The following is a 115,343-nucleotide window of genomic DNA, read 5'->3' as shown; positions in this document are numbered from 1 at the left end:
GATAGGATAACTGATTCAATGCAAAATGCTATTGATGAGACAAAAAGAAGAAGAGCTATACAGAATTTATATAATGAAGAACACAACATAACTCCTAAGACTATACAAAAAAGTGTAAGAGATAGTATAGAAGCAACTAAGGTTGCAGAGGAAGAAGTTGTCTATGGAATAACTGATACAGATGATAAAGAAGAGATAAAAGATAATATAGAAAAATTAAAATCAGAGATGATGGAAGCTGCTCAAAACTTACAATTTGAGAGAGCGGCAGAATTAAGAGATAAGGTAAAACAGTTGGAAGAAAAATTGGAAAAATAGAAAGGTAAAAACAAGGTTATGGAAGATAAAATTATAATAAGAGGAGCAAAAGAGCATAATTTAAAAAATGTAGATTTAGAGTTACCAAGAGATAAGTTTATAGTTTTTACAGGATTGTCTGGTTCTGGAAAGTCATCTTTGGCATTTGATACGATATATGCAGAAGGCCAAAGAAGATATGTAGAGAGTTTGTCTGCTTATGCTAGACAGTTTTTAGGGCAAATGGAAAAGCCAAATGTAGAATATATTGAAGGTCTATCACCAGCTATTTCAATAGATCAGAAGACTACTTCAAAGAATCCACGCTCTACAGTTGGAACAGTAACAGAAATATATGACTATTTGAGATTGTTATTTGCAAGAGTAGGCGATGTATATTGTCCTACATGTGGTGAAAAAATAAGTCAAATGACTATTCAAGAAATAGTTGATAAAATGCTAGATTTTCCAGATAGAACTAAGTTGCAAATACTTTCGCCAATTGTTAGAGGTCAAAAAGGTACACATAAAAAGGTCTTAGATAATATTAAAAAAGAAGGATTTGTAAGAGTTAGAGTTGATGGAGAAAACTATGAAGTAAGTGATGATATTGTTTTAACTAAAAACCAAAAACACAGTATAGAAGTAGTAGTGGATAGAATAGTAGTCAAAGATGGAATAGAATCTAGACTTGCAGATTCAATTGAAACTGCGGTTAAACTATCAGATGGTCTTGTAATAGCTCAAATAATAGATGGAGAAGAGATTCTTTTCTCAACTAAATTTGCATGTCCAGAACATGGAATTGGGATAGAAGAATTATCTCCAAGAATGTTTTCATTTAATGCTCCTTTTGGAGCTTGTGATGTTTGTAATGGTCTTGGAGAAAGTAAAGAAGTTGACCCAGAACTAGTTGTACCAAATAAAGATTTATCAATAAAACAAGGTGCAGTGGCTGCTTGGGGTTCAACAGGTGTCAACGACGATACTTATTATAGCAAAATGATAAAAAGTTTAGCGGAGCATTTTAAGGTATCTTTGACAACTCCATTTAAAGATTTACCAGAAGATTTTGTTCAAGAGTTACTTTATGGTAAGGATAATATAATGGTAGAGTTTGTTTATGAATCAAAATTTGGAGGAACTAGAAATTATAAATCATATTTTGAAGGAGTAGTAGTAAACTTAGAGAGAAGATACAAAGAAACTAACTCAGAGTATATGAGAGACAAAATTGAAGAATATATGGCAGAAAGACCTTGTCCAAAATGTAAGGGATTGAGACTTAAAAAAGAGGTTTTATCTGTTTTAGTTGATGGAAAAAATATAATGGAAGTAACAAACTTATCTGTTAACGAATTGATAGATTTTATGGAAAATGTAACTCTTACAGAAAAGCAAAGATTTATAGCTCATGAGATTATAAAAGAGATAAAGGGAAGAGCTAAGTTTTTAAGAGATGTTGGTCTTGATTATTTGAATTTATCAAGAAAAGCTGGAACACTTTCAGGAGGAGAAGCGCAACGTATAAGATTAGCAACTCAAATCGGTTCAGCATTAGTTGGAGTGTTATATGTGCTTGATGAGCCAAGTATAGGTCTTCATCAAAGAGATAATGACAGACTTATAGGAACTCTTAGACATCTAACAGATTTAGGAAATACTTTAATTGTCGTAGAACATGATGAAGATACAATGAGAGAAGCTGATTATGTTATAGACATTGGACCTGGTGCAGGTATACATGGTGGTGAGATAGTTGCACAAGGAACTTTAGATGAAATAATAGAAAATGAAAACTCAATAACAGGTCAGTACTTAAGTGGAAAAAAACAAATATTAGTTCCTGAGACTACTAGAGAAGGAAATGGAAGTTTTATAGAAGTAATCAAAGCATCAGAAAATAACCTAAAAAATATTGATGTAAAATTGCCATTAGGTAAGTTTACATGTATAACAGGTGTTTCAGGTTCTGGGAAAAGTACACTAATAAATGACATACTTTATAAAGGTGTTGCAAGTAAAGTGAATAGACTAAAACAAAGAGCTGGTAAGCACAAAGAAATAAAAGGAATTGAAAATATAGATAAGGTTATAAATATTGACCAAAGTCCAATTGGAAGAACACCTCGTTCAAATCCAGCTACTTATACAGGGGTATTTGATTTTATAAGGGATATTTTTGCTGCTACTAATGAAGCTAAAGCAAGAGGATATAAAAAGGGAAGATTTAGTTTTAATGTAAAAGGTGGTAGATGTGAAGCTTGTAAAGGTGATGGAATAATAAAAATAGAGATGCACTTTCTACCAGATGTATATGTTCCTTGTGAGGTTTGTAAGGGTGAAAGATACAATAGGGAAACATTACAAGTAAAATACAAAGATAAAACTATATCTGATATACTAGATATGAATGTAGAAGAAGCTGTTGAGTTTTTTGAAAATATACCAAACATAAAAAGAAAGCTGGATACATTGATGGATGTAGGTCTTTCATACATTAAATTAGGACAGCCTTCAACTCAATTGTCTGGAGGAGAAGCACAACGTATAAAATTAGCATCAGAACTTAGTAAAAGACCAACAGGAAAGACTTTATATATATTAGATGAACCTACTACAGGACTTCATATGGCAGATGTAGATAAGTTAATTCACGTATTACAAAGATTAGCAGATACAGGAAATACAATTATAGTTATAGAACATAATCTAGATGTTATAAAGACTTGTGATTATGTAATAGACCTAGGCCCAGAGGGTGGAGATAAAGGTGGAACTATAGTTGCAACTGGAACACCAGAAGAAGTATCTAAAGTTGAAGGGTCTTATACAGGTCAATTCTTAAGTAAATATTTCTCTTAGGTTATATAAACTGTGTAAAATTTTAACTGTAAATATATAAAAATAAGTTGAAAATATTAGAAGTAAATAAATTAAAAATAAATTGTAGATAATTACCAAACATAAAGTCCATATTGTTCTTCGTATTTGAGATTGCTTTTAAATCAATTATAGAAGATGATATGGACTTTAACTTGTGTACAATGCTGGAAATTGAATAACTTTTTAATTTTCACATTTTAGGGTATAATTTTAATATAAAACTTAATGTTTTGGAGGGCGATATGTTTGATATACAAGACCACTTAAAAAAATTACCTTCTGAGCCTGGTGTATATTTAATGAAGGATAAATACGACCATATAATATATGTGGGAAAAGCCATATCTCTAAAAAATAGAGTAAGGCAGTATTTTCAATCTTCAAAAAACCATACATCTAAAGTAAAATCTATGGTTAAGAATATATATAAATTTGAATACATTATAACAGATTCAGAGTTGGAAGCATTAATACTTGAATGTAATTTAATAAAAAGATATAGACCAAAGTATAATGTGTTACTTAGAGATGATAAAACTTACCCATATATTAAGGTGACTACAAATGAAGATTATCCAAGGATTTTAAAGGTTAGAAGGGTTCTTAAAGATAAAGCAAAGTATTTTGGACCATATACTAATATAACTGCGGTAAATGATACTTTAGACCTTATAAACAGTACCTATCCAATAAGAAGTTGTAAAATTGACATAGAAAAAGCGATAAAAAATAAAACAAGACCTTGTTTAAACTTACACATAAATAAGTGCTTAGGACCTTGTACAGGAAATGTATCCAAAGAAGAATATGGAAAGATGATAGAAGAAATTATAATGTGTCTATCGGGGAAAGAAGAAAAGTTGATGGAGCTCTTAAAAGAAAAGATGAATGAGAGTTCTATGAATTTTAGATTTGAAGAAGCAGCTATATATAGAGATAAAATAAAGAGTCTTGAAGAAATGATACAAAAACAAAAAATAGATGCTACTGTAACCGATTTAAATCAGGATGTAGTTGCGATGGCAAGAGCTCATAATGAAGCCTGTGTACAAGTATTTTTTATTAGAAATGGTAAGATTGTTGGGAGAGAACACTTTATACTAGAAGGGATAATGGATAGCCCAAGAGCTTCTATATTGAGTTCATTTGTAAAACAATTTTACAATGAGCAAGAATATATACCTAAAGAACTAATTATAGAAGATGAGATAGAAGACAGTTGTATATTAGAAGAATGGCTATCGTCTAAAAAAGGGCAAAAAGTAACAATAAGAGTACCACAAAAAGGAGAGAAAAAAAGCCTAGTTGAAATGGTGAGAAAAAATGCAGTAGAGTACCTTGAAAAATTTTCTGATATGAACAAAAGGAAATATGAAAAAAGTATTGGAGCATTAGAAGAATTAAAACGATTGTTAAACTTAGAAAAATTGCCAATAAGAATAGAGTCTTTTGATATATCAAATATACAAGGAGTAGATTCAATTGGCTCTATGGTAGTCTATACAAATGCTAAAAAAGATAAAAAAGAGTATAGAAGATATAAAATAAAAACAGTCATTGGACCTAATGATTATGATTCCATGGCTGAAATTGTAGATAGAAGATTGAAACATGGAAATTTACCTGACCTTATATTGTTGGATGGAGGAAAGGGACAGGTTAGCGCTGTAAAAAAAGTATTAGAACTTAATGATGTAGACATACCACTTTGGGGAATGTACAAAGACGATAAGCATAGGACTAAAGGGTTAATATGTAAAGAAAAAGAAATCGAGTTGGATAAGACAACTAGTTTATATAGATTTATTGCTAGTATACAAGAAGAAGTTCATAATTATGCAATAACATATCATAGAAGTCTAAGAAATAAAGCTTTGACAAAATCTATCTTAGATGATATACAAGGGATAGGTGAAAAAAGAAAAAAAGCACTGATGAGTCATTTTAAAGATGTAGAAGCCATAAAAGAAGCTACTTTTGAAGAACTTTTAGAAGTAGAAGGAATGAATAAAAGCATTGCAGAGAATGTTTATAATTTTTTTAGGAAGGAAGAAAATTGATGGAAACTAGCAATAAAGTATCAATAAGAGAAATAATAAAAGATTTAAAACTTAAAGTAGTATACATGCCTGATGATGTAGATTATTATGTATACTCTCAAGATATAAATAGACCAGGTTTACAATTTGCAGGATATTTTGATTACTTTGCATATGAGAGAATACAAATAGTTGGAAAAACAGAATATAATTTCTTTGGATTGATGGATAATGAAATTCGAGAAGAGGTACTAAATAGATTTTTCTCATATGAAATACCAGCTTTAATAATTTCTAGAGATTTAGAAATAAAACCAGATGTGATTGAAAAGGCTAAAAAGTATAAGAGAATACTTTTAAGTACAAACAGAAACACAACTAGACTTATAAATAGATTATCAAACTATTTAGATAATAAGTTAGCACCACATACAACGATTCATGGAGTTTTAGTTGATATTTATGGTATAGGTGTTTTGATAAAGGGTGAGAGTAGTATAGGAAAGTCAGAAACAGCATTAGAACTAATTCAGAGAGGTAATAGATTAGTTGCAGATGATGCTGTAGAAATAAGAAAATTAGATGAAAGTATGTTGATGGGTCAGTCTCCTGAATTAATAAGACATTTCCTAGAGATAAGAGGAATAGGTATAATAGACGTCAGAAGTCTATATGGTGTAGGAGCTATCAAAAATTCTAAAATGATAGATTTAGTAGTACATTTAGAAGCTTGGGATGAAAATAAGTATTATGATAGGCTTGGATTAGATAAAGAATATGAAGAAATACTTGGTGTTAATGTAGAGAAGTTAGTTGTTCCTGTAAAGCCTGGAAGAAATACTGCTATGATACTAGAAGTAGCAGCAATGAATTTTAGACAAAGAGGAATGGGGTATGATGCAGCTCAAGAATTTACTAAGAAACTATCAAAACTTATTGATACTAAGTAATAGAGAGTGCATATAAAATAAAATTGTATAGAATAGTTATAAAATATATATTATATAATTGGAGTTTAAATTAGCTTTTAAGGTTATTAGTTTAAATTTAATACTATATTTAAATTTATTATATGATAAGGAAGTTGGAGTCTTTATGGGAATGAACTATTTTAGTAAGCTTTTAGAAAGTACTACTGAAAAAGAACTGCTCTTAAATAAAAAATCAAATAATATAAGTACAGCTAGATTAATATCTTTTTTAATATTGATAGCGGGATTTGCTATTGGATTTTACAATAAAAATATAGTAGGTATTTTTGTTGGAATTGTAGCATTGATTCTATTTATTTCACTTTTAGTTATTCATAATAAAATAAAAGAGGAAGAATCGTATTTTAAGAGTAAGTGTGAAGTGCTGGATAAGTATGTTAAGAGATTTGGTGATGAGTGGAAAGAATTCAAAATAGATGGAAAAGAATATATACAAGAAGAAAATTCACAAGCAAAAGATTTAGACTTATTTGGAAGAGCATCACTATATCAGTATATTTGTATAGCTAATACATCCTATGGAAAGAAGTCTTTAGCTAAGTCCTTATGGAATGAAAATCCAAACGATAATATAATCCTAGAAAGACAAACAGCAGTAAAAGAGCTATTATCAAAACAGGATTTTTCTATCCATATTCAGACCTTGAGTAATATAATTGGTAAGGAACAAAAAACCAACTCTGATGGAAGTATAGAGTCATTTATAGAGTATGGAGAAGATAAAAAAGTATATATACCTAAGTGGATGCATGTTTTTACTTGGGGTTTGCCTACTGCAACAATACTATCTTTTATATTTTTTATATTAGGGTTTTTGCCTGTGCTACCTGTTTTTTTACTTTTTGTACTTCAGCTAGGATTTGGTGGGTTTGGGAATACAAAGCTTATGCAGACTTTATCCCCATTATTCTCATTTAGTAGAAGTATACAAGTATATGAAAAGATGTTTGAAGTTTTAGAGAAAGAGACATTTGAAAGCCCATATTTAAAAGAATTACAAGCAAAACTTTCTAAAGGTAATGGTGTTTCAAAAGGTATTAAACAGCTGAACTCAATAGGTAATGCAGTAAACTTAAGATATAATCAAATAGTTTATATACTTGCTTGTGGTGTTCTTATGTGGAATTATCACTGTGCAGAATCTCTAGAAAGATGGAAAAGTGTATATGGAAATCAAATTAGAGGATGGCTTGAATCTATTGGAGAGTTTGAAGCTTTGATAAGTTTAACTATTATTGGTCAAGTAAAAGAAAATACATGTTTTCCAATAATAAAAAGCGAAAGTATTCCAAAGTTAGAAGTTGAAGAAGTATACCATCCATTAATAGCAGAGAAAAGTGTTGTAGCAAATTCAATAAAATTAAATTCTCAAACCTGTATCATTACAGGTTCAAATATGTCAGGGAAGACGACATTTTTAAGAAGTATTGGTGTAAATTTAGTATTGGCGTATGCAGGTGCTCCAGTATGTGCTAAAAATTTTGATGCCACATGTATGTATATATTTACATCTATGAGAATACAAGATGATGTAAGCCAAGGTATATCAACTTTTTATGCTGAAATTCTCAGAATAAAATCAATGATTCAATATAGTATAAAAGAATTACCGATGTTAGTTTTAGTTGATGAGATTTTTAAAGGAACTAACTCTGCTGATAGAATTATTGGAGCAAGTGAGGCAGTAAAGAAACTATCAAAGCCATGGATTATAAGTATGGTTACAACACATGATTTTGAGTTATGTGACCTTTCAAGTGGTGGAGATGTAGAGATTGTAAACTACCATTTTTCAGAGTACTATGTTGATGATAAAATCTATTTTGACTATGCCATAAAAGATGGAAGATGTAAGACTACAAATGCAAAACAGCTTATGAAAATGGCAGGGATACTTTAAGAAAGATAAGCGTAGAAATGTAGCTTATTATGATTAAAATAGAAAGGATTGTATAAAGTACTTAAAAGCACTTTATACAATCCTTTTATTTGAGAATATTTTAGTTTTCAATTTGTTAAAATTTATTTAGCTTCTTCACAAGCACATTCTTTTGGACATTCTTCATAAATACAACTCTTATCAAAGTAATGAGTATGAAGGTATTTATGAGCTACATCGCTATTTGGATCTCCAAAGAAGTCTTTATAAATAGCTTGTAAGTCAGGATTTTCATGAGACTTACGAATAGCCTTATTTCTATCTATCTCATACAATGCATTAGCACGTCTATCAATTATATCAGTATTACCATGATGGTAAGGTTGACCAGCTCCTCCAACACATCCACCAGGGCATGCCATAACTTCTATGATATGGTATTTACATTCTCCACTTCTAACTTTATCCATCATTTTTCTAGCATTTTTAAGTGTATTTACAATACATACATTGACTGTAGTTCCATCAACATCTATACTTGCTTCTCTGATTCCCTTAAGCCCTCTAACATTAGTAAAGTTTACATTATCTAAAGTTTTGTTAGTTATCTTTTCATATGAAGTACGTAGAGCAGCTTCTAAAACTCCACCACTTGCTCCAAATATAGACGCAGCACCAGTAGATTTTCCTAATGGATTATCAAAATCCTGGTCTTGAAGATTAGGTAAATCAATAGCAGCTTCTTTTATCATCTTAGCTAGCTCTCTAGTAGTTATAGAAAGGTCAACATCTAATATTCCAGATTCACTTAATTCTTCTCTTGAAGCTTCATACTTCTTAGCTACACAAGGCATTACAGATACAACATAAAGGTCATCTGGATTAATTCCTAGTATTTTAGGTGCATAGTAATTCTTAGCTATAGAACCAAACATACCTTGAGGAGATTTACAGCTAGATGCTAGATTTAATTGGTCTGGATAATTGTGTTCTAAGAAGTTTACCCATGCAGGGCAACAGCTTGTTAATATAGGTAGATTTTCACCTTTTTGAATTCTTTCTATAAATTCAGTAGCTTCTTCCATTATAGTGAAGTCTGCACCAAAGTTTGTATCGAATACATGCTCAAACCCAAGTGCTTTTAAAGCAGCAACCATTTTTCCTGTAGATATTGAACCTGGTTCTAATCCAAACTCTTCACCAATAGCAACTCTTACAGCAGGGGCAACTTGCACTACTATAGTTTTTTCTTTTTTATTTAAAACATCCCATAGTTTAGGAACATTATCTACTTCTGTTAACGCTCCAGTTGGACAGACAGAAATACATTGGCCACAGAATGTACACTCTGTTTCAACCATATCAGCATTAAAAAATGTACTAACTAAAGTATTAAATCCACGATTAACTCCAGATAATGCTCCAACTGTTTGGATATCATTACATACAGTTTCACATCTTCTGCATAATATACATTTAGAATGGTCTTTAACTAAAGATTTAGTAGAGGTATCTTTACCTGCAAAAGACTTAGAACCTTGATATCTTATCTTTCTTACTCCTAAATCAGCAGCTATAGTTTGTAATTCACAGTCTCCATTTTTTTCACATATAAAGCAATCTTGTGGATGGTCTGATAATAGTAACTCAACAATAGTTCTACGAGCATTTAATGCTTTAGCACTATTAGTTTGAACTCTCATACCTTCCTTTATAACTGTTCCACAAGCTGGAACTAAACCTCTCTCTGTCTCAACCATACAAACACGACAAGAAGCACAAGTATCAAGCTTATCTATCTCATTCATATGTAAATGACAAAGGTTATGTATTTTTATATTTATTAGTTTTGCAGCATCTAAGATAGAAGTTCCACTAGGTGCTGAAACATGTTTGCCATTGATAGTTAAATTAACTAAACTCATTGTTATTCCTCCTCCAAATAAGTTATTTCTTGATTATAGCATTAAATGTACAATTATCTATACAAGCACCACATTTTAGACACTTAGAAGTATCTATTGTATGTTGTTCTTTAACAGAACCTGTTATACAACCAGCAGGACACACTCTAGAACATTTTGTACAACCCTTACAAGCATCTGTTATGAAGTAAGAAAGTAAGTTTTGACATTTGCCAGCAGGACATTTCTTATCTACAACATGTGCTATATACTCATCTTTGAAATATTGAAGAGTACTTAAAACAGGGTTTGGAGCAGCTTTACCAAGACCACATAATGAAGCAGTTTGTATAGTTTCAGCAAGGTTTTCTAGGTCGTCTAAATCTTGTAGAGTACCATTACCTTCTGTAATTTTAGTTAATATTTCTAATAATCTCGTAGTACCTATACGACAAGGTGTACATTTACCACAAGATTCTTCAACAGTAAACTCAAGGAAGAATTTGGCTATATCTACCATACAGTCAGATTCATCAAGAACAAGCATACCACCAGAACCCATCATTGAGCCTATAGAGCTTAATGAACCAAAATCTATAGGTATATCTAAATGTTCAGTTGGTATACATCCACCAGACGGTCCACCTGTTTGAACTGCCTTGAAGTTTTTGCCTTCAGGAATTCCTCCACCAATTTCAAATACAATATCTCTTAAAGTAGTACCCATTGCAACTTCAACAAGACCTACATTTTCTACTTTTCCACCAAGAGCAAAAACTTTAGTACCACTAGAATCATCAGTACCTAAGTTAGCAAACCAATCTCCACCATTAAGTATGATTGCTGGAATATTAGCAAAAGTTTCAACATTGTTTAAGCAAGTAGGAGATTTCCATAATCCACTTTTAGAAGAACTATAAGTCTTCATTCTAGGTTCACCACGTCTACCTTCAATTGAATGCATTAAAGCTGTACCTTCACCACAAACGAAAGCTCCTGCACCGTATTTTAATTCTAATTTGAAGTTAAATCCAGTACCTAAAATATTTTCACCAAGTAAGCCATGTGCTTCAGCTTGAGCTATAGCTACTTTTAGTCTTTCTATAGATTTTGGATATTCAGCTCTTATATATATGTACCCTGTATCAGAACCTATAGCATATCCACATATTGCCATAGCTTCTAGTACACTATGAGGGTCTCCTTCAAGTACAGATCTATCCATGAATGCACCAGGGTCTCCTTCATCAGCATTACAGACAACGAATTTTTTATCAGTTGGGCCAGCAGGATTCTTTGAAGCAGCTTCCCATTTAGAACCTGTAGGGAATCCAGCTCCTCCTCTACCACGAAGACCAGAAGTCTTTACTTCTGCAATAACTTCTTGAGGAGTAAGAGTCGTTAAACATTTACCTAGAGCTAAATAACCATCATTAGCAATATAATCCTCTAAACTATCTGGGTCTATAAGCCCACAATTCTTTAGAGCTATACGTAATTGTTTTTTGTAGAAAGACATTTCTTCTTGTGCTTCTACTTTTTTATTTAAAGATTCTTCTTCATATAATAATTCCTCAACAACTGTATTTCTAATTAAGTGATTTTGAACTATCTTTTCAGCATCAGATGGTTCAACTTTCACATAGAAAACGTTATCAGGATAAACTTTTACGATAGGACCTTGAGCACAGAAACCAAAACAACCTGTTAAACGAACATCAACCTTGTCTTGTATTCCTGATTTTTTTATTTCATTTTCTAACTCACTAACTATTTCCATACTGTTTGAAGATGTACATCCAGTATCACAACAAACAAGTAATTCTCTTCTTAATACATTTTCCTTAGAATAATTTTTTCTTAGGCTAAGACTAGGTTTTAGCTCATCAGCTAAAACTTTTAATTCATCAAATGAATTTACTTTACGCATTATTTATTCACCCCTCTTAACAATTCAATTCTAATTCTCTATAAGTATCCAATATTTCGCTTACTTGATCTGGTTTTACTTTACCATAAACTTTACCATTTACAGTAACAACTGGAGCTAAACCACATGCCCCCAAACATCTTAAACCTTCTAAAGAAAATTTAAAATCACTAGTAGTTTCTCCAACTTTTATACCAAGCTGTTTTTCAAAAGCACTTAATATCTTATCAGCACCTTTTACAAAACATACAGTACCTAGACAGACACTTATTTTATACTTACCTACAGGTTCTGTAGTGAAATAAGAATAGAATGTAACAACCCCATATACCTTTGCAGGAGCTACTCCAAGTCTTTTAGCAACATGAAGTTGTACTTCTTTTGGAAGATATCCAAATATACCTTGAGCTTCATGTAGAACTTGTATCAAAGCACCTTCCTTTGTTGCAAGAGAGTCAATAAATATATCTAATTCGTCAAATAACTGCTTGTTGTGTGAAATAAAATCGCACATAACAAATCCCCCTTTTCTTTTTAAAGTTATTATTTTTCATAAAATAATTAACCATGAGTTGACACCAATATTATGTTGGTGAACAAAACCAAAACAATAAAGAAAGAATAATATACAACAATTTCTTTATTCATAAAAACAATGCAAAAAAGTTACCTATTAAAAAAAAACTATACTAGTCTATTATAATATAAAATAATTCAGAATAGTTAAAAAAAATAAAAAAAATGGACTGAATCCAATAAAAAAAAAATAATATATATAAAAAACTTTAAAAAATAAACCAAAAGGTAAAATTTTTATAAAATAAAAGATTTATAAAACTGATGATAATAGTCTAGAAATTGATTCCTTGATTTTTATATAAGTAGACCTAGAATTATATACATCTAATGTTATTTCTTTTGAATCTAAAATATCATTTTCAAATATAACTCTTTGCTCTAGTGCTTTTTTTGAAGAGTACATAAATGCATTTACTTCAAAATTAAGCTCAAAGCTTCTTATATCCATATTAGCTGTTCCTATAGAACATATAGAGTCATCTATAACTATTGTCTTAGCATGTAAAAATGCATTTTCACCATAAGTGTAGATTTTAGCTCCAAATTTTAAAAGTTCTCCAGCATATGAATATGATGCCCAGTATACAAAAGGATGGTCAGGTTTAGAAGGAATCATAATTCTTACATCAACACCAGATAAACAAGCTATTTTTAAAGTATCTATAAATGTTGAGTCAAGTATTAAATAAGGACTCTGTATGTATATATACTTTCTAGCTTTCTGAATCATTTTAAGGTAACCATATTTAATTTCATCAAGTTCTAATATATCTGGACCACTTGATACTATCTGAATCCCAATATTTTCAGAAGGACAATCAGAAGGTGTTTCACTTTCTACGAAGTACTTTTCTAAATCTAAATCTTCTTTAGTTGTATATCTCCAATCAAGGATAAACCTCATATTTAGGTCAATTACACAATCACCAGTAAGTTTAGTATGTGTATCTCTCCATAGACCAAATTTTGGATTTCTACCTAGATATTCGTCTCCAACATTGTATCCACCTACAAATCCTACTTTTCCATCAATGACAACTATTTTTCGGTGGTTTCTGTAGTTTAAGTTAAAGTTTACAATTTTTAAGAATGATGGAAAGAAACTTCCAACTTTAACACCACTTTCTTTTAATCTAGAAAGTGTACTATTTTTTAGTGTTCTACCACCAACGGCGTCAAATAAAAGTCTTACTTCTACACCTTCTTTGGCTTTATCTACTAGAATGTCAATTATTTCAGTTCCGATTTTGTCATCTTTGAAAATGTAAAACTGTATGTTTATATATTTCTTTGCTTTCTTAAGTTCTTCAAGAAGAGTGTTAAAAAATTGACTAGACTCAGCGTAAATCCACACATCGTTATTATTGGTATAATGAGCATTATTTGAATTAGCTAATGCATAAATCATATCCTTATGTTGATGTATCTCTGAATTAATTTCAGATGTAGATTGTAATTTAACTTGAGTATCTAGTATATTGCTTTTGATTATCTTATCATCCTTTTCTTTTAATCTAAACATATTGTTTTTTGAAATATTTCTGCCAAAAGCTATATAAAGTATAAATCCAAGAGCTGGTATTAATACTAATATAAGAAGCCATGTTAGAGTTGTATTTATATTTCTCTTTTCTCTAAAAATGAGATTTAGTATAACCATGAAATTAATTATATATATTGTAGTAACTGCTATTTCATATATTGACATTTCGAAAAATGATATATCAAACATAAAATTTCCTCCTTTAAATATTTATTAAAATAAGTAATTATATATAATAACACAAACATATATCTATTATATATAATACCTCAACAATAAAAAAGTAAAATAAATATTCGAAAGGTAAATTTTTCAAATTCAATATAAATTATTTCGAAATTAACAAAGTTGGTATATAATAAATAATATAATTATATGAGACAAGTATATATAAATATATAGTATATTTTTTATATTAATAAAATTTATTATATATCATATTGTTATTATATAATTATTGCCATAAAAAGACAAGGAAAAGTATAATTTTTAAGGGGGAAGGATTTATGAGTAAAGGATTCTTGACACCTGGGGAAACTGCACAAGCAACTATAAGTGCAGGCATTAAAAAAGCGAATATTTCAACACAAAATGCAATTTTATTAGGTTTACTTGGAGGAGCATTTATAGGTTTTGGGGCATTGGGTAGTATAATAATTAGTCAGACTTTTGGTAAGATAGACCCAGGAATAGCTAGTTTTTTAAGTGCTATGGTCTTTCCAGTAGGTCTTATGCTTGTAGTGGTAGCAGGGGCAGAATTATTCACTGGAAATACCTTAATGTTTATTCCACTTATGGATAAAAAAATAACATTAGGGAAAATGCTAAGAAACTGGGGATTAGTTTATTTTGCAAATCTAGCAGGTTCACTACTTTTAGTGGCACTTTTATATTATTCTTCTACATTAACAGGGGATGTAGCTACAAAAGCCATAGCTGTAGCAGAAGCTAAAGTTAATTCAACGATAGTTTCAATGTTTTTAAAAGCAATACTTTGTAACATTTTAGTAGTTTTAGCTGTATGGATGGCTACAGCATCTCAAGACATAGTATCTAAGTTAGCCTCATGTTGGACAGTAATAATGTTATTTGTGTTATGTGGATTCCAACATAGTGTTGCAAATATGTTTTTTATACCAATGGGAAGGGCATTAGGAGCAGATATTACTATGGTTCAATTAATAACTAATTTGGTATTTGTAACGCTTGGAAATGTAGTTGGAGGTTCTATAATAGTTGGGGGAATTTATTATCTTTGCTATGTGAAAAATAGTTAGATAAATAATACGAATTAAATAGCCTTTTAAAGCATTGATATCAGCGATATTGATGCTTTTTTTAAATTATTTATGTTCTTTTATATGTTGTTATTTTTTTTTTTTTACTTTATTATATATTTATTGAATATAGTTTGGAATTAAAAAACTTAAAAATATGAAATCTGTATGATAAGCAAAATCATATATTATTGAATATAGTTAATACTATATATTAATATAATTTAGATAATAATGACAACTGAAGTTTAGTATAATTTGGGAGGAAATACAATGAATAATCAAGATATATATGAAAATTTATTAAATATATTAAGCAAAGATGATATAAAAATAGATGAACCTATGAAAAAACATATCTCATTTAGAGTTGGAGGGCCAGCCGATATATTGGTTAGACCTAGAACTGAAGAGCAGTTAAAAAATGTACTTCAATTAGTGAAAAAAGAGTCTATTCCATATTTAATAATTGGAAATGGCTCAAATATTCTAATTAAAGATGGTGGAATAAGAGGCATAGTAATAGAACTTGCAGACAACTTTAATTCTTATGAGATAAAGGGCACTAAAATAATTGCTCAGTCAGGAGCTTTATTATCTGTTTTAGGTAAAGCTCTTCAAAAACAAGAATTAAAAGGATTTGAGTTTGCCTCAGGTATACCTGGAACATTGGGTGGAGCATTAGCCATGAATGCAGGAGCATATGGTGGTGAAATGAAAGATATAGTAAAATCGGTAAGATTAATAGATATGGAAGGAAATATCTTTGAACTGTCAAATGAACAGATGGAATTTGGGTATAGAAAAAGTATAATAACGAAAAATGGGTATATAGCTTTATCAGCAGAAATAGATTTACAAAAAGGAAATTATGATGAAATAAAAAGTTTAATGGATGATTTAACAACAAGAAGAACAACTAAGCAACCATTAAATTTTGCTAGTGCAGGAAGTACATTTAAAAGACCAACAGGATATTTTGCAGGGAAGTTAATAGAAGAAACTGGACTAAGAGGACTTACTTTAAGAGGTGCTCAAGTATCTGAGAAGCATTGTGGATTTGTGATTAATTTAGGAGAAGCAAGTGCTAAAGATATTTTAGATTTAATATATGTTATAAAAAGTGCTGTATATGCCAAGTTTGGGGTTATGTTGGAAGAAGAAGTCAAAATACTTGGAGAGGATTAACAAATGAAAATATTGGCTGATTATCATACACATACATTATATAGTCATGGTAAGGGAACTATTGAAGATAATGTAAAGGTGGCCATTGCTAAAGGGATAAAGACAATCGGAATATCAGACCATAGTTATAAACATATTGCATATGGTGTAAAGAGGAAAGATATTCATAAAATGAGAGAAGAAATAAATTCTTTGAATGATAAATATAGTGATATAAATATACTTTTGGGTATGGAGTGTAACATATTAGATGATAAAGGTAATATAGACATGGATGAAAAATTTATAAAAGAACTTGACTATATCATGGCTGGATACCATTTTGGTTCTACTCCTACATCATTTGGAAGTTTATTAAATCATTGTAATAACTATATTTTTAAAACTGAAAAAGCAAAAGAGTATAATACAAAAGCCGTAATAAATGCTATGAATAATAATGATATTTTTGTAATTACACATCCTGGTGATAAAGGTGATGTATATATAGAAGAAATAGCAAAGGTAGCAAAAAAGACAGATACAAGGCTTGAAATAAATAGTAGTCATTCTTTTTTAAATGTAAAACAAATAAACGAAATAAAAGAAATAGGAAATAAATTTATAATAGGGTCAGATGCACATTGCCCAGAAAGAGTGGGTGATTTTAAACGAGCTATAAAAGCTGTATATGATTCAAATATGGATATATCATTAGTAGAAAATATTATAGTGTAATAATCGAAAGATAAAAGTGTAATAAACAGAAGATAAAAAGGAGGAGTTAGCAATGAAATTTGTTATAGTTACAGGTCTTTCAGGGTCTGGAAAAAGTGAAACAATGAGAGCTTTAGAGGATATGGGATTTTATTGTGTAGATAATCTACCTCCTGCTTTGATAACTAAATTTGCAGAATTATGTTATCAACCAAATTCAAGTATTGATAAAGTTGCTCTAGGTATAGATATAAGAGGAAGAAAGTTTTTTGAAGCTCTTCATGAAAGTTTAAACTACTTAGAAAAAGAAAATTATGAATATGAAATGGTGTATTTAGATTGTAATGATGATGTATTGTTAAAGAGATATAAAATGACAAGAAGAAATCACCCATTGGCGAAAGACATGCAAATTCCAGAAGGTATAAAAATGGAAAGAAAAATAATGGAGCCTTTAAAGGGATTTTCTACATGCATAATTGACACAACTAATATGAAACCAAAAGACCTTAAAGAAGAAATAAAGAAAATATATTCTTCTGGTGAAGATAATCCTAATTTAACTATATCTGTAGTATCTTTTGGATTTAAACATGGTATACTTGCTGATGCAGATTTAGTATTCGATGTAAGATTTCTTCCTAATCCATATTATGTTGAAGAATTGAGATCTAAAACTGGTGACGATAAAGAAGTTAGAGATTATGTTATGAATTCTAAAATTAGTGAGGAATTTTATGTAAAACTTTTGGATATGATTCATTTCTTAGTACCTCAATATATAGAAGAAGGAAAACAACATCTAGTAATTGGTGTTGGATGTACAGGTGGAAGACATAGGTCAGTTACTATAACAAATCTTATAGCGGAGGATTTATCTAATAAAGGATATAGAGTTGTAAAAAAACACAGAGACTCTATGTTACGATAATGGAGGCAAACATGGCTAAATTACTTATTATTGTAGGAATTTTAGGTTGGATTGCATTAATTGTATCGTTATTTATATATAAGAAAGCAAAGAATGAAAAAGTAAGGTTATTTCAGAGGTCTGTTATTGAAAATAGAGACCCTAATGTAGTAGTAATAGGTGGAGGAACTGGTCAATCAGTGTTTCTGAGGGGGCTTAAACACTCTACGCAGAATATAACTGCGATTGTTACTGTTGCTGATGATGGTGGAGGTTCAGGAGTATTAAGAGAAGACTTAGGAATGCTTCCACCAGGAGATATAAGAAATTGCCTGTTAGCACTTGCAAATATAGAACCAACTATGAATGAAGTTATGCAATATAGGTTTACAGAAGGACTTTTAAAAGGTCAAAGTTTTGGGAATCTATTTTTAGCTGCTATGAATGGATTATATGGAAACTTTGAAAAAGCTGTGTATAAATTAAGTGAGATTTTTGCTATAACAGGTAGGGTTTTGCCAGTAACACTAGAAGATGTAAACTTAGTTGCCAAATTAAAAAATGGTGAAATAGTAAATGGCGAATCTAGTATACCTGAAGAATCAAAAAATCAAAAAAGTTCTATTGATGAGATTTTTTTAAATCCTAAAGATGTTAAACCATTAGGAGATGTTATTGCATCTATTTATGATGCTGATATTATAATTATGGGTCCTGGAAGTTTATATACTAGTATAATACCAAACTTACTTGTAGATGGTGTTGTAGACGCCATTAAAGCCTCTCTAGCGCCAAAAGTGTATATATCAAATATAATGACTCAACCAGGGGAAACAGAAGGATATAATGTATTAGAACATATTAATGCGATAATAAAGCATACTGACAATAATTTGATAGATTATGTGATAGCAAATAACGAAATATTGCCAGAAGGAATGCTTGATTTATATAAACAAGATGGAGCAGAACAGGTTTTACTAGATAAAAAACAAAAAGATAAGTTAAAAGAGATGGGTATAAAAACCGTAGAAAAAAATTTGATTGAAATAAAAAATAATTATATAAGACATGATGCAAAATATATATCTAACATAGTTATTGAGTTAGCCCTAAATCATAATTACAACAAAAGTTAGTAAAAAAGGATTTTAAAAAAAAGTGTAGAAATCCTTATCATTATGTTAGTTTTAAGGAGTGAACATCGATGAGAGAAGAGGTTAGTGCTGGTGGTGTAGTCCTGTTTGGCAATACGATTCTTTTACTAAGGAAGTTCAATGGAGATTGGGTGCTACCCAAAGGAAAAGTAGAAGAAGGGGAAAATAACCAAGAGGCAGCATTACGTGAAGTAAGCGAAGAAACTGGAGTAAAAGCAGATATATTGAAATATTTAGGTGAAATACACTATACATTCAAAGAAAACTGGGATGAAAATAGAGCAGTTCATAAAACAGTTTTTTGGTACTTAATGCAAGCAAAAAATATGGATACTATTCCACAAAAAGAGGAAGGCTTTATTGATGCTAAATTTATCCATCTAGATAGAGTGGTAGACCTAGCTAGGTATGATGATGAAAAGGAAATAATAAAGGTTGCCTTGCAGGAAATAAAAAAAAGGTTAAAGAAAAATTAGTTAATGGGTGATATATATGTCTTTTTCAACTGAAACCAAAAATGAACTAGCGAGAATTGTATCTGAGAATGAATGTTGTAATATAGCTGAACTGTCAGCTCTAGTTAAATCAGGGGGAAGTATACAAATTGTTGGATATAAAAAACTAAATTTAAAAATAACAACAGAATTAAACTCAATAGCCCGTAAAGTCTTTAAGTTATTAAAAAAGAATTTCAGCATAAATACTACAATCTCTGTAAATAAAAATCAAATGTTAAAGAGAAATAATAGTTATGTATTAATGGTAACAAGTGAAATGGGTTCAGAAATGTTATTAAAAAAATTAGGTGTATTGGAAGAAAAAGAGGGATTTTTTACTATAAATAGAGTTCCAGAAAGTTTGGTTAAACATGAGGGATGTAAAAGAGCTTTTATAAGAGGAGCTTTTCTTGGTGGAGGTTCTATAAGTGACCCAGAAAAAAACTATCATATGGAATTTGTAACTAACAATGAGGATTTTGCAGATTCATTAAAAGAACTTATAAATTCTTTAGGCTTTAATAGTAAAATTGTGGCTAGAAAAAATAATTATGTTGTTTATCTTAAAGAGAGTGAACAAATATCCGATTTATTAAGTATTATAGGAGGACACCACGCTCTTTTAAGTCTCCAAAATACTAAAATAGTAAAAGAAATGAGAAATAATGTAAACAGAATAGTAAATTGCGAGACAGCTAACCTTTCTAAAACAGTAAATGCAGCCGTAAGACAAGTAGAAAATATTAGACTAATACAAGAAACTATAGGGATTAGTAGCTTACCAGAAAATTTACAAGAAATAGCCAAGATTAGAATTGAGTATGAAGATATGACTCTCAAGGAGCTTGGAGAGATGTTAGACCCGCCAATAGGAAAATCTGGTGTCAATCATAGACTTAGAAAAATAGAAGAAATCGCAACAGACTTGAAAAAAAAATCATTATAATAAATTTGAGGGGACAATCTCAAAATAAGAATTAATTTCAACATATAGGGTTATAGGTGGAAGTTAATTCCTATTTTGAGATAAAAGTCTCTGTTTTTGTTTTAAGACATGTATTTGTGGTAAAATTAAATTTATAAAACAGGAGGTGATTTAATGGAAAAAGATTTTGCTCATCTTCATGTACATACCGAGTATAGTTTACTTGATGGATTTTCGAGGGTGAAAAAACTTATAAAAAGAGCTAAAGAATTAAATATGAGTTCAATTGCTATTACTGACCATGGCTGTATGTTTGGTGTTATAGATTTTTATAAAACAGCTATAAAAGAAGGAATAAAACCAATTATAGGGTGTGAAGTTTATACAGCTGCACGTGGATTAAGAGATAAAGACCCTAATTATGATAAATATCAAGGACATTTAGTTTTGTTAGCTAAGAATATGGAAGGCTATAAAAATTTGATAAAAATAGTCTCAACTTCATATGTAGAAGGCTTCTACTATAAGCCTAGAGTCGATATGGAAGAACTTAGAAAGCATTGTGAAGGGATTGTAGCACTTTCTGCATGTCTTGCAGGAGATGTTGCACGTGCTTTGATGAATAGAAATTATGAAAAAGCAAAAAAGTTTGCCATTGATTACAAAGATATATTTGGTGAAGAAAATTTCTTTTTAGAAATTCAAGACCATAATTTACCAGAACAGAGAGAAGTGAATTCTGGATTAGTGAAATTATCAAAAGAGACTGGTATTCCACTAGTTGCTACTAATGATGTTCACTATGTAAATAAAGAAGATTCAAAAATACATGATGTTCTTATGTGTATTCAAATGGGTAAAACAGTAAATGACCCAAATAGAATGAGATTTGGAAGTGATGAGTTTTATCTGAAATCAAGAGAAGAAATGGAAGAGTTATTCCCATATGCACTAGAGGCTATTGATAATACTGTAAAAATAGCCGATATGTGTAATGTAGAGTTTGATTTTAATACTATACATCTTCCTAAATATGATGTTCCAGATGGATATACACCAGAAACTTATTTAAGAGAATTGTGTTTTAATGGATTAAAAGAAAGATATGATAATCCTGATAGTGAGATACTAGATAGATTAAACTATGAATTAGATGTAATTGAAAAAATGGGTTATGTGGAATACTTTTTAATAGTTTGGGACTTTATAAATTTCTCTAAAGAAAATAATATTATAGTAGGACCAGGTAGAGGTAGTGCGGCAGGTTCAATAGTAGCATATACACTTAAGATAACTGATATAGACCCAATAAAATATTCTCTCCTATTTGAACGTTTTCTAAATCCAGAACGTATATCTATGCCAGATATAGATATAGATTTTTGCTATGAAAGAAGAGAAGAAGTTATAGACTATGTAAAGCGAAAATATGGTGATGACCATGTTGCACAAATAATAACTTTTGGAACAATGGGTGCAAAAGCCGCAATAAGAGATGTTGGAAGAGTATTAGATATAGGCTACAATAAGGTTGATAAGATAGCTAAAGAAATACCATTTGCTTTAGGAATGACTATAGATAAGGCATTAGATACAAATCCAAACCTTAAGGATTTATATGACCAAGACCCTGAAACAAAAGAGATAATCAATATATCAAAGCAAATAGAGGGAATGTTAAGACATGCTTCCACTCATGCAGCAGGAGTTGTTATATCCAAAAATCCTGTAGATGAGTATGTACCTCTGTACAAGCATCAAGATGCAATCACAACTCAATTTACTATGACAACACTTGAAGAACTTGGTCTTTTAAAGATGGACTTTCTTGGATTAAGAACACTTACAGTTATAAGAGATGCACTTGATTTAATAGAAAAGAATAGAACAATAAAAAATTACACTGAAAATATAGATTTTTCAAAGATGGACTATGATGATCCAAAGGTATATGAAATGCTTTCATCTGGAAATACTTTAGGAGTGTTTCAGTTGGAAAGTGCTGGTATGAGAAGTTTTATGAAACAACTGAAACCAGATAATTTTGAAGATATTGTAGCGGGAATATCCCTATTTAGACCAGGTCCAATGGACTCTATACCTGCGTATATAAAAAATAAAAGTAATCCAAAAGATGTAACATACTTACATGAGAAATTAAAACCAATAATGGAAGTTACATATGGATGTTTGGTATATCAAGAACAAGTTATGCAAGTTGTTAGAGATTTAGGTGGATATAGTTATGGTCGTAGCGACTTGGTTAGAAGAGCCATGAGTAAGAAAAAAATGGATGTAATGGAAGAAGAAAGACAATATTTTATTCATGGGAAATTTGATGAAGATGGCAACATAGAAATTGCAGGGTGTGTTAGAAATGGTGTAGAAGAGGAAATAGCCAATAAAATATTTGATGACATGATAGATTTTGCTCGTTATGCATTTAATAAATCACATGCAGCTGCATATGGAGTTTTAGCATATGAGACAGCTTATTTAAAAACATATTATCCTGTTGAGTTTATGGCAGCTTTAATAACTAGTGTTATGGGAAATACTGATAAGGTAGTTGAATATATAAGAGAATGTAAAGCATTGGATATAGATGTGTTGCCACCAGACATAAATAAAAGTTTTTCAAAATTCTCGGTTGAAGGTGACAACATAAGGTTTGGTCTGGCTGCTGTAAAAAATGTTGGTGTAAATATAATAAATAATATAATTGATGAGAGAGAGTCTAAGGGATTATTTATAGACTTAGTTGATTTAGTTAAGAGATTAGACCAAAAAGATACAAATAAAAGAGTAATAGAAAGCTTAATAAAATGTGGAGCTTTTGATAATATAAGTGAAAATAGAGCTAGTCTGATGGCTGGTTATGAAACTTTATTAGAAAGTGTTTCTATGGATAGAAAGAAAAATGTTCAAGGTCAAATTTCATTATTTGATGCTTTTGGAGATAGTGAAGAAGATAGTGACTTTCAACAAATATATAATTTACCTAAAAGACCAGAATATGAAGAAAGAGAGAAACTTAATCTTGAAAAAGAAGTTCTGGGAATGTATGTAAGTGGGCATCCTTTATCGCAATTTGAAAAAGAATTACAAGAAAAAACATCTATAGATAATGGAAAGTTAAATTCATTAAAAGAGGATGAAGAGTCATATATACAAATGAATGAAACTGATGCAATAATGGGTGGAATGATTGTAAATAAAACGATAAAAACCACAAAAAGAAATGAAATTATGGCATTTATTGAGTTAGAAGATTTATATGGTGCTATAGAAATAATAGTTTTTCCTCAGTTATTACAAAAATATAATGTTATTTTAAACGAAGATAATATAATTTATGTAAAAGGAACATTAAGTATAAAAGAAGGCGAAAATGCAAAACTTATAGCTAGAGAAATAAAAGATATAAAAGACAATACTGACTTTGAAGCTAAAAAATATAATTCAGTAAGAACTAAAAATGTACAAAATATGAAGTTAGAAAGTGGAAAAAAACTGTATTTAAAAATAGATAGTATGTCTGACACAGATACAACTTACAATATTATAGAAATAGCAAAGCAATATCCAGGCAATGACAGTATATACTTATATCCTATGGATGAAAATATAAATGGTAAGCGCAAAGCATATAAAATGACAGGAGTATCCACCTTTATATGTGATGAATTTATAAACAATTTAGAAAGATTACTTCCTAAGGATAACATAAAGATAAAAGCTTAATTTTTTGGATAAAAATCTAAATATATTATAATAATATGAAAAATATTGTCCGTTTTGTGATATAATATCACAAAATGGACATTTAAGGACATTTAATTTTTTTAGTCTTGATGGGATTGAAAAATGATATAGGGACGAAAAAAGTCCATTAAGATGTGATAAGAATGATTATAATAAAAATTTGACATAAAATCCAAGGAGGTAAAAAATGAAAACTATAGGATTACTAACAAGTGGAGGAGATGCTCCAGGAATGAATGCTGCAATTAGAGCGGTTGTAAGGTCAGCAATATATTATGGATGCAAAGTATATGGAATCAATAGAGGATATAAGGGATTGTTGGAAGAAGATTTAACTGAAATGAACTTATCTTCTGTTGGGGATATTATACACAGAGGAGGAACTATATTAAAATCTTCTAGATGTGAAGAATTCAAAACAGAAGAAGGTAGATTAAAGGCAGTAAAAATTCTTAAAAAGTATAAAATTGACTGCTTAGTAGTAATTGGAGGAGACGGTTCATTTACAGGAGCTCAAAAACTTAGTGACTTAGGATTTCCAGCTATAGGTATACCAGGAACTATAGATAATGACTTAGCATATACAGATTATACTATAGGATTTGACACTGCAATGAATACTATTATAGATGCTATAGGTAAAATAAGAGATACATCATCATCTCATGAAAGAGTTAATATAGTAGAAGTTATGGGAAGACACTGTGGAGATTTAGCCTTATATGCAGGTCTTGCAGGAGGAGCTGAAACTATAATAGTACCAGAAGTAGAGGTTAAAGTAGATGAAGTTGCTTTAAGATTAAAGACTACTCAAAAAAGAGGTAAGAGACATAGTATAATCGTGTTGGCAGAAGGAGTTGGAAGTGCTAGCGATTTAGAGAAGGAACTTAAAAAAGAATCAGGAGCAGATTTAAGAGTAACTGTATTAGGTCATGTTCAAAGAGGAGGAAGCCCAACTGTATTTGATAGAATACTAGCAAGCAGACTTGGTGTAAGAGCTGTAGAATTACTACTAGATGGAAAGTCAGCTAGAGTTGTCGGAATAAAAGAAAACAAAATAATTGACTTAGAAATAAGTGAAGCTTTATCTCAAAAGAAGGTTTTTGATAAAGAAGCTTATGAAATGGCAAAAATATTATCTATATAAATCTTAGTATTTAAAATAAATCTGTGAAATAATATTTCAGGAGGAGCAAATATGTTAAATAATGTAAAGAAAACAAAAATTGTTTGTACGCTAGGGCCAGCATCACAAAGTGAAGAAGTTTTAACTCAACTTATGCAAAATGGTCTAAATGTGTGCAGATTTAACTTTTCCCATGGTTCACATGAAGAACACAAGGAAAGAATAGATATGGCAAAAAAAGTTAGAGAAAAACTAAATAAACCAGTTGCTATATTATTAGACACTAAAGGTCCAGAAATTAGAACAGGTAATTTTGCAGACCCAGAGGTATCTTTAGAAGAAGGACAAAAATTTACTATAACTATGAAAGATGTTGTAGGAACTAAAGAAATATGTACAGTAAGTTATAAGGGTCTTGCGGAAGATGTTAAAGTAGGAGATTCTATACTAATAGATGATGGCTTAGTTGGTTTAAGAGTAAAAGAAATAAATGGCGAAGATATAGTATGTATCGTTGAAAATTCTGGAATAGTAAAAAATCATAAAGGGGTAAATGTGCCTGGTGTAAAAATAAATTTACCAGCAATAACTCCTAAAGATATAAGCGACATAGAATTTGGAATAAGCCAAGGTATAGACTATATAGCTGCCTCATTTGTAAGGAAAGCATCTGATGTACTAGCAATAAGAGAAATTTTAGAAAATAACAATGCAACTGATATACAAATTATATCTAAGATAGAAAATCAAGAAGGTGTAGAAAACTTAGATGAAATATTAAAAGTTTCTGATGGTATAATGGTAGCTAGAGGTGATTTAGGTGTTGAAATACCTACTGAAGAAATGCCAATAGTTCAGAAAATGATGATAAAAAAATGCAATGAATTAGCAAAACCAGTTGTAACTGCTACACAAATGCTTGATTCTATGATAAGAAATCCAAGACCAACAAGAGCAGAAGTTACAGACGTAGCTAATGCTATATATGATGGAACAGATGCAATAATGTTATCTGGAGAAACTGCTGCTGGGAAATATCCTGTAGAAGCTGTGAAAATGATGGCCACAATAGCAAAAAGAACAGAAGAAACTTTGGATTATGATAGATTGTTAAAGGAAAATGGTACTAATAATGTTACAGTAACAGATGCAATAAGCCATGCTACTTGTACAACAGCTGTAGATTTAGATGCATCAGCTATAATAACATCTACTTCTTCAGGTTATACTGCTAGAATGGTGTCTAAATTTAGACCAAAATCTCCAATAATAGCTACTACAAATAATGAAAAAACTATGAATAAACTAGCTCTTACATGGGGAGTTTATCCAGTTAAATCTTCTGTTGCAGGAAATACAGATGAAGTTATAGAAAAAGCAATAGAAGCAGCTAGACAAGCAGATTATATAGATAATGGAGAACTAGTGGTTATAACTGCTGGAGTACCAGTAGGAGTAAGCGGAACTACTAACTTAATAAAGGTTCATGTAATAAGTGAAGAAATTGTTCAAGGTATAGGTGTAGGTAATCAAACAGTAGAAGGTAAAGTTCGTATAATAAAAAATGGAGATACTTGTGTAGACTTCAATAAAGGAGATATATTAGTTTCTACAGCTACTGATGCTGAAATGAACAATTATATAGAGAAAGCAGGAGCTGTAGTAACTGAAAATGGTGGAATGACATCACATACAGCTATCGTAGGAATAAATTTAGATATACCAGTTATTGTGTCTGCAAATGATATAACTAATCTAGTAAAAGATGGAGAAGTTGTAACAGTGGATGCATCAAGAGGTGTAATATATAGAGGTTCAACTAGAGTTTTATAAGAAAATAATAAATTTATTTTGTCAAGGGGCTTTATAAGCTCCTTTTTTTTTGGTAAAATAAAATATTGTAGCTTAGTAAAAAATATAGTTTAGTTAATAGCAAGATTTTAATATATATTTAAAGAAAAGAATTTGTAAGAATTTAAATTTAATATAGTGATTGGAGGGTGATTTATGCTTTCAAAAAACGAGATGTATATTGTAGATATAGTAGACATTGGACAGGCTGGAGTAGGCGTTGGAAAGTACAATGGTATTACAGTTTTTGTAGAGGGCGGATTAATACAAGATAAAGTTAAAGTTAAAATTAATAAGGTCAAGAAAAATTATGCTGTAGGAGACATTGTTGAAATAATAGAGAAGTCTCCATTTAGAGTAAAAAGAGTGTGTAGTGACAATCTTAAGGATTGTGGAGGGTGCCAAATACAAGATTTAGACTATGATAAACAACTTGAAATGAAAACAAATGAAGTTAAACAAGTGCTTACAAGAATAGGTAAGTTGGATGATGTGGTAGTTCATGATACTATAGGCATGGAGAAGCCATATAGATATAGAAATAAAGCTCAATTTCCAATACAAAAGAACAATGGAGTTCCTATTATTGGTTTTTACAAAAAGAAGACTCACGATGTAATATCGACAGAAAAATGTGTAATACAACATGAACTAAATGATAAAATTGTTAAGATAATAAAAACATATATAAGAGCTTATAAGGTAAGCATATATGATGAAAAGTCTCAGACTGGAGTAATTAGACATTTGGTGACAAAAATTGGATTTACAACTAAAGAAGTAATGGTTGTATTAGTTGCTAATGGAAACAGACTTCCATATCTTAAAGAATTAGCTTCAGTATTAGAGGAAAATATACCTGGATTTAAGACTTTAGTTGTAAATATAAATGAAAAAAATACAAATGCCATTCTTGGAAAAGAGAATATAGTTGTGTATGGAGATGGTAAAATAAATGATTATATAGGAGATTTAGTATTTGAGATTTCTCCATTGTCATTTTTCCAAGTAAATCCTATACAAACTAAGGTATTATATGATAAAGCTCTTGAATATGCAGATTTAAAGGATACTGATACTGTTTTTGATATTTATTGTGGTATAGGTACAATATCTTTATTTTTAGCGCAAAAGGCTAAAAAAGTTTATGGAATAGAAATTATAGAAGATGCTATAAAAGATGCTAAGGTAAATGCTAGATTAAACAATATACATAATGCTGAATTCTATGTGGGTAAGGCAGAAGAGGTTGTTCCTAAGATGTATAGTGAGGGTAAGACTGCTAATGTTGTAGTTGTAGACCCACCTAGAAAGGGTTGTGACGAAAAGGTTTTAGATACAATTGTTTCAATGAATCCTGAGAGAATTGTTTATGTTTCTTGTAATCCTTCTACTTTAGCAAGGGATTTAAATTATCTAAATATGCATGGATTTAAATGTATTGAGGCACAACCTGTAGATATGTTCCCTCATTCTACACATGTGGAAACTGTAGCTAAGGTAATCAAGCAATAGCAACGTTTATATAGATTAATATATTGATAATATATTGTATTTGCCACCGATTTGCCACCGTAAGGCGTTTTCGGTGGCAAATTTAGTCTACAATATTATCAAAAATCTCTACAGTCTCATTTTTCATTTTATCAGTTACATGTGAATAAGTGTCCATTGTAGTTGATATTCTATTGTGCCCAAGTCGTTTTTGTATATCTTTTATATTAGCACCATTTTCTAATAACATTGTAGCATGTGTATGTCTTAAACTATGAAAATTAAAATCTATTTCAAGTTCATAATTTATAACTCTACTTAAATATTTTATACTATTAGCTGTTATATGTTCCCCATTATCTTTAGTACACACCCAGTTTGAATCAATATACCATTCTCCTAATTTTAATTTCATTTCCTTGTTAAATTTTTTGCGTTCCTTTAGTATCTTAACTAGTTTATCACCAATATGTATAATCCTTTGAGAACTTGCAGTTTTTGGAGTACCAAGTTCAAATTGCCCCTTCCCCTTATCTATCAGAGTATGTCGAACATTTATAGTTTTATTTTCTAAGTCTATATCATCCCATCTTAGTGCTGTAACTTCTCCAATCCTCATACCAGTATAAAATCCGATTTGTAAAGGGATATAAAAATTAGACTCTTTAGGAAATCTATTTAATATTTTATTGTAGTCCTCTATGCTTATTATTTTTAAAGTTTCCTGTTCTTTTATTTGTTTCATTTTTGGCATCTTAACATACTGCATAGGGTTTTCTTTTATATATTTATAGGGATACACAGCAGATTTTAAAGAAGTACTTAGTACAGTATAAAAATTATTAATTGAGTTTTTACTAAACCCATCTCTATATTTAGTATTTATAAATTTTTGCAAAATTGTTGGAGTTATTGTTTTTAATTTGTAAACACCAAGTGCAGGTTTTATATGGTTTTCAATTGTTTGTTTATAATATTGTTGTGTATTATATTTACAATTTAGCATTACATATTCTTTATACCAAAAGTCTAAGTAGTCTGATAAACTTATGTTACTTTCATCAAAAACAACACCAGCATTATCAAATTCATTTATTGCATCTCTTAAAGCTTTTTCAGCTTCTTTTTTAGTTTTGCCACCAACTCTTTCTATCTTTTTTCTTTTGCCATTAATAGTTCCTAAATCAAAGTAGTAATACCATTTTTCACCACGTTTTCTTACGCCACCTTTCATAAAATTTCTCCTCTCAAAAGCTTTTTTATATAATTATATAATAGCATATATAAGTTTAAACAAAATAAATAAAATTAAGAGTAAATAAAAAAGACTATTGATAAAAGAGATTCATCCTCATAATCAACAGCTTTTTATAGATATAGATATTTAGTGTTTTTTATTTTGAGTTCCCAGTACTTTTTCTGCCAAATAAACAACTATTTTTTCATACTCAATATCAGTTTCTAAAGAAAAGTCAACAATAGCAGGTATCGTCATATCTCCTGCATATTTATTACCTAACCAATTTTCAATTAATTCAAGTTCTTCTTTACTTAATTCAAGTTTTTTATTTTTATTAAAATTTAAGTTCAATTTATTCACCTCAAATAATATTATATATTAAAAATAGTATTTGATAGAAGCATTCGAATTATTTATATAATTTTCTTTTTTTAATATATTCATCAGCAAAATAATTTACTAAATATTTTTCATCTAATTCTAAAGCGATTTCTAATTCTATAAGAATAGGGATAGTTAAATCTTTATCCTCATTGTTTTCCAACCTAGAAATTTGACTTCTATGACAACCAACTCTTTTTGCTAACTCTGTTTGTGTTAATTTCTTCTTTTTTCGTAACTCTTTTAACATATATTTAACCTACCTTTTAGATAATTTTATATATGTTAGTTTGTGCAATTTCTTGTAATAAATGTGCAATATTCGCACACTTTTTGTTGGAAATTTGTGCTAGAATGTAGTTAAGAAATAACTTTATCTAGATAAAGTAAATATAAGAAGAGTAATTTCAAAGGACAGTTTTAATTTTATTTGGTTTTCAATTAAGTTTTAAAAAAGGGAAGATTCTAACTATTTTAGCGAACGTAAGTTCTTGTATGGAGTAAAGAAGGGGTGGTAGTATGCAAAATGATAAAGAAAGACTTGTTGCTATTATAAGAATGTTAAGGGAAAAGGACGAAAATGATTATGAAAATTTCACGAAAATTATAAGGATTCTTATGAAAAATAAAAAAATGATTAAAAATATATATTTTTATTAAAGTTAATAAAAAAATAAAAATACATTGGATGCAACTCAATGTATTTTTATTTCTGTTTATTATCTAAAGAATCAAGAATTTTCAAAATGGCTTCTCTATCTCCTTTATCTAATTCAGCTATTTTAAATATACTTTCTCTATCTTCTTTATCTAATTCAAATATTGCATCAACTATTTTTTTTATCTCATTATCTATTTCTTCTGATAAAGTATTCAAGTTTCTGCCTAAAAGAAAATCAACAGAAACATTAAAATAAGTTGCAAGTTTATCAAGTAAAACTGCATCAGGCATTCTTAAATCTCTTTCATATTGAGACAAGGCTTGGCTTGTTATATTAAATACTTTTGCCAATTCAACTTGTTTAATATTATTATCTTCTCTTAGTTTACGCAATCTATTTCCAAAAGTCATATTTAAACCTCCAAAATAAACATTTTGTTTACTATAGTATATCATAGGTAAAAATTTTACTAAAAAAATTAAACAAAATGTTGTAATAAGTATTGACTTAAACGTTGTGTTTGAATATAATATAAATATATTAAACAATATGTTTAAAAAAGAGAGGTGAAAAAAATGAATAGACTAAAAATTATTAGAGAAAATCAAGGCCTAACTCAAACTGAGATGGCTGAATTATTGGGAATTTCTCGCCAAAGATATTTTATGTATGAACATAATAAACGAAGTTTTCCAATAAAATATGCTTTCAAAATATCTAAAATATTTGGTGTTGAGTTAGAAGAAATTTTTTTAGATATAAGTTAAACATAGCGTTTAAATATTTAAATGATTAAACTAATTATACATCCTAAAGGGAGGAATTTAAATGTCATATCAATACCAAAATATATATCAATTAAGCAGAGAAAATACTGGTCTTACACAAGAAAAGGCATCTGAACTACTAGATATATCAGTAGAGAGTTTAAGAGCATATGAGAATGATAAAAGGATACCACCAAATGCTATAGTATCAAAAATGGTTTCTATTTATAGAAATAATTTATTAGGTTATGAACATGTTAGAAGGACTACAGAAGCAGGAGTAATGTTTTTACCAAAGTTAGAAATGAAAAGTCTTTCAAGTATAACTCTAAAGTTGCATAAAGAAATCAAAGATTACCTAAAAAAGGAAGATGATTTCATAGATATAGTTGAAGATGATGTGATTGATGAAGATGAAGAAGAAGTTTGGAATGATGTTATGGAAAAGTTAGAAGGTATATATGAAGCTATTTTAAAATTAAAATTTTCAAGAAATATGAAAACTCAAAAGGAGGTATAAACATGAAAGAGTTAACAATAGTAAAAGTTAACAATAAACTAACAACTGATAGCAGAGATATAGCTTTAATGGTTGAAAAGGAGCACAAGATTTTACTAAGAGATATAAGAAACTATATAAACCAGATGGAAGAAGCTAATAAAAACATGAGTACAGATTTGTACCCATCTGATTATTTTATTGAAAATACTTACTTGGATGATTATAAAAGAGAAAAGCCATGTTATGCAATAACAAAAATAGGTTGTGACTTTATAGCAAATAAAATGACAGGAATAAAGGGAACTGCATTTACAGGAACATATACGAAAAAATTTGAAGAAATGGAACAAGAATCGAAACAACAGCTAAAGTGTAGCTATATGATAGATGACCCAATCGAACGCGCTAAGTGTTGGATAAAAGAACAAGAAGAAAATCAATCTTTAATTAAGAAAAAAGACAACATAATACAACTACAACAGCCTAAAGTTGAGAAATGGGAAAGATTTTTAAATAATGAAGGTCTTACAACAATAGAGGATTTTTCAAAGACACTAGCAATAAAAGGTTATGGAAGAAACAATATGTATAAATTATTGAGAGAAGTGGAGTATTTAAAGAAAGATAATAGCCCTTATACAAGATATGTAGAACAAGGATTATTTATAAGAAAACCTAGTGGTACACATATAGAACAAGGAGAGTTAATAGAAGATTATAAGACATTTTTAACTAGTAAAGGGATAGACAAAATAATGGAAAAGCTTTTGAAACTGGGTGTTATAAAACAAAAGAATAATACTTATGAGGGGCAAAAACAATTATCAATATTAAGTTAAAAATTATGGAGGTAGAGACAATAGACAAAGATAATCACTTATTATACATGCTTGATGCACTATTTTATAACTTTCTTGATAAACAATAAATACAGAATATTCTTGAAATGGTGGTGATTTAATATGAAAAATTTAAATATTGGAGAGCTTTTTAATGAAAGTATTAAAACAATAATACTACAAGAAGTAAAAAATGCAAAACAAGAAATAGAGAAAAAAACAGATAGAGAAAAAATAGTTATATTAATGCAAAGAGGGTATCCAAACGAATTAATACCAAAAGAAAAAGTTAGAAAAAGATTAAATATAGGTAAAGAAACGTTGAAAGATTTAATTGATTTAGGCTTAATTCCAGTAATACGAAATAAAAGAGCAACGAAAATAGCGAGTTATGATTTAGATGATTTTATAGAACAAAGCAAAGGAAAAGATTTAAGTGAGGTAATAGAAGATGCTAAAAGCAGAAAGGGGGTGATTTAATTGACTCTAAGATGGTTTCTAAGATTTTGCAAGAAACATAAAAGAGTACCTACACCAAGATTTATGTAGAGTGTGTAGCTTATATGGAAGAATGCAAACAAAGAGGACCTGAAATTTAAGAGAGGGGATTAATTATGGAAGCAAAATTAACAGCTTTTGAACCAGATATTTTTATAGAAGGTGATGTAGTAAGAGTAAGTTGTAGAAGGCTACAAATTGTAAACGACTGTATAATAACTAAATCTTATTTAAGAGAGTTGAATTTGATTTACTTTGATAAAGAGTTAAAAAGCTTAGAAGAAATGAACTTAACAATAGAAGATGCAATTAACAATGATTATGTAATTGAGAAGTTACTTTAGGGGGTGTATTTAATGGAGAGTTTAAACAATGTAAAAAGAATGGTGCAAAAACAATTAGATTTAGCTGAATTAGAGATAAGTAAAAATAGTGTGCTTTATGAGAAACTTAGAAACAAAGACAGGGATTTAATAGATGATGCACACATGAGAGATTATCTAAGAGAAATAGTTGCATGGCAAAGAGCAAAATATGCTGTTGAAAATATTTTAGAAAGTATAAATGTAGAGATTAAATCAAAAGAACATGAGGAAAGTGAAGATTACAAGAGACTTCAATTAATTTTAGAAGAAATTGAAAGAGATATACCTATAGATGTTCAAATAATGTAGAAAAGAGCCACAGCAATGGCTCTAATCAAAAATAGATACAAATAAATTATAGCTATATTATAGCACAAGGGGGAAGAAATGAAAACTAGAAATGAGATAATTAATGATTTAGAAAATAGATTATTTATATTAAAATTTACTAGATTTGAAGGAATAGAAGCAGAGCAAGCTTTAGGAAGTATTGCAGGACTAGAATATTGTATAAAAAGGCATAAAGAAAATTGGACAATAGAGCAGTTTAAAAAAGATTTAGAAAAGCAAAAATCAGATGGTTTATATGGGGACTATATAGATGGATGGGAAGGTGTTTTAAAAAGAAATATAAAGGACATGGAGCGTGGTGGAATTGGAATCTAATAATATTTACATTAAATTGATGGATGTAAGAGTTAAATTTAGTAAGTTAAATCTAAAGAAAAGTGGAGAGAATAAGTTCGCTAACTTTAAGTATTTTGAGTTGGCAGACTTCTTGCCACAAGCTACAGAACTATTAGAAAAAGCCAAATTATGCCCTATAGTAGTTTTTACAAATGACTATGCAACACTAACACTAATTAATGGAGAAAATCCAACAGAACAGATTGTATTCACTTCTCCAATGCGAGATTTGCAGTTGAAGGGTTCTAATGAGTTACAAGCATTAGGAAGTATAGAAACCTATCAGACTAGATATTTATATATTCAGTTATTAAACATTACAGAAAGCGATACTTTTGACGCAACTAGTGGTAAAAATGAAGCTAAAAGTAATTCTAACAATAGAATTTTAACAGATAAACAATTAAGCAGGTTGTATGCAATAGCAAGTAATGCAAATGTTGATAAAGAAAGTTTAAAAGAGAAAGTATTTAAGAGATTTGGAAAAGAGATAAAAGATTTAACAAAACAAGAGTATGACACAATTTGTAATGCTTACGAAAATAAGCAATAAAGGCAGGTGATATTGTGGGAATTATAAGAGTAAGTAAAGACAGAGATAATCCATATGTAGTTTTAAATAAGACTTGTTTGGATGATGTGAAACTAAGTTGGCAAGCAAAAGGATTACATTCATATCTAATTAGCAAGCCCGACCATTGGAAAATCTATGTAAATGATTTGTATAAAAGAAGTAAAAATGGAAGGGATGCTACAGCAAATATTTTAAAAGAACTTATAGAAAATGGATATGTAACAAGAAAACCTTGTAGAGATTCTAATACTAATAAGATGCTTGGAGGATATGATTATCAAGTATATGAGATACCACTTGAAAATCCTCAGAAGCTGAAATCCCGAAAAACTGATTTTCCGGAAACCGGGATTCCCGGAAACCGGGTTTCTCGGAAACCGGAAAACACGGAACTAGCAAGTAATGACTTTAAAGTAAGTAATGATGTTACTACTATTGTTATTAATGAACAATCTGAATCAGATAAAACTGTCTACATAAAAAAATACTTTGAAAAATATATAGGTGTAATTACTCCAAACAACTTTTTAGAGTTACTAGGCTTTCTAGATGATGGAATGGAGTTAGAAGTAATTATAAGGGCTATTGATGAAGCTGTAGGGAGTGGAGTTAAGAACTATAGATATGTAAAGACAATCTTAAATAACTGGATAGAAGCAGGTGTAAAAACTAGTTTAGAACTTACAGAGTATCAGAATGAGTTTGAGAGGAAGAAAAAGAGTAAACAGGAGAAGAAACAGTCTAATAATAAAGTTGTTAATGCTACTAGTAAAAGTAAAAAAACTAACTTTCATAATTTTAATGAAACATTTACTAAGTATTCAAGTGATGAACTAGACGACATCATTAAGAAAAGTCAAAAAGTTAAATTCAAATAAAATAAAATTAAACTTCTAGGAAGTAAATATAATACTACTGCTTCCTAGAAAGGGGGTACAAAATGAGTAAAATATATGCACAAAAAAATGGGTCGTTAAATGATACAGATAGATTAGAAATAGCAAGGTTACTTATAAAGGCAGGTTATACAGTAAGACTCGATAAAGAGAAGGAAAACAATAAGAGTATTAGTTGTGTAGAGTATTTTATAAAAAAAGAAGAATAAGTAGGGGGCTATTTAAATGAATACAATAAATTTAGTTGGAAGATTGGTCGCAGATGCAGAATTGAAGTATCTTCCTAATTCGGGAACACCTAAAATTTTATTTAGAGTTGCAGTAGATAGGAAATACAAAGATAGAGAGGGTAAAAAGAAAGTTGACTTTATACCTTGTGAACAGTTAGGAAAGCATGTGGAAAATCTTGCACAGTATCTTACAAAAGGCAAACAGATATATGTTTTTGGAGAATTAAATATAGATAATTATAAAGATGATAACGCATGTTGGAAAACTATCATTAAAGTTAATGTAAATAGCTTAGAATTACTTTCTAGTAAAGGAGATAGCAATAATCATAAAGAGCAACAGGAATATATACCACCAGGATTAGACCCTCAAGGGTTTCAAGCAATAGATGATGATGATATACCTTTTTAATTAAATTAAATAGTCTAGGGAGTAGTTATACAATATTACTTCCTAGAAGTTAAAAATATTGGAGGGAAAATGGAAGAAGAGTATGGAAAAATCTTTTTAGAGTGTGATGGTGAAAGATTTGAATTTATACAGAACAATTCAACAGAAAAAATCAAGTTAAGTAATAGAAAAACTGATAAATATGAACCATTAACAGGGAAAGGAACTTTTGAGATTATATCTGTAAATGAGTGTTTAAAAAAAGATATGTTGTGGCTTAAAATATTGTATTTATCAGCATCTATAGCAAAAATAATGCAATATAAAATGTTAGGTATTTCAAAATGAGGAGAGCTGAAATGTTGGAAAAGACAAGAAAAAATAAGGTTAATGTTTGTTATAAATGCAGAAATGAAGATATAAGTAAGGATACAAGGTATTGCAAGATTTGTGGAATAGGATTAAGAGTTATGGAATTAGTGAGTGTTTTTAACTTTGAAACAGGAGAAAAAGAATTTTCATTTTTAACAGGTAAAGAATGTCTTATAGATTTTGGAGATTTAAGAGAAGGCAATATGTGTAAGTTATTCTTTGAAAATTCAGAATTAAGAATTATTGGAGTAGAAAATATTTATCAAGATGAAAGAGGTATATTTATTGAAGCTGGTGAGTGTAGCTATGAAATAATATTTAAAGATTTGGAGTGGTAGAATATGGCTAAAATTTGGGTAGATGCAGGAACGTTTTTAGAAAAAACTATTGATATAGAAGATATGTTTGAGCTTAATTTAAGAAAAGTAAGAAAAGCAAATGAAAGTAAGAAAATAAAGCTGAAACTTAATGAATCGAAATTCAAGAAAATAAGGAAAAAACCAACTAATGATACAAAAAGTAAACCTATAAAAGTTTTTAATATTGAAACTGGAGAAGTTAGAATATTTAAAAGTGCAAAGGCTGCAAGTAAATATTTAAAAATTAGTGGAGATTATGCTAGCTGTTTAGCTAGAGATAATAGAGTAACTAGAGAAGGTTGGAAAGCAGAATATATTCAAGGAGTGACAGATGGTATTAGCAAATGTAGAGCAGGTAATTAAATTATCAGAAAAGATAATAAATAAGAAAAAGTGTTCTGTAAATAAAGCTATTGATATAGCTATAAAAATATTGAGTAGATATGAATGTGAGGGGATGTTAGAAAAATGAAATTAAAAGATATTATAAAACTTGGAGAAAAGTATTGTTATTGTCCTAGTTGTGGTAATGACAAGGTTGGAAATGATGAAGACAAGTTAATAGTTGAAGAACACACATATTATAGAGAATGTTCTTGTGGGTTTAATATATTGATTGATGATAGGAAGGATGAGATACAATGCATATTTTAGCTAGTTTACTTTTGATAGGGATTAGTTTTGTAGCAGGGAGGATTTATGAGTATAGAGTGCAAGTGAAAGAGTGTGAAAATTGCGATAATATGGAAGGGGTTAAGAATGACTAACTTTGAAATGATAAAAAATATGAGTAGAAAAGAGTTGGCTGAATTTATAGATAGACTTGGTGGTGATGATTGTTTTTGCGATTATTGTAAATATGGTGTTTGTGATTATTCTTGTTCTGAAGGATATGAAAATTGGCTTAAAAGTGAGGTAGAAGAATAATGAACAAGCTTTATATATGCAGTCCACAAGGACTAGAAGAAGTTGAAATACTGGAGGAAACAAAAGGTAGATATAGAGTAGGAAGGAATGGTCAATACTTAAGAGCTATTAACAAAAATAGGTTGGATATAGAGCGTTTTGATTATGTTGTTTCTTTAAGTAGAGATGTGGCTGTAAAAACTTGGAATGATAGTCTAATTAAAGAAATAGAGAGATTAAAAGGACTTTTATATACAGAAAATATCTAATTAAAACAGTTTAGAGAGTTGCAAAATTTATCTTAATATAAATTATTGTTTAAGTGTTTTGTAACTCTTAAAAGTGAAAATAGAGAGGGGAATAATATAATGGATTTAAATAAAATTATGAATGATGCACTAGCGGAATTAGAAGAAAGTGGATTTGTAGAGGAAACAGTTAAAAATCAATTAGAAGAAACAATAAAAAGAGTTGTGAATGAGGTTTTTGGAAATTGGGGTGATTTTAGTAAAAAGATTGAAAAACATCTAAGTGAAAATATAAATATAAATTTAGATAAATTAGATATACAAAAATATAATGTGCTTGTAGCAACTGCTATAAAAGAAAAGGTAGATACTACAATGAAAGAGCAAGGTATTGAACATTTAAAAAGAAATTTGGATAACATACTTGTAGGTATTGAAAAAGAATACAAAATGAGTGAATTGTTAGAAGAATTGAAAGAAGATAAATACAATCTTGATGAATACTCAGGTGATGAAGATTGTATAACATTTATTCTTGAATCAAGTTCTAATTCAGAATGGGCAAGATGGATAGACTTTGATGAGTGTCCTAATATAAGCAGAAATAATTGTGAATATTCTATACTATTAAGAAACGATGGAACGATTGCATCATTTAGATACCAAAACAGAGAAATATCATCAAAGGATATAATGAACGGATTTGGAAATTTTGGAGATTTGCTATTTAAGATATATGCCCATGGTTCAAAGATAATTTTAGATTGCGGGGACGATACAGATGATTATGACTTAACAAATATTGCTTAAAATTACAGGAGATAATTAGAAAGCTGGAAGGTGCTCATATGACTAATAAAGAAATGTGCGAGTCAAAGAATCTTGGTGAAAGAGAAATATATAAGGAATTTAGGAAAGAGATTTGTGGTAGTTGTATAAATGATAGAGTAGATTGTGAAAGCAAAGATTGTGATATAGCATATGAAAATTGGTTGGATAAGGAGATTGAAAATGAATAAAAGAATCAAATTAAAAAAAAGAATACTTCATAAAAAATGTGATGAAAGATGTTCCAATTATGACTTTGTAATTAGCAATAAGCTTATAACTTGTAATGTGTGTATAGGATGCAGATACAAAGAAAATATGGATAAAGTATGTGAAGAAAACTATAAGGAATTAAAAAAATAAAATAAATAGTCAAGGTAAGTTTGTGAATGAAACTAGAATGCTATAGACTTACTTTGACTTATAAAGAGGCGATTGTATGATACATGAATTAAAAATACTACCCCAATATTTTAAAGAAGTTGTAAATGGGAACAAAACTTTTGAGGTTAGAAAGAATGATAGAAACTTTAAAAAAGGTGATTTGTTGGTACTACAGGAGTTTGATGGAAAGGAATATACAGGTCTTGAGACACGAAAAGAAATTACTTATGTACTTGATAATAGCGATTATCTTCAAAATGGATATGTTGTTTTAGGAATAAAATAAATGTTTTGTGACTAGGGAGTGAGTTTATGAAACGAATAAGATGCAGTTGGTGTGGCAAGGTTGTTTTATCTTAAGGAAAAGTCAAAGGATGTTTATTGTTGTAAGGACTGTAGAAAGAAAGCTAAGAAGGTGAAAAATGAAAGTTAATTTTACAATAGATGGAGAACCAATCGGAAAAGAAAGACCAAGAATGAACTCTATAACTAAAAGGACCTATACACCTAATAAAACTAAAGATTATGAGAATCTTATAAAGTGGCTATATCAATCTAAAGTTAAGTATCATTTTACAGGTTATATAAAAATGACTTTAAGGTGCTATTATTCTATAGCTAAAAGTAATAGTAAAAAGGTTAAAGAGCAGAAAAGAAATAATGCGTTAAGACCTAGTAAGAAACCCGATATTGATAATGTTGTTAAGATTGTGGCTGATGCACTTAATGAGATAGCGTATAAGGATGATACACAGATAGTTGAGGTAGTAGCTAGTAAGTATTATAGTGATAAGCCAAGGATTGAAGTTGTATTGGAAGATGTTATTTAACCAATGGAAAAATTCGTTTGTTAGATTAGGTCCTTAGTTTTTCATAAAAATGTGAAAAAGCTAAATAAAGAATATATCAAATGATAAAGGAGAGATAGACTATGAATGAAAACATAAATAAAGAAATAATAGTACTTGGAACTTTAGAAGTTGAGGGAATGAAATTTCATGACATAGAGGGTGGGTTTGGAAAAGGTAAGAAAGCAATGCTAGTAAAGGATATAGCTGAGATACATAATAGAGAACTTAAACATGTAAATGAGCTAATTAATAGTAATATAAAGAGATTTAAAACAAATGTAGATATTATAGATTTGAAAGTGAGTCGTTCTGAGCGACTAGGTGATTTAAAGGCTAATCCTTCAAAAGGATTAGGTTATGAAGATGTTGGATATAGTAAACAATCTTTTAATCAATCAAGAAATATTTACTTGTTATCTGAGAGAGGTTATTCAAAACTACTTAAAATACTGGAAGATGATAAGGCTTGGGAACAATACGAGAAAATAGTTGATGGATACTTCTCTATGAGAAAAGAATTAAATAATCCTCTTTTAAGTGCATCAAAGGAGTTACAGGCTATATTTATGCTAGATAAGAAACAAGAAGTCTTAGAGATTAAAATAGAGAGTGTTAATGAGAAATTAGAGAATTTTATGGATGATGCACCACTTTTTAACATTGAGTGTGAGTGTATTGTTAAAGAAGTTAAGAGAGTAGCAACAAAATCACTTGGAGGACATGGTAGTAGGGCTTATAAAAATAAGTCTCTAAGAGGTAAAGTTTATAGTGATATATACCACCAGATTAAACGAGAATTTGGAGTAGAAAGTTATAAGGCTATAAAACGTTGTCAGTTAGATAAGGTACTGGAAATAGTAGATAATTATAAGTTACCTACAGTTCTTGAAGAAGAAATAAGATTATTAAACAGTCAATTATCAATAGTAAGCTAAAGAATGAATAGACTTTTACCTTTTAAAAGGTAAAACACTCAATAGTTAATTAAAAGAAAAAAGGAGTGCTTCTTTCACACTCCACTTGTCAAAAATATAAAACTTTTATATACAAATATTATTATAACATAAATAATTGATAGGAGTGTGTGAGTATGTCTAAAACTAAAAAAGAGTTTTTTAATGCAACTAAGAAACAACTTTCTAATTATAAACAATTAAATGCAAATATAATAAAACTAAAAAAAGAAATACAAATGTTAAAAGATAATTCAGTTGGGGATTTAATGAAAGGTGTAAGTTATGATAGTGTCAAAACAGGAAAAACAAACAAAACTAGTAATATGATTGAGGATGCTATTGTTAATGTATCAGATTTAATAACAGAAAAAGAAATAGATTTATATGAGTCAGAAATAATTAAATCTACAATAGATTTAGCTATAAGGAACTTAAAACCTATACACAAACAAATCATAACATACAAATATATTGAAGGCTTAGAATGGAGTTTAATAGTTGATAAGGTATATTTAGAAGAAAGGCAATTGAGAGAAAGAGCTAATCAAGCTATAAATTCAATATCAATAGCATTATTTGGAAAGAAAGCATTAATAGAGCAGGAACCACTTTTTGAATTGTTAGATTACAGACTAAATTAGATTATGAATTTTAATTGCCGAAAATGTGCCGTTTTTTTAATTTTAGACATGAGATAATAGTATTGTGGAAATGAAAAATTTCCCTCTCAAAACTAAATAATTGGCTAGGGTTAAGGGATTGCCCTAGTCATTATGAACAGACTAGGCAGGGCATGAGGATGCTGTTAGTTCAATTCTAACTATGTTCAAAAGGTTTTATTAATACACTATATGTAGATATATTGGATTAAAACGGAATTTAATTCAATTGTCTGAAAGAGTGGGGCTTGGTAACCTCACTCACCATGCAGGTGCTGGTGTTTAATCTAGGTTCGATTCCTAGAACTTGCTCCCTTAAAGAATATGTACCTCCCCCATAAAAAGACTAAGTTTGGGTAAGCTTAGTCTTTTATTTTTTTTAAGAAGGAAAATGGATTTAATTGTTGTATTTTATATAAAAAAGAGGATGTGAGCTAATGTGGGGATATTAGAAGGTGCTGAGTTAATTAGAGATATAGCACAGAAAATTGCTATAGAAAAAGGGATAACAGAGCAAGAAGCTTGGAATGAAGCTATAAAAGAGTTTGAAGAAAAATATGAGTGTTTAGTTTAAAGAGTCATCTTTGCAGGTGGCTCTTTTATTATATTTAAATTTTAAAAAGGAGGTCTTAAATTGAACAAAAGAGAAGTTGTTTATCTTAATTTAGAAGATATAAAACCTTATGAGAATAACCCTCGAAACAATGAGTATGCAGTTGGAAAAGTAGTTAATTCAATTAAAGAATTTGGTTTCAATAATCCAATCACAGTTGATAAAAATTATGTGATTGTTACAGGGCATACAAGGTATGAGGCTTCTAAAATACTTGATTTGAAGCAAGTACCATGCTTAATTTTAAAAGATTTGACAGAAGAAGAAATAAAAGGTTATAGATTAGCTGATAATAAGACAAGTGAATTTTCAGATTGGGAGTTTGATAAATTAACAAAAGAATTAGCTGAAATAGAAAATATTGATATGAGTAGTTTGGGATTCAACATACAAATGTTTGAAGATTTAGGAGTTATTGATGCAGATTTTATATTAGATGAAGAATTAGAAGAAAAAGAGAAAAAAGCTAAAATAGTAAAATGCCCACATTGCAATGGGGAGTTTGAAATATAAAAATGAGGATATTTTTAGCAGCAACAAAAAGTGGAATGAATAAAGAGTTAAAAGAAAAAACAATAGAGAAGTGTAAACCACTTTATATACTTGAAACTTTTTTTAATAAAGAAAAGGCGTGTTTAGAAGCTATGAATATAGTAGGAAATGAGAATTTCTTATTAGATTCGGGTGCATTTTCTTTTATGAATGGTACAGAAATCTCAAAACAAGAAATGGAAAACTATATTGATAGATATATAAAGTTCATTAAGGACTATAATATAAAATATTTCTTTGAAGTAGATGTAGATGTGATTTTTGGGCTGGAACAAGTAGAAAAATGGACTAAAAAAATAGAAAGTGAAGTAGGTAGACAATGTATTCCTGTATGGCATAAAAGTCGGGGAGTAGAATACTGGAAAAAGTTATGTGCAACATATAAATATATTGCAGTTGGAGGATTTGCAATAAATGATATAAAAAAACAAGAGTATCCTTTAATACAAAAAATGGTTGAGTATGCGTATCAGAAAGGTGTAAAAGTTCATGGATTAGGATTTACTAAGACAAAGATATTAAAATCATTTAAGTTTTATAGTGTTGACAGCAGTAGTTGGACTATAGGGGCAAGTATTGGTCAGCAATTATATACATTTAAAAATGGAGATATACATATAAGAAGGTTAGAAAAAGAAGGTAATAAGAAAACTGATTTAAAAAAATTAGTAGCTCATAGCATGTGCGAGTGGGTTAAATATCAAAAATTTATGGATGGAGTGAGATGGTGAAAAAGACAGAAAGAAATTTAACATTATTAAATTGTGTATTTGTAACAAGTTTAGTGGTTTCTAATATTGTTGCAGGAAAGGTGATTGATGTATTTGGGTTAATTGTTCCTGCCGCGGTTGTAGCATATCCACTAACTTTTTTGTGTACAGATATAATCGGAGAAATATGGGGCAAAGAAGAAGCTAACAGAACAGTCAAAAGAGGTATTTTAATGCAGTTATTTAGTCTTTTATTAATTACAATAGCAATAGCCCTTCCAAGTGCAAGTTTTGCACAAGAATATGGAAATAATCTAAAAGTAGTGTTAGGGCAGAATGTAAGATTTGTATTAGCTAGTTTAATAGCTTATATATTAGCTCAAAGTAATGATGTATTTATATTTCATAAGTTAAAAGAGCGATTTAATGGAAAACATAAGTGGCTAAGGAACAATGCTAGTACTATGTTAAGCCAGTTGATAGACACATCTATTTTCATTACGATTGGATTTTGGGGTACTGTTCCAAATCTACTAGTAATGATATTAAGTCAATATGTAGTTAAGTTCTTCTTAGCTTTAGCAGATACTCCATTCTTTTATTTATTGACAAGAGAAGAAATAAAAGTAGATAAACAAGCTTAATAATAAAAAATAAGATTCAAACGAATATAGAAATAATGAGGTGGTGGTGTGGCAAAAGCTAGAAGCCCCAACAGGGATAAAGCACTTAATTTATATATAGAACGCAATGGAAATATAACAAACAGAGAAATATCAGAAATATTAAAAGAAAATGAAAAGACTATTAGCAACTGGAAGTGTAGAGACAAATGGAATGTAGTACTACGAAAAGGTGAATGTAGTACTACAAAGAAAAGAGGGGGACAAATTGGCAATAAAAATGCTGTTGGCAATGGTGCTCCAAAAGGGAATAAAAATAGATTAAAAGATGGAATATATGAAAAAATATTCTTTAACACTCTAACAGATGAAGAAATAGAGTTGATAAAAAGTGAAAATAAAGATGAAATACACAGACTTGAATTAGAAATAAGTCTGCTTACAGTTAGAGAACACAGACATATGAAAAGAATAAAGCAGTATGAAGAAAAAGTTGATAAAATTACGCTAGAAAGCATAGATAAAAGAACTTTAAAGATAGAAGGTAATTTACTAAAAGATAATGAGCAGACACAGACAGAAACTGTTACAAGAGCAGTTTCTATATTTGAAAGAGTACAAAAGCTAGAAGCTGAACTAACTAAGATACAAAAAGAAAAAGCTAAGAACATTGAAAGATTACAGAAGTTAAAAATGGATAAAAAGAGATTTGAATTAGAAATAGACAATAACAATAAAGATGACTCAAAAACTTGGGTTGAAGCTATACAAAATATTGCAATGAAACGTGGTGTTAACAATGAATAAAGCTTTATTAACACTATTAGACTGTTATTGGGATAATCCTGTTTGGTTTGCAGAAGATATGCTAAATTTCAAAGCTGATAAGTGGCAATCTGATGTTTTAATGTCTTTAGCTCAAAATGATAAAGTATCAATTAGAAGTGGTCAAGGTGTAGGCAAAACTGGCTTAGAAAGTGTTGCAACTGTATGGTATTTAAGTACTAGACCTTTTCCGAAAGTAGTTGCTACAGCTCCAACAAGACAACAACTGTATGATGTATTGTGGGCAGAAATAGCTAAGTGGCTAAGCAATAGCAAGGTTGAGAAACTTCTTGAATGGACTAAAACAAAAGTGTATATGAAAGGTTTTGAAGAAAGATGGTGGGCTACAGCTAGAACAGCAGTAAAGCCTGAGAATATGCAAGGTTTCCATGAAGATTATATGTTATTTGTTGTTGATGAAGCTTCGGGAGTTGCTGACCCAATTATGGAAGCTATATTGGGAACATTATCGGGTGCAGAAAATAAGCTTCTTTTATGCGGAAATCCAACTCGAACAAGCGGAACATTTTATGATAGTCATAATAGGGATAGAGATTTATATAAGACATTTAAAGTATCTTCTTTAGACAGTCCTAGAACCTCGAAAGATAATATTGAAATGTTAAAAAGAAAGTATCATGAAGGCTCTGACCCATGGCGTGTTAGAGTTCTTGGAGAGTTCCCAAAAGGTGAAAGTGATTCGTTAATATCGTTAGAAGCTGTTGAAACAAGTACTATAAGAGATGTAAATATATCTAATGATTATGTATTAAATATAGGTGCAGATATAGCAAGATATGGCGATGATGAAACCATAATAGCTCCAAGAATAGGTGGAAAAGTATTTGATTTATTAACTTATTCAAAAAAAGATACAATGGAAACAGTAGGAAATATATTAAGAGCAGTTGATAAATTTAAAAATATGTATCATCAAATTAACAGAGTAAAAATAAAAACGGATGATGATGGCTTAGGTGCAGGTGTAACAGATAGATTAAAAGAGGTTATAAGACAAGAAAAACTTAAATATGAAGTTATACCTATTCAAAATGGTTCTGGTGCTATAGAGAAAGATAAGTACTATAATAAAGCTTCTGAAATGTGGGATAACATGAGGGAAGAATTAGATGCAAATTTAAGCAGTTTTATACAAAATAAAGAAGCTATAATACAGCTTCCCGATGATGACAAACTTATTAAACAATTATCAAATAGAAAATATACAGTAGATTCAAAAGGAAAAATACAAATAGAAAGTAAAAAGGAAATGAAAAAAAGAATTGGAGAATCGCCCGATAGAGCTGATGCAGTAATATATTCGTTTGCAGAAAATAACAATACTGATTTATCTTTATTGAAAGGGGGTAGTGTATGGGGATAATATCTTATGTAAAAAAGCTATTTAAAAGACCTACAGGAGAGATTATGCGTATGTCTAGTGGAAACATTGGTGTATATAAATTAGACGATTCTAGAGTTGATTATGAGTTAGCAAGAGAACTGTATCAAAATAAGAATGCTAATTACAAATTAGGTTCTAGTTTTGTTAGACCGATTGTCAATTCAACAACTGGTTTTATGGGTGTACCTCATTTTCAAATAGAAGATGAAGAAGCTCAATATATATTAGATGAATTTGTTTTAGATAACACATCTAAAATGCTGAAAACACATGCAGATAGTTTAAAGCAAGGTGATTGTTATATTTGGATAACTAGAGAAGAAAGAGAAAATCCTTTATATCCTGATAAAAAAGTTAGATTAATATATAACTTCATATCACCCGAAGAAGTAAAAGAAATAATATTAGACCCTACAACAAAAGAGCCTATAGCTTATATATTAGAAAGTCAAAATGAATGGACTGACTTAGAAGAAAACAAGAGGAGGGCTAAGGTAAAACAAATAATAACTGCTGAAAGTAGAATTGTTGAGGTTGAAGGTGATAAGATAGAAGGTTTAGAGGAAGGGGAAACGCCTAATGTATGGGGCTTTATACCAATAATACATTTTAAAAATGAAGCTGATGAAACATTGAAATATGGGCAAAGCGATATAGAACCAATAGAACCTCTTTTAAAAGCTTATCATGATGTTATGTTACATGCGTTAAAAGGTAGCAAAATGCACTCTACTCCAAAACTAAAGTTGAAATTAACTGATGTTGCAAGTTTTTTAGCACATAATTTTGGTGTTGAAGACCCTGTTAAATTTGCAAAAGAAGGTGGAAAGATAAATCTTGATGGACATGAGATATTATTTTTAAATAAAGATGAAGAAGCTGAGTTCGTGGAAGTAAAGTCAGCTATAGGTGATGCTAAGGAGCTTTTAAAGCTTCTTTTTTATTGCATAGTAGATGTATCTGAAACACCCGAGTTTATATTTGGAGTACATACTCCTAGTGCTTTAGCTTCTGTAAAAGAGCAAATGCCTATTATGGTAAATAAGATAAGAAGAAAAAGAGAACAATTTACAAATAGTTGGCAATTACTTGCAAGAATGATTTTAATAATGAGTTCTAATTCTAGTGGTATGAAATATTCATCTTATGATGTGACTATAGGTTGGGATGAAGTAAATCCACGAGATGACAAAGACTTAGCTGAAACATTAGAAAAAGTATGTAGTGCATTAGATAAAGCTTTAGAAGGTGGATTTATTAGTGAAGAATCAACAGTAAATTTTTTAGCTCAATATATAGATACAATGAGCAATTATATAAGTGATGACCCTGAAATAGTTGGAGAAAGAGAAAAGATAATAAAAACTAAAATGTTAAAATACAGATTGGATGATTCTAAAGGCTTAGATGATGAGTCAAATGAAATTGACAAGGAAATAGATAAAATAAAGGACAATAATGACAATGGATAAAAGTACTTTGAAATTAATAACTGTTGCAGGGGAGTACAAGAAATGGGCATTAGAAGCTAGAAAAAAATTTATAGATTTAAGACTCAGACAAGATGATGAAATAAGAGTAATGTATATTAACATAACAAGAAATATTACAAAAGAAATAAGAAAAGGAAATCTTTCAGAGTTCAATAAGACTAGATTAAAACAGGTACTAAAACAATTAACAAAAGAAATAAAAATATTAAATGAACAACTGGTTTTTAATTTTGACGAATATTTAAATAAAAATGTTGAAACAGCTACTAGTTACTCTAAAAACATTTTAATTAATGCAGTTGAGACAGCTCAAATAACCAAAGTAACTAAATCTATGATACAAAAAGCTTTTTATGATATTAATATAAGAACTGTAGAAGCTTATTATGCAAGAGTTAAAGATGGTTTATTTTTATCCGATAGAATTTGGTCTAAGTGTAAGAAGTACAGAGACGATATGAAAATTATATTACAAACAGCAGTAACAGAAGGTCAAGACTGTGTTAAAACTGCTAAGATGTTAGACAAATATGTTTTAAAAGGTAAGAAAACTTTAGTTGACGAATATCCAAATATGATTAAAAGAATAGGAAATAGAGTACCTCAAAATATAAGTTATGAAGCTTTAAGGTTAGCAAGAACTGAAATGACATCAGCTTACGGCGATGGGGTTTTAGCTTCTGCAATGATTAATCCTGCAACTATTGGTATTCAATTTATGTTATCCATGGCACATCCTCATACAGATATATGCGACGAAATATGTGGAGAGGATAATTTTGGTTTGGGTAAAGGTGTTTATCCTATAAATGAAGTTCCTGTATATCCATTTCACCCTCATTGTTTGTGTATTATGATTACAGTAGTTCAACCACTTGATGTGTTAGTTAATAGATTGAAAAATTGGAATAAAAATCCTATGGATGATGTGCCTCTTGAAATGTGGTATCAAGATGTGTATGGAAATATTGGTTTTTAAATTGAAAGGTGGTGATTAAATGAATGTAATAACTGGAGAAATGGATTCAATGAATGCGTTAATATCTAGTATAAAACCTTCTGATATTCCTTTAGCTAAAGATATAGACATAGAAGCTTTAAAATCTATAGATAATGACCCTCTTGAGGTAGTTGTTGAGATACCAGCTACAAAATCCAAAAGAGGATGGAACTATACTGCTAAAAGTTTGAAAGATATTGTAGATTACACTAATGAAAATACTCTTAATGGTTTTTTAGGACATCAAAAAGCTGAAAATATATCAACTGAATTTGCACCACCTGTAACACATTGGATAGGTGCAGAAATGAAAGGTGATAAGGCATACTTTAGAGGATTGATTGATGCAGATGCTAAAAATTTAAAAAGATGGATTAGAACTAAGAGGATAAAGGAAGTCAGTATATTTGGTTATCCAAAGCTTAAAAAAGGTGTTAAAGGTGAAATGAATGTTATAGGATATGAGCCACTATCTATTGATTGGACTCCTTTACATAGACCAGGTATGCCAACAAGTATTGTAGGTATGGAAATGAGTCCTAATGGCGAACAGTTAGATGGAACTTTTGAAGCTTTAAGAATAGATTTAAGAGAAGCTTTAAAAGCTAAGTTTTCTATTAATGATAATAATTCATATCTCTATATACAAAACATAAGATATGATAGCAATACTGCCATATATGAGTTGGAGCAAAATGGATTATGTAAGCTTTATAGTATACCATTTACTATAGTTGAAAATAAAATAAATCTAGGTGAAGAAATTGAAGTAATAAAGAAAATAAGCTATGAAGCTAAAGGAGAAATGAAAGGAGAGGAAAACAAATTGGAAGGAAAAGAGTTAATAAAAAATGTCAAAGGATTGTTGCAAACTGGTGAAATATCATATTCAGAGGTCATACAAGGAATAGGCTTAACTAAAGAGATTGTGACAGGGGAAATGGAAGATGTGAAAAGCTCATTAAAAGCAGAAAAAGAATTAAAAGAAGTGAAAAAAGTACTTGGAATAGTAGGAGAGATGGATACAATTGAAGTGGCAAAAAAGGCTTCGAAAGCTTTAGAGAATGAGAAGAAGGAAGCTTGGAACTCTATAGTTAATAAAGTAATCGGAGATAAAGTGTCAGGCGAAATAGCTCAAACATTAGTTAAGAAAATGCTAAATGTTGAGGAGGGCTCAAGTGAAGAAGTGATAACAGGGGAAATAGAAAATATATTAAATGATGAGTTTGTAAAAAATACAATGTCTAATATGTATAAAGATAATCCAGCAACAACAGGATTATTAAACTCTAGCAATAATGGAAGTCTAACAACTAAGAAAAATAGAATATAAAGGAGTGATGAATATATGGCATTTAAAGGTCAACCAACACCAAGTACAATAACACAGATAACAAGAGCAAAAATAAGTGATGGGAAATCTGTAAGAGTTATTCTTTCAGATGGTGAAAGCACTAAAACACAACAATTTTATCTTATAAATGGATTTTTCGGAGTCGCTATGCAAGATGGAGAAAAAGGTGACGAAGTTACTTTGCAAATAGAGCAAGCTGAATATGAAACGGATAATATTGTTACATCAGAAGCTTTTGAGGTAGGAGAATTGATTTATTGGGATAATACAGCTAAGAAATTTACTACTACATCTACAAGTAATAGGCTAGTTGGTAGAGTAACAGATGGGAAAGACAGCAACAATGTAATTTGGTTTATATTATTACCTCAACAATAGAAAAGGAGTGATGTTTATATGGCATTTAAAGTAATTAGTCAAGAAAATTTGTTGGAACAAAAAAGAAAAGAAACTTTACAAGAAGATATACCATTTATAGTAAATGGAGAAATGGAATATGTAACAAAGAAAATATCTAATGGAGAAATGGAAACTTTGGAGTTGAATAAGCCACTTGGTGAAATGATGACCTTTAGCTCGACTTCAAATTTAAAAGAGTTATTAAGAAAAGTTGTATTAGATGTTGAACTGGGCAGAGAGCAAGTACAACTATTATATAAACCAATATATGACAGTATAGCAGATTCTAATTTACCACAAGTTATGGATGCTAAGTGGGCTTTACAAGGTAACTGTGTATTTCTAGAGCATATAGAAGGTGAAGAAATTAAATTCGGTACAATAAATGCAGAAAATGGTCCAGTTGCAAGGATACAAACTTATACAACTGGTTTTGAGTATACAAAAGAAATGAAGGATTTTAACCAAACATTTAGTGTTGAAATATTAAATAAATCAATTGGTGAGAGTTACAATGCATTGTTGAACCATATACATCTAAGCCCAATAATAAATTTTAATTATAAAGCTTCTAATAAGACAGCTTTTAAAGGTGAAGCTAATGACCCAATATGGCTAGGAATTTGGAGAACATTAACACAAGCACAAAAAGATACAGTTATAGCAAAAAGACAAGGTAATATATTAATAGCTTCTAGTGCTGACCAAATTGAAATAGAAATGGCGTTAAATGGAGGACATTTATTAAACGGAAGCATGTATCCATCTATAAAAAATATATCAACAGTAATTTATTATGATGGGTGGGAGGTTACTGTTGGTAAAAAAACATATTCTTACAAAGGTGTTACACCAGGCAAAGGATATTTGGTAAGACCTAAGCGAGGATTTAAAGAGTTAATAAAAAGAGATTTAACAACAGAGGTTGGAAATGCTGATTTAAGTAAGTTAGTAGAAAACCAAATTGTAGGTCATTGTTATAGAGGTGCTTTTGCAGCAGTAGAAGAAAATGTACAAGAAATAAGTTTTAGATAAAACACTCATAAGAGTGTTATTTTTATGAGGTGATAATATATGACACCAACTAGTAATTTAATAGAAAAATTAAGACTATTATTAAATGATAAAGATAAAAAAACATTCACGGATGAAGAATTAAACTTGTTTTTAGAAGAAGCAGACTGTATTTACTGTGCAGCTTCCCAAGGATGGGTATTAAAATCTTTACAATATGAAAATACAGTAGGGGAAATGTATGAGTATAAAGTGGGTCAAGAAACATATAAAAGCTCTAGTATAAAAGACTTAGTATCTGTAGCTTATCAAAATGCAGATAAATTCAAGGATATGTGTACTAACAAAAAAGAAAAAGGAAGTTTTATGTTAGGTATTAGCACAGAATTTGAAATATGATAAATATTGATAAAAGAAGAAAAGACATAATAAGAACTATTAATATGAACCCTACCAATATTACTATAACTAGTATTAAAAAAATTGAAATAAATGGAGCTTTTGAAGAAATTGAAACAGAGAAAAAATGTACTGTTAGAATATTTAATGAAAAGACAGCAGAGAAACAAATATCAAGTGAAAAGCAAGGTACTTTTAGTTCTATTAGAACTTATGGAATGTTAGTAAGTAGTGATGTTGTCTTAGAGGTTAACAGTAGAGATTTTTTAGAGTTTGAGTGCATATATGGGAGAATGAAAATAGTTAATATATATCCTCAAATTGTAAAAGGAGAACTTTGTGGGTATCAATGTTCACTTGAAAGGATTGATTAAAATGAGTGCTTTCACAAATGCAATAAATGATATAAATAGAAAAAAAGCAGGTATGTTTGTACTTTGCATGAGTGCAAGTGCAATGCTAGAAGGTGAAGCTAAAGCAAATGCAAGTTGGACAGACAGAACATCACACGCAAGACAAAGTTTAAATGCTAAAACTCTTGGAGGAGGAAATAATTTCATTATTAGATTATCGCATGGTGCAGAATATGGAGGAATACTTGAAGAAGGTTCAAAACCACATGTTATTACTCCAAAATCAGCTCAAGCTTTATACTGGAGAGGTGCTTCACATCCTGTAAAATCAGTTCAACATCCTGGTACAAAAGCAATGCCTATTATAAAACCAACTATTGATAAAAATATAGGTAAAATAGGTAATATGATTTTTAGATATTGGAGTGATTAAATGAGGGCAGGAATAAGAAAAGCTTTAATAGATAATATAAAAGAATTGAAAGGTTGTTATGAACCTAATGTACCAAACAAGGATACTAAAAAACCTTATATGGTAGTTGTACAAGGGCAAGACAATGATATTGGAGAAACAATAGGTTTTGAAAGAAGTATAGAAGTATGGATTTATGAAGGTAGAACTACATTTAAGAAGTTAGATAAATTAACTAAACAAGTTATTGAAATCTTAGACATGAATACTATAGTTGATGAATCTGAAAATGAAGCTTTTACTTGCATTTATAAAGGTACAAGTGAAAATGATATTGTTGTTGAGGAATGGGATGCTATAGCAAGAGGTATAAGGTTTAGTGTAATAGCTTTAGATGATAAGGAAGATACAACTAGTGATAGGTGGGTTGAAGCTCTATCAAGATATACAAGAGATTTATTAGAAATTGAGAGTTACAAAGATAATTGGAAGAAAAACTTTATAGCTCCATGTGCATTATGGCGAACTATAAATGTTGAAAACAAAAGGATTAACTATCATCTGATTGAGATTACTAAAACTATGAAGTGTCATGTTGTAAGTAAAAATAAAGATGAAATAGTTAAGCTTCTTGAAGAATTAGAGACTAAGTTAATAATAGATAAGAGAGTAAGACTTAGAGAAGATAAAAGCATGTATTTAACTCTTGTAAGTGTAGTTGAAGATAGAGAATCAGACATGTTTTCTAATGGTCAATTAGCTGTAGTATTTAAAATGATAGGTAAGATAAAAAGAGAAGGACCTATTATGAATGAGATTTATAATAGTGGAAATTTAAGATAGGAGGTGCAAGGATTGGCTGAAACAAATAATAAAAAGATTAATGTAAGTAAGCAGGAAGAAAAATATTCAAAAGAAGATTTCTTAAAAAATGGTGAAGCACTTGGCTACGAAAAGATGGTAGTTGCAGGTGCTTTATTTAATTGTAAGAAAGATGAACTTACAAGAGTAGAGTTCGAGAAGCTTATAAAAGATTTCTTAGAAAGAGAGGTGAAGTAAAATGGCAACTGGTACATGGAATGAAAAAGAAAAAAAGGAGATGCCTGGTTTTTATAACAGGTTCAAGACTCAAGCAGAAAAGTCTACAAATACAGGTTTAAAGGGTAGATTAGCAATGCCTATTAGAGCTAATTGGGGAGATGTAGGTAAGGTAATAACAATAAAAAATGATTTGAGACAGCTTAAAACTCTATTTGGTGATGATATGAGTTATTCAGCCTACAAATTAGGTAAATTAGCTCTGTTAGGAAATGTAAAGGAACTATTGCTGTATAGACTTGTAGATGGAAATCAAAAAAATGGTACATTAATACTTAAAGATACTACAGAAAATACTGCAAAAGATGTAATTAAGTTAGAAACTAAGTATCCAACAGTTAGAAACTTTAATGTAACAATAAAATCTAATCTAGTTGATTCAGATAAAAAGGACTTTATATTCTTTGAAGGAACTAAGCAGTTATTTAGTTCAAGTGTTAAAGGTACTATAGATGAAATAGTGCTAGAAATAAACTCTAATTTAGATAATGAGTATGTAATCGCAACTAAAGTAGCTGATAGTGATACAACACTAGCAAACTTAGTAAATGTAGCGCTTGAAGGTGGTAATGATGGTTGCACATCCATTACTAATGAGTCTTATCTAAAAGCATTAGAAGAATTTGAGAGATATAGTTTTGATTCTTTTGTACTTGATGGTGTAGCTGAGGAAGCTTTGCAAGAAACTACAAAAGCTTGGATAGCTAAAAATAAAGAATTAGGAAAAGACATACTGTTATTTCTAGGTGGAAAAACAGAGGATAATATAAAACAAATTAATGATAAATCAAAAAGCTTTAATGATGAAAATATAATTAACCTTGGAAGCTCAGCTTATCTTGAAGGAATAAAATATACTCCTAGTGAAGTAGCTGTTTATATAGGAGCATTAGCAGTAAGCAAAGGCATAACAGGTAGTATATGTAATGCTAAGACTATATTTGAAGAAGTGGAACCAAGACTAAGTCAATCAGAAGTTAAAGAGTGTTTGAAAAGTGGGACACTGGTCTTAGATTTTGATGATGGAGACGTGATTATAGTTGATGATGTAAACACATTTAAGAAGTATACAGATAATAAAAATGAAGCTATGGGATATATCTCTAATATTATGTTTATTAACACTATAAATAAAGATACTTCATTGAAGCGAAAGGAATTTGTAGGTAAGATATTCAACGATTCGACAGGGCAGACAACTGTTATATGTGCATTAAAGAAATATTTTGAAGAATTAATGAGTCAAGGTATTATATCAGAATTTAATGTTGATATAGATACAGAACTTCAAGCAACCGCCAAAGCAGATGAATTTTACTGGAAATGGGATGCTATTAAGGTTGATGTGATGAAAAAAATATATGGTACAGGGTATCTAGGATAAAGGAGGTTATAAAATATGTATAATGATGATTATATAGAAGAAGCCAGTTTTCTGAATGGTTCCGATGTAGTTTTACTTATTGATGGTGTAGAAGAGCTATACATGGAAGAAATAAAAGCTGATTTTGAGCAAGATGAGCAAAGTATCAAACTGTTAGGTTGTCAAAATGAAATATCAAGAGTTGGGACTACTAAAGGTTCATTCTCTTTAAATGGATATAAGACAGATTCAAGATTTGCAAAAATAGGATTTAGGTCTTTTGAAATAATATATAAATTATCTAACTCTGAAACATTAGGATATGAAAGCGTTAGATTAAAAAACTGTAGATTAAAAAAATTACCTCTTATAAATTCTAAAGCTGGCGAGATTGTAAAGATAGAAGTAGAGGGAAGTTTTAGAGGATATGATTTATTGAATGAACTTTAAAATATAAAAGTGTTATGTATAAAAAGCTATAAACAGTTAATGTGTTTGTGGCTTTTTTTATTAAAATTAATGGAGGAAAGAATATGTTAGATATGGATAAAAGAGAGTTAGAAAATGAGGCAATAGAAAAAGATAATGATTTAGATGAAGAAATAGAGGAAACAAATGAAGATAGGTTGATGATGAAAGAGGATGAAATAATAGCAAAGTTATTGGAAGATTCGCCAGTACCCGAAAGAACTGTATTTTTAGAAAGGTTAGGAATACCAATCACATTGAAAGCATTAACAGAAAAAGAGATTAGTAAAATAAGAAAAGATTGTACTAAAATTGCAAAGATTCAAGGGCGAAGAGAAGAAAAATTAAATGATGATGAGTTTAATCTAGCATTAATAGAAAAAGGGACTGTAAAACCTAACTTTTCTAATCAAAAATTACTTGATGCTATGAAAGTAACAAATGCTAGAGAATTTATAAAGAGAAAATTTTTAGCAGGAGAATTAAGTAAAATAAGTGACCAAATATTAGAGCTATCTGGTTTTTATGATGAAATAAGTGACGATGATATAAAAAACTAATAAAAATGGGGGGACGACTGACTGTTTTAAATAACATCTTTGTTAAGCATCATGTTCCTCCAGATGTTTATGTTAAGAAAAATTTAATGTCTCAACGCTTAATGAAAGTATTTACTCAAAATGAAATAGAGCAAGAGAATAAAGCTATGAAAAAATAAATATTTTTACAAAGGCAGGTGAGGGAAATAGCTAAAAAGGAAATGTACCATATTGATGTTGTCATAAGTGCAAAAGGTGATGGAGAAACAAAAAGCAAACTAAGTGCTATAGAAAAATACATGAAGCAGACAGAAAAAAGGATGCAAACACTTAACCGAATAAAAGTTAATCCTGCTATAAAAGCTACAGATAAAGCTTCAAGTGTTGTAAATAGAGTTAATAACAATATGAATAAAGCAAAAAAAACTGTTACAGCAAGAATAAAGGCTACAGACAATGCTAGTAATGTAGCTAATAGGGCTAGTAATAATGTTAATAAAGCTAGAAAGACAGTAACAGCAAGGTTAAAAGCTACAGATAATGCGAGTTCTACTGTTAACAAAGTTAATAATAAGATAAAAGAAGTTTCTAAGCCTGCACCACCTATAATAATTCGAGGACAAGATGAGTCTAGCTCTATAATAGACAAAATAAAAGCTAAGATACAGAATTTGAAAGCTGATACTATTATAAAGATAAAGACACAGGCAGATGAAGCTATAAACACTATTTCTCGAACTAAAAATAAACTACAAGAATTCGTAAGTAAGAGATATGAAGCGGCAGTTAAGATTAGAGATGAAGCTAGTTCGGCACTTGGAGGACTTACAGGAAAAATTAACTCTTTTGTGAGTGGAGCTATTAGTAAGTTTGCTCAGTTGACGGCTGCCGCAGGAGCTTTGATAGGTGGAATTGGTGTAGGTTCTGCGGTAAAAGGCTTTGCAAGTTTTGAGCAAAGTATGAAGAATGCACAAGCTGTTTCGGGAGCAACAGGAAAGGAAATGGAAGCTTTAACAGCTAAAGCTAGGCAATTAGGGAGAGATACTAGCTTTACAGCTAAAGATGCAGGAGATGCTTTTTATTATATGGGAATGGCAGGATGGAAGTCTGGTCAAATGATAAAAGCAATACCTGATGTATTAAATCTTGCAGCAGCAGGAGGAACAGATTTGGCTCTAACATCTGATATAGTGACAGATGGTTTAACTGCATTGGGGCTAACTGCAAATGATACAACTGAATTTGTTGACGTAATGGCGGCAACTATAACAAATTCCAATACAAGTGTTGAATTAATGGGTGAGACGTTTAAATATGTAGGTTCTATGGGTGGAGCATTAGGAGTATCTATGAAAGATTTATCTCTTGCGACAGGTCTAATGGCTAAATAATTGGTCAGCTTAAAGAAATTTAAGTAAAAAACATTCGGTGAACTCGGGAAAAGCTAAGTTTAAAAAATATGCTAATTCCGAACCAAGCTAAGTGAAGCTAATAAAAGTAACTTAGAAGGTGTAGAGACTAATGGTTGAGTATAGCAAACAATAATACCAACACGAGTGCCGAACATCTTAGCAAGTAAAGTTGAAGATGAAGATATAGTCCGATACTCTTAGGAAACTAGGAGAGTATAAGATAAAGAACTTATACATAACAAATTGAGTGCAAGTGTCAAGGGAAGCATGGCAGGTACTTCGCTAAGAGGAGGTCTAGTTAGATTAATAAAGCCACCAGCAGAAGCAGCTTCTGCAATCAAAAAATACGGAATAGAATTAAAGAAAAATAAAAATGGAAGTTTGGATTTAGCAGGAACAATAGGAAGTCTTAGAGAAAAATTAGGTGGATTAGAAGATGTTGAGAAAGGCGTTGCAATATCTTCTATATTTGGAAGAACAGCAATGGCAGGTTGGGCGGCTGTTGTAAATGCAAGCGAAAGTGACTTTAATAAGTTAACAACAGCTATTGCAGAATCAGAAGGTGAAGCTAAAAGAATTGCTGACATGAAATTAGATACTCTAAGTGGTCAATTTACACTTTTAAAATCTGCAATTGATGATGTAAGAATAAGCGTAGGGCAAAGACTAGGACCTATGACAAGAGGATTTGTAGAGAAACTTATAAGAGATATGCCGAAGATAGGTGATTCTATAGTTGGAGTGACAGAAAAATTTGTTAATAATTTTGATAAGATAAAAGCAGGATTTCAAGTGTTATTACCTGCAATTGCTTCTGTTATAGCCTCTATTATGGTACTTAAAGCCACCTTTGCTTTTGGAGGAGCTATTAAAAGTTTAAGTTTACTTGCAAGTACTTTTGGTACAGCTAAATTAGCGGCTTTTGGATTAACAGTAGGAATAGGAGCTGTGATTATAGCTTTTGCAGCAATGACAGTTGCAATAAGCAATAATAAAACTGCCATGATGGATTTACAAACTAGATTTGGTTCCTTTGGTGAATATATTACTACAATAATGGAGTCAATCGGTGGAGTTATAAAGCTTACATTAGGAAATTTGATGATAATGCTTGGAGGAATAGGTGAAGGAATAGGAATACTTTTATCTGATAAAAGTTGGGATGAAAAAGCTTCGGCATTAAAAAATCTATTTGGAAAAACTACAGCAGAAATTAAAACAAATACAAAAGAAGCTTTATCAGATATAAATTCAGAAACTTCTAACGCAACAGCTCTATTAAAAAAATCTACTTCAAAAGAGTTACAAGGTGTTACTAAAGCCTTCTCAACAGCTTTTGACCAATCTAAAAATGTAACAGAGAAGAAATCTAGTGATATAGCTAGAGCATTAACGAATGGATTAAAAGGTTTAGATGACCAATCTCTTACTATGATGAGAGGGCTTAATGATAATATGGCAATAATATTGTCGGGCGTGACAGCAGATATGAACCCAAGTGATAAAGTAAGTAAAATTACCAAAAATCTTAATGATGCCTTTAAGGCAGGTAAATTAAGTGCTCAAGAATATAGAAGTAGTATACAAGAAACTTTAAATTTTATAAGTAAATATAGTGCAGATTCTTCTAATAACTTAAAACAAGGTATGAGTGATGCTTTTAATGCTTTTAAGGAAGGAACAAATGTAGGTGGGTTGAAAGACGGAGTTACTGGAATGCTAAATTCGCTGAAATCAACAGGACCACAGGCTATAGAAACATTGAAAAGTCTAGGTGGTAAAGCATCAGAGATTTTTAAGGGAGTGGACTTTAATTCTTCTATAGATACACAGAAAACTAAAGTATTACAGAATCTAAATAGTCTAGGATTGGAAGGAACGCAAGCTATAGACACATTAAGAACTATTTTCTCACAAGCTTCTACTGCACTAGATACTACAAACCTAAAGCAAGGTTTGAGTGATACATTTAATTCGTTTAAAATTGGTTTTAACCAAGATGGTATGAATGGAGCAATAAGCAGTATGCTTGGTACCATTAATCAAATAGGACCACAAATGCAACAGACATTAGGCAAAATGGATGGGGAAATGGGGCAAATATTTGCTAATGTAGACTTTAGCACTCCAATAGAAACACAAGCTTCTAAAGTTTTAGAAAACCTAAATAATCTAGGAATAGAAGGACCAAAAGCTTTAGAAACTGTAAGAAGTATATTTGCTCAAACTTCAAGTCAAATACAAGGTTCAGCTTCTCAAACTGCTCAACAAGCAAATCAGCAGGTTGTAGATGCTCTAACGCAAGGAAATCCAGCTGTGCAACAGGCAGGACAACAACTTGGAACAGATATAACAAATGGTGTTGTTAGTGGAGTTCAAGCAGGGGTACCAACAGTTCAGCAAAAAGGAAATGAATTAGGAGTAGCAACTCAACAAGGTGTTACAGATGCTTTAAATAATGCTACACCTCAAGTTAACAGTTCTAATCTTACAACTGGCATAGATACAGCGTTTAACCAAGCTACTGCAACAGTCCAACAAGGAGCTACAAATATGTATAATGGGGCTAAGCAAAGCTTTAGCCAATTAGCTCAAGTTGGAAGAGAAGCAGGTTCGAGTTTATATAATGGTGCTACAACTTCTTTTAATATGTTAGCAACAAATGTTAGAGTAGCGTGTAGTAGTATGTACAATGGTGCTAGAATATCTTTTACAAGTTTAAGTAGTTCAGCTATAAGTGCTATTTCTACTATGTGTAGTTCTGTGGTAAGCCAAGTCAATGCTATGTCAAGCCAAGTTATTAGCTATTGGAATAGTGTAAGAGCAACAGTTTCAGCACCAATAAGTGCATCCTTTAATGTTAAGACTACGCAAACAACTGTCAAAAGAACAGTAAATGAAGGCGGCGGAATACTAAGTAATATATTTGGTCAGTTTGCAGATGGTGGAGTTGCAACAAGAACTTCTATTTGTGGAGAAGATGGAGCTGAAATGGTTATTCCTCTTTCTAACAATAGAAGAAGTCGAGCGATAGGCTTGTATGAGCAAACAGGCAAGATGTTAGGCTTAAGCTCGACTCCATCACAAAAAATTGGAGGAAGTTATTCTAATGTTATAAATAATGTTAGACAATTTCCTCTCGAAAATATTTTAGATACAGATAATAAAGAATATAGAGAAGCTACACCAAATAGTATTAATTCTTCTAATAGCACTATAAATCTAGGCGGGATATCTATAAACGTTCAAGAGAGTAATAACAAAGAAGAAATGATACAAGAAATATTATCTCAAGTAGAGAGTGAAATAAGAGAAGCATTACAAGACATTGGATAATGTCGAATTGTTGTTAAAAAAAGCCCTCTTATAGATGTTATAATTATATTAATATATAAATTTATGAGGGGGACTTTTATATTATGTGGCAGAGATTTAAAAGTATGAATGGAAATTTAAAAATTATTATTGGAATTATAGCTGTAATTCTTTTACCAATAACATTAGTTTTGTTATCTATTGAGTTTTTAGTTAAAGCTATTGGGAGTAAGAAAAAAGCTAAGATTGCATTAGGTTGCATATTAGTTTTTTTGACAACGCTTTGTACTAGAAATGTTTATAATGTATTAAGTATAGATAAAGAAGAGCCTATTCCTGTGAAGCAAGTTTCATATAATGATAAAGATAAGGGAAAATCTGAAAATAATATTCAAGAACAACAACAAAAGAAAGAAGAAGCAAAAAAAGTGGAAGAACAACAAAAGAATGAAGAAAAAGAGAAAAATAATGAACCAACAAAGTTTTTTACTGATGTATACTTAAAAAATAAAAATTGTGTTAATATGACATCTTATGAAGGTATAAAATCAAACTTAGATATATTTGGTTATAAATATGAAATTATAGAACCAAATGAAACGACATTAAGACAGATTGATGTATATGATAACCAAAGTAATGATACCATTCAATTTCAATTTTATGAAAATGATATTGGAGAAGAAGTTGTAACAGTTATGCAATACAATAAAAAAGATGAGCCCGACAAATCTGTTGCAATAAGTGATGGATTCCATGTGCAACCACCAAAATTTCAAAATCATATTAATAATACAAATACGGAAGTTAATAGCATAGAAGAACAAATAAATTTTATGTTTAATTAATATTTGTATAATAATAAAAAGCTCCTACAAGTTGTAAGAGCTTTTTATTGTAAAAAAAGAGGTGATAACTTGGTAATAGACATATACCTAAAAAATGAAAAAGAAAAAATAGATTTTCATTTTCCAGTAAATCCACAAGATTCTCTATCTATAAAAAAAGAAAAAAGATTTGAAACTGTTGATATAGTAAATCTAGGTGAATTTGACATTAAAAAAGAAGGGGAGAAGATAAGAGAAATATCATTCAAGACCTTTTTACCCAACTTATATGATGCTTCTTATTGCAGATATAGCGAGTTAAAAAATCCAATTGAAATAGTTGCAATGCTTGAAAAATGGGTAGACCAAACCGAACCTCTAAGACTTATTATAACTGGTTTTGGCTACAATGGATTAGTTACAATATCTAATTTTAGTAATACTCAAACAGCAGGAAGAGAAGAAGATAGAGACATTGAGATAACATTTAGAACTTACAGAGAACTGAAGATAGAGACATTAAAAAAAGAGACTAAGAGTAATGCTAAAACAGACTTAAAAGATAATAGACCTAATACTCAAACTAAATCTAAAATATATACTGTTAAAGCAAGTGATACATTATATAAGATAGCTAAAAATCTTTTAGGTAAGGGTTCAAGGTGGAAAGAGATTTATAATATACCCGAAAATAAAAAAGTTATTGGTAAAAATCCAAATATTATTAAAAAAGGACAAAAGTTGGTGATACCTAGCAAATGAAAATAATATTAAATGGAAAATATGATATTGCAAATTTTAATGAAGGAATAACATTAAGTGAAGCTATAGACGGAGTTGCATATAAAATGGATGTATCATTAGTAGAACCTAAGCAACTTCAAGATATAGGAATTAAAAAAGGTGATAAAATAGTTCTAATTGATATAGCATATGAGAGTAAAAAAGAAGAAACAATCTTTGATGGAGTCATATGGGAAACTAGAAGAAGTGAAAAGAGTAAGAAACTGACATTGTCTTGCAGAGAAAGAACAGTCTATATGGAAGAATCAGAAGAACAATATAGTTTTAAAGAAAATACAGCAACACAGAGAATTGAATATTACTGTAAGCAATGGAATATACCTTACTACAATCTAGCCAACACAGAGAAGAAGCTTGCTAAAGTAATACATAAGACAAATATACTGGATATGATTAAAAAAGATTTAAAGGAAACAGCAACAAAAGGTGGAGACTTATTTAGAGTAAGAATGGATAATAAATTAAAATTATTCAAGCTTGGAACTAATGCAAATGTATATAAATTAGATAGTATATTAGAAGATGCAAACTTTACAAGTAGTTTTAATGATGCAGTAACAAGTGTAAAAGTGTTAGGTAAGAGTAAAGATGAAAATACAAAAGCACCTATCATTGGCACATATAAAAAGGACTCAGACAAATATGGAACTCTACAAAAGATTAAACAAGATGAAAAGATAACTAATGCAAAAGAAGCTAAGAAAGCAGCAGAAGCAATGTTTAATTCGGGCGAAGAAACAATAAGTGTTGATTGTGTATTAGATATAAATAGAATAAGAGCAGGTGACAAGGTATCTCTAAAAGGAAGAGAATACTATGTTATAGATGTGACTCATACACTAGACTCTACACCAAAAATGAAGCTCAATATAGGAACTTTAGATTATATAAGGAGGAAATTTTATAACAATGACTGATGCTAGATTCAATGGAGTTGCTAGAATATTAAAAGAAAAAATGAATAAAAGTGTGGCAAATGGCACTTTTGGAATGGGTTGTTCACTTGCAGAAATAACAACAAATGGCCTTAAAGTAAGTGGCTATAAAGATGAAATACAAGATTATTTAATATTAGAGAATTTAACATTAAAAGAAGATTATTTTACTCTTTCAGATGAAATGTTAGGTGCAGAATATAGACATAAACATAAAATAGAAACTCCAAAAGAGTTGAAACCATTGACTATAGGTGATAATGTATTAGTAGCCGTTATGGGAACTGAATTTGCAATAATTGGGAGGGTTGTAAATGCCAAACCTATTTCCACAAAATGAAACTTTTGAAACTATAGAATTAAAAAATAATAATGAAAATGAACTGGACCTAAAAGGTTCTTTTTTATTTGATTTTATAAAAGGTGAATTTGTTAAAAATGCAGATGGAACATTAAAAAGATGTAACAAGGTAGAGGCATATAAACAATGGTGTCAAAAAGCTATATTAACACCTAGGTATAAAAGGTCAGCTTATTCTAGTGTATATGGAAGTGAAATAAAAGACTTAATTGCTAGTAACCTATCTCAAAGTGCTAAAGAACTTGAAATATCTAGGTTAATAAAAGAAACTATTTTAGTTCATCCATATACAAAAGAAGTGAGTAATTTTATATTCAATTGGCTTGAAAATAGTAGGCTTGTTAATTATGAATTTGATGTACTAACAATAGATGATGAAAATATAACTATAGATGGGAACATAAAAAGGTAGGTGATTATTACATGGAAAGAGAGCTACCTATACCAGTTTTTTTGACAGAAGATGAAGAAGCAATACACGAAAGAATGTTAAGTAACTTTCAAGATATTTCTACATTGGAAGGAGACTTTATTTATGATGCAACAAGACCCACAGCAGAAGAAGTTGCACAGTTAAAACAACTAGGATTACAAAATAATTTAAAGGTTGCATTTCCTCAAACCAGCTATGGAACTTATTTAGAGTGGCTTGGTGAATGTAAGGGAGTGTTTAAAAATCAACCAACTAAGGCTACTGGAATTATTACATTTACAGGTATGCAAGGAGCTATCATTACAAAAGGAACTATAGTAACTACTGTTGCAACTGATGAAAAGCAGAGTATAGAGTTTGAGCTTCTTGAAACTAAAACTATAGGAGAAAATGAAACAGTAGATATTAAAGCAGAATGTAGAGAAACTGGAACTATAGGAAACGTATCTCAAAATACTGTAACTGTTTTATTAGGTTCGATTAATGGAATTAAATCTGTTAATAATAAAGAAGATTTCAAAGGTGGAACAGATATAGAAGACGAAGAACATTTTAGAGAAAGAGTTCTTGTAGCAGAGCAAGAAGACAAACTTAGTGGAGCTAATTCAGATTATATAAGATGGGCTAAAGAAGTAGATGGAGTTGGATATGCTTATGTAGTTCCCGAATGGAATGGAGCGGGGACAGTAAAAGTATTAATACTAGACAAAAATAGAAAAGCAGCAACACAAGAGTTGATAAATAAAGTTCAAGATTATATATATCCATTAAATATATCAGAAGGAGAAAATAGGGATGGGAAAGCTCCTATCGGGGCTTTAGTAACAGTTGTAACACCCGAAACATTACTTATTAATGTAAAAGCTAGTTTTATATTTAGTAACAGTTTTAATGAAGAAACAGTATTAGACAATTTAAAAACTAAGATAGACAAATATTTGGATAAAATTGATTTAGGTGGAACGGTCTCATACAATGCTATACAGGCTATAGTAGGTTCTATGATGTTGACAGACGAAGGCATACAGGACTTTTCTAATCTTACTATAAATGATGTAAAAGAAAATATAAAATTGCAGGACCAAGTGGTCGGAGTAGGGGAAATAGTTAACGAGGTGGTTGGATGATAGCTTCTAAAAAAGGTAGAGAAATGCTTCTTACATTGTCACCGATATACGAGCAATCTATCATAATGCAAAGCTTATATGAAGCTATAGGAAGCGAATTTGATAATTTAGAGTTATTAAATAAAGAAATAGAATTACAATTATTTCCTCAAAGTGCAACATGGGGTTTAAGTTTTTGGGAAAATAAAGTAGGTTTAGCTACTAATCTAGATGAAGCTATAGAAACTAGGAGAAGAAAAGTCATTGCTAAGCTCCAAAGCAAATATATTATGACACCTAAAAGAATGTCTATGATACTTCAATCTTATACAGGTGCAAATATAAAAATAAATGAAAACATATCTCCATATACTTTCGGTGTTGAATTAATCAGTACTCAAGGTTTTCCTAGAGATTTAGAAGATTTATATAAGAGAGTAAATGTTATAAAACCTTCTCATCTATCTGTAAGTTATAAGTTAGTATCTTTATTAAAAAGTAAAACTTATTTTGCACAAACAACAATTATGAGTGAAGAAATAACAGTATATCCTTATTCAAGTAAAGAAGTAAAAGCTAATGTTAAAGCTAAGTTTGCATTAGCTCATAACATGAGTTCAGAAATATTAACAGTATATCCAAAAGGAGGTGGTATAAATGGCTGATGAACAATTTTACACTATACTTACAAATATAGGAAAAGCTAAAATTGCTAACGCAGGAATGCTAGGTAAATCAGTAGTACTAGAGAAGATTCAAGCAGGTGATGGAGGAGGAAGCTATTACAATCCAACAGAAGAGCAAACAGCATTAAAAAATAAAGTTTGGGAAGGTAATATAAATGCTTTTGACAAGGATGAAAATAATCCTAATTGGATTATTGCAACAGCATGTGTACCTGGTTCAATAGGTGGGTTTACAGTTAGAGAAATGGCTCTTATAGATAATGAAGGCGATATGATTGCAATTTGTAAAAGTCCTGAAACATATAAGCCAAAAGTTGGTAATGGAGCTATGAAAGATTTGTATTTGAAATTTATCATAGAGGTATCTAATGTAGAGAAAGTGACCTTAGTTGTTGACCCAACTGCGATATTTTTAACTAAAAAAGATGAAGAAAAAATATTAACAAATATCAATAAGTTAGACACTAAAATAGATACAACTAAAACAGAGTTAACAAGCAACATAGAAACTGCTAAGACAGAGATTAATAATAAAATAGGAGATACAACACTACTTGAAACAACAGATAAAACAAATATAGTTAGTGCATTAAATGAGGTAAAAACTAGCGTAGATAGTATAGAAACAACAGCAGAGAAAACAAGTTATAACAATGTAACAAGTAATCTTACGGCTACAAATGTTCAAGGAGCGATAGATGAGATTGTAGTAAAACAAAACTCATTAAATACAGAAGTAAATGGGCAAAGAGCTAAAGGAATTACAATAGCAAATAATCTAATAGATATGATATAAGTGAGGTGAAAATATGACAGAAAAATTAACTGATAATGCTAGTTTAGGGGAACTTATGATAGCATTTGAAAGTATAAAAAATGACTTACAGATAGGAAAAAATAATGTGGCAAGTACATTAGGAAGCCCTTTTACTGGGACAGATAAGTTAAACATAACTAAAACAAAAATAGAAACTTTAAAAAATACTTTTGCAGCTAATTTGACAAATAAAAATGTTTCTGCAAATAAAACTGAAAGTATGCAAAGTTTAATAGATAAAGTGTCAAGCATAAAAAATATAATAAAAACAGCAAAAAGTGAAAATAGCACAATTCGTTTAAGTTATGCATATGTAGACAATTATGAAGGAGAAAAGTATTGGAAATGGGGTGCTTTTACTGTAAATTCTTTAACTTTTAAACCTAATATAGTTTTTGCACAAACTGGAAATTCACGCAACGAATACACGATAGTTTCTTTCGATTCTAGCATGGAATTAAAACCTAACCTAATTTTTTGTACAGATAGCCAATCAATTCCTAGCACTAGATATTCTATTTACCATGTAAAAAATCGAGAAATGGATATTGATAATGGGTCTTCAGTTGGACATTTTAGTAATGGGTTTAGATTGCCAATACCTACAGAGGATTATGACTCAAGCATTATAGTTAGTTGGTTTGCGCTAGGATACAAATAAAAAGGAGAATGAAAATGGAAATAGGGAAAAGAATAGTTTTTGACCAAGACGGAGAAATAATTGCCATCTTTGGAGAAATGGAAGGAGATATTATACCAAGAAAAATTATAACAAAACTAGATTATATTGATATTCCTTTTAAATCAATAGCTGATAATTGTTATATAGAAAAGATAGATGTAGTTAATAAGGTACCAATCTTAAAAGAATTAAAAAGAGAATTAACAGAAGAACAAAAGAGAATACAAGAATTAGAAAATCAAATTTTATTAAATGAAAATGAAAAAGTAGGAGGATTATTATAATGAATGTAAATAGTGTTGTAGTAAGAATATTAGCAGAGAGGATTCTAAATAAAGGATTAAATCCGTTGAAAAATCGAGAATTTGAGTTAGATGATGTAACTAACACAGATTATAGAAAAGCAGTAGAAGATTATATAATCAAAGAAAGTGGAGTAGTAGAAGGAGAAGAACCAACATTATAGAAGGTTCTTTTTTATTTCTAAAAATATATAAATTCATTTACATTTTGCCCACACTTCATCTACACTTTGCAGACGTTTATGGTTTTAAAATTAGGTACAATAAAACCATAAATTTAGAAAGAGGTGGATTAAATGGCTACAGTTTATGAATTTAATTATACAGGAAGTGAACAACGTGTTACATTAAAACCCGGCAAGTATAAATTAGAATGTTGGGGGGCTAGTGGTGGTAAAAAAGGGGTAATTTCAGGAGGAGGAGCTAGAGGTGGTTATTCTACTGGTGTACTTACGTTAAAAAAATTAACTACTTTGTTTATCTATGTTGGTCAAGCTGGTATGCCTGATTATACTTTAACGTCTATATTTAATGGTGGTGGGCTTGGTAAACAAGTTACTGGTGGTGGTGGTACTGATATAAGGCTTACTGCTGGTGCGTGGGATAACGAACAAGGCTTATTGTCACGTATAATTGTTGCAGGTGGCGGTGGTGCTTCTACTCTTAGAGACGGAGAAGGTGGGCTTGGTGGCGGTGAAATCGCTGGTAATGCTACGAGTACTCTTTCTTATTTTTCGCCTGGTGCGGGTCAATACGATGGTTGTAGAGGTTTTAATTTTTATTGTAACTCTTATTTTGGTAGAGGTGGAACTTATACTGCTGATTATTTATATTCTTGCAATTACGGTGGTGGTGGTGGTTGGTTTGGCGGTGCTGGCAACTCTTTAACATGTGGAGGAGGAGGCGGAAGTGGTTATGTATTAACTAAAAATAGTTATAAACCTAAGGGCTATACACCAACTTCTGAATATTATTTAAGTGATATTGCCATGACTACTGGCGGAAGCACTATAGATGCTGATGGTTATGCTAAAATAACATTACTACAAGCATTACCACTCTTAACAGTATCATCTTATAATTCTACACAAGCAATATTCAAAGCAGACCACACAGACCCAGCATTATTAACTAAAATAGAAGTGTTTTTAGATGATATATTAAAAGAAACTATCACAACAAATTTAGCATCAGAGAAGACAATTAACTATACATTAGAAGATAATGCACTCCATACACTTAAAATAGTTGTTACAGACAATGCCAATGCTACAGCAGAAAAAGTTGTAAGTATAAGTAAGAATATAATGCCATTAGGTGATGATGCCAGTCTACAAGACATAGCAACAAAAGTTAGCGAAATGAAAGATGGTTTAATCAATGGAAAAACTTCTATTATAAATGTATTAGCATTAAAGAACATTGAATCAAGTTTGAACAATTCTTTAGTAGAATTGTCAGAGAAAGTAAAAGATTCTTTTGATAGTTCAGATGCTAGTGTGCAGGATTTAACAAATAAATTAACACAAGCTAATAACACTATAAGTCAGTTAAATACTCAAATTTCTAATCTAAAAATAGCAAAAGGAATTTTTTCTATGACAACTAGATTAAGCTCATATGCCTCTGATGCAGGATTTAACATATATAGTCATAGCAAAACACAAGATAAAGCTTACTTTATAGAGATTAATAACCTAGAATTTACACCAGATTTAATTATATTAGAATATAAAAGTTATGATGGCTCAAATCAATATACAATCTGCTCGTTTATAGAAAGTCCTGGTTATAGTCAATACTATTTTTTAGAGTTTTATAGTTTAATAAACTCAAATATAAGAACAGATGAGTTTAAAAGAGTAACAAAAAGGGAATTTGGATATTTTAAAATACCAATTTGTATTTATCAAACAGTAATTGAGCAACAATATAATTTAGAAGGAAATGTAATAAAATGGACAGCATTACAAATATAAAAGAGGTGATAATATGAACAGAAATAATAGAATAATTTACGACCAAACAGGCAATATATGGCTTCAAACTGGAGAAGCAACAGGAGATATATAAGAGTGGTCAAAAATAACTGAATTAAACTTTTTAGATATCGAATGTGGAAGTATAGACTATAGTAAACAGTATATAGAGTCTATAAATGCAGTTACAAAATAAGCAGTTTTAAAATATATACTAACAGAATAAGGAACTATAAAAATTTTTAAGGGCTTAATTAAATCTAAGTCCTTTTTTTATTTCAATTAATTAGGAGGTTTTCATGAATGAAGAACTTTTCAAAGACAATTTGAAACGACATGAGGTAACAATAAATAAACATAATGATGAAATAGATGAATTAAAAGTAGCGAACATAGAGTCTAAAGCAGAATTAAAAGCACTATGTGAGAATTTAAACTCACTTACAAGTATGTTAAAGTGGTTGATTGGAACAATGATTACAACCCTTGTAGGATTCTTTATATTTGCTATCCAAAGAGGAATATTTTAATTAGGAGGATAAGATATGAATAATTTAATAAGTTTCATACCCGAGCAGTTGCTAATTTTAGTTGCTGCTCTTTATGTTATAGGAGCAGGATGTAAGAAATATAAACAACTAGATAATAAATATATTCCAGTAGTTTTATTAGCACTTGGGATAGGTTTTTCAGTATGGATGTTAGGATTAAATCCAACCTCAATCTTACAAGGTGTAATTTGTTGGGGTATATCAATAGGTATAAATCAAACTTACAAACAGTTAAAGGAGGAAAATAAACAATGAAAATAGCAATAGTACCAGGGCATACTCTAACAGGTAAAGGAACAGGAGCAGTTGGCTATATAGATGAAGGAAAAGAAAACAGAATACTAACTAATTTAATTGTTAAATGGTTAAAACAAGGTGGAGCAACTGTATATACTGGCAAGATAGATAAATCGAATAATTATCTATCTGAACAATGTCAAATAGCAAATAAACAAGACATAGACTTGGCAGTGCAAATCCATTTCAATGCAAATAACACAACTCTAAATCCAATGGGTACAGAAACAATATACAAAACTAGTAATGGCAAAGTGTATGCTGAAAGAGTTAATGCGAAGTTAGCAACAGTATTTAAAAATAGAGGTGCAAAATCAGATGTAAGGGGGTTGTATTGGCTTAATCATACAAAAGCACCAGCAATATTAATAGAAGTATGCTTTGTAGACAGTAAAGCAGATACAGATTACTATATTAAAAATAAAAATACAGTTGCAAAGCTAATAGCTGAGGGTATATTAAATAAGAAAATAGATAATACAGAGGAGAAACAGATGTACAAACATACAGTAGTGTACAGTGGTGATGATAAAGTATCAGCAGACATCTTAGGATTATATTACAAGAGATTAAAAGAAAGTTATTTAGTTACAGATATAAAAGACTATAAGCCACACCAAACACAAAATCTATATGTAATTGGTGGAATAACTTGCAATAAGATGAAAGAGTTGAGTAAGACTACAGGAGAAAAATTTACAGAGATTTATTCTGATGATGTGTGGTCAACTATGGATAGAGCTAGGGAGTTTGTAAAAGAAAAATTATAGAGTTGATACTTTATATGAAATAATTATGAATATATGGAAAAATATGTTTAATATAATTATTAATAAGGTATAAAGTTTTATAAATAAAACGATAAGGGGTGGATAAGATGTTAATAAATGATAAAAGTTTTTATCCAAATAATATTTATCCAGCAATAGACTTTCTCAAGATAAAAAGACAATTAAAATCAATATACAAGAATGATTTATCAGATTGTGGAAGCATATGTATAATAGAAAGAAAAGACTATTCTATAAGCATAAATAGTATAGGAGAGATAAATATATATTATGATTCAAGATATGAAAATAAGATACAGAGTGTAGTCGGTGAGATTGAGCAGTTATTCAAGTCTCAAGTTAAAAATTTTAGTATATCAAAACTTAAGAATTGATGATTAGAAGGTAGCGACTGGAGATAGTTGTTACCTTCTTTATTGATTATATCAGCGTTTTATTATAAATAGTTTATATAGTTATATATTTCTTTCTAATTAAACAATGGGATACTATTGTTATAATGGATACTAATATTAATGATGTTATTGCAGTATCTAATCTTTTTATTAATAAACCCATTATTATGTATTCCAAGCCTATTAAATATTGATAAAACATCTCTAGTTTAATAGTTTTTTCTCTATCTATTTTTCCATATTTTAATTCTAATTTGTCAAAATATTTTTTCCTAAAATAGTTAAATTTATGTTTAGTTAAGCCTTTTATTACATTCCCTATTATAAATATTATTCCAAAAAGTAAAAATAGTCCATTCCAAAAATTCATAGTAGATACCCCCTTTACAAAATAATTTTTATGTATGTTGTTTATATTCTTTTGCAAAGAGGAAAGGAAGATAAAATAATGATACAAATATAAGCCTCTCTAAAATAACATAGTAGCTAAATGTCATTTCAGAACTATTACAAATAACATCTAAATTATCAATTAAAGCATGAATTATAGAACAAAACCATATATTTTTAGTTTTCAAATAAACATAACCTAAAAATATAGAAAGTCCGATTCCATATATTAAATGAATTACACTTCCCATTATTGGAGCATCTGGACTATAGAATGTAAATTGTAAAGGTAAATGCCATAAACTCCAGCAAACACCTACAATTATAACACCTATTTTTTTGCCAAATTTACCAAAGAAAATACTTTGTAAAAAACATCTCCAGCCGTATTCTTCAGATAAAAAAGGATAAATATATATTAGTGATATTATAGTAAGATTAAGATAAAATAAAATACCATTATAATTAAGATTATTTTTGCTTATTATTAATCCAAGGATAATTTGAGAAAATATAAAGTAGACAATTAATAAAGCACCTATTCTTAGATTTCTTAGAAGATACAAATCTGTTGGTTTAGAAGAATAAATAATAACACATAAACTACTTATAAAGGTTAATACAATATTTATTATTGAGAATTCATTATTTGTTATTAACTTTAATGAGGCAATAATAAATAATAAAAAGTACAAAAGGAAAAATAATATTATCAATGAATAAAACTTATACCTATCATTAGTTTTTCCTTCTGTATAAAATTTTGCGATAGCAACAGAAGATAAAGGTAATATCATCATGAATGATGCAAAATTTTCTGGGTCAATAAATTTATTGAAATATAATAGTAAACCTAATAAATAGGTTAAGCCAAAAGTTATAGAAAAAAATATTATAATCTGAGTTTTCTTTCTTTTTTCTTCATTTTCAATATATCTTGGATTTAATAAATCAATCCATTTTTCTTGTAATTTCAATACAAAAACCTCCTTTAACATATTACTTTCTTTTCTATAATAACAAATTCATATTGTATTAATTTTCTTAATAAAAGTATAGCAGCAATGTAAGTATAAAGAGTATCTAAAATATTACAAATATTAACAGGATACATAAAACTATAGCATAACCTGTAACAATAAAACGAACGAAAATTATCATACTAAAACATAAGACCTGTTATAATTGTATTAGATATATACATTAACATACACCAAAGCACTCCTATAAAAAGAGTGCTTATTTTTTTGAAATACATTAAATGTATAAACTATCAATAACCTTACTCAACATATCTTAGAAACGATTTAAATAGGTCTTTTTAACAACCTAGAATATATGATATAATAAAAAAATAGAAGTGTATTCGCAGTACACTTCTATATCTGTAACTAAGCATTCTCATGTTGGGGAGTGCTTTTTTCATTTCTCCAAACAATCTTGTTTTTTTCATCTGTAATTATCAAATCAATCTCGTTTTCTTCTAATATTTCTGTTGCAGTACAAATAAGATTATCTAAGTCAAAACTACGAGTTAATTCTAGTTGCTTGTTATTTACAAGTCTTTTTAGTATATAAGTCTTAAAACACATCTATATCCCTCCTTAAGCACTAAGGCATTCTTGTAAGCGCTTTTCTGCTTCTTCCAAAGTAAAAAATTCGTCTACATACTGGTCAAAGTTTCTAACATATTCAGTCTTATATCTAGTGTTATTTATTTCTATAAAAGCAATAGTCTTGCCATCATCATAGTATCTGCTTATTACGAAGTATTTTTCTGCAGTAGATACATTTTCTTTGTCTTCTATAACTAAGCCTTCAGCATTAAAACAAGGTGCCATACTATGGTTGCCAATCCTTATGTATTCACAATCATAATTAAAACGAATTTTAGCACGTCTAATAGTACCATCTTCTTTATAAGTTATAGTTTTATCAGTTCTTTTAATAACCTCTATAGTGAACACACAGTCATGGTCACATACACTTCTTGTTGCATAAGTTTTGCCTACTTCAAATTTTATCATCTTAAATACCCCCAATAATTATTTTGTTAAGTATATTGTACACTATAAAGTGTCGTTTGTAAATATAAAAATGAAATTATTTAGTTTTCTTTGTAAAATAAAAATGGATAAAAGAAACTATATAGTGTATAATTATATATAGAAAAGCGAGGTGGTTATGTTGTCGATTTCATTTGGAGAAAAGATAAAAATAATACTGAAAAGAAAAAATATGACTATAGGTGAATTAGCAGAAAAAACAGGACAAACAAGACAAAATCTTTCAAATAAATTTTCAAGAGACAATTTTTCAGAAAAAGAAATTAGGGAATTTGCAAACGTGCTTGATTGTGAATTTGATTTTTATTTTACTACTAAAGATACAAATGAAAGGATATAGATTAATTACAACTTTAAGAGAATAGATATTTTATAGTTGTAAAATTATGTTATAATTTATAAGTAAGGAACTAAATATCTAAGAGTGGCAGTTTCCACATTATGCTCTAACCTACTTTCTAATGAAAGGAGGTGGGAAGTGTGGAAATAGTAGCAGTTTATTACATAGCAAAATTTTTACTTGATATATACAAAGTAAAAAGCCACTCAAAGTCGGAAGCTAAGAGTGGCTTTATATTTAATTTAACTATTAATAAACTAATAGTAAAAATTAAATATAAAAAGTACTAATTTTTTTCGGAAACTACACTCTCGACAATAGATTATAGTTCCTTATTTCTAAAGAGGTAAGGGAATTACAGTTCTCTTATCTCTTTTTGATACGATTTTACATCTTTATTATATCGCATTTTAACAAAAAATAAAACTGTGAATACTAGAAATATATTTTATTTTATCTCTAAATATAGATATTATTGCCCACCTAAAAAACTTTCACAAAACCAAAAAAGTATATGTTTTTGATAACTTACCAATATAACTTATAATTCATTTTACAAGTCTTATTTAATAAATATTTATGCCACTAAATTCCTTTAGTTTTACCAATTTAGTATTATTCTACAATTAAAACAATACAATGCAACTAGTTATTATTCAACAGATATGTTTGAAAATTGAATAAGTTTATAGATATGAATAATATTTTTTATATATAAAAATAAACTAAATAAGTAGAACATATGGTAAATTTTACCTGTAGTTTTTGTATTAAAAAGCTTCTATTATTAGTTTAAGTTAGACTGAATGAGGGAGCGACATTAAGATGGAAGAAGAAATGTTAATAGAAAGATTATTAAGAGCCGAACTAATAGTAATGGAATATTTATGGAAAAAAGATTCTAAAATTTCTAAAAAAGAAATTGTAAAAGATATAAAACAGATGTATGGATGGCATAAAAGTACAATAAAAACACTACTAAAAAGATTAGTTGACAAAGGTTATTTGGCTAGAGATATTATAAAATTTCAATCTCATTATAAAATAATAATAGATAACAAAGAATATTACGCTTTTAAGAAAAAAGTACTAAAATCTAGTAAAAGTAGAAAAATAATGCGTTCACTTACTACGACACATAAAACTGTAAGTAAAGAAAAGTTAGACTCATTAGAAGAGTATTACAGAAACTTAAAAGAATGATATGGTAAAAATTGGATGGATACATTTGGCTAAATTCTCTTGTTTGGGAAGCTTTATTGATGTAGAATTTACATATACATAAATCGGCAAAGGGGTGTAAACTATGAAAATTAGTAAATTACCAGAAGCAGAATTAAAAGTTATGAGATATATTTGGGAAGCTAACAAAGTATTAACTTCTAGAGATTTAGTTAATACGATGGAAGAAAAATATGGTTGGAATGAATCAACTACATTTACAGTTTTAAAAAGATTAGAGCGAAGGGAATTTTTAAGTACACAGAAAATAGGTAAACTTACACATTATAATATACTAGTAAAAGAGAAAAAATATTTAAGGTTTGAAACGAAAGAATTTTTGAAGAACATACATAAAAATTCAATTTCAAGTTTAATGTCAGCATTGCATAGTGAAGATGATGAAGTAGATGAAGATAAATTAATTGAACTTGAAGAACATTTTAAAAATTTAAAAGAGAAAGAATAAATAAAGATTATTTTAGGTGGCAAATTGTATTTTGCCACCATTTTGCCACCGTTTTAAAAACTTATACTTTTTTATAGTAAATTCGGTAGAGGGTAGTGCAGGAGAGTAGTTTCCTTTAGTGTAGCTATTTAAAAATTTTAAAAACTAGTGTAGGTTAGTCTAGCATAGTAGTTTTTACACTCTACACATGTGGAAACTGTAGCTAAGATAATCAAGCAATAGTAATGTATATATTAAGATTTAAACAATAAAACAGGAAAGGCTCTTTAGGCTCTCTGTGATAAGGATGTTTACAAACCAAGTAACAGCAAGGCATACAGCCAAACGGTTCCAAGTAAATTGTAAGCATCCATTTCACACAAAACCAAAAAGCCATTGAAACTATCTTTACAGACGGTTCCAATGGCTTTTTGCTGTACTATTGCCGGATAAATCACTTTAAATCGTTAAATCTTTGTCTGGGATTCCGGTCTGGACGCGCAAGCATTTATCGCTTACCATAATAGGTGAAGGAGGCGAGATAATGCAACAGACGATTGAATTGCTTTATAATGGGGATATTTGCCCAGGCGAGCGGACGAGGATTCGACTTGGCGGATATAAAGCCGCAAGAGAGATTGCCATGAAGGCTCACGATGCCCTTGAGGATACGATGGAGCGCATTCGGCTACGGACACAAGCACAGACGATAGCCGATGAAATTGTGTTTGCAGAACTGATTTACACTTAAAAACAGCCGCCGCACTAACCGTAAAAAGTTGGTGTGGCGGCTTGTTTGTGTAGATTATCTCGATACTCTCGAAAAGCAGCCAACGAGAGTGGCACACAGCAAATTGCTCATAATATGATTATAGCATCATCATTCGCTCAATTCCAATGCCGCTAATAAGCAATCTCTCTCGCTTATTGCATAACATCTGTTGCGTCCAATCAACAAACCCACCGTCACCAATTTCAAGGGTTTCACCGTCTTTTTCCATATAAATCTTAAAATTGATTCCTTTGTAATAATTATTATCCTCATGGTCTAAATCAAAATCAAACGGTGTATCAGGTAGCTCGGTTTGTATCAGTTCTGACATTCTCTGAAAAAATCCATCGGTATCGGTATAGCCACCACGCTTTCTAAGAGTGACCGACATTTTTGCATGATACTTTTCGAGTAACAGTAGCTTATAATACTCAAGCTGCTTTAAAAGTATTTCTTTCTCACTCAAATAAGAGCCAGTGTCTTTAGCTGTCGATACAATGCAAAATATCCCGAAGTGAGCAAAATGATTTTTGCTTAAAAGAGGTTGAGTTCTCGTCGTTCTTGCAGTTGTGCAAAAGTGCGCGGCAGTAGAATTATCAAGTGCTTTATTTTTTATTTTATCCGCAATTATGGTTGCGAGCATATTTGTTGGGTCAGCAAGTACTTCTGTTCCACGAAGTGCACTGACTATATTGTTTTGATCCACACAGCCAAATGTAGAGCAGTTACCAAACGGTGCAACGGGAGAAAGCATAACGCTTTTAATACCAACACTTTTTGCAAGCTCTAATAGCATAATTTCATACTTGTGATAATCTATGGCATCGCAACCGCTCGGAACGCAAAAACGGTTTAGCGCATAGCTTTTCAGCATATTTGGAGGAGATATATTTTTTTGCTTCATTATCTCAAGCAGCAATGTATTCAGGTCAGATTGTGACAACGAAGCCATTTTCTCCGTTAATTCTGGATTACCAATCTTATTTAATATTCGGTTTGTTATCTCATTCACTTTTTTCACCACATTTCGTATCAATCATATATTCTTCAAGGTATAATTTGCGTCCATCCGGTGTTATTACTTCTTTCTCGCTGGATAGCACACCCCCAAAATAGAGCGGTATTTTTTTGCTTGCAATATTTCGTTTGTCAACAGGATAGAGCAGCTTTTTAATACCCATATTTTCGGCATACTCGATCAGTCCACCAATAGCTTCTCTGCCATAATAATTACCATGAGCTGATATTTTTGTCCAGATGCCAAGTTCAGGAATTTCACCTTTTAATTTGTGCAAACCGCATGTTCCTAAAAACTCACTCGTATCCGAAAGTGTAATCACATACACAAAATCAGTGCCATCAATGCGTTGTTTCGTGAAATTTTCAATAACACTTTCAGTTTCGCTTATTTTATTCGCAGGACAAGGAAACATGTATGTTGTTACCTCATTTGAGAAGTTAGCGAAAATGTCGTGTTTATGCTTTTTTTCAACAGGCAAAAGTACTAACCGTTTCGTTTGAATGTTCATAAGTTTGACCTCGTCTAATATAAATTGAACCCATCCCGCCGCTACCACCAAATCGCAGGAGGGTATCTTTCTAATTCAGTATACCAAAAATATCGTCTAAAAGAAATACAAAAGTCATTGCAATTCAAGCCTTTTAGCAAATTCCGTTTCTGAAATTCCCCCCGCCACATACTGCCGCCTTGCTTCTTTCGCCGTTTCCGCCCAAAAAGTGAACGCTTTTCGTGCCGCACCAATCTTATCGTCGGCGGGCATTTCTTTGGCTTCATCCCGCATCATCTTAGCGTAATGCGCCTTGTAAATCCGCTCATAATCGAGCAGCGGTGCATCCTCCGCCAGCTTTTTCAGATACTCCGCTTTGTTGCCGATTGCCTTACATGTGAGTCCGTTTTCTGCCGTTCGGTCACAGTAAAAGGTTTCGTGCTTGGATTTGAGAACGAAATATCGGCCGCAGTTGCGGCACTTTCGCACACGCAAACCCTGCTTGAGTAATTCTGTAAATTCAAAATACAGAAATTCATTGAGGCTTTGTAGAATGGTGAAGCTCACAATATTTGCGCCCTTGGGGTTCAGCTTGTCGATTGCGGCAAGCTGTTCTTTTTTGTCTGCAAGCTCCATTTTGTCTATGGCTTCAAAATCAGCTTTGCCGTTTTTGGTAGGCGCAATCGCCGTGCCGGTCAGTAGGTAATAAAGCATATAGTCTTGATGCAATGCGGTAAATGCCATAAATCGTCCGCAAAGGCAGAAATCGACGCCGAGCAGGATAAGCTGCTCAACGCCGACCGCTTTCTTAAAATCGTGGAAAAGTACACTGATATTCGGGAGCTGACGTCCGAACTCGTGCGAGAGTTTATCGAAAAAATCATTGTTTATGAGCGCAGCGAGCCACGGAAGAAGAAAAATTACACCCAGCAGGTTGAGGTCTATTTCAACTTTGTCGGCAGAGTTTAGAACAGAGAAAAGTGTAGGATACTCGCTGTGTATCCTACGGCCAATCTCAAGGATGGAAAACATCCTTATCGGGCAGAGCCATTAGGGAGCCTTTTTTTCTATTTCATAATTCAATAATGAACAAAATTAAAATTCTGTTTTTTAATAATGAACATACATTGTAATTATTATTATCTGCAAGTATGATATTTCTAGGAGGATTACTAAAGATGCAAATAAAAAAAGAAGAAATAGAAAAGAAAATTGCAGAAGTTGCAACAAACGAATTTTTAAAAAAAGGTTATGAAAATTCTTCTATGAGAACTATAGCGAAAAAAGCTCATACGTCTATTGGAAATATGTATCATTAAGTAAACTGTTTTTTGACCGATTAACAGGTAATAAAAAGATTACGATGCTTGAAGGTGCAGGGCATTTTCCAATAGAAGAAAATGGATTGAATCAAATAAGTAGTACTTGTATTATATTTTTGGAACAATGTTATGAAATAACAAATTTATAGAATTATCTTTATGTATTGCCATAAGGAAAAATATAAAAAATACTTATTATAAAAAATTAATATTAAGTGAATATTAGATTTGAAAAGACTCCTAAATGCTATAGAATAAAGAAATGAGACAAACCTAAATATATGAGTATGTTAAACTACACTTGAATATAAAAATATTTTATAGTAAAGTATCAGTAATAATATTAGTGAATGAGTGTCTTGCTCAGCATTTATAGATAACTAACATATGACAACAAATAATAATATTATTACATATTACTTTGTTAAATTGTGGTGTAGTGGGCTTTAATTTGCTATACCTTTATTAATTTTACATAGAGTTATTTTGAATATAATTATGTTGAAATAGAAAAGATTAAATTTTCCAGTCTACAGGAGTTTTCTATTTTTGTGTAGGTAAATATGTATATCACATAAAAAGTTAGATATAAATACCTGTGGAATTTTTTTGTAGTAAACACAAGATATGGAGGATTCAAAAAGGAATTATCCAAATAGAAAGCGAACTTATTATCAGGATAACACCTGTCTAGATAATTTTATTTGCACGAAGTGTGCTTGCTTTGTAGTTTCAGAAGGCTCTGGGATACAACATAGAAATCACTGTACTCATTGCCTACACAGTTTCATGTGGATATTATTCCTAGTAACTGTGCCACAGATTGTGATGGTAATATGGAACACATTGGAGTATGGGTGAGAAAAAATGGTGAATGGGCAACTATTTGGCAGAGAAGGAAAAGAAATTCAAAAACATTACAAAAACAAATAAAATCATTAAAAAATATTCTAAAAATAAATAAGATATTTCAAACCTGAGTGCAGTTGTTTTGCCATATTTATTCATTTGTTGATGGATTGAAAGGCTGCTTATTTATTGAAGTTCTAGTTATCAGATAGTCAGATGAACAGATACAGAGCCGATAAACTTGTTGGCGATAGCAGTATATCGGCTCTGTGTCTGTGTACTTTTTATGTTCCTTTAGCATTCATATTACAAATACATCAAATAATACTGCTTAAAACCAACTAAATTTTCCTTTGTTGTTTCTCTTTGTATAATATAGAGCATAATCAGATTGTTTATATAAAGATTGAAACGTATCTAAGTTGCTTTCTAGTCTTGATATGCCTATAGAGCAAGAATTGATATCAGAACATAACTTTGCAACTTTTTTTGCTTTATTTTCAACATCTTCCTTAGACTGATTGATATATTCAAATACAGCAAATTCATCTCCTCCAAGTCTTCCAATAATAGCATTATTGGTAAACACTTTAGTCAAAACATTAGCAAATTGTATTAATATTTCATCTCCTCTAATATGACCAAATATATCATTTATTTGCTTAAAATTATCTAAATCAAAAATATAAAAATACCCACATGAAGTAGTTTCTAGCATTTCTTTTATATGTACTTCAAAAAAATGACGATTATATAATCCAGTCATAAGGTCTTTTTCTGATTTCAACTTAAATTCATTAGCCATAGCTAGAGCTTCTTTTGCTTTTTCAGTTATTGTTTTAGGATAGTATTCATCTTTTACCTGATCAAAGTTTGGAATAGAATGGTGTATATGGAGCAGTGTGATTTTACCATCTATAACTTTATATACCATAGTAAATCGAGTATCCATTTCTACATAGATGTCTCTTTCTAAGTACTCTTCTTCTATTACCCATAGAGTTCCATATACTATAAAAGTTTCATTTGTAACTTTAGTACATGAGTACCACTCATCTATAATTTTAAAATTTATTTCTTCTGATTCTATTTGGTCTTTTTCAAGATTTATAATGAAGTTCTCTAATGATGTATAGAATTCATGTTTTCCTGTTCCAAACAATGTAAAATTATCATCTAATAAAGACATGATAAATTGTAAGCCATCCTCGTCTGGATTTAAAATATAAATGTGCCAGATTTTCTTTGATAAATCACATAATTGTTCTTGTATTGTATTATTTTCCATAGAGTAACCCCTTAAGATTTGTAGTTTATAATTCTTTTAGTTAGTACTATTTATTTGGATGCTTGTGACAATATTATAATATAGAATTAAAAAAATTGCATCTGATTTGTACAATAGTGTACTTTATAAGAAGAAGCATAGGGTAATCATCTCTAATGTAAATAATGTATTTTTAAATTTTGATTAAAGCAATTAATGAAATTTAATTTCAATTGTAAAGAAATAAAATAAATTTAAATATAGGAGCATCTTAAATTATACTTGAATATAAAAAAATTTTATGGTAAAATATCAGCAATAATATTAGTAAAGGAGTGTCTTGCTTGATGTCGGAGTTATATATAATGGTAACCAACAAGTAAATAGTTGGAGACGCATAGGTATTCTGTTTAATCAGAATTTTTAAGTGTATTTTTGATACATTTAATTGTTGTGTCTTGTTCTGCCTTTATAGATAACTAACATATGACAACAAATAATAATATTATTATATATTACTTTGTTAAATTGTGGTGTAGTGGGCTTTAATCTGCTACACCTTTATTAATTTTACATAGTGTTATTTTAAATATAATTATGTTGAAATAGAAAAGATTAAATTTTCTAGTCCACAGGAGTTTTCTGTTTTTGTGTAGGTAAATAATACCACATAAAAAGGCAGATATGAATACCTGTGGACTTTTTTTGTAGAAAATACAAGATATGGAGGCAATAAAAATGAGTATTATTGAACTTAATGAACTGACTAAATCTTACAGGAGGTTTGAGAAAGAACCAGGATTTATGGGAAGTATAAAATCTTTATTTAATAGAAAATATACAGAAAAAACAGCTATATCATCCCTTAATTTAAAAATAGAGGAAGGAGAATTTGTTGGATTAATAGGTAAAAATGGAGCTGGAAAAACAACTCTTGTCAAGATGATGACTGGAATTATTGCTCCATCTTCTGGAAAAATCTCTGTCATGGGTTATTATCCAAATAAGTTAGAAAATAACTTTAAAAAACAATATGCTGTTGTTATGGGGCAAAAAAGTCAGCTATTTTTTGAATTGACGCCAGCAGATACATTTCTTTTATTTAAAGAGTTATATGATATATCTGATGAAGAGTATAAAAAGAATTTGGATTATTTTATAGAGTTGTTTGAAGTATCTGATTATCTAAATGTTCAAGTTAGAACACTTTCTTTAGGAGAAAGAATGAAAATGGAGCTTATTGTAGCACTTCTTCATAATCCTAAAATTTTATTTTTAGATGAACCAACAATAGGTCTAGATGCAGTGGCACAAAAACAAATTAGGTATTTTCTGAAAGAAGTAAATAAGAAAAAAGGTACTACAATAATGCTTACCTCTCATTATATGGAGGATATAAAGAGCCTTTGTAGTCGAAGTATTGTCATAGAAAATAGTCATAAAATATATGATGGCTCTACAGATGAATTATTTAATCATTTTCAAAAATATAAGAAAATAACAGTTAGCTTCACTGATGAAACTAAAATTTTATTTCCAAAAGACTATAAGATTATTGAGCAAACAAAACATAAAACATCAGTAATTGTACCAAAAGAAAAAGGTAATGAAACTGTTAAATGGATTTTTGATAAGTATGATGTTGAGGATGTAACAATTGAAGAAGAAGATATAGGGAATGTTGTAGAACGAATATACAAAGAAGTATGTGAAGAGTATTATGAACAACTATAATGAAGCATATTCAAGACAATCATTGTTTTATAGATTTAAACAAAATATAAGAAAGTACTATGAAATAGCTAAAATTAATTTCAAAGTACAACTTATTTGGAGGTTTGATGTAGTAGTTAACATGATGTTTACTATTATAAAAATTTTATTTGCTTATATTTTGTGGAAGGCAATTTTTGGTGAAAATGACATAGTTTCTGGCTTTACATTTAATTCAATGTTGTCTTATTATATAATAAGTTCATTTTTATCAGGTATTGATATGTCAAGAAGTACAAGTGAGGAGATATGCAATCGTGTAAAGTTGGGTACATTTTCAAAATACATGATTATTCCGATTGGTGCACAAAATTATTTTTTTGCTAAAAATTTTGGAATGACCTTTTTTTACTTAGTATTTAATATGATTTCTGCTTTTGTATGGATTTTTATATTTAAAATAGATTTTGCTTTTACATCAAATCCAATACAAATTTTAATTTCAATTTTGATGATTTTCTTAGGGCTTATTTTTATGATGCAGCTTCATTTCTTTATTGGAATTTTATCATTTAAATTTCTAGAGATTGGTTTTTTTAGAATGATAATCGATAATATAACTGAATTTGTTACAGGAACAATGATACCGCTTGTTCTTTTGCCAGAAGTTGTAGTAAATGTTATGAAATTGTTTCCATTTTATTACACAACCTATTTACCATCTATGTTATTAATAGGTAGAAATAGTAATGATGCAGTACAAGGACTGATTATTATAGCATTATGGGTTTTATTCTTCTTTATAGTAAATAAAATTGTCTATAAGAAGATAAGAACACTATTTGATGGGGTGGGGATATAATGAAAAAAAAATTTAAAATAATATTTATGTTACTAAAAATGAAATTATCAAAAATGATGGTGTTTAGATTTGATTTTTTTGGAGTATTTTTTGTAGATAGTTCATTATTTATATTACAATTGTTAATGTTTAATGGCATTTACTCTCATGTAGATTCAATAGGAGGTTGGCAGCGTGGAGAGATGATAATATTTATAGGAACTTTTTCATTAATAAATGCTATAAATATGACCATTTTCTGTTTTGGAATTTATGATATTCCACGCAAAATTCAAGAAGGAGAATTAGATTATTATATTACAAAGCCAATAGACCCATTGTTTAGATTGACATTTGAGAATATTAATATCGGTTCATCACCTTTAATTTTGGCAAGTATACTTATAGTTGTATATGGAGTATCTGGATTAAATTCAGAAATAACTTTTGCTATGGTACTGGCATATACATGTATGGTGTTATTGATGACATTGCTTTTTTATGATGTGTGTATTATATTTCGGACAATTCCATTTTTTGTTATATCATCCTCTGCTATAATGAGATTGGAAGATAATTTACTACCAATGAATATGAAAATTCCAGGTGTAATTTATGAAGGTATTTTTAAGCTACTATTTTATTTGATTTTACCATATGGAATTATGTCAACAATCCCAACTCAAATTTTGTCTGGAACATTAACAATAAAAGGATTAATCTACTCAATTAGTATTGTATTTGTATTTACAGTATTTATGTGGAGGTTTTGGAAATTAGGACTGAAACATTATAAAAGTGCAAGTAGTTAATAAATTTTCAGTTTAGAGGTGACAAGGAATGAAAAATATAGCAAATATTATTACTATACTTAGAATCATTTTATCAATAGCTTTGCTCAAAATAGATATGTTTTCTTCTTTATTTTTTACAGTCTATATTATGTGTGGAGTAAGTGATTTTCTTGATGGATATATAGCTAGAAAAATGAATATAGAAAGTAAGCTTGGCTCAAGGCTTGATAGTATGGCTGATATATGTTTAGTAATATCAATGTTTATTATTATGCTTCCAGTGATAAATATTTCAAAATATATAGTATTATGGATATTAACAATTGTCCTTGTTCGAATTACATCAATAATTATAGTGATTCGTAAATACAACACATTTGCTATATTACATACATATGGAAATAAATTATCTGGTTTTATGTTATTCTGTTTACCTTTAGTTTATAATATTATGAATACAAATTTACTTGCAAGTATAGTTTGTGTTGTAGCAAGTATTTCAGCCACTGAAGAAGTAATAATACATATATTATCTAAAGAGTTAAAAATAGATATTAGTAGTATTATAGAAGTACTTATTTCATAAACCTGTTTCATATGATACTAGACAATAGAAACTAAAATTTATGTAAGTATTGATTAAAAGATGAAAAATAATTAGATTAAAGATTAAGGTATTATACTTATCGTATATGATATCATAATAGCAAGATATATTAAAACTCTATTTAAATAATTAGATATAATTTTTATGGGATTATATACGATTGTAGATACAAATGCTTTATCTGCAATTAATATTGTCTGTCCTATTATTAATATTATTGTTGGACTTGGAACCAGGCTTGCTACTGGAGGAAGTGCTATTGAGCTTGCAAGATGGGGAATGGATATGGATGGAGCAAAGAAAATTTTTACTTTGACTATATTATCTGTAGCTATAATTGGAATACTAATTACCAGTATAGGTTTACATCATCTATGTTTACAGCATTATCTAATGGAAAGATATCTGCAATACTATCTTTTTTACGTACATTTGGTTTTATAACTATAGGTTTATTGACATTACCAAATATCTTGAATATAGATGGAATATGGTTAGCAGTGCCAATTGCTGAGCTTTTAACCTTATTTTTAACAGTTAGTTTTATATATAGATATAAGAATAAGTATAACTATATATAAATACAATAATAAATATAATTAATATATATCTTTTTCGATTGTACATCATTTAGCCCATAAGTAACGATTTTTCATTTATTTATGGGCTTTTATTGTATTCTTTCCTTTGGATTCATTCCTTAATTGACAAGTTTGTTCCTAACAACAGTACGATTTTAACGTTCTTTTAGCATTTTGTTATCCATATACTGAATAATCAAATCAGCACCAAATTCATTACCACCTGCATTTCTAATTTCCTTTTGCATAAGCAATATACTTTGAGCTATAGTCGAATCATTAAGAACAGCTAAGGTAGAATTTTTAAGAATGTCACTTGTAATGTGTTTGTGAGAAATCTTTTTCCCTAAGTTTAAGCGTTCAATTTGCTGTGCGTTAGTTGGTTGGTCACTTATAAACGGAATAACCACCATAGGAACGCCAAAATAAAGAGACTCCATAACACTATTTAAGCCACCATGAGTTATAAAAACACTTGCTTTTTCTAATATTTCAAGCTGTGGTACAAAAGGGAAAATATAAAAATTCTTTGGTATCTTACCTAAATCTGATATATTTATTGAATTACCAACAGATATAATGACAGTTACATTTTCATCTTTAAAAGCATTGATACATTTTTTGTAAAATGACATTGCTTTATTTACAATTGTACCTAGAGAAATATAGACCAAATTATTTTTTGATTTTGGCAATATAAATTCATTTTTTTTATTACGTTGATAAATAGAGGTACCCAGAAACTTAAATTTATTTTCTGAAAAATCTTCTGCATATGGTTGAAATTTTTTTACAGTATATACAAGATTAAGTTCTGGAGGATTTTCAGTAATCTCTTTTAACCAAGAATCAGTCTTTAATTTAATTCCCTTTGATACTTTTTTAGTCCATCTACGACATACCCATTCAAAACGAAATACACTTAACACGCCACCCGAATTAATAAATTCTTTCATCAAAACTTTATTAGTAGCTGGTGCAGTAATAATCCTAATAACAGGTTTATTGAATCTCTCTGCTATATGTTTTCCTAGAAAGAAAAAATGCTCATAAATAATTAAATCGAATTCATGCGCTACCTTTATAGAGGCTTGATAGACATTTTTTATTTGAATAGAAAGTTTTTCGTTATCTTCATAATAAAGGAAATCAGCTCCCACTTCTAAGACTTTATCTTTCCATTCTTCAGTTAGTAAGTATGTTACAGAATTACCTCTATTCACTAATTTTTCCACTAACCCAAGGGTAGGGTATACGTGTCCAGAAAAAGGTAAATTTATAAATAAAATTTTCATAATCAAACCTCCTTAAAATGTTTTTATTATATATTCACTTTGTAAATATAAGAGGTGGAACTTTTAACGTTCTACCTAAAAATTCAGAAATAACTGTATGCTGTTTATTTTTATTGGACCTTATTATTAACTAATTTGTAAAATAGTGAAATGCTCTAATGATTTGTAAAATAGCTCTTGCTTAGAGCTAAAATAATGATAAAACATTCCAACTTCTCCATTAACCTTATTTAATATCATGCTAACAGAGATGATTTCATACCCATACTTTAAAAATAATTGAATAGCAGAATCTAGTATTTCTTCTCTTTTCCCTCCTTCTAAAGCAGATTTTCTTGCCATAAAATTAGCATCTTATTCAAATAAACAGAATATTGTTCTGTTTATATTTTATAATACGATTTAGATAAAGTCAATTATAAACAGAATATTGTTCTTATAATATAAAATATTAAAGCTTACACATGTGGAAGTATGATACAAATCTTTAATTATTTATCTTAAAATATTCTAGGTGTTATCATTAAGACTATTAATGTTTTCTTATTAAAGCTATAAAATCTATATAAAATTAATTTTCTAGAGTTCTTAAAAGATTATTACTGCGATTTTAAAGGTGTTACTTTGACTTTTTTAGTGATTGATTTTATCTATTAGAAATGTTACTATTAGTAATATAAAAGGAGAGTAAATAAAATGGACAAAATTATTTTAGGATTACTTATGCTTAAGAAGCTGACAATTTATGAACTGAGAAGTATCATAGAAATGAATTTCACTTCGATGTGTAGCAACAGTATGGGAAGTATTCAAGCGGCAATAAAAAAGTTGCTTGAAAAGAAGATGATAGTGTATGAAGAGTTTGTTGAAAATAGTGTCAATAAGAAATTTTATTCATTAACGGATGCAGGAAAAGCATGTTTTTTAGAATGGGTAGAGATGTCTATGGTTGCAGGTAAAGTGAAGGATATGGAATTAAGTAAATTATTTTTTATGGGATTTGTTCCAACGCAAAAAAGATTGTCACTAATTCAATCTTATATTGTTGACCTCAAAAAGGAAAGAGAGCAGTTGGAGAATATCAAAATACAAGACATCAATGTTGCAAAATTACAGTATATTACCTATCTAGAAGAAAACCAAGAACAGTTTAATCACTTTTTACAAGATACTGAACATTCCAACATACAAAGAGATATTCAAGATATAATTGATTTTGAGTTATTGACCTTAAAGTTTGGAATTGATAGGACAAATTTTGAAATAGCATGGTTTGAAAATTTAAAGAAGAAATTAATTAATGAGTGGCCAAACAATAGTCAGAATCAAGGAAAAGGGGGTAGCTAACATGAAAGGAACTGTAATAATAACTGGAGCTAATTCAGGGATAGGAAAGGCAGCAGCATTTAAGTTTGCATCAGAGGGTTATAGGGTTATAATGGCATGTCGTAATATTCAGATTAGTGAACCCGTGTGTCAGGAAATTATAGCTAAAACTAAAAATATTAATGTGGATTTGCTTCAACTAGATATTTCATCGAGACAATCAATTTATAGTTTTTGTGAGACCTATAAAAAAAAATACAATGTATTGGATATCTTAATCCATAATGCTGGACATTTTAAACATGGAGAAAAAAATTTTCAACGAAGTATTGATGGTATAGAATTAACATTTGCTACCAATCTATTTGGGCCAGTTCTTATGACCAATTTATTATTGGATATGCTTACTAAATCAAAAAATCCTAAAATTCTAAATGTATGTAGTACAAATATAAAGCATTTTTTTGATGAAAGAAGAAAAATTAATTTTGGAGTTTTAAGTGGTGAAACTGTAGAAGATAAAGAATATAATTCTTATAAAATTTATGGAGATTCTAAAATAGCTTTACTTATGGTTACAAGTATGATGAAACAAGAATACAAGCCTTATAATATAAGTGTAAATGCAATTATGGTTCCAGCAACAAAAATGAGTAAAGAAACAATTAAGAAATTTAATTCGTATTGGAAAGTACTTGCATTTTTACAAAATATTATTATACCAAAATCAGAAATTATTGGAGAGGCTTACTTTTCGATTTGCACCTCTAATGTTTATACAGGTATGACTGGAAAACTAATAAATCACCAAGGAAAGATTGTTGAAATGGCTAATGACTCAATATCATTTATAAAAAGCATTACAAGCACAGATGTTTATCCACCTTATGTCAATAACAAAGAGACAATAGAGAAAGTATGGACTATATGTAAACAATATGTTGAAAATGCTAAATGTAATTTGCTAGCATAACACATATAATTCATAAGGTTATTATAGCAACAACATAATCTTATTAATATTTCTAAAAGGATGGAATATTCTTGATAATTCTGTTCAAACTTTATTTAATTGTTTGAATTAATATGAGAAAGATTACAATTAGCTATAATTTAATTTATAATTGATATGTACTTGATTTTGTTTAATTATTTGAATATACTTTAAGCAGAACGCATAGAGTTAGAGGGTTAGTAGATAAAAGACAATAACTCTTTATTAGGAGTGATTTTACTATGGAAACATACTTTGATAAGAAAATATTACTTGTTGATGATGAAAAAGATATAATAAATTTAATTGAGGAAGTATTGATAAAGGATGGCTTTAAAAATATTGTTAAAGCTTATAATGGCTTAGATGCTATTTCTTTGTGTAAGATAGAATGTCCAGATGTTGTTATTCTCGACATAATGTTACCTGATGTAGATGGCATAGAAGTGTGCAAAAAAATTAGAGAGTTTTCATATTGTTCAATTCTCTTTCTTTCATCAAAAGATGATGATATTGACAAAATACTTGGTCTTAGTAGTGGAGGAGATGATTATATAACAAAGCCATTTAGTCCAAGAGAAGTTGTTTTTAGAGTCAAAGCTCAGTTGCGTAGACAACAATATCAAAGTGTTGTATCATCAGAAAATTCAATAATTAGGTTAGGTAATATTACAGTTGATACAGAAGGATGCCGTGTGTATAAAGATGAAAATGAAATTGAGTTAACAGGTAGAGAATATCAACTTTTAAGTTATATGGCTCAAAATTTAAATAAAATTATAGGAAAAGAAAGTCTTTATGAACAGGTATGGGGTGTATATAGTAGTATATGCGACAATACAATTATGGTACATATAAGACATCTAAGAGAAAAGATTGAAGATAATCCTTCAAATCCTAAAATACTTATAACAGTCAAAGGGCTTGGATATAAGCTTGTGAATAGAGTTGATTAGGCTGAATTTTAGTAGTTGTTTTTTAGGCACTCATTTATGAGTGCCTATTAATATGTTTATACTTTAGTAAAATATTTACGATTTTAAATTAAATACCTTGTCAATCCAACCTTTATAAAACTTTTCTTCGTGAGAAACTAAAATAATACTTCCCTTAAATTGTTTCAAAGCATTTTGTAAAGCGTCTTTTGTTTCTGCATCAAAGTGGTTAGTTGGTTCATCTAAAATCAAGAAATTACAAGGTGACAACATCATACAACATAATTTAACCTTAGACTGTTCACCACCACTTAGTGTGGAAACACTTCTTGAAACATGTTCTTCTTTTACACCACACTTGGCTAAAGAGCGTCTGATTTCCTTTGTGCTTAATTTTGGATATATATCTGCCATTATTTGAAGTGGTGTTTTAGTAGGATTTTCCCATTTTAAATCCTGCTCATAATAACCAATTTTTATCTGGTCTGAAAAGAGGAAGCTTCCAGAAATACAAGGGATATCTTTAACCAATGTTTTTAACAAAGTGGATTTACCAATTCCATTAAATCCAGTTATAACTACTTTTTGACCTGCATTAACAGAAAAATTTAATTTTGGTAGTAATGGATAATAGTATCCAACTTCAAGATTAGTTACTGTGAGTGCGTTTTGCACAGATATTTCAATTTCTGCAAATTGGATACATGGTTTTCCTGTAAAGTTAGGAGGAGCTATTCTTTCTATTCTATCCAATTGTTTTTGTCTTCCTCTTGCAATTTTTGAATTTACACCAGCCTTATTTTTACGTATGAATGTTTCTTCTTTTTCTATTTTCTTTTGTTGCGCTTGATATTTTCTAATATAATCCTCTCTTAATTGTGATTTTTGTTTAAGAAATTCTGAGTATTTTCCATGATACTTTTTAATCATTCCAAATTCTATATCGAGAATACCTGTGGAAATTTTTTCTAGAAAGTCGAAATCATGGGAGACTACAATAAATGCACCTCTAAATGTATTTAGATAATTGGCAAGCCATTCAACATGCTCTTTGTCTAAAAAATTTGTTGGTTCATCTAATAATAAAACTTCATAATTAGAAAGTAGTAATTTTGCCATAATTACTTTTGCTCTTTGACCTCCACTAAGTTCCCCAATAATACGATTCATTCCTATTGAATCTAGTCCAAGACCATTTGCTACCTTATTTATTTCATTGTCTATAGAGTAGAAATCACTTGCTATTAATTGCTCTTGATAAGTTGATGCCTTAATAAGTTGTTGCTCATTTCCAGATATAGAACTTTCTTGATATAGCAAATTCATTTCTTTCTCTATTTTATAGAGGTCTTCAAATGCAGTGTGTAAATACAGTGATATTGTTGTATCTCTATTAATATCTGCATATTGGTCCAAATGACCTATATTGATATTAGGTTGCCACTTAATCTCTCCTGTATCTGGGATAACTTCTCCTAATAAAATTTTAATTAAGGTGCTTTTACCTACACCATTTTGGCCAACCACACCTATATGTTCGCCTTTAAATAAATCAAAGTCAGCTTTTTCGTACAGTGATTTATCCATAAAACATTGTGATAAATTATTTACTTTTAATAAACTCATAATTCAAACTCCTTTTTTACTATAAAAATTTTATGAAAATAAAAAAGCAGAGGAATAGCATTATAAAATGCCGACCTCTGCTTTTGGAAAAACAAAAGGCCATAGATAAGCATTGCTATCTATGGCCATAAAATCTATATATCTATCGGCAAATAGGTAAATTTAAATAAGCATAGCTAAAAAACTACACTAAACCTATATTTGCCGATGAAGATAGAAGCTTTAAGCTTCCAGATTAACCTCTACACAACGCTTCATCATATACATTTGTGTAGAGTTAAGTTTTCTAACAAGTTTAACTAATTTTATATAAATCATAATTATTCACATCCTAATCTCAATATTAATTCTAATTCATTTATATTTAAATTGCACTATTGTACTTTTGATTTTTTTCATTTAATTTAATACATATATCACTAATTATAGCTTAAATCATGTTATCATAATACCTAATTATAGTCAATATAAAAGATATTTTTACACGAGAACTTTTATAATACAATAAGTTTAAGTTATATTATAAAAATAAAGGATATGAATTAATTACAATAAAATAGAAGCTACTTACAAGATTTTAAAAAAGTAAATAGCTTCTTTTATTTGAATATATTTTAAAATATTTATATCTGTATAATATATAAATATTTAAATTATAGCAATTCTCCATATTTTTTTATAAAGATTTTTTTTAACATAGTTACCAATACCATATAAGATAAGATAGTAAAAATTAACCCTATAAAATAGATGTTTGGCAGTGGAATCATACCAATAGCATTTCCAAATGATGTATAAGGTATAATAGTTCCAATTGTAATTCCTATTGTTGTTAAGAGCGTTAGTCTCCATGAAGCTCTACTTTTAACAAATGGAATGTGTGGAGTTCTTATCATATGAATAACCAATGTTTGAGACCATAAAGATTCTACAAACCATCCTGCATGAAATAGAGATATAAAACCAAGTTGACTTGTAGTATCTAAGCTATGAAAACTTCCGCCAAATACTCTTGGACATATGAAAAAATACATTAATATATATGTTGTAATATCAAATATTGAACTAGTTGGACCAATCCAAGTCATAAATTTACTTATAGATGATGAGTCCCATTTTCTTGGGATTTTTAGATAATCATCATCTACATTATCCCATGGAATAGTTATACATGAGATATCATAGATTAAGTTTAGCACTAAAATTTGAATTGGTAACATTGGTAAAAATGGTAGAAATGCACTTGCTATTAATACAGAAAACATATTGCCAAAATTAGAACTTGCTGTCACTTTTATATACTTTATAATATTTGCATATGTTTTTCTTCCTTCAATAACACCTTCTTCTAATACCATAAGGTCTTTTTCAAGCAGTATAATATTTGCACATTCCTTAGCAATATCAACAGCTGTATCAACAGATATTCCAACATCAGATTCTTTCATAGCAGCAGCATCATTTATACCATCACCCATAAAACCAACCGTATGACCATTTCTACGAAGAGATGCGACTATACGAGATTTTTGCTCTGGAGAAAGTTTTGCAAATATACTTGTACATTTCACCATTTCATCAAGTTTAGTATCACTCATGTCTTCTATATCTGAACCAAGTAGGATATTTTTAACTTTAATGCCTACTTGTTTACAAATACATTTTGTTACTGCATCATTATCACCAGTTAGGACTTTTACATCAACTCCATTTTCAAGTAATGCTTTTATAGCATTAGCTGTACTTTTTTTTGGAGGGTCTAAAAATGCAAGATAACCTATTAAAACCATGTTACTTTCGTCAGAAACTGAAAAAGAATCTATAGGTGAAGGATTGTTTTTTTGGGCAATGCCTAAAACTCTCATCCCCTCATCATTATACTTAGAAACAGTTGTAAGAATTTCCTTACGTATTTCATTAGTGATTAACTGAATATCACCTTTATATTCAACATGAGTACAAATTGATAGCATTTCTTCAATAGCACCTTTTGTAATAAGCTGAGTTTTTCCTAGTTTATTTTTAACAACTACACTCATTCTTCTTCTATTGAAATCGAATGGGATTTCATCAATTTTTGTGTAGTTTTTCCAAAGTTCTTGCATACCATTTTCATTTGCATGGTTGATAATAGCTATATCCATAAGGTTCTTAAGACCTGTTTGATGGTAACTATTTAAAAATGCATGACGAAGAACTCGTCTATCTTCCTTGCCATGAATATCAAGAGAATATTCTAAGATTACTTTATCTTGAGTCAAAGTTCCTGTTTTGTCAGTGCAAAGTATATCCATAGCGCCAAAGTTTTGGATAGAACTTAAGTTTTTAACAATAACCTTTTTCTGTGACATAGCAACTGCTCCTTTTGCAAGGTTTGCAGATACTAACATTGGTAACATTTCTGGTGTAAGTCCAACTGCTACTGAAAGTGCAAACAAAAATGCTTCTGTCCAATCACCTTTTGTAAAGCCATTTACAAAGAGAACAATTGGAACCATGACAAACATAAATCTTATAAGTAACCATGAAACTGAATTAACACCCTTTTCAAAACTTGTTATAGTTTTTTTATTTGTTATTTGTTGAGCAATAGAACCAAATATAGTACAATCACCTACTGCAATGACAATAGCTATAGCTGAGCCACTGATTACATTACTACCCATAAATGCAAGGTTGTCTAAATCAAGAACATTATTTGAAGTACTTTTTTTAGTATTATAAAACTTTTCTATTGGTTCACTTTCTCCTGTAATAGAAGACTGACTAACAAATAAATCTTTAGATTGTAATATACGTACATCAGCTGGAACCATATCACCAGCAGCAAGATGGATAATATCTCCAACTACAACTTCTCTTAGTGGTATTTCCACTAATTCTTTAGAATTACGCATAACTGATATAGTAGTATTTACCATTTCACTTAGAGCTTGAGCTGCTTTTCCAGAGCGAGATTCTTGAATAAATTGCAATAGACCACTTATAGTTACCATTGTTAAGACTATAATAACTGTAGTTGCATTTTTATCATCAGGTTTTGCTAAAATAACATCTGTAATAAAGGAAATTATAGCTAAAGTAAGAAGTACAATAGTAAAGGGATTTATAAAAGATTTTATAAGTTTTTTTATAAAAGAATCACCTTTTTTTTGAGTGATTTCATTTTTGCCGTACTTATCTTGCATTTTATTAACCATTTTTTCACAATAGCCATTATAAGAATTTTCATATTCGTTTAATAAAATACAGGCGCTCATTGTAGCTGAATCAATTAAACGTTCCTTTGAAGTTGAACTAGATGAAGTTCTTGTAATAAATTTTTTATTTAATTTTTTTATCATGTCTAAATCCTCCTTAATAATTATCTGTTTTGTACAGAAAAAAGGAAGTAAAGACATAAGCCTGTGACGAAAACACATCGCTTATTTTATATTTATTAAAAACAGGTAGAAGAAATAAGACGTACAAAATAGTACATGTATTCTTCAAATAAGTGACTACTTCGCCCGACAGGGCTTATGCTACTACTACTTCCTACGTCCATTTTCTCCACCTCCTAAATTCAAAATATATAAACCTATAATAGACAAATAGGTATTAAAAAATCCCTTGTCAAAGCAAGAACAATGGCAAGGGATTTAAATCCATATAAAAATAACCAAGGTATAAAAACCTAAGTATATTTATAAAACAGTACAAACTGTTTCATTCATCGTTCAAGCTTTAACTTCATAGGGCGATGAAATTGCGTTAGATTATGCCTTGGAATCGACATAAACTGTTGACCTTCTCATAGTGTCTCCACTATTTTGCGGCAGCAACCCGTATCCCTATGGTAGCCTCACCTACCGAAATATTTAATTTCTCTAAAATTGTAAGCTATAAAAAAATATTTGTCAATAGCTTGAAAAAAACTAAGTACAGTTAATATTTTCTATTACTTGCTATAAATTACATATTTTTCCCTAGCAGAATATATTCATAAAATATTGCGACTTATAAAATCAAAGGTGTAGTATTGTTGAACTTTTAATGGTATGCTAAGATATTTATATAATTATAATAAATAAAAATATATAATTACTATATAAAGTTATACTTTTAGAGTAATCACTAAAAATATATGTTTATTTATTCTTAGATAAACATATATTTTTTTAAGTATTAAGTATAATGATAAGTTTATGTATGATATAAATCTAAGTAATGTATTATTAGAATGATTATAAATAATTTGAGGGAAGGTTTTATATGAGGGGGATAAAGTTTGTGTCAATTAAGAGACTGATTTTCATCGTATTTTTAATTAATTGTATGATATTTATGTGTTTTCCAATACAATCACTTGCAAAGACAGAAAAACGTGTTATAAAAGTAGGTTTTTTTGATTTTGAAGGATATCATGATTATGATAAAAATGGAAATAGAAATGGGTATGGATATGAATATCTTCATGAGATTGCAAAGTATACTGGCTGGACATATGAGTATGTATCTGGTACATGGGAAGAGTGTCAAACTATGTTAGAAAATGGACAGATTGATTTACTTACTTCTGCACAATATACAAAAGAACGTGCTGAGAAATTTGATTTTTCAGAGGTACCTATGGGAAGTAGTTATGCACGACTTACAGTAAAAAGTGGAAATTCAAAGTATACACCAAATGATTATAAAAATTTTAATGGAATAAAGGTTGGACTACTTTATGGAAATAGTAGAAATGAACATTTAAAGAAATTTGCAAATGAAAAAGGATTTAATTACACATTTAAATATTTTAAAAATCAGGAAGAATTGGAAAATGAACTAAAAAATGGAAAAGTAGATGCTATATTAACTAGTAGTTTGAGAAAAGTCAAAAATGAAAGCGTAATTGCGCAATTTGCTCCATCCCCATTTTATTGTATTGTAAAAAAAGGTAACACTGAACTGTTACAAGATGTAAATGAAGCTTTAGAAGATATTGAGATGGACAATCCAGCATATAAGTTTAATTTATATAGTAAGTACTATCAGTCTAGTAATAAAGATACATTTATTCTTTCTAGGGAAGAAAGCAATTACTTAAAAAGAAATAATCATATACGTGTAGTAAGTATGCCAAACTCATATCCATTATCATATTTAGATACAGGTAGACTTAAAGGTATTGTACCAGATATATTTGATTTAATTGTAAAAGAGCTTGGATTAAGTATAGATTATGTAAAAGCTAATTCATATAAAGAATCGATTGATATGGTAAAAGAGGGAAAGGCAGATGTTATATGTTTTTTTAATTCAGATTATGGGTGGTCAGAGCAGAATGGAATTAAGATTACATCTCCTTATATGACATTGAACTATAGCATTATAACTAAAAATTATAAAAATACCAAAATTGATAATATAGCTGTTGCTGAGAGCGATACATTCAATGATGAGTATATCAAAGAACACTATAAAGGTAGCAATATTCAAAGATATAAATCTGAAGAAAAAGCTATAAATGCAGTAAAAAGTGGAGATGCAGATGCAGCATTTGTAAATACATATTCTGCTGAAGACTATATACAAAAAGATTATAATAATTTAAAAGCAATTCTAGTTAATGATTATAAAACTAATATATCTTTAGGTGTTGGAAAAAATATAAATCCAACATTATATTCCATTTTGGATAAGAGAATAAATGCACTTAATAAAGATGAGTATTCAGAAATTATTGCAAAGCATACAATTTTTCAAGACTATAAAATTAGTTTATCACAGTATATTCATCAGCATCCAGTTCAAACAGTTTTAATTTCTTTTTGTTTCTTTTTAGTTATAATAGCAGTACTTTCTTATGTTATTGCAATCAACAAAAGACATTCCAATCATATTTTTGATTTGGCATTTAAAGATGTAGAGAATGGAGTTTGGAATTACAATGGATTTGAAGATCAAGCACCACGAATTCTAGAAAAGCATAGAGAAAAATTTTATACAGTAATTGCTTTTGATATATCTAAGTTTGCTATCATAAATGAAAATTATGGTAGAGATTCTGGAGATATGATTATAAAAGAAGTTGCATCAGTTTTGAATAGAGTTATTGGAGACAGGGCATTAATAGCTCATGTAAAAGCAGACCATTTCCTTTTACTCCTACCCTATGATTTAAAAGAAGATTTGGAATTAACTCTTATTGATATAAGTAAAAGTATTTCATACTTTGAAGTTAAGGGGATTGGCATTAAAGTAAAGGCAAATTTTGGAGTATATATTATCAAAGAGCAAGACATTGTTATTACAAAGGCTATTGATTATGCTGAAATTGCTAGAAGAAAAGCAAAAATAAGTAATTCATCTATTATATATTTTGATGAATCTCTTAGAGAAAGTCTTAACAAAGAAAAAGAGATTGTTGATAGGATAGATTATGCATTAGAACATAATGAATTTCAGATTTATTATCAACCTAAGTTTGATATGAGAACAAATAACATTATTGGTGCAGAAGCACTTGTTAGGTGGAATCATAAAGAACTTGGATTTATGAATCCAGGAGAATTTATACCTATACTTGAAAAGAGTGGTGGAATTATAGATGTTGATTTTTTTGTGTTAGAAGAAGTATGTAAGTTGACAAGATTTTGGATAAGTTCTGGAGTTAAACCCATTTCAATCTCTGTAAATCAATCAAGAGTACATTTTCAGAAAAAAGATTATATAAATAGATTACAAAGTTTGCTTACTAAATATGATATACCTAAAAGCATCATTGAACTTGAGATAACTGAAAGTCTATTTGAAAATGATAGTATATCAAATGATATGATAAATGAGATTAAGGAACTTGGTTTTTTAATTTCTGTTGACGATTTTGGTTCTGGATATTCTTCATTACATCTTCTTAATCAAGTTTCTGTAGATATTCTTAAAATAGATAAATCTCTCTTAGATAATTCTGAAGGAAAAGGTAAGGTAGGTAAGATTATTAGTAAAGTAGTTGAGATGGCAAATGACTTGGGATTAGAGGTGATTTGTGAGGGTGTTGAGAGGATAGAACAAGCAGAATTTTTAATGAGTATTGATTGTTACTATGCACAAGGTTATTTGTATGCAAAGCCTATGCCAAAAGATACATTTCTTAAAGAAGTAGATAAATTTAAAGGTATGTAAAAGTATACATATAATATATGTATATAGAGAAATACATATATTATTAATACTAAGTAATGATTGTAATTTTATAAATATATAAATTATAATCATTACTTTTTTTATAAAATAAAAAAGTTTGTTACTATAAAATAATAATTCGAAGAGTATTAGCTTTACACTTAGAAAAATTTAGTTGATATACAATAAAAATACTAATTTTAATTTAGTTTAAATATTTTAAGTGTGTCATGTATGTTGTATTTAATTAGTTTAAAAATTTAATGATAAATACTATATTTCATTAAATTTTATTGAAATAATTTAAATTATTTACTTATTTTAAATTATTAGATAAAATCATATTAAATAATTAAGGAGGTGAATAGACATAGACGAGATAGATTTAAAAATAATTAATTCTCTAAAAAAGAACAGTAGAGCCTCAACTTCTGAAATAAGTAGACAAGTTAATCTATCAATACCAGCAGTTTCAGAGCGTATAAAGAAAATTGAACAGTCAAATATAATTCAAAAGTATACTATTCAAATCAATCGAGAAAAAACAAAGTATAAACTTTTAGCTTTCGTATTTATCAATACAGATTTATCTAAAAGTATAGAAGAGTTTAAGAAGACTATGTTGGAGTATGACACTGTATTAGAATGTCATCACATTTCAGGAGAATATGATTATTTAATAAAAGTATTAGCAGAGGATACAAATGAACTTGAAGAATTTATATCAATAACTTTGAAAAAAATTAGAGGAATCCAGAAAGCTAATACAACCATTGTTTTATCAACAATTAAAGAGGAAATTAATACAATCAAAGATATTTTTTAGATAAGCATATACTAAAATATTGATTATATTAATACCTACTTTCTTACATATTTTTAGGAGGAAAATACAATATGAAAGTTTTAGTTTTTTTAGCAAAAGGTTTTGAAACTATGGAATTTAGTGTATTTGTAGATGTTATGGGATGGGCTAGAAATGATTATGATTACGATATAGATGTAGTAACTGGTGGATTTAAAAAGCAAGTTGTAAGCACATTTAATGTTCCAGTATTAGTTGACAAAACAATAGATGAAATATGTGTAGATGATTATGATGCATTAGCTATTCCTGGAGGATTTGAAGAGTTTGGATTTTATGACGAAGCATATGATATATCTTTTTTAGACTTAATAAGAGAGTTTGATGCAAAAGGGAAGATAATTGCTACTATTTGTGTAGCAGCTTTACCTGTTGGTAAAAGTGGTGTTTTAAAAAATCGTAAAGCTACTACATATCATTTAAAAGATGGTCAAAGACAAAAACAGTTAAGTAAATTTGATGTAAATGTAGTCAATGAGCCAATTGTTGTAGATAGAAACATTATAACTTCATATTGTCCAGAAACCGCACCACATGTAGCTTTTAAGCTTTTAGAAATGTTGACATCTAAGGAACATATGGAAGTTGTAAAATTAGCTATGGGATTTAAATTATAATAAATTAAAGATTATTTAAGTAATCAGAACCCCAATCACACATAACATCTAAAATAGGAATAATGCTTTTTCCAAAATCAGATAATGAATATTCAACTTTTGGAGGTACAACAGGATAAACAACTCTTACAATTAAGCCATCTGTTTCTAATTCACGTAATTGTTGAGTTAGCATTTTAGCAGTTGCTTTAGGTATTAATTTTTTAAGTTCATTAAACCTTAATGTGGTATCTTTAAGATGCCAAAGAATAAGTGTCTTGTATTTACCACCAATCAATGCAAGGGTTGCTTCTATAGGACAACTGTAATTACTTGAACATTTTTTCATTTTTTTAGACCTCTCAATATATTTTGAAGTACCCTTTTTGGTACTATGTTACAAAAAAGTACATTATTGTAATATATAATTATAGTGATAAGATTATAGCATAGGTTAAATAAATCATCAACTTAGCCTAATAAAATGATAGGGGGGAAATAAATGAATTTTGTTGAAATCGCAAAAAAAAGATATTCTTGTCGTAATTATCAGGATAAAAAGGTTGAAAAAGAAAAGCTTGAGAAAATTTTAGAAGTTGCTAGAGTAGCTCCAACAGGGGGGAATCGTCAGCCTCAAAGATTAATTGTAATACAAGAAAAAGAAGGTCTTAATAAAGTTTCTAAGGCTGCGAATATATATGATGCACCATTAGCAATTATCGTATGTGGGGATAAGGATAAAGTTTGGACAAGACCTTTTGATGGTAAACAACTTACAGATATTGATACAAGTATAGTTACTGATCACATGATGTTACAAGCAACTGAACTTGGATTAGCGAGTGTATGGGTATGCTATTTCAATCCAGATGTAATTAGAGAAGAATTTAATTTGTCAGATAATCTTGAGCCAGTAAATATATTACTTTCTTCTAATTTTCTACCATGTACACGACTTAAATAGTATTCAGCTCTTTCTAAATAGTCATCCTCAGATGCTCTTTGCATCTCAATATTAATATGATTTTTTTCTTCATCTTCCGCTAAGATATCTAATCTAGGTCTTTTTTCACCTACATAATTAATTGTTGGGTCAGTCTCAACTCTGATTATTCGCTTTATTTTAATAAATGGTCTAATATTTTTATTGGCGTCTGGAGCATCCTTAAGAATATCATTTATAAAGCTTGCAAGTAAATCGTAATCATTATTTAAAGTAAATAAAGATTTAAACACTTCATCATACTCAGGTTTAGCATATCCATCCTCAGTTACAACTTCTCCAACATTTTCACTAGTCAATATTTCCTTTGGAATTAAACTTCTAATCTTGTCTAATTCTTCATTAGAAAAATCACCTCTGTCAAGTATATCATTCACTTTTTTAGCCCATTCTCTATCTTTTTCTTCAATTAAAGTTCTTTTATGTTCTTTTAATGTTTTATTAATTTTCAATTTTTCTTCTAATTTCTCTTTCATTTCAACACCTCTTTCTTTTATTATATCAACTTTTTATTAATTAATCTTATCTTTCATATATATACCTCCTAATTTTTATGATACTGACAAATGCAGTTTAAATTTTTATTTGCTAATTAAAATAGCTTAGTTTTCATACTCATATTTAATATGGGTTAAATTCGCTTTTTATTTGAAAATAAAAGAAATTTTAATATATTAGTGCAGAACGTTTCCTGTTATTAGCATGTATCTCAGTTGTTTATCTTAAATTAATATACAAAAAAATAAAAGAGCAAATATATTTTACTCTTTTAACCTATTCCTTTGAGTTTATTCTTGTATTTATCTATCCATCTATTGGATATGGAATCTATATCAAGTATATTTCATCCATCTGATAATTTACTTTATATTTATTATATTGTTTACTATAATTAAAAATAGAATAATTTTTCAAATTTTTTATCTAAAGCTATACACAAAATAAGTGCTAGTTTTGCTGTTGGATTGAACTTTCCTGTTTCTATTGAGCTGATAGTGTTCCTTGATACACCAACTAATTCAGCTAATTGACTCTGAGATAAATTTATTTCTTCCCTAGCTGTTTTTAAGTTATTTTTTAATATTAATTCTTTTTTCATTGGACTACCTCAATGATAAGAGTACAAAATTAACTAAATAAAAAATAGTAATAATTGTACCTATAATTCCAACAATAATATAAGATTTTTTATGTGTAAATTTATATTTTGGAATAGTCTCAGCAGCTAAAAATGCCCAAAATAATGAAGATGCAGCATAGCTTTTTTGATCTACATAAGCATTAAATAGAATGATAAAAATATATACACAGCAAAATACAAAATAACCTACTAATCTTCCTTTATCTTGTATATATTTTATACCTTCATCATTATTTGATTGGCGGCTCTTTTTTAAAATTTCTTCTTTATTCATTTAGAAACCTCCTTTATATATGCAAGTTTACTTGGTATTAATATTATTATAACATGCCAAGTTTTATTGTCAAGAATAAATTCAAATATAGATTAAGATATTAAGTATTTAAAGAAGAAAGATATTAGTAGATACAGATCACTTTGCTAGTACAATTTAATAATAAAGTGTAAAAATTTTAATATTTTATTAATTTGTTTTAAATGATAAAATAAATTATATTAAAAAAATAACATAATTTTATTCTTTTAGATAGCAGAATTATAAATTTAATAGTAATAATTTTTTGAAACATATATTAATAACATAAAATTATAAATTTTATTATAAGTTTTATTATAAAGACATGTATTATCATGTATAAAAATAAATGTTGAAATTATAAAAAACTATTATTATACTAATAATAAATAGAATATTCAAAAAAAAATGAATTCTAATAATAGTTTAAAAATAATAGTTTAATTACACATCATATTTGCAAATATCAAAAGTCATTAATATTTCTAAAAATAAATTTATATGTATGGTTTATTTCAGTTATAACTTAACTTTATATAACTGTAACTATTAATTAAAATGGAAGTGATAATTATTAAAAATAATAAAATCTTAAAAATAAAGCGAATAATAAAATTAATATTAGATACTGATAAAAAATTTATTTTTATCAGCTTTATTTCTTCAATAATACTATCAATTCTACCATTGTTATCTCTTAATTTAATGCAAGAAATTATAAATTCTTTGCAAATAGGTAATAAAAATATTGAAAAAATATTTATTATTGTATTTTTATATTTATTTGTAAACTTTTTACTCTTAATAATAGAAACATTCATAGGTTATTATAAAAACAAATTTGAATTAAAATTCAATTTATGTTTAGATAACTTAATTTTAGAAAAGGCATCTAATCTTTCTTTAAAAAATTTTGAGGATAGCGATGTGTATGATAGATTTAATAGAGCACAAGGAGATATTAATAATAAAATTATATTAATGATAAGCACAATTATTCAAATAATGACTTTATTAATAACCACTATTTTATACATTATAAAGTTTATAGGTTTTAATATTTGGATGATACCTTTTATTATAATTATACCTATTATAAAATTTTTCGTTATAAATAAATTCAATATTAAGAAATATAACATCATTAGAAATAGGACAAGTGAGACTAGAAAGTCATGGTATTACTAATAGGATACGAAGTTGGAACACCAGAAAGTCCAAATAGACATGATAAAACTCGTCTTCCTTTAAATGAAATTGTTTCTTATGAAACTCTTTAGATATAAAATTAAACTATCTATATGAGATATATAATGAGTTATTTTTTAAAATAAAGTTTTATAAAAAGTTAATACTTATATAAAATTAATTTTAGTGAAGTATATATCTAGTTGAACAATGATGTATACTTCACTATTTTAATTACTTAGAATACCCACTAATACTTTGAATATCTGCTAAGCTTAAATTTTCATTATATTAACTAAAATACATTGATATTAATTAAAATATATTTATATTAATTAAAATACATCAATTAAATCAATTTTCGAGTCTGGAAAACCGCTTAAAATATAATCCTTTATATCACTTAGGTGGTTATAAATTTGTTTTTCATAAATTCCATCAGGAGCATATACAAAGTATAGAATATTTTTAGTTTTTTTTGTAATTTGTGTACGATTATCTGGTCCATTAAGAATACTAGATAGTATACCAAGGTTATCTGATAAAAATAAATCGTCTTTTGTTAGAGTTTGCTTTCTTTCTCCTATACCATAAAAATGTTCATTTTCATTTGCTAAATCTATTTTTAAAGGCAATTCTATCTTATCAAGGTCATGTCCTGCTGTTAGAAGAAGATTTTTTAATTCTGCTAAAAACATTGCTTGAATAGGCAGATTTACATTTGGAATACCTTTTGATTTTAGTAAAAGGGATTCTAATTGAAGTAATACAGGATAAGTTTTTTTAAATTTTTTATAATACTTTATGTAGTTGGAAAGAGGCTCTGTTTTAATTTTTTCTTTGCGATTGTATTCAGGGTTTTGTGCAATAATATTTTCAATTTCAGAGTTTTTAAGAAGTAAAAAATTTTCTTCATTAGGTGTTGAATAGGTCATATTTACAATCATAACTCCAAATTTAATATTGGGATAAATTTCCTTTGTGTTACTTGATATTTCTAACATAATTTAGACTCCTTTTAATTTTTTGTTTTATGGTATAATCTTAGCAAGTAAAAAATGGATTTTGTAGTTCCATTTTTATAGTAATTTTATAGAACCACTTTTGGAGGTATTAAAATGTGGATTACAATTAATAGAAATAGTGGCATATCATTGTCAAGACAAATTTATTGTGAGATAAAAGACATGATTTTAAGCGGGAGCTTAAATTTTGAACAAAAACTACCTTCATCTAGAACTTTGGCAAAAGAACTTTCTGTATCACGAAATACAGTGTTAGATGCATATAATCAATTAATTGCAGAGGGATATTTGGAAACAAGGCATGGCTATGGCACAATTATAGCCAAAGTAATATTAGACCATCAAATTGACTTTAAGTTAGACTATACTTCTGAAATTAGAGATAGTTTACATGAGTATAAACAAAATAATTATATAGATTTCTGTTCTGGAATTCCAGAATTAAAGCTATTTCCACGCAAAGAATTATCAAAGTTATATAAACAAATACTACATGATTTGTCACACTTAGATTTTAGATATAATAGTACTGCAGGGGTGTGGAAATTAAGAGAAGAAATATCACAATATTTATTTCGTATTAGAGGAATTAGATGTAGTCCACGAAATATTATGATTGTTTCTGGTTCAACACAAGGGCTATCTTTAATATCACAAGTTTTATATAAAAATAATCAAAAAGTTATTGTGGAGGATCCTATCCACAAAGGATTGTTAAAGGTAATTTCTACTGTGGGATATTCAGTTGTTGGGATTCAAGTGGATGATAAAGGTATAAATACTAACCTAATAAAATCTATAAAGGATGTTTCTTTTATATATACAACACCTTCACATCAATATCCATTAGGTGGTATTTTACCAATTCAAAGAAGACTAGAACTTATTAAATATGCAGTAGAGAATAATTGCTATATAGTTGAAGACGATTATGACAGTGAATTTAGATATGAAGGTCAACCAATTAGTTCCCTCTATGAACTTAATCCAAATAAAGTAATTTATATAGGTTCGTTTAGTAAAATACTATCTCCAGCCATTCGTATGGGATTTATGTTGTTGCCAGATGATATAATAGATGATTATAAATCCTTAAAAATGTATTCTGATGTTCATACAGAATCTATATCTCAGTATGTTCTAGCTGAATTTATTAAAAATGGAGGTTTGGAAAAACATATATTTAAAATGAAGAAGCTATATAATAGAAAGCGTAAATATCTTATTGATATTTTGAATATTGAATTTATAAATGAATTTAAAATAAAGGGGCAAGTAGCTGGGCTTCACATAGTTGTTCATTTTTATAATGTTATTTTTACTGAAAAACTAATCAATCAAATTTATAAAGCAAATATCAGGGTTTATCCTATACAGCAATATGCAATTGAGAATAAAGCAGAATATGGCCATGAAGTTGTCCTAGGATATGCTCATCTTAATTTTGATGAAATTGAACAGGGAGTAAGAATGCTTAGAAAAATAATACATACAAATTAAGATGTATTAGGAAAGGTTTTTTACAATATCTTATTTTTAGGTATGTATTTTACTTTAGTTTTTTTACAACTCACATATTCATTTATACTACATACTTCCAGTTGTATTGTGTGGATAAATTACTTATTGTATTCTGAAATCATCAATTAAGGAAGGTAGATGAAATGTATGAATAAGATAATAGAAGTAATTAATTTGCAAAAAAGCTATGATACTTTTAAAGCTGTGAAAGGGATTGATTTTTATGTAGAGGAAGGGAATTTGTTTGCATTACTGGGAGCTAATGGTGCTGGAAAATCTACAACAATTGATATTCTTTGTACGTTATTGAGTTATGATAGCGGAGAAGTGATTATAGATGGGCATAAATTAGGTGTAGAGGATAATAAAATTAAAGAAAAAATTGGAGTAGTATTTCAAGAAAGTATACTAGATTTACTTTTGACAGTAAGAGAGAATCTTACAATTCGTGCAAAATTTTATATCAAGAATAAAGATAAAGTAAGACAAATTGTACATAAAGCTGCTTTATCTGTAGGAGCTATGGAATTTATAGATAGACCATATGGTAAATTGTCTGGAGGTCAAAAGCGTAGGGCTGATATAGCAAGAGCTCTTTTAAATACTCCTAAAATACTGTTTCTAGATGAGCCTACAACAGGGCTTGACCCAGAATCTAGAAAATGTGTATGGGATACTATATTAAAATTACAAAAACAATATGGTTTTTCTATAGTTCTTACAACCCATTATATGGAGGAGGCTTCAAAAGCTGATTATATTGTAATGCTTGACTATGGTGTTATAACAGCAAAAGGTTCACCTCATGAACTAAAATATAAATACAAAGCAAATAATTTAGATGATGTATTTTTGACTATAGTTAGAAATAGAGGTGAAAAAAATGTTTAATATAGCACAAAGAAATATAATGATTTTTTTAAGAAATAAAAGAGGAGTATTTTCATCTTTTTTAGGTGCAATAATTGTAATCAGCATCTATGTTATTTTTTTAGGAGAAAATTTAAAGGAAGGTTATCCAAATATTAAAGATATAGACATATTAATGAATAGTTGGGCAATGGCAGGAATTATTTCTGTTGTTTCTGTAACTACAACAATGGGTTCTTTTGGAGTTACAGTATTGGATAAGGAGTTAAAAAGAAACAAAGATTTTTATTGTTCACCTGTTAAAACAAGAGAGCTGGTAGGAGGATATATTTTAAGTTCATATTTAATTGGTGTAATTATGAGTATATTTACATTTATACTTGCAGAGATATATATTGTATCAAGTGGGGGACAATTTTTACCTATGCTTTCTATTATAAAGGTTATTGGTGTAATTTTATTAACCGTTTTATCATCTAGTGCAATGATATTTTTTATTGTAAATTTGTTAAATAGCATAGATACATTTTCAACTGCTTCTACGATTATAGGTACTCTTATTGGATTCTTGACAGGAATTTATATACCTATTGGAAGCTTACCTCAAGCAGTGCAAACCCTTATAAAGTTATTTCCAATTTCACATGGGACTGTATTGCTTAGACAAATTATTACGGAGTCTCCATCAAAAGTAACATTTGTGGATTCAACAAATGCATTAACTGAATTTAATGAGCATATGGGAGTAACATTTGGTGGTATTGGCAGTTTGTCTGAAAATTCAATTCATATTATGTTTCTAGTTATTTCTGCAATAGTATTTTATTTTGTTACTATACTTATGGTATCAAGAAAAAAAGCTAGAAATTAATAGTAGGAAAATATACTATAGTCTTTTTATAGAAATCAAAAGAAAGGATGTGTTAGAGTGAAGGTAATAATTGAAACTCCCTTAGACGGAGAAGAGGATGAAATTATAATAAGATGCAGAAATATTGATGATGAAATACTTAAATTGATTTTTAACATCAAGATGCAAAGAGAGTCTCTTATAGCATATAAAAATGAACAACTCTATCGTATCAATCCTTTAGATATCTATTACTTCGAATCTGTAGATAACCACACTTATCTTTATTGTAAAAATGATGTTTATGAGTTTAAGAAGAAGCTTTATCAGATTGAGGAAATTTTTTTTAATAGTGACTTTCTTAGAATATCTAAGTCTGTAATATTAAATCTTACAAAAATAGACTCAATTGTACCAGCGTTTAATGGTAGATTTGAAGTAATACTAGATAATGGTGAAAAGACAATTATTTCACGCCAATATGTACCAATGTTGAAGAAAAAACTAAAGATATAAAGGAGTTGATTGAATATGAATTTAATAAATACACTAAAGTATGTAGTTCGTTATTTTTGTATGATAACTACAGGAGTTTTAATATCTGTTTTTACTTCTTGTTTAGTATTTAGCCCTGATGAGACATTTAGTATAAATATTTTCCAACAGATTTTATTAATTGCATTGGTCACATCTCTATCCACATTAATTTTTTATTCAAAACGAGAACTAGGTAGAAAAGAGTTACTAATTCGCCAAGTAATTCATATAATTTTTCTATTTGTTTTCGTTCTGTGGTTTTCATTTAAAAGTAATTGGATTGATAGTGGTCATATTTTTCAAACTCTGTTTATAGCACTATCTATATTTATTATCTATCTTTGTATAACACTTGCTACTTGTAAAAGAGATAAGGAAGAATCTATTTTATTAAATAAAGGTTTGAAAGAATATAGGAAAAATAAAATTAGTAAATAATAGCTAAGACAATTCAACAAATTATAAATTTATTATTAATTGAGTTTTTATATCAGTCATTAATTTAAGATAGCAATTTATATTAAGAAGAAAATTCTTGTATGAGTTATAATACTTAAAAGGAGATGATGAGGTTGAAAACAAATACAGATGTAATTATGGAAATCATTGATTATATAGAAGAACATCTTACAGAAAATCTAAATCTAGATAAAATGGCTGATGTTGCTAGTTATTCAAAATATCACTTACACAGAATGTTTACAAACATTGTGGGATGTACTATGTATCAATATATTAAAAGAAGGAGACTTACTGAAGCAGCTAGACAACTTGTATTTACAGATAAATACATTATAGATATAGCTCTTACAGTTGGATATGCTACACACCAGTCTTTCACATTAGCATTTAAAACTTTATATAAAGAATCTCCACAAGTATATAGAAGTAAAGATGAATTTTATCCTATTCAACAAAGATTTGTTTTAAATCCAAATCATCAAATCCAAAATGTAGATTGTATTTCTTATACAAGTATTAGTTATGAACGAAGAAGAGATGAAATCAATTCTTATCTCAACTTTAATATTAATTGTGAGGTGAAAGTAGCATGAGTTTAGTACCACATGTAATTGAACAGACAGGTCAAGGTGAAAGGTCTTATGATATATATTCAAAACTATTAAAAGATAGAATTATATTTATAGGCGAAGAAATTAATGATGCTATTGCAAGTTTAGTAGTAGCTCAATTACTATTCTTAGAATCAGAAGACCCAGATGCAGATATAACTATATATATAAATAGCCCAGGAGGGGCTGTAACATCAGGGTTTGCTATATACGATACTATGAACTATGTAAGATGTGATGTATCAACTATTTGTATTGGTATGGCTGCAAGTATGAGCGCTTTTTTACTTTCTGGAGGTACAAAAGGAAAAAGATATGCCTTACCTAATGCAGAAATTATGATACATCAACCTATGGGTGGAGCTAAAGGGCAAGCAACAGATGTAAAAATAGCAGTAGATAATATGTTGAGAACAAAGGAAAAATTAGATAGAATTCTTTCTGAGAATACTGGAAAATCAATAGAAGATATTAGAGTAGATACAGATAGAGATAATTTTATGACTGCAAAGGAAGCTAAAGAATATGGATTGATTGATCATATAATGGAGAAGTGTGAGTAGAGTATTATTTTAAAAGCTTAATTTATAGTATATAACTAATGTCAAAATAATCATGTTTAAATGAACATGATTATTTTTTTGTTTAAAAAAAGAAGTTTTTTAAAATGTCAAGTAAATAAGTAATAAATAGTAATTTTACGTATCAGTTTAGAGATTTTCTAGAGATATTAACCAATGTGGTTGCAATGATATGATAACTTATAGACCACACTGGTTAATTTGCATAAGGGGTTAATTTAGATGTAAATCCTATGAACTTATGATAAAAGATAAAGAAGATTATAAATATAAGTTTATAATATATAATTGCATACTATTATGCAGATAATAAATACAAAAAATTGATATAAAAAGTTCAGTAGAAAATATTAATTTTTTTAATCAACTAATAATAAGCCAAAGTGGTTTTGAATTTCTCCTTTTTCTCGTAAAGTATTTATTTCAAGTCCATTTGACCTTACTGTAGCAAAAACATCAATACCACATGCTTCCATTGATGGAGCAGTCTTGTTAGGAAAACTACAAGTATCAGGATTACATTTAGCACACTTTGTACAAGGGCCACTTCCAAAAGCAATTGATTTATAATATCCATCTAAAAAAAGTTCTCTTGCTATTTCAACAGCTAAAGGAGTAACAATACTCATTTTATGACATCGAAATAAAATAGCTTTTTTGTAACAATCTATTATTGCTTGCGTCTGTTGATAGGTTGGAGTATTGGGTGGACAACAATGACTATGACCATATGTATTACAACCAAACTGACACTTATAAATTGTCCATGCTGCTGTGACAATCGTTTTAGGGTCTATTGAAACTGCAATGTCAGCTCCACTAGATTTTAATATTTCAAAGTATTTTTTCATAATTTACCTCCTATCAAAAATAGTTTTATTTTTTATCTTGTATGAATGGTTAAATTTTACGTATTCTTATACTTATGGTAACGCAAAAATAAATATCAATCAAATCGATATATTTAAATTATGAATTAAATAAAAATGAACTATAAACATATATGATAAATAAACTTACCTACTAATTTTTTGTCGTTAAAAATTTTCCATATTTCAATAACAAAATAAGAGTAAATACCATATATTACTTATGTCTGTAATATATAAAAGACAAAGGAGTTGTACATTATGATTACAATAAGTTTGTGCATGATTGTTAAAAATGAAGAAGAAGTTATAGGCAGATGTTTAGAGTGTGTAAAGGATCTAGTAGATGAAATTATAGTTGTAGATACTGGTTCCACAGATTCCACAAAAGAAATAGTTTCAAAATATACAGACATGGTGTACGATTTCGAATGGATAGATGACTTCTCTGCTGCGAGAAATTTTTCATTTTCTAAAGCTTCTAAAGACTATATAATGTGGCTTGATGCAGATGACATAATTTTAGAAGAGGATAGAAAAGAACTATCAAAAGTTAAAGAAAATTTAGATACTTCTATTGATATGGTCATGGCAAAATACAATGTATCATTTGATGAAAACGGAAAACCAACTTTATCATATTATAGAGAACGCTTATTTAAGAGAAGTTCTAATTATAAATGGGTTGACCCTATTCATGAAGTAATACCTCTTGTTGGAGAAATATTTTATTCTGACATTGCAATATCACATAAAAAACTTCATAGACAGGACCCTTTAAGAAATCTCAGAATTTTTGAAAAAATGATTTCAGAAGGTAGGATATTGGAGCCAAGACATCAGTTTTATTACTCAAGAGAATTGTATTATAATGCAAGATATAAAGATGCTATAGAAGGTTTTACTAAGTTTTTAGACTCTTCAAAAGGGTGGATTGAGGATTGTATAAGTGCTTGCAGAGATTTAGCCACATGTTATTACTTAATTAATGATGAAAAAAGTGCCTTATATTCTTTATTTAGAAGCTTTGAATTTGATGAGCCAAGAGCAGAAGTTTGCTGTGATATAGGAAAGCACTTGTTTGATAGACAAAGATATAAAGAAGCTATTTTTTGGTATAAAGTAGCATTAACTAGAGATAAAAATGACATTAATGGAGGATTTAAGTCAAATGATTGTTATGGATACTTACCATATATACAATTAAGTGTATGCTATGACAAACTAGGAGAAATGGATAAAGCGATATCTTATCATGAAAAAGCAAAAGAAATCAAACCTAACGATAGTGCTATTTTGTACAATGAAAATTATTTTAGTAAATATAAAAGTTATTGATAAGTCACAATAATACTAATTTTGACATATTATATAGAGAGCATGAAAGCTCAAATATATTAGGAGGTGCTTTAAGTAATGAGTAGAAATAAATATTTTGGCCCATTTGATGGTAATAACCATGATAACAACTATGATGATTGCAATAGCAGTTGTGATAGTTGTAATAGTTGTGACTGTCATCATGGTTGCCCACCATCATGTATAGGTCCAACCGGACCAATGGGTCCAAGAGGTAGAACAGGTCCAACAGGCCCAACAGGTCCAACTGGACCAATGGGTCCAACAGGCCCAACAGGAAACACAGGAGTAACAGGAAACACAGGAGCAACAGGGTTAATAGGTCCAACAGGTCCAACAGGGTCAGTAGGTCCAACAGGAGCGACAGGAGCAACAGGATTTGGAGTAACAGGCCCAACAGGTCCAACGGGAGCAACAGGAGTAGGAATAACAGGAGCAACAGGTTTAATAGGTCCAACAGGAGCAACAGGGACACCTGGAGCAACAGGTCCAACAGGAGTAACAGGAGCAACAGGAGCAACAGGAGCAGATGGAGTAACAGGAGCAACAGGTCCAACAGGAGCAACAGGAGCAGCTAGACCACCAAAGCAACAACGTACCATCGGAGAAACAAGAGGAGCAGGATTTGGAGGGGGACGTATAGCAACTAGTGGAACACGAGAATGCACACCAGGAAGTGC

At 29.3% G+C, this 115,343-nt stretch carries 133 protein-coding genes, 3 pseudogenes and 1 riboswitch (1 of these 137 running past the window's edge); of the genes and pseudogenes, 110 read left to right on the top strand and 26 right to left on the bottom strand.

Features of this window, described 5'->3' with window-relative positions; all coding sequences use genetic code 11:
* From uvrB to IC219_RS17120, 5 genes are all read left to right on the top strand, one after another.
* Positions 1–318, top strand: the 3' portion of a protein-coding gene (gene uvrB / locus IC219_RS17140) for an excinuclease ABC subunit UvrB (protein ID WP_227831768.1). It extends 1,653 nt beyond the left edge of the window; only the last 318 of its 1,971 coding nucleotides appear in the window; its start codon lies off the left edge, out of view; its stop codon occupies positions 316–318.
* A gap of 18 nt (positions 319–336) precedes the next feature.
* Positions 337–3,162, top strand: coding sequence for an excinuclease ABC subunit UvrA (gene uvrA, locus IC219_RS17135; protein ID WP_227435565.1), 2,826 nt, complete (start codon positions 337–339; stop codon positions 3,160–3,162).
* Positions 3,163–3,425: 263 nt separating this feature from the next.
* A complete protein-coding gene (uvrC, locus tag IC219_RS17130; RefSeq protein ID WP_227831767.1) occupies positions 3,426–5,243 on the top strand; it encodes an excinuclease ABC subunit UvrC in 1,818 nt (605 codons plus the stop codon).
* The gene (gene hprK, locus IC219_RS17125) at positions 5,243–6,172 is read left to right on the top strand and encodes an HPr(Ser) kinase/phosphatase (protein ID WP_227435572.1); all 930 of its coding nucleotides are present in this window, start codon (positions 5,243–5,245) and stop codon (positions 6,170–6,172) included. The genes uvrC and hprK overlap by 1 nt, the downstream gene beginning before the upstream one ends.
* 151 nt (positions 6,173–6,323) lie before the next feature.
* The gene (locus IC219_RS17120; RefSeq protein ID WP_227831766.1) at positions 6,324–8,114 is read left to right on the top strand and encodes a MutS-related protein; all 1,791 of its coding nucleotides are present in this window, start codon (positions 6,324–6,326) and stop codon (positions 8,112–8,114) included.
* Positions 8,115–8,236: 122 nt separating this feature from the next.
* Here IC219_RS17120 and IC219_RS17115 read toward each other — a convergent pair whose 3' ends face one another.
* The 4 genes from IC219_RS17115 to cls form a co-directional block, all read right to left on the bottom strand.
* Positions 8,237–10,018, bottom strand: a complete 1,782-nt coding sequence (locus IC219_RS17115) for an NADH-dependent [FeFe] hydrogenase, group A6 (protein WP_227435576.1) — start codon at positions 10,016–10,018, stop codon at positions 8,237–8,239.
* A gap of 22 nt (positions 10,019–10,040) precedes the next feature.
* The gene (locus IC219_RS17110; protein ID WP_227831765.1) at positions 10,041–11,927 is read right to left on the bottom strand and encodes an NADH-quinone oxidoreductase subunit NuoF; all 1,887 of its coding nucleotides are present in this window, start codon (positions 11,925–11,927) and stop codon (positions 10,041–10,043) included.
* A gap of 16 nt (positions 11,928–11,943) precedes the next feature.
* Entirely contained in the window at positions 11,944–12,441 is a 498-nt protein-coding gene (locus tag IC219_RS17105) for a complex I 24 kDa subunit family protein (RefSeq protein WP_227435580.1), read from the bottom strand.
* A 315-nt stretch (positions 12,442–12,756) separates the two neighbouring features.
* Positions 12,757–14,238, bottom strand: coding sequence for a cardiolipin synthase (gene cls / locus IC219_RS17100; protein WP_227435582.1), 1,482 nt, complete (start codon positions 14,236–14,238; stop codon positions 12,757–12,759).
* A 317-nt stretch (positions 14,239–14,555) separates the two neighbouring features.
* On the opposite strand from cls, the gene IC219_RS17095 reads away from it, so the two are divergent.
* From IC219_RS17095 to rlmD, 11 genes are all read left to right on the top strand, one after another.
* Entirely contained in the window at positions 14,556–15,326 is a 771-nt protein-coding gene (locus tag IC219_RS17095; protein ID WP_227831764.1) for a formate/nitrite transporter family protein, read from the top strand.
* A 273-nt stretch (positions 15,327–15,599) separates the two neighbouring features.
* On the top strand, positions 15,600–16,514 hold the full coding sequence (gene murB / locus IC219_RS17090) for a UDP-N-acetylmuramate dehydrogenase (RefSeq protein WP_227435587.1): 915 nt from the start codon (positions 15,600–15,602) through the stop codon (positions 16,512–16,514).
* A gap of 3 nt (positions 16,515–16,517) precedes the next feature.
* Positions 16,518–17,231, top strand: a complete 714-nt coding sequence (locus IC219_RS17085) for a PHP domain-containing protein (protein ID WP_227435589.1) — start codon at positions 16,518–16,520, stop codon at positions 17,229–17,231.
* 52 nt (positions 17,232–17,283) lie between these two features.
* Positions 17,284–18,141, top strand: coding sequence for an RNase adapter RapZ (rapZ, locus tag IC219_RS17080; protein ID WP_227435598.1), 858 nt, complete (start codon positions 17,284–17,286; stop codon positions 18,139–18,141).
* Positions 18,142–18,152: 11 nt separating this feature from the next.
* Positions 18,153–19,259, top strand: a complete 1,107-nt coding sequence (locus IC219_RS17075; protein ID WP_227435600.1) for a gluconeogenesis factor YvcK family protein — start codon at positions 18,153–18,155, stop codon at positions 19,257–19,259.
* A 68-nt stretch (positions 19,260–19,327) separates the two neighbouring features.
* The gene (locus tag IC219_RS17070; RefSeq protein WP_003416968.1) at positions 19,328–19,753 is read left to right on the top strand and encodes an NUDIX hydrolase; all 426 of its coding nucleotides are present in this window, start codon (positions 19,328–19,330) and stop codon (positions 19,751–19,753) included.
* 16 nt (positions 19,754–19,769) lie between these two features.
* Positions 19,770–20,720 (top strand): DNA-binding protein WhiA, encoded by a 951-nt coding sequence (gene whiA / locus IC219_RS17065; protein WP_227435601.1) that lies wholly within the window; start codon positions 19,770–19,772, stop codon positions 20,718–20,720.
* A gap of 153 nt (positions 20,721–20,873) precedes the next feature.
* A complete protein-coding gene (locus IC219_RS17060) occupies positions 20,874–24,443 on the top strand; it encodes a DNA polymerase III subunit alpha (protein WP_227831763.1) in 3,570 nt (1,189 codons plus the stop codon).
* 208 nt (positions 24,444–24,651) lie between these two features.
* Positions 24,652–25,611 carry a 6-phosphofructokinase gene (gene pfkA, locus IC219_RS17055; RefSeq protein WP_227435605.1) on the top strand — a complete coding sequence of 320 codons (960 nt, stop codon included), beginning with the start codon at positions 24,652–24,654 and terminating at the stop codon, positions 25,609–25,611.
* A gap of 51 nt (positions 25,612–25,662) precedes the next feature.
* Positions 25,663–27,423 (top strand): pyruvate kinase, encoded by a 1,761-nt coding sequence (gene pyk, locus IC219_RS17050; RefSeq protein ID WP_227481808.1) that lies wholly within the window; start codon positions 25,663–25,665, stop codon positions 27,421–27,423.
* 174 nt (positions 27,424–27,597) lie between these two features.
* Complete coding sequence (gene rlmD / locus IC219_RS17045) at positions 27,598–28,956, top strand: 23S rRNA (uracil(1939)-C(5))-methyltransferase RlmD (RefSeq protein WP_227853363.1); 1,359 nt, start codon at positions 27,598–27,600, stop codon at positions 28,954–28,956.
* A gap of 82 nt (positions 28,957–29,038) precedes the next feature.
* On the opposite strand, the gene IC219_RS17040 is transcribed toward rlmD, so the two are convergent.
* From IC219_RS17040 to IC219_RS17030, 3 genes are all read right to left on the bottom strand, one after another.
* The gene (locus tag IC219_RS17040) at positions 29,039–30,169 is read right to left on the bottom strand and encodes a site-specific integrase (protein WP_227824596.1); all 1,131 of its coding nucleotides are present in this window, start codon (positions 30,167–30,169) and stop codon (positions 29,039–29,041) included.
* A gap of 150 nt (positions 30,170–30,319) precedes the next feature.
* Positions 30,320–30,535 (bottom strand): hypothetical protein, encoded by a 216-nt coding sequence (locus IC219_RS17035; RefSeq protein ID WP_227824595.1) that lies wholly within the window; start codon positions 30,533–30,535, stop codon positions 30,320–30,322.
* Between the two features lie 49 nt (positions 30,536–30,584).
* Positions 30,585–30,806, bottom strand: coding sequence for a helix-turn-helix domain-containing protein (locus IC219_RS17030; RefSeq protein ID WP_227824594.1), 222 nt, complete (start codon positions 30,804–30,806; stop codon positions 30,585–30,587).
* Between the two features lie 269 nt (positions 30,807–31,075).
* Here IC219_RS17030 and IC219_RS17025 point away from each other — a divergent pair, with 269 nt between their 5' ends.
* Positions 31,076–31,216 carry a hypothetical protein gene (locus IC219_RS17025; RefSeq protein WP_159067252.1) on the top strand — a complete coding sequence of 47 codons (141 nt, stop codon included), beginning with the start codon at positions 31,076–31,078 and terminating at the stop codon, positions 31,214–31,216.
* A gap of 46 nt (positions 31,217–31,262) precedes the next feature.
* Here IC219_RS17025 and IC219_RS17020 read toward each other — a convergent pair whose 3' ends face one another.
* Positions 31,263–31,628 (bottom strand): helix-turn-helix domain-containing protein, encoded by a 366-nt coding sequence (locus IC219_RS17020; protein ID WP_107613007.1) that lies wholly within the window; start codon positions 31,626–31,628, stop codon positions 31,263–31,265.
* Between the two features lie 165 nt (positions 31,629–31,793).
* Between IC219_RS17020 and IC219_RS17015 the strand changes: the two genes are divergently transcribed.
* The 64 genes and pseudogenes from IC219_RS17015 (at position 31,794) to IC219_RS16710 (ending at position 72,822) form a co-directional block, all read left to right on the top strand.
* Positions 31,794–31,985, top strand: coding sequence for a helix-turn-helix transcriptional regulator (locus IC219_RS17015; protein WP_167640219.1), 192 nt, complete (start codon positions 31,794–31,796; stop codon positions 31,983–31,985).
* A gap of 61 nt (positions 31,986–32,046) precedes the next feature.
* Entirely contained in the window at positions 32,047–32,505 is a 459-nt protein-coding gene (locus IC219_RS17010) for a helix-turn-helix domain-containing protein (RefSeq protein WP_227824593.1), read from the top strand.
* A gap of 2 nt (positions 32,506–32,507) precedes the next feature.
* On the top strand, positions 32,508–33,326 hold the full coding sequence (locus IC219_RS17005) for a Rha family transcriptional regulator (RefSeq protein ID WP_227824592.1): 819 nt from the start codon (positions 32,508–32,510) through the stop codon (positions 33,324–33,326).
* Positions 33,327–33,449: 123 nt separating this feature from the next.
* A complete protein-coding gene (locus IC219_RS17000) occupies positions 33,450–33,806 on the top strand; it encodes a helix-turn-helix domain-containing protein (RefSeq protein ID WP_227824591.1) in 357 nt (118 codons plus the stop codon).
* Between the two features lie 134 nt (positions 33,807–33,940).
* Positions 33,941–34,168: a hypothetical protein gene (locus tag IC219_RS16995; RefSeq protein WP_227824590.1), complete on the top strand. Its 228-nt coding sequence runs from the start codon at positions 33,941–33,943 to the stop codon at positions 34,166–34,168.
* Positions 34,169–34,180: 12 nt separating this feature from the next.
* Positions 34,181–34,498 carry a hypothetical protein gene (locus tag IC219_RS16990; RefSeq protein WP_227853362.1) on the top strand — a complete coding sequence of 106 codons (318 nt, stop codon included), beginning with the start codon at positions 34,181–34,183 and terminating at the stop codon, positions 34,496–34,498.
* A gap of 78 nt (positions 34,499–34,576) precedes the next feature.
* Entirely contained in the window at positions 34,577–34,855 is a 279-nt protein-coding gene (locus tag IC219_RS16985) for a hypothetical protein (RefSeq protein WP_227853361.1), read from the top strand.
* Complete coding sequence (locus IC219_RS16980; RefSeq protein ID WP_227853360.1) at positions 34,845–35,429, top strand: ERF family protein; 585 nt, start codon at positions 34,845–34,847, stop codon at positions 35,427–35,429. Before IC219_RS16985 ends, IC219_RS16980 begins: the two co-directional genes overlap by 11 nt.
* Positions 35,430–35,443: 14 nt before the next feature.
* Positions 35,444–36,328 carry a DnaD domain-containing protein gene (locus IC219_RS16975; protein ID WP_227853359.1) on the top strand — a complete coding sequence of 295 codons (885 nt, stop codon included), beginning with the start codon at positions 35,444–35,446 and terminating at the stop codon, positions 36,326–36,328.
* Positions 36,329–36,390: 62 nt separating this feature from the next.
* On the top strand, positions 36,391–36,555 hold the full coding sequence (locus tag IC219_RS16970) for a resolvase (RefSeq protein WP_223195649.1): 165 nt from the start codon (positions 36,391–36,393) through the stop codon (positions 36,553–36,555).
* 16 nt (positions 36,556–36,571) lie between these two features.
* Positions 36,572–36,988, top strand: coding sequence for a single-stranded DNA-binding protein (locus IC219_RS16965; RefSeq protein WP_227853358.1), 417 nt, complete (start codon positions 36,572–36,574; stop codon positions 36,986–36,988).
* A gap of 69 nt (positions 36,989–37,057) precedes the next feature.
* The gene (locus IC219_RS16960; RefSeq protein ID WP_227482709.1) at positions 37,058–37,315 is read left to right on the top strand and encodes a hypothetical protein; all 258 of its coding nucleotides are present in this window, start codon (positions 37,058–37,060) and stop codon (positions 37,313–37,315) included.
* 11 nt (positions 37,316–37,326) lie between these two features.
* Positions 37,327–37,677: a hypothetical protein gene (locus IC219_RS16955; RefSeq protein ID WP_227853357.1), complete on the top strand. Its 351-nt coding sequence runs from the start codon at positions 37,327–37,329 to the stop codon at positions 37,675–37,677.
* A 3-nt stretch (positions 37,678–37,680) separates the two neighbouring features.
* Complete coding sequence (locus IC219_RS16950; RefSeq protein ID WP_227853356.1) at positions 37,681–38,061, top strand: NUMOD1 domain-containing DNA-binding protein; 381 nt, start codon at positions 37,681–37,683, stop codon at positions 38,059–38,061.
* Positions 38,030–38,170 carry a hypothetical protein gene (locus IC219_RS16945; protein ID WP_227853355.1) on the top strand — a complete coding sequence of 47 codons (141 nt, stop codon included), beginning with the start codon at positions 38,030–38,032 and terminating at the stop codon, positions 38,168–38,170. Before IC219_RS16950 ends, IC219_RS16945 begins: the two co-directional genes overlap by 32 nt.
* Positions 38,167–38,352, top strand: coding sequence for a DUF3797 domain-containing protein (locus tag IC219_RS16940; RefSeq protein WP_227853354.1), 186 nt, complete (start codon positions 38,167–38,169; stop codon positions 38,350–38,352). Before IC219_RS16945 ends, IC219_RS16940 begins: the two co-directional genes overlap by 4 nt.
* Positions 38,340–38,465, top strand: coding sequence for a hypothetical protein (locus IC219_RS21805; RefSeq protein WP_255613041.1), 126 nt, complete (start codon positions 38,340–38,342; stop codon positions 38,463–38,465). The genes IC219_RS16940 and IC219_RS21805 overlap by 13 nt, the downstream gene beginning before the upstream one ends.
* Positions 38,458–38,625, top strand: coding sequence for a hypothetical protein (locus IC219_RS16935; protein ID WP_227853353.1), 168 nt, complete (start codon positions 38,458–38,460; stop codon positions 38,623–38,625). The genes IC219_RS21805 and IC219_RS16935 overlap by 8 nt, the downstream gene beginning before the upstream one ends.
* Entirely contained in the window at positions 38,625–38,873 is a 249-nt protein-coding gene (locus IC219_RS16930; RefSeq protein WP_227853352.1) for a hypothetical protein, read from the top strand. Before IC219_RS16935 ends, IC219_RS16930 begins: the two co-directional genes overlap by 1 nt.
* A 99-nt stretch (positions 38,874–38,972) precedes the next feature.
* A complete protein-coding gene (locus IC219_RS16925) occupies positions 38,973–39,662 on the top strand; it encodes a hypothetical protein (RefSeq protein WP_227853351.1) in 690 nt (229 codons plus the stop codon).
* A gap of 38 nt (positions 39,663–39,700) precedes the next feature.
* Positions 39,701–39,871 (top strand): hypothetical protein, encoded by a 171-nt coding sequence (locus IC219_RS16920; RefSeq protein ID WP_227482696.1) that lies wholly within the window; start codon positions 39,701–39,703, stop codon positions 39,869–39,871.
* The gene (locus IC219_RS16915; RefSeq protein WP_227853350.1) at positions 39,864–40,043 is read left to right on the top strand and encodes a hypothetical protein; all 180 of its coding nucleotides are present in this window, start codon (positions 39,864–39,866) and stop codon (positions 40,041–40,043) included. Before IC219_RS16920 ends, IC219_RS16915 begins: the two co-directional genes overlap by 8 nt.
* Before the next feature lie 76 nt (positions 40,044–40,119).
* Positions 40,120–40,350, top strand: coding sequence for an ASCH/PUA domain-containing protein (locus IC219_RS16910; protein ID WP_074438836.1), 231 nt, complete (start codon positions 40,120–40,122; stop codon positions 40,348–40,350).
* A 136-nt stretch (positions 40,351–40,486) separates the two neighbouring features.
* Positions 40,487–40,894 carry a RusA family crossover junction endodeoxyribonuclease gene (locus IC219_RS16905; RefSeq protein ID WP_227853349.1) on the top strand — a complete coding sequence of 136 codons (408 nt, stop codon included), beginning with the start codon at positions 40,487–40,489 and terminating at the stop codon, positions 40,892–40,894.
* A 101-nt stretch (positions 40,895–40,995) separates the two neighbouring features.
* Positions 40,996–41,850, top strand: a complete 855-nt coding sequence (locus tag IC219_RS16900) for an ORF6C domain-containing protein (RefSeq protein WP_227853348.1) — start codon at positions 40,996–40,998, stop codon at positions 41,848–41,850.
* 155 nt (positions 41,851–42,005) lie between these two features.
* Positions 42,006–42,512: a hypothetical protein gene (locus IC219_RS16895; protein ID WP_227853347.1), complete on the top strand. Its 507-nt coding sequence runs from the start codon at positions 42,006–42,008 to the stop codon at positions 42,510–42,512.
* 457 nt (positions 42,513–42,969) lie between these two features.
* Positions 42,970–43,104, top strand: a complete 135-nt coding sequence (locus tag IC219_RS21800; protein WP_413926964.1) for a hypothetical protein — start codon at positions 42,970–42,972, stop codon at positions 43,102–43,104.
* A 60-nt stretch (positions 43,105–43,164) separates the two neighbouring features.
* Positions 43,165–43,656, top strand: a complete 492-nt coding sequence (locus tag IC219_RS16890; protein ID WP_227853346.1) for a ParB N-terminal domain-containing protein — start codon at positions 43,165–43,167, stop codon at positions 43,654–43,656.
* 2 nt (positions 43,657–43,658) lie between these two features.
* The gene (locus IC219_RS16885; RefSeq protein WP_227853345.1) at positions 43,659–44,426 is read left to right on the top strand and encodes a hypothetical protein; all 768 of its coding nucleotides are present in this window, start codon (positions 43,659–43,661) and stop codon (positions 44,424–44,426) included.
* Positions 44,420–45,049, top strand: a complete 630-nt coding sequence (locus IC219_RS16880; RefSeq protein ID WP_227853344.1) for a queuosine precursor transporter — start codon at positions 44,420–44,422, stop codon at positions 45,047–45,049. Before IC219_RS16885 ends, IC219_RS16880 begins: the two co-directional genes overlap by 7 nt.
* Positions 45,050–45,097: 48 nt before the next feature.
* Positions 45,098–45,835, top strand: coding sequence for a phage terminase small subunit (gene terS, locus IC219_RS16875; RefSeq protein ID WP_227483500.1), 738 nt, complete (start codon positions 45,098–45,100; stop codon positions 45,833–45,835).
* Positions 45,828–47,237, top strand: coding sequence for a DEAD/DEAH box helicase family protein (locus IC219_RS16870; RefSeq protein ID WP_227824567.1), 1,410 nt, complete (start codon positions 45,828–45,830; stop codon positions 47,235–47,237). Before terS ends, IC219_RS16870 begins: the two co-directional genes overlap by 8 nt.
* Entirely contained in the window at positions 47,228–48,730 is a 1,503-nt protein-coding gene (locus IC219_RS16865) for a phage portal protein (RefSeq protein ID WP_227824566.1), read from the top strand. The genes IC219_RS16870 and IC219_RS16865 overlap by 10 nt, the downstream gene beginning before the upstream one ends.
* Entirely contained in the window at positions 48,723–49,730 is a 1,008-nt protein-coding gene (locus IC219_RS16860; protein WP_227824565.1) for a hypothetical protein, read from the top strand. Before IC219_RS16865 ends, IC219_RS16860 begins: the two co-directional genes overlap by 8 nt.
* A 19-nt stretch (positions 49,731–49,749) precedes the next feature.
* Entirely contained in the window at positions 49,750–51,084 is a 1,335-nt protein-coding gene (locus tag IC219_RS16855) for a hypothetical protein (protein WP_227824564.1), read from the top strand.
* Between the two features lie 15 nt (positions 51,085–51,099).
* Complete coding sequence (locus tag IC219_RS16850) at positions 51,100–51,483, top strand: DUF2190 family protein (protein ID WP_227824563.1); 384 nt, start codon at positions 51,100–51,102, stop codon at positions 51,481–51,483.
* Positions 51,484–51,501: 18 nt separating this feature from the next.
* Positions 51,502–52,539: a hypothetical protein gene (locus IC219_RS16845; protein WP_074074088.1), complete on the top strand. Its 1,038-nt coding sequence runs from the start codon at positions 51,502–51,504 to the stop codon at positions 52,537–52,539.
* A 39-nt stretch (positions 52,540–52,578) separates the two neighbouring features.
* A complete protein-coding gene (locus tag IC219_RS16840) occupies positions 52,579–52,917 on the top strand; it encodes a hypothetical protein (protein WP_227824562.1) in 339 nt (112 codons plus the stop codon).
* Positions 52,914–53,291, top strand: coding sequence for a hypothetical protein (locus IC219_RS16835; RefSeq protein WP_227824561.1), 378 nt, complete (start codon positions 52,914–52,916; stop codon positions 53,289–53,291). The genes IC219_RS16840 and IC219_RS16835 overlap by 4 nt, the downstream gene beginning before the upstream one ends.
* A complete protein-coding gene (locus tag IC219_RS16830) occupies positions 53,257–53,703 on the top strand; it encodes a hypothetical protein (protein ID WP_015994348.1) in 447 nt (148 codons plus the stop codon). Before IC219_RS16835 ends, IC219_RS16830 begins: the two co-directional genes overlap by 35 nt.
* The gene (locus tag IC219_RS16825) at positions 53,704–54,525 is read left to right on the top strand and encodes a hypothetical protein (protein ID WP_227824560.1); all 822 of its coding nucleotides are present in this window, start codon (positions 53,704–53,706) and stop codon (positions 54,523–54,525) included.
* A gap of 12 nt (positions 54,526–54,537) precedes the next feature.
* Complete coding sequence (locus tag IC219_RS16820; RefSeq protein WP_227824559.1) at positions 54,538–54,741, top strand: hypothetical protein; 204 nt, start codon at positions 54,538–54,540, stop codon at positions 54,739–54,741.
* 1 nt (position 54,742) lies between these two features.
* On the top strand, positions 54,743–56,164 hold the full coding sequence (locus IC219_RS16815; RefSeq protein WP_227824558.1) for a phage tail sheath subtilisin-like domain-containing protein: 1,422 nt from the start codon (positions 54,743–54,745) through the stop codon (positions 56,162–56,164).
* Between the two features lie 15 nt (positions 56,165–56,179).
* A complete protein-coding gene (locus IC219_RS16810; protein WP_227824557.1) occupies positions 56,180–56,593 on the top strand; it encodes a phage tail tube protein in 414 nt (137 codons plus the stop codon).
* An 83-nt stretch (positions 56,594–56,676) separates the two neighbouring features.
* A complete protein-coding gene (locus tag IC219_RS16805) occupies positions 56,677–57,171 on the top strand; it encodes a phage tail assembly chaperone (RefSeq protein ID WP_227824556.1) in 495 nt (164 codons plus the stop codon).
* Between the two features lie 176 nt (positions 57,172–57,347).
* The gene (locus IC219_RS16800; protein WP_227824555.1) at positions 57,348–58,541 is read left to right on the top strand and encodes a phage tail tape measure protein; all 1,194 of its coding nucleotides are present in this window, start codon (positions 57,348–57,350) and stop codon (positions 58,539–58,541) included.
* A gap of 288 nt (positions 58,542–58,829) precedes the next feature.
* Positions 58,830–61,898 (top strand): phage tail tape measure protein, encoded by a 3,069-nt coding sequence (locus tag IC219_RS16795; RefSeq protein ID WP_413926963.1) that lies wholly within the window; start codon positions 58,830–58,832, stop codon positions 61,896–61,898.
* A gap of 83 nt (positions 61,899–61,981) precedes the next feature.
* On the top strand, positions 61,982–62,725 hold the full coding sequence (locus tag IC219_RS16790) for a hypothetical protein (protein ID WP_227824553.1): 744 nt from the start codon (positions 61,982–61,984) through the stop codon (positions 62,723–62,725).
* 69 nt (positions 62,726–62,794) lie between these two features.
* Positions 62,795–63,466, top strand: a complete 672-nt coding sequence (locus IC219_RS16785; RefSeq protein WP_227824552.1) for a LysM peptidoglycan-binding domain-containing protein — start codon at positions 62,795–62,797, stop codon at positions 63,464–63,466.
* A complete protein-coding gene (locus tag IC219_RS16780) occupies positions 63,463–64,425 on the top strand; it encodes an XkdQ (RefSeq protein WP_227824551.1) in 963 nt (320 codons plus the stop codon). Before IC219_RS16785 ends, IC219_RS16780 begins: the two co-directional genes overlap by 4 nt.
* Positions 64,418–64,783 carry a hypothetical protein gene (locus IC219_RS16775; protein ID WP_227824550.1) on the top strand — a complete coding sequence of 122 codons (366 nt, stop codon included), beginning with the start codon at positions 64,418–64,420 and terminating at the stop codon, positions 64,781–64,783. The genes IC219_RS16780 and IC219_RS16775 overlap by 8 nt, the downstream gene beginning before the upstream one ends.
* Positions 64,758–65,216: a DUF2634 domain-containing protein gene (locus tag IC219_RS16770; RefSeq protein ID WP_227824549.1), complete on the top strand. Its 459-nt coding sequence runs from the start codon at positions 64,758–64,760 to the stop codon at positions 65,214–65,216. The genes IC219_RS16775 and IC219_RS16770 overlap by 26 nt, the downstream gene beginning before the upstream one ends.
* A gap of 11 nt (positions 65,217–65,227) precedes the next feature.
* Entirely contained in the window at positions 65,228–66,364 is a 1,137-nt protein-coding gene (locus IC219_RS16765; RefSeq protein ID WP_227824548.1) for a baseplate J/gp47 family protein, read from the top strand.
* Complete coding sequence (locus IC219_RS16760) at positions 66,361–67,008, top strand: YmfQ family protein (RefSeq protein ID WP_227824547.1); 648 nt, start codon at positions 66,361–66,363, stop codon at positions 67,006–67,008. Before IC219_RS16765 ends, IC219_RS16760 begins: the two co-directional genes overlap by 4 nt.
* Positions 67,001–67,825 carry a phage tail protein gene (locus IC219_RS16755; RefSeq protein ID WP_227853436.1) on the top strand — a complete coding sequence of 275 codons (825 nt, stop codon included), beginning with the start codon at positions 67,001–67,003 and terminating at the stop codon, positions 67,823–67,825. The genes IC219_RS16760 and IC219_RS16755 overlap by 8 nt, the downstream gene beginning before the upstream one ends.
* A gap of 13 nt (positions 67,826–67,838) precedes the next feature.
* Positions 67,839–68,507, top strand: a complete 669-nt coding sequence (locus IC219_RS16750) for a hypothetical protein (protein WP_227853435.1) — start codon at positions 67,839–67,841, stop codon at positions 68,505–68,507.
* Between the two features lie 14 nt (positions 68,508–68,521).
* Positions 68,522–68,812, top strand: a complete 291-nt coding sequence (locus tag IC219_RS16745) for a hypothetical protein (protein ID WP_227853434.1) — start codon at positions 68,522–68,524, stop codon at positions 68,810–68,812.
* The gene (locus IC219_RS16740) at positions 68,812–68,994 is read left to right on the top strand and encodes a hypothetical protein (protein WP_227853433.1); all 183 of its coding nucleotides are present in this window, start codon (positions 68,812–68,814) and stop codon (positions 68,992–68,994) included. The genes IC219_RS16745 and IC219_RS16740 overlap by 1 nt, the downstream gene beginning before the upstream one ends.
* A 132-nt stretch (positions 68,995–69,126) precedes the next feature.
* Positions 69,127–70,809 carry a glycine rich domain-containing protein gene (locus tag IC219_RS16735; protein ID WP_227853432.1) on the top strand — a complete coding sequence of 561 codons (1,683 nt, stop codon included), beginning with the start codon at positions 69,127–69,129 and terminating at the stop codon, positions 70,807–70,809.
* 13 nt (positions 70,810–70,822) lie between these two features.
* Positions 70,823–71,002: pseudogene (locus IC219_RS16730) on the top strand (hypothetical protein); the annotation flags it as partial.
* Positions 71,003–71,108: 106 nt separating this feature from the next.
* Complete coding sequence (locus IC219_RS16725) at positions 71,109–71,339, top strand: hemolysin XhlA family protein (protein WP_021384792.1); 231 nt, start codon at positions 71,109–71,111, stop codon at positions 71,337–71,339.
* Between the two features lie 15 nt (positions 71,340–71,354).
* Positions 71,355–71,615 carry a phage holin family protein gene (locus IC219_RS16720; protein ID WP_227853431.1) on the top strand — a complete coding sequence of 87 codons (261 nt, stop codon included), beginning with the start codon at positions 71,355–71,357 and terminating at the stop codon, positions 71,613–71,615.
* Positions 71,612–72,427, top strand: a complete 816-nt coding sequence (locus tag IC219_RS16715; protein ID WP_227853430.1) for an N-acetylmuramoyl-L-alanine amidase — start codon at positions 71,612–71,614, stop codon at positions 72,425–72,427. Before IC219_RS16720 ends, IC219_RS16715 begins: the two co-directional genes overlap by 4 nt.
* 107 nt (positions 72,428–72,534) lie before the next feature.
* Positions 72,535–72,822 carry a hypothetical protein gene (locus IC219_RS16710; protein ID WP_227824537.1) on the top strand — a complete coding sequence of 96 codons (288 nt, stop codon included), beginning with the start codon at positions 72,535–72,537 and terminating at the stop codon, positions 72,820–72,822.
* Positions 72,823–72,895: 73 nt separating this feature from the next.
* On the opposite strand, the gene IC219_RS16705 is transcribed toward IC219_RS16710, so the two are convergent.
* From IC219_RS16705 to IC219_RS16690, 4 genes are all read right to left on the bottom strand, one after another.
* Entirely contained in the window at positions 72,896–73,213 is a 318-nt protein-coding gene (locus tag IC219_RS16705) for a hypothetical protein (RefSeq protein WP_227835527.1), read from the bottom strand.
* Between the two features lie 28 nt (positions 73,214–73,241).
* Entirely contained in the window at positions 73,242–74,210 is a 969-nt protein-coding gene (locus tag IC219_RS16700) for a CPBP family intramembrane glutamic endopeptidase (protein WP_227824535.1), read from the bottom strand.
* A gap of 414 nt (positions 74,211–74,624) precedes the next feature.
* Positions 74,625–74,825, bottom strand: coding sequence for a hypothetical protein (locus IC219_RS16695; RefSeq protein WP_227824534.1), 201 nt, complete (start codon positions 74,823–74,825; stop codon positions 74,625–74,627).
* Positions 74,826–74,837: 12 nt separating this feature from the next.
* Positions 74,838–75,260 (bottom strand): hypothetical protein, encoded by a 423-nt coding sequence (locus tag IC219_RS16690; protein WP_227824533.1) that lies wholly within the window; start codon positions 75,258–75,260, stop codon positions 74,838–74,840.
* A gap of 157 nt (positions 75,261–75,417) precedes the next feature.
* On the opposite strand from IC219_RS16690, the gene IC219_RS16685 reads away from it, so the two are divergent.
* The 5 genes from IC219_RS16685 to IC219_RS16665 all read left to right on the top strand — a co-directional run bounded on the left by IC219_RS16685 (position 75,418) and on the right by IC219_RS16665 (position 78,059).
* Entirely contained in the window at positions 75,418–75,639 is a 222-nt protein-coding gene (locus IC219_RS16685) for a helix-turn-helix domain-containing protein (RefSeq protein ID WP_227824532.1), read from the top strand.
* Positions 75,640–75,779: 140 nt separating this feature from the next.
* The gene (locus IC219_RS16680) at positions 75,780–75,929 is read left to right on the top strand and encodes a hypothetical protein (RefSeq protein ID WP_193600867.1); all 150 of its coding nucleotides are present in this window, start codon (positions 75,780–75,782) and stop codon (positions 75,927–75,929) included.
* Between the two features lie 535 nt (positions 75,930–76,464).
* Entirely contained in the window at positions 76,465–76,842 is a 378-nt protein-coding gene (locus IC219_RS16675) for a BlaI/MecI/CopY family transcriptional regulator (RefSeq protein WP_227824531.1), read from the top strand.
* A 103-nt stretch (positions 76,843–76,945) separates the two neighbouring features.
* Complete coding sequence (locus IC219_RS16670; RefSeq protein WP_227824530.1) at positions 76,946–77,329, top strand: BlaI/MecI/CopY family transcriptional regulator; 384 nt, start codon at positions 76,946–76,948, stop codon at positions 77,327–77,329.
* A 523-nt stretch (positions 77,330–77,852) separates the two neighbouring features.
* Positions 77,853–78,059, top strand: coding sequence for a TnpV protein (locus tag IC219_RS16665; RefSeq protein WP_227481810.1), 207 nt, complete (start codon positions 77,853–77,855; stop codon positions 78,057–78,059).
* A gap of 118 nt (positions 78,060–78,177) precedes the next feature.
* Here the strand turns inward: IC219_RS16665 and IC219_RS16660 are convergent, their stop codons facing one another.
* The 3 genes from IC219_RS16660 to IC219_RS16650 all read right to left on the bottom strand — a co-directional run bounded on the left by IC219_RS16660 (position 78,178) and on the right by IC219_RS16650 (position 80,224).
* Entirely contained in the window at positions 78,178–79,092 is a 915-nt protein-coding gene (locus IC219_RS16660) for a hypothetical protein (RefSeq protein ID WP_227831761.1), read from the bottom strand.
* Positions 79,085–79,609 carry a GNAT family N-acetyltransferase gene (locus tag IC219_RS16655; RefSeq protein WP_227831760.1) on the bottom strand — a complete coding sequence of 175 codons (525 nt, stop codon included), beginning with the start codon at positions 79,607–79,609 and terminating at the stop codon, positions 79,085–79,087. Before IC219_RS16655 ends, IC219_RS16660 begins: the two co-directional genes overlap by 8 nt.
* A 114-nt stretch (positions 79,610–79,723) precedes the next feature.
* Positions 79,724–80,224 (bottom strand): DUF6076 domain-containing protein, encoded by a 501-nt coding sequence (locus IC219_RS16650; protein WP_227435834.1) that lies wholly within the window; start codon positions 80,222–80,224, stop codon positions 79,724–79,726.
* An 87-nt stretch (positions 80,225–80,311) separates the two neighbouring features.
* On the opposite strand from IC219_RS16650, the gene IC219_RS16645 reads away from it, so the two are divergent.
* The 3 genes and pseudogenes from IC219_RS16645 to IC219_RS16635 all read left to right on the top strand — a co-directional run bounded on the left by IC219_RS16645 (position 80,312) and on the right by IC219_RS16635 (position 81,890).
* Positions 80,312–80,557, top strand: coding sequence for a DUF4368 domain-containing protein (locus tag IC219_RS16645; RefSeq protein WP_227831759.1), 246 nt, complete (start codon positions 80,312–80,314; stop codon positions 80,555–80,557).
* A 209-nt stretch (positions 80,558–80,766) separates the two neighbouring features.
* Positions 80,767–80,907: a TetR family transcriptional regulator gene (locus IC219_RS16640; RefSeq protein WP_227435620.1), complete on the top strand. Its 141-nt coding sequence runs from the start codon at positions 80,767–80,769 to the stop codon at positions 80,905–80,907.
* Positions 80,908–81,537: 630 nt separating this feature from the next.
* Positions 81,538–81,890: pseudogene (locus IC219_RS16635) on the top strand (RNHCP domain-containing protein).
* Between the two features lie 200 nt (positions 81,891–82,090).
* On the opposite strand, the gene IC219_RS16630 reads toward IC219_RS16635, so the two are convergent.
* Positions 82,091–83,047, bottom strand: a complete 957-nt coding sequence (locus IC219_RS16630; RefSeq protein WP_227435629.1) for a diguanylate cyclase domain-containing protein — start codon at positions 83,045–83,047, stop codon at positions 82,091–82,093.
* A 717-nt stretch (positions 83,048–83,764) separates the two neighbouring features.
* Here IC219_RS16630 and IC219_RS16625 point away from each other — a divergent pair.
* The 5 genes from IC219_RS16625 (at position 83,765) to IC219_RS16605 (ending at position 87,562) form a co-directional block, all read left to right on the top strand.
* Complete coding sequence (locus IC219_RS16625; RefSeq protein ID WP_227831758.1) at positions 83,765–84,760, top strand: ATP-binding cassette domain-containing protein; 996 nt, start codon at positions 83,765–83,767, stop codon at positions 84,758–84,760.
* The gene (locus tag IC219_RS16620) at positions 84,747–85,601 is read left to right on the top strand and encodes an ABC transporter permease (protein WP_227831757.1); all 855 of its coding nucleotides are present in this window, start codon (positions 84,747–84,749) and stop codon (positions 85,599–85,601) included. The genes IC219_RS16625 and IC219_RS16620 overlap by 14 nt, the downstream gene beginning before the upstream one ends.
* Positions 85,601–86,392 carry an ABC-2 family transporter protein gene (locus IC219_RS16615; protein WP_227831756.1) on the top strand — a complete coding sequence of 264 codons (792 nt, stop codon included), beginning with the start codon at positions 85,601–85,603 and terminating at the stop codon, positions 86,390–86,392. Before IC219_RS16620 ends, IC219_RS16615 begins: the two co-directional genes overlap by 1 nt.
* A 28-nt stretch (positions 86,393–86,420) precedes the next feature.
* Positions 86,421–86,960 (top strand): CDP-alcohol phosphatidyltransferase family protein, encoded by a 540-nt coding sequence (locus tag IC219_RS16610; RefSeq protein WP_227831755.1) that lies wholly within the window; start codon positions 86,421–86,423, stop codon positions 86,958–86,960.
* Between the two features lie 293 nt (positions 86,961–87,253).
* Positions 87,254–87,562 carry a hypothetical protein gene (locus tag IC219_RS16605; protein WP_227831754.1) on the top strand — a complete coding sequence of 103 codons (309 nt, stop codon included), beginning with the start codon at positions 87,254–87,256 and terminating at the stop codon, positions 87,560–87,562.
* A gap of 155 nt (positions 87,563–87,717) precedes the next feature.
* Here the strand turns inward: IC219_RS16605 and IC219_RS16600 are convergent, their stop codons facing one another.
* A complete protein-coding gene (locus IC219_RS16600) occupies positions 87,718–88,857 on the bottom strand; it encodes a macrolide family glycosyltransferase (RefSeq protein WP_227831772.1) in 1,140 nt (379 codons plus the stop codon).
* A 126-nt stretch (positions 88,858–88,983) separates the two neighbouring features.
* Complete coding sequence (locus tag IC219_RS16595; protein WP_227435644.1) at positions 88,984–89,199, bottom strand: TetR/AcrR family transcriptional regulator; 216 nt, start codon at positions 89,197–89,199, stop codon at positions 88,984–88,986.
* Between the two features lie 354 nt (positions 89,200–89,553).
* On the opposite strand from IC219_RS16595, the gene IC219_RS16590 reads away from it, so the two are divergent.
* The 3 genes from IC219_RS16590 to IC219_RS16580 all read left to right on the top strand — a co-directional run bounded on the left by IC219_RS16590 (position 89,554) and on the right by IC219_RS16580 (position 92,133).
* Positions 89,554–90,204, top strand: coding sequence for a PadR family transcriptional regulator (locus IC219_RS16590; protein ID WP_227831753.1), 651 nt, complete (start codon positions 89,554–89,556; stop codon positions 90,202–90,204).
* A gap of 1 nt (position 90,205) precedes the next feature.
* A complete protein-coding gene (locus IC219_RS16585; protein ID WP_227831752.1) occupies positions 90,206–91,156 on the top strand; it encodes an SDR family NAD(P)-dependent oxidoreductase in 951 nt (316 codons plus the stop codon).
* 263 nt (positions 91,157–91,419) lie between these two features.
* The gene (locus IC219_RS16580; RefSeq protein ID WP_227435659.1) at positions 91,420–92,133 is read left to right on the top strand and encodes a response regulator transcription factor; all 714 of its coding nucleotides are present in this window, start codon (positions 91,420–91,422) and stop codon (positions 92,131–92,133) included.
* Between the two features lie 75 nt (positions 92,134–92,208).
* On the opposite strand, the gene IC219_RS16575 is transcribed toward IC219_RS16580, so the two are convergent.
* Together IC219_RS16575 and mgtA are read right to left on the bottom strand one after the other, a co-directional pair.
* Positions 92,209–93,738, bottom strand: a complete 1,530-nt coding sequence (locus IC219_RS16575) for an ABC-F family ATP-binding cassette domain-containing protein (RefSeq protein ID WP_227831751.1) — start codon at positions 93,736–93,738, stop codon at positions 92,209–92,211.
* A gap of 653 nt (positions 93,739–94,391) precedes the next feature.
* The gene (gene mgtA, locus IC219_RS16570) at positions 94,392–97,082 is read right to left on the bottom strand and encodes a magnesium-translocating P-type ATPase (protein WP_227831750.1); all 2,691 of its coding nucleotides are present in this window, start codon (positions 97,080–97,082) and stop codon (positions 94,392–94,394) included.
* A gap of 360 nt (positions 97,083–97,442) precedes the next feature.
* Positions 97,443–97,601, bottom strand: a riboswitch (M-box (ykoK) riboswitch).
* A 409-nt stretch (positions 97,602–98,010) separates the two neighbouring features.
* Here mgtA and IC219_RS16565 point away from each other — a divergent pair.
* From IC219_RS16565 to IC219_RS16555, 3 genes are all read left to right on the top strand, one after another.
* Complete coding sequence (locus IC219_RS16565; protein WP_227831749.1) at positions 98,011–100,890, top strand: EAL domain-containing protein; 2,880 nt, start codon at positions 98,011–98,013, stop codon at positions 100,888–100,890.
* A 364-nt stretch (positions 100,891–101,254) separates the two neighbouring features.
* Complete coding sequence (locus tag IC219_RS16560; RefSeq protein ID WP_413926665.1) at positions 101,255–101,716, top strand: Lrp/AsnC family transcriptional regulator; 462 nt, start codon at positions 101,255–101,257, stop codon at positions 101,714–101,716.
* Positions 101,717–101,787: 71 nt separating this feature from the next.
* Positions 101,788–102,372, top strand: a complete 585-nt coding sequence (locus tag IC219_RS16555) for a DJ-1/PfpI family protein (RefSeq protein ID WP_227481826.1) — start codon at positions 101,788–101,790, stop codon at positions 102,370–102,372.
* Positions 102,373–102,376: 4 nt separating this feature from the next.
* Here IC219_RS16555 and IC219_RS16550 read toward each other — a convergent pair whose 3' ends face one another.
* Positions 102,377–102,700 carry a winged helix-turn-helix transcriptional regulator gene (locus IC219_RS16550; protein WP_227435669.1) on the bottom strand — a complete coding sequence of 108 codons (324 nt, stop codon included), beginning with the start codon at positions 102,698–102,700 and terminating at the stop codon, positions 102,377–102,379.
* 153 nt (positions 102,701–102,853) lie between these two features.
* On the opposite strand from IC219_RS16550, the gene IC219_RS16545 reads away from it, so the two are divergent.
* A complete protein-coding gene (locus tag IC219_RS16545; protein ID WP_227831748.1) occupies positions 102,854–103,315 on the top strand; it encodes a nitroreductase family protein in 462 nt (153 codons plus the stop codon).
* Here the strand turns inward: IC219_RS16545 and IC219_RS16540 are convergent.
* From IC219_RS16540 to IC219_RS16525, 4 genes and pseudogenes are all read right to left on the bottom strand, one after another.
* Positions 103,279–103,830: pseudogene (locus tag IC219_RS16540) on the bottom strand (PD-(D/E)XK nuclease family transposase); the annotation flags it as partial. The gene IC219_RS16545 and the pseudogene IC219_RS16540 sit on opposite strands and share 37 nt — an antisense overlap.
* A gap of 416 nt (positions 103,831–104,246) precedes the next feature.
* Positions 104,247–104,453 carry a helix-turn-helix transcriptional regulator gene (locus IC219_RS16535; protein WP_227831746.1) on the bottom strand — a complete coding sequence of 69 codons (207 nt, stop codon included), beginning with the start codon at positions 104,451–104,453 and terminating at the stop codon, positions 104,247–104,249.
* Between the two features lie 4 nt (positions 104,454–104,457).
* On the bottom strand, positions 104,458–104,769 hold the full coding sequence (locus IC219_RS16530) for a DUF6442 family protein (RefSeq protein WP_227831745.1): 312 nt from the start codon (positions 104,767–104,769) through the stop codon (positions 104,458–104,460).
* Positions 104,770–106,313: 1,544 nt separating this feature from the next.
* Positions 106,314–106,982 (bottom strand): phenylalanine--tRNA ligase beta subunit-related protein, encoded by a 669-nt coding sequence (locus tag IC219_RS16525; RefSeq protein ID WP_227824514.1) that lies wholly within the window; start codon positions 106,980–106,982, stop codon positions 106,314–106,316.
* A gap of 114 nt (positions 106,983–107,096) precedes the next feature.
* Between IC219_RS16525 and IC219_RS16520 the strand changes: the two genes are divergently transcribed.
* From IC219_RS16520 to clpP, 7 genes are all read left to right on the top strand, one after another.
* Positions 107,097–108,503, top strand: a complete 1,407-nt coding sequence (locus tag IC219_RS16520; protein ID WP_227831744.1) for a PLP-dependent aminotransferase family protein — start codon at positions 107,097–107,099, stop codon at positions 108,501–108,503.
* A 168-nt stretch (positions 108,504–108,671) separates the two neighbouring features.
* Complete coding sequence (locus IC219_RS16515; protein WP_227831743.1) at positions 108,672–109,415, top strand: ATP-binding cassette domain-containing protein; 744 nt, start codon at positions 108,672–108,674, stop codon at positions 109,413–109,415.
* Entirely contained in the window at positions 109,408–110,265 is an 858-nt protein-coding gene (locus tag IC219_RS16510) for an ABC transporter permease (protein ID WP_227831742.1), read from the top strand. Before IC219_RS16515 ends, IC219_RS16510 begins: the two co-directional genes overlap by 8 nt.
* A gap of 57 nt (positions 110,266–110,322) precedes the next feature.
* Positions 110,323–110,760 carry a LytTR family DNA-binding domain-containing protein gene (locus tag IC219_RS16505; RefSeq protein ID WP_227831741.1) on the top strand — a complete coding sequence of 146 codons (438 nt, stop codon included), beginning with the start codon at positions 110,323–110,325 and terminating at the stop codon, positions 110,758–110,760.
* Positions 110,761–110,775: 15 nt separating this feature from the next.
* Entirely contained in the window at positions 110,776–111,219 is a 444-nt protein-coding gene (locus IC219_RS16500; RefSeq protein WP_227481831.1) for a DUF3021 family protein, read from the top strand.
* Between the two features lie 134 nt (positions 111,220–111,353).
* Positions 111,354–111,836 (top strand): helix-turn-helix domain-containing protein, encoded by a 483-nt coding sequence (locus IC219_RS16495; protein WP_227824512.1) that lies wholly within the window; start codon positions 111,354–111,356, stop codon positions 111,834–111,836.
* Positions 111,833–112,417, top strand: coding sequence for an ATP-dependent Clp endopeptidase proteolytic subunit ClpP (clpP, locus tag IC219_RS16490; protein ID WP_227435691.1), 585 nt, complete (start codon positions 111,833–111,835; stop codon positions 112,415–112,417). The genes IC219_RS16495 and clpP overlap by 4 nt, the downstream gene beginning before the upstream one ends.
* 377 nt (positions 112,418–112,794) lie before the next feature.
* Here the strand turns inward: clpP and IC219_RS16485 are convergent, their stop codons facing one another.
* Positions 112,795–113,286 carry a DUF2284 domain-containing protein gene (locus IC219_RS16485; protein WP_227435693.1) on the bottom strand — a complete coding sequence of 164 codons (492 nt, stop codon included), beginning with the start codon at positions 113,284–113,286 and terminating at the stop codon, positions 112,795–112,797.
* A 279-nt stretch (positions 113,287–113,565) separates the two neighbouring features.
* Between IC219_RS16485 and IC219_RS16480 the strand changes: the two genes are divergently transcribed.
* Both IC219_RS16480 and IC219_RS16475 read left to right on the top strand, forming a co-directional pair.
* Entirely contained in the window at positions 113,566–114,642 is a 1,077-nt protein-coding gene (locus IC219_RS16480; protein ID WP_227435695.1) for a glycosyltransferase, read from the top strand.
* Positions 114,643–114,720: 78 nt separating this feature from the next.
* A partial coding sequence (locus IC219_RS16475) for a collagen-like protein (protein ID WP_227861663.1) occupies positions 114,721–115,343 on the top strand: 623 nt, incomplete at its 3' end.

Source organism: Clostridioides sp. ES-W-0018-02 (assembly GCF_020658175.1).
In the GTDB taxonomy this organism is placed as follows: Bacteria; Bacillota; Clostridia; order Peptostreptococcales; family Peptostreptococcaceae; genus Clostridioides.
Note: the sequence above shows the minus strand (reverse complement) of the source record. Positions and strands in the feature narration are given on the sequence as shown.

Excerpts from the sequence above, each read along its gene's own strand:
- IC219_RS16920 (WP_227482696.1), top strand. The coding sequence starts at position 39,701 with ATGACTAATAAAGAAATGTGCGAGTCAAAGAATCTTGGTGAAAGAGAA.
- IC219_RS16640 (WP_227435620.1), top strand. The coding sequence starts at position 80,767 with ATGCAAATAAAAAAAGAAGAAATAGAAAAGAAAATTGCAGAAGTTGCA.
- IC219_RS17030 (WP_227824594.1), bottom strand. The coding sequence starts at position 30,806 with ATGTTAAAAGAGTTACGAAAAAAGAAGAAATTAACACAAACAGAGTTA.
- whiA (WP_227435601.1), top strand. The coding sequence starts at position 19,770 with ATGTCTTTTTCAACTGAAACCAAAAATGAACTAGCGAGAATTGTATCT.
- IC219_RS16600 (WP_227831772.1), bottom strand. The coding sequence starts at position 88,857 with ATGAAAATTTTATTTATAAATTTACCTTTTTCTGGACACGTATACCCT.
- pfkA (WP_227435605.1), top strand. The coding sequence starts at position 24,652 with ATGAAAACTATAGGATTACTAACAAGTGGAGGAGATGCTCCAGGAATG.
- mgtA (WP_227831750.1), bottom strand. The coding sequence starts at position 97,082 with ATGATAAAAAAATTAAATAAAAAATTTATTACAAGAACTTCATCTAGT.
- IC219_RS17085 (WP_227435589.1), top strand. The coding sequence starts at position 16,518 with ATGAAAATATTGGCTGATTATCATACACATACATTATATAGTCATGGT.
- IC219_RS16745 (WP_227853434.1), top strand. The coding sequence starts at position 68,522 with ATGGAAATAGGGAAAAGAATAGTTTTTGACCAAGACGGAGAAATAATT.
- IC219_RS16630 (WP_227435629.1), bottom strand. The coding sequence starts at position 83,047 with ATGGAAAATAATACAATACAAGAACAATTATGTGATTTATCAAAGAAA.
- IC219_RS16835 (WP_227824561.1), top strand. The coding sequence starts at position 52,914 with ATGATAAATATTGATAAAAGAAGAAAAGACATAATAAGAACTATTAAT.
- IC219_RS16485 (WP_227435693.1), bottom strand. The coding sequence starts at position 113,286 with ATGAAAAAATACTTTGAAATATTAAAATCTAGTGGAGCTGACATTGCA.
- IC219_RS17110 (WP_227831765.1), bottom strand. The coding sequence starts at position 11,927 with ATGCGTAAAGTAAATTCATTTGATGAATTAAAAGTTTTAGCTGATGAG.
- IC219_RS16930 (WP_227853352.1), top strand. The coding sequence starts at position 38,625 with ATGAACAAGCTTTATATATGCAGTCCACAAGGACTAGAAGAAGTTGAA.
- IC219_RS16725 (WP_021384792.1), top strand. The coding sequence starts at position 71,109 with ATGAATGAAGAACTTTTCAAAGACAATTTGAAACGACATGAGGTAACA.
- IC219_RS17120 (WP_227831766.1), top strand. The coding sequence starts at position 6,324 with ATGAACTATTTTAGTAAGCTTTTAGAAAGTACTACTGAAAAAGAACTG.
- IC219_RS16715 (WP_227853430.1), top strand. The coding sequence starts at position 71,612 with ATGAAAATAGCAATAGTACCAGGGCATACTCTAACAGGTAAAGGAACA.
- IC219_RS17060 (WP_227831763.1), top strand. The coding sequence starts at position 20,874 with ATGGAAAAAGATTTTGCTCATCTTCATGTACATACCGAGTATAGTTTA.
- IC219_RS16935 (WP_227853353.1), top strand. The coding sequence starts at position 38,458 with ATGACTAACTTTGAAATGATAAAAAATATGAGTAGAAAAGAGTTGGCT.
- IC219_RS17040 (WP_227824596.1), bottom strand. The coding sequence starts at position 30,169 with ATGAAAGGTGGCGTAAGAAAACGTGGTGAAAAATGGTATTACTACTTT.
- IC219_RS16625 (WP_227831758.1), top strand. The coding sequence starts at position 83,765 with ATGAGTATTATTGAACTTAATGAACTGACTAAATCTTACAGGAGGTTT.
- IC219_RS16605 (WP_227831754.1), top strand. The coding sequence starts at position 87,254 with ATGGGGAATGGATATGGATGGAGCAAAGAAAATTTTTACTTTGACTAT.
- IC219_RS16900 (WP_227853348.1), top strand. The coding sequence starts at position 40,996 with ATGAATGAAAACATAAATAAAGAAATAATAGTACTTGGAACTTTAGAA.
- IC219_RS16575 (WP_227831751.1), bottom strand. The coding sequence starts at position 93,738 with ATGAGTTTATTAAAAGTAAATAATTTATCACAATGTTTTATGGATAAA.
- IC219_RS16795 (WP_413926963.1), top strand. The coding sequence starts at position 58,830 with ATGGCAGGTACTTCGCTAAGAGGAGGTCTAGTTAGATTAATAAAGCCA.
- IC219_RS16690 (WP_227824533.1), bottom strand. The coding sequence starts at position 75,260 with ATGATAAAATTTGAAGTAGGCAAAACTTATGCAACAAGAAGTGTATGT.
- IC219_RS16595 (WP_227435644.1), bottom strand. The coding sequence starts at position 89,199 with ATGGCAAGAAAATCTGCTTTAGAAGGAGGGAAAAGAGAAGAAATACTA.
- IC219_RS16515 (WP_227831743.1), top strand. The coding sequence starts at position 108,672 with ATGAATAAGATAATAGAAGTAATTAATTTGCAAAAAAGCTATGATACT.
- IC219_RS17015 (WP_167640219.1), top strand. The coding sequence starts at position 31,794 with ATGAATAGACTAAAAATTATTAGAGAAAATCAAGGCCTAACTCAAACT.
- IC219_RS17070 (WP_003416968.1), top strand. The coding sequence starts at position 19,328 with ATGAGAGAAGAGGTTAGTGCTGGTGGTGTAGTCCTGTTTGGCAATACG.
- IC219_RS16655 (WP_227831760.1), bottom strand. The coding sequence starts at position 79,609 with ATGAACATTCAAACGAAACGGTTAGTACTTTTGCCTGTTGAAAAAAAG.
- IC219_RS16960 (WP_227482709.1), top strand. The coding sequence starts at position 37,058 with ATGGAAGAAGAGTATGGAAAAATCTTTTTAGAGTGTGATGGTGAAAGA.
- IC219_RS16645 (WP_227831759.1), top strand. The coding sequence starts at position 80,312 with ATGCAATGCGGTAAATGCCATAAATCGTCCGCAAAGGCAGAAATCGAC.
- IC219_RS16480 (WP_227435695.1), top strand. The coding sequence starts at position 113,566 with ATGATTACAATAAGTTTGTGCATGATTGTTAAAAATGAAGAAGAAGTT.
- IC219_RS16530 (WP_227831745.1), bottom strand. The coding sequence starts at position 104,769 with ATGAATAAAGAAGAAATTTTAAAAAAGAGCCGCCAATCAAATAATGAT.
- IC219_RS16905 (WP_227853349.1), top strand. The coding sequence starts at position 40,487 with ATGAAAGTTAATTTTACAATAGATGGAGAACCAATCGGAAAAGAAAGA.
- IC219_RS16790 (WP_227824553.1), top strand. The coding sequence starts at position 61,982 with ATGTGGCAGAGATTTAAAAGTATGAATGGAAATTTAAAAATTATTATT.
- IC219_RS16585 (WP_227831752.1), top strand. The coding sequence starts at position 90,206 with ATGAAAGGAACTGTAATAATAACTGGAGCTAATTCAGGGATAGGAAAG.
- IC219_RS16825 (WP_227824560.1), top strand. The coding sequence starts at position 53,704 with ATGAGGGCAGGAATAAGAAAAGCTTTAATAGATAATATAAAAGAATTG.
- IC219_RS16665 (WP_227481810.1), top strand. The coding sequence starts at position 77,853 with ATGCAACAGACGATTGAATTGCTTTATAATGGGGATATTTGCCCAGGC.
- cls (WP_227435582.1), bottom strand. The coding sequence starts at position 14,238 with ATGTTTGATATATCATTTTTCGAAATGTCAATATATGAAATAGCAGTT.
- IC219_RS17020 (WP_107613007.1), bottom strand. The coding sequence starts at position 31,628 with ATGACTTTTGGAAATAGATTGCGTAAACTAAGAGAAGATAATAATATT.
- IC219_RS16720 (WP_227853431.1), top strand. The coding sequence starts at position 71,355 with ATGAATAATTTAATAAGTTTCATACCCGAGCAGTTGCTAATTTTAGTT.
- IC219_RS16780 (WP_227824551.1), top strand. The coding sequence starts at position 63,463 with ATGAAAATAATATTAAATGGAAAATATGATATTGCAAATTTTAATGAA.
- IC219_RS16850 (WP_227824563.1), top strand. The coding sequence starts at position 51,100 with ATGGCATTTAAAGGTCAACCAACACCAAGTACAATAACACAGATAACA.
- IC219_RS16895 (WP_227853347.1), top strand. The coding sequence starts at position 42,006 with ATGTCTAAAACTAAAAAAGAGTTTTTTAATGCAACTAAGAAACAACTT.
- uvrA (WP_227435565.1), top strand. The coding sequence starts at position 337 with ATGGAAGATAAAATTATAATAAGAGGAGCAAAAGAGCATAATTTAAAA.
- IC219_RS17010 (WP_227824593.1), top strand. The coding sequence starts at position 32,047 with ATGTCATATCAATACCAAAATATATATCAATTAAGCAGAGAAAATACT.
- IC219_RS16545 (WP_227831748.1), top strand. The coding sequence starts at position 102,854 with ATGAATTTTGTTGAAATCGCAAAAAAAAGATATTCTTGTCGTAATTAT.
- IC219_RS17025 (WP_159067252.1), top strand. The coding sequence starts at position 31,076 with ATGCAAAATGATAAAGAAAGACTTGTTGCTATTATAAGAATGTTAAGG.
- rapZ (WP_227435598.1), top strand. The coding sequence starts at position 17,284 with ATGAAATTTGTTATAGTTACAGGTCTTTCAGGGTCTGGAAAAAGTGAA.
- IC219_RS16995 (WP_227824590.1), top strand. The coding sequence starts at position 33,941 with ATGGAAGCAAAATTAACAGCTTTTGAACCAGATATTTTTATAGAAGGT.
- IC219_RS17105 (WP_227435580.1), bottom strand. The coding sequence starts at position 12,441 with ATGTGCGATTTTATTTCACACAACAAGCAGTTATTTGACGAATTAGAT.
- IC219_RS16985 (WP_227853361.1), top strand. The coding sequence starts at position 34,577 with ATGAAAACTAGAAATGAGATAATTAATGATTTAGAAAATAGATTATTT.
- IC219_RS17095 (WP_227831764.1), top strand. The coding sequence starts at position 14,556 with ATGAGTAAAGGATTCTTGACACCTGGGGAAACTGCACAAGCAACTATA.
- IC219_RS16990 (WP_227853362.1), top strand. The coding sequence starts at position 34,181 with ATGGAGAGTTTAAACAATGTAAAAAGAATGGTGCAAAAACAATTAGAT.
- IC219_RS16650 (WP_227435834.1), bottom strand. The coding sequence starts at position 80,224 with ATGGAGCTTGCAGACAAAAAAGAACAGCTTGCCGCAATCGACAAGCTG.
- IC219_RS16755 (WP_227853436.1), top strand. The coding sequence starts at position 67,001 with ATGGCTGATGAACAATTTTACACTATACTTACAAATATAGGAAAAGCT.
- IC219_RS16590 (WP_227831753.1), top strand. The coding sequence starts at position 89,554 with ATGGACAAAATTATTTTAGGATTACTTATGCTTAAGAAGCTGACAATT.
- IC219_RS16860 (WP_227824565.1), top strand. The coding sequence starts at position 48,723 with ATGGATAAAAGTACTTTGAAATTAATAACTGTTGCAGGGGAGTACAAG.
- IC219_RS16945 (WP_227853355.1), top strand. The coding sequence starts at position 38,030 with ATGGTATTAGCAAATGTAGAGCAGGTAATTAAATTATCAGAAAAGATA.
- IC219_RS16615 (WP_227831756.1), top strand. The coding sequence starts at position 85,601 with ATGAAAAAAAAATTTAAAATAATATTTATGTTACTAAAAATGAAATTA.
- IC219_RS16970 (WP_223195649.1), top strand. The coding sequence starts at position 36,391 with ATGAGTAAAATATATGCACAAAAAAATGGGTCGTTAAATGATACAGAT.
- IC219_RS16735 (WP_227853432.1), top strand. The coding sequence starts at position 69,127 with ATGGCTACAGTTTATGAATTTAATTATACAGGAAGTGAACAACGTGTT.
- IC219_RS16555 (WP_227481826.1), top strand. The coding sequence starts at position 101,788 with ATGAAAGTTTTAGTTTTTTTAGCAAAAGGTTTTGAAACTATGGAATTT.
- hprK (WP_227435572.1), top strand. The coding sequence starts at position 5,243 with ATGGAAACTAGCAATAAAGTATCAATAAGAGAAATAATAAAAGATTTA.
- IC219_RS16910 (WP_074438836.1), top strand. The coding sequence starts at position 40,120 with ATGATACATGAATTAAAAATACTACCCCAATATTTTAAAGAAGTTGTA.
- IC219_RS16675 (WP_227824531.1), top strand. The coding sequence starts at position 76,465 with ATGGAAGAAGAAATGTTAATAGAAAGATTATTAAGAGCCGAACTAATA.
- IC219_RS16950 (WP_227853356.1), top strand. The coding sequence starts at position 37,681 with ATGGCTAAAATTTGGGTAGATGCAGGAACGTTTTTAGAAAAAACTATT.
- IC219_RS16940 (WP_227853354.1), top strand. The coding sequence starts at position 38,167 with ATGAAATTAAAAGATATTATAAAACTTGGAGAAAAGTATTGTTATTGT.
- IC219_RS16510 (WP_227831742.1), top strand. The coding sequence starts at position 109,408 with ATGTTTAATATAGCACAAAGAAATATAATGATTTTTTTAAGAAATAAA.
- IC219_RS16815 (WP_227824558.1), top strand. The coding sequence starts at position 54,743 with ATGGCAACTGGTACATGGAATGAAAAAGAAAAAAAGGAGATGCCTGGT.
- IC219_RS16670 (WP_227824530.1), top strand. The coding sequence starts at position 76,946 with ATGAAAATTAGTAAATTACCAGAAGCAGAATTAAAAGTTATGAGATAT.
- IC219_RS16885 (WP_227853345.1), top strand. The coding sequence starts at position 43,659 with ATGAGGATATTTTTAGCAGCAACAAAAAGTGGAATGAATAAAGAGTTA.
- IC219_RS16710 (WP_227824537.1), top strand. The coding sequence starts at position 72,535 with ATGTTAATAAATGATAAAAGTTTTTATCCAAATAATATTTATCCAGCA.
- IC219_RS16880 (WP_227853344.1), top strand. The coding sequence starts at position 44,420 with ATGGTGAAAAAGACAGAAAGAAATTTAACATTATTAAATTGTGTATTT.
- IC219_RS16955 (WP_227853357.1), top strand. The coding sequence starts at position 37,327 with ATGTTGGAAAAGACAAGAAAAAATAAGGTTAATGTTTGTTATAAATGC.
- IC219_RS16520 (WP_227831744.1), top strand. The coding sequence starts at position 107,097 with ATGTGGATTACAATTAATAGAAATAGTGGCATATCATTGTCAAGACAA.
- IC219_RS16775 (WP_227824550.1), top strand. The coding sequence starts at position 64,418 with ATGACTGATGCTAGATTCAATGGAGTTGCTAGAATATTAAAAGAAAAA.
- IC219_RS16705 (WP_227835527.1), bottom strand. The coding sequence starts at position 73,213 with ATGAATTTTTGGAATGGACTATTTTTACTTTTTGGAATAATATTTATA.
- IC219_RS16865 (WP_227824566.1), top strand. The coding sequence starts at position 47,228 with ATGGGGATAATATCTTATGTAAAAAAGCTATTTAAAAGACCTACAGGA.
- IC219_RS16580 (WP_227435659.1), top strand. The coding sequence starts at position 91,420 with ATGGAAACATACTTTGATAAGAAAATATTACTTGTTGATGATGAAAAA.
- IC219_RS16855 (WP_227824564.1), top strand. The coding sequence starts at position 49,750 with ATGAATGTAATAACTGGAGAAATGGATTCAATGAATGCGTTAATATCT.
- IC219_RS16915 (WP_227853350.1), top strand. The coding sequence starts at position 39,864 with ATGAATAAAAGAATCAAATTAAAAAAAAGAATACTTCATAAAAAATGT.
- rlmD (WP_227853363.1), top strand. The coding sequence starts at position 27,598 with ATGCTTTCAAAAAACGAGATGTATATTGTAGATATAGTAGACATTGGA.
- IC219_RS16685 (WP_227824532.1), top strand. The coding sequence starts at position 75,418 with ATGTTGTCGATTTCATTTGGAGAAAAGATAAAAATAATACTGAAAAGA.
- murB (WP_227435587.1), top strand. The coding sequence starts at position 15,600 with ATGAATAATCAAGATATATATGAAAATTTATTAAATATATTAAGCAAA.
- IC219_RS16805 (WP_227824556.1), top strand. The coding sequence starts at position 56,677 with ATGTTAGATATGGATAAAAGAGAGTTAGAAAATGAGGCAATAGAAAAA.
- IC219_RS17000 (WP_227824591.1), top strand. The coding sequence starts at position 33,450 with ATGAAAAATTTAAATATTGGAGAGCTTTTTAATGAAAGTATTAAAACA.
- IC219_RS16810 (WP_227824557.1), top strand. The coding sequence starts at position 56,180 with ATGTATAATGATGATTATATAGAAGAAGCCAGTTTTCTGAATGGTTCC.
- IC219_RS16620 (WP_227831757.1), top strand. The coding sequence starts at position 84,747 with ATGAACAACTATAATGAAGCATATTCAAGACAATCATTGTTTTATAGA.
- IC219_RS16765 (WP_227824548.1), top strand. The coding sequence starts at position 65,228 with ATGGAAAGAGAGCTACCTATACCAGTTTTTTTGACAGAAGATGAAGAA.
- IC219_RS16770 (WP_227824549.1), top strand. The coding sequence starts at position 64,758 with ATGCCAAACCTATTTCCACAAAATGAAACTTTTGAAACTATAGAATTA.
- IC219_RS16750 (WP_227853435.1), top strand. The coding sequence starts at position 67,839 with ATGACAGAAAAATTAACTGATAATGCTAGTTTAGGGGAACTTATGATA.
- IC219_RS16610 (WP_227831755.1), top strand. The coding sequence starts at position 86,421 with ATGAAAAATATAGCAAATATTATTACTATACTTAGAATCATTTTATCA.
- IC219_RS17005 (WP_227824592.1), top strand. The coding sequence starts at position 32,508 with ATGAAAGAGTTAACAATAGTAAAAGTTAACAATAAACTAACAACTGAT.
- pyk (WP_227481808.1), top strand. The coding sequence starts at position 25,663 with ATGTTAAATAATGTAAAGAAAACAAAAATTGTTTGTACGCTAGGGCCA.
- IC219_RS16550 (WP_227435669.1), bottom strand. The coding sequence starts at position 102,700 with ATGAAAAAATGTTCAAGTAATTACAGTTGTCCTATAGAAGCAACCCTT.
- IC219_RS16845 (WP_074074088.1), top strand. The coding sequence starts at position 51,502 with ATGGCATTTAAAGTAATTAGTCAAGAAAATTTGTTGGAACAAAAAAGA.
- IC219_RS17115 (WP_227435576.1), bottom strand. The coding sequence starts at position 10,018 with ATGAGTTTAGTTAATTTAACTATCAATGGCAAACATGTTTCAGCACCT.
- IC219_RS16525 (WP_227824514.1), bottom strand. The coding sequence starts at position 106,982 with ATGTTAGAAATATCAAGTAACACAAAGGAAATTTATCCCAATATTAAA.
- IC219_RS16925 (WP_227853351.1), top strand. The coding sequence starts at position 38,973 with ATGGATTTAAATAAAATTATGAATGATGCACTAGCGGAATTAGAAGAA.
- clpP (WP_227435691.1), top strand. The coding sequence starts at position 111,833 with ATGAGTTTAGTACCACATGTAATTGAACAGACAGGTCAAGGTGAAAGG.
- uvrC (WP_227831767.1), top strand. The coding sequence starts at position 3,426 with ATGTTTGATATACAAGACCACTTAAAAAAATTACCTTCTGAGCCTGGT.
- IC219_RS16870 (WP_227824567.1), top strand. The coding sequence starts at position 45,828 with ATGAATAAAGCTTTATTAACACTATTAGACTGTTATTGGGATAATCCT.
- IC219_RS21805 (WP_255613041.1), top strand. The coding sequence starts at position 38,340 with ATGCATATTTTAGCTAGTTTACTTTTGATAGGGATTAGTTTTGTAGCA.
- IC219_RS16500 (WP_227481831.1), top strand. The coding sequence starts at position 110,776 with ATGAATTTAATAAATACACTAAAGTATGTAGTTCGTTATTTTTGTATG.
- IC219_RS16840 (WP_227824562.1), top strand. The coding sequence starts at position 52,579 with ATGACACCAACTAGTAATTTAATAGAAAAATTAAGACTATTATTAAAT.
- IC219_RS17075 (WP_227435600.1), top strand. The coding sequence starts at position 18,153 with ATGGCTAAATTACTTATTATTGTAGGAATTTTAGGTTGGATTGCATTA.
- IC219_RS16760 (WP_227824547.1), top strand. The coding sequence starts at position 66,361 with ATGATAGCTTCTAAAAAAGGTAGAGAAATGCTTCTTACATTGTCACCG.
- IC219_RS16535 (WP_227831746.1), bottom strand. The coding sequence starts at position 104,453 with ATGAAAAAAGAATTAATATTAAAAAATAACTTAAAAACAGCTAGGGAA.
- IC219_RS16965 (WP_227853358.1), top strand. The coding sequence starts at position 36,572 with ATGAATACAATAAATTTAGTTGGAAGATTGGTCGCAGATGCAGAATTG.
- IC219_RS16695 (WP_227824534.1), bottom strand. The coding sequence starts at position 74,825 with ATGTGTTTTAAGACTTATATACTAAAAAGACTTGTAAATAACAAGCAA.
- IC219_RS16740 (WP_227853433.1), top strand. The coding sequence starts at position 68,812 with ATGAATGTAAATAGTGTTGTAGTAAGAATATTAGCAGAGAGGATTCTA.